The sequence below is a fragment of the Mongoliitalea sp. genome (assembly GCF_054166905.1).
This window is the reverse complement of sequence record NZ_JBSZCK010000016.1, coordinates 1-115,343: the sequence shown is the minus strand read 5'-3', so window position 1 is coordinate 115,343 and position 115,343 is coordinate 1. Positions and strand designations below refer to the sequence as shown.

The following is a 115,343-nucleotide window of genomic DNA, read 5'->3' as shown; positions in this document are numbered from 1 at the left end:
ATAACTTCATTAACTAATGAGAAACGATAATAAAAAGTCAGTCATCGTAGGCATTTTCGTATTGATTGGCATCATCATCTTTGTTGCTGGTGTTTTGACCTTGGGTGGTCAGCAGAAGAAATTTGTAAAAAGCATTTCCCTCAATGCCGTTTTTGATGATATCGCCGGTTTACAGACAGGAAATAACGTGTGGTTTTCCGGTGTAAAAATCGGTACTGTTCGACGAATCAACTTTTATGGAGATTCCCAAGTGGAAATTATCATGAATGTAGAGTCCAAGGTGAGAGATTATATCCGCAAGGACTCAAAGGCTACCATAGGTTCAGACGGTCTGATAGGGAATAAAATCATTGTTATCTACGGAGGAACTACGCTGGCACCTGCTGTAGAAGATGGTGATCGCTTGATGTCCGAAATGCCCTTGGATACCGACAGAATGATGGAAACTCTTCAGGAAAACAATAAAAACTTGGTAACCATTACCGAAAATCTGAAAGTATTGACAACAAAAATTGCGCAGGGACAAGGAATCGTCGGTACAGTGATGACAGATAGCCTGCTCGGTGAAAACTTTAAGAGCATTATCACCAATCTCGATAGGGCTGCGACCAACTCTAATCGCATGATCAATGAGATGAATAAATTTACCTCCAACCTGAATAAGGAAGGTAATCTGTTCCATGACCTGACTACCGATAAGACCATCTATGCAGATATTCAGAGTTCTTTAAAAGAACTTCAGGCAACTGCAAGTAATGCGCAAAAGCTAACTGATAATCTGAACGATATTACAGCCAAACTCAACGATAAGAATAATACAGCAGGCATGATTCTCAATGATGAAGTATTTGCCAGCACCCTCAAAAATACACTGGTCAATATCGACAGTTCCTCCGCAAATCTTAACAGAGGCTTAGAAGCCTTGGAGTACACCTGGCCATTCCGAAAAGGCTTCAAACGAAAAGCCAAAGCAGAAGGGAATTAGACAGTGGAGAGTGAATAGTGCAAAGTGAGTAGTTAGCAGTGAACAGTTGACAGTGCAGAGTGAACAATGTATTGACAGACCCGGCAGATTTTTGACACCTGCCGGGTTTTTTCTTGGGAATGAAAAAGTATGAAGGATCAAGGATGAATTGGTGTTAACCATGCCAATCAATCATAATTTTAGTTCAGGAGTTAACTTTTCCAAAGTTTGAAACTTTGGAAAAGTTTTCCTATCCTACGAGCTAATGCACCATTCATTTGAACAATGTCTAGTTATTTTTAAAAACTAATCACTGTAATAGTACCAAGTACCATGTACCAAGCAAGGTTTCCGCTAGAAAAAAAGAAGAATCGTATTTCAATCAAAATCGAGCTGTGGACAGTTAGCTGTGGACCACTAATAACTTCTCATGGTTCACTATTAACTGCTCACTATTCACTAAGCACTGTTGACTTCCCACTATTCATTACTCTTCCAATGCCTGGGCTTAAAAGCCACGGCAATTGATTTGGTGGATTCTTTAGAAATTCAAATAAATCTTGTCTCCAAGATTCAATTGAAGTCGTGGGTTAAAACCCACAGACGATAGTTGCACATCATTTTTCATTCTTTGCTTCGACTACGCTCAGCACAAGCATTCTTAATTTTTCATTCCTTGCTTCGACTACGCTCAGCACACAAGCATTCCTAATTTCTCATTCCTAATTTTTCATTCTTCCTTCCACTGTTCACTGTTCACTTCCCACTGTTCACTCCTTTCATAAAAATTTTAAATAACTTTAAAGTCTTTCTGATTTTTTTGGATATTTTCGGAAGTTATTAATTCCTCTATTATGTCAAGCAGAAGAGTATTTATTAAGAAAAGTCTGGTAGCAAGTTCGGCTTTGCTTCCTGTGAGTGTGTTTCAAGCATGCACATCATCGGAACAGCTTTCTAACTCCGAAAAATTCAAGCCGCTTATCTTGGCAACTTGGGATCATGGCATGCCGGCCAATGATCGAGCTTGGGAAGTATTGGAGCAAACATCATCTGTAGTCGATGCAGTAGAGGAAGGAGTGAAAGTAACAGAGCTTGATATGGATAACCTATCCGTAGGGCTTCAAGGACTGCCTGACAGGGAAGGAATCCCCACTCTGGATGCATCCATCATGAAGGGGGATGGATCTTGCGGATCGGTAGCTTTTCTCAGGCAAATCAAACATCCGATTGCTGTGGCCCGAAAAGTAATGGATGAAACACCACATGTGATGCTTGCAGGGGAGGGAGCCCGTCAGTTTGCAATTGCTCAGGGTTTTCCTTTAGAATCAGAGGCTTTGAGTCCCAAGGCTGCGAAAGCTTTTGAAGATTGGAAAGTAAATGCACAATATAAGCCCATCATTAATATCGAAAATCACGATACCATTGGCATGATTGCCTTGGGAGCTGATGGGAAAATGGCTGGTTCCTGTACTACATCAGGGCTTGCCTATAAGATGCACGGAAGGGTAGGAGACAGCCCGATTATAGGGGCAGGTTTGTTTGTTGACGATGAAGTAGGAGCAGCGACTGCCACAGGCCTTGGAGAGTCTATTATACGGATTTGTGGCTCCTTTCTGATTGTGGAATTGATGCGACAGGGGAGAACACCCCAAGAAGCATGTGAGGAGGCTGTCAGACGTCTGATCGCTAAAAACAGAAAAGATCTAGATAATTTACAGGTAGGATTTTTAGCCATCAATAAAGAAGGTGAATACGGGGCCTATGCACTCCGTCAAGGCTTTACCTATGCCTTGCATCATAGCCAAGAAAAGGTACTCAAAAACTCAACGTTTGCTATCTAATGGCCATATTGGAGATTCCTGTTTACACCGTGGAGGCTGCGATGACGGCAGCTGGCGTTGGAGCTCATAGACTTGAACTTTGTTCAGATTTTGCAGAAGGGGGAACAACCCCGTCTGCGGGTATGCTTCAGTTTCTCAAGAGTAAAGTGAACATACCTATTTTTGTGATGATCCGGCCTAGAGGTGGAGACTTTATCTACTCCAATGAAGAAATAGAGGTAATGGAAAGGGATATTCATTTATTGGATAAATTAGGAGCAGATGGCTTTGTTTTTGGCGTCTTGGATGAAGAAGCTCAGGTTGATTTTCAAAAGAACGCAAGACTTGTTACAGCGGCTAATGGAAAGCCCTGTACCTTTCATCGGGCGTTTGACCTAACCCCTAATCTAACTGATTCCTTGAACGAGATTCAAAAACTTGGTTTCCATCGAATCTTATCCTCGGGAGGCAAACCTTCGGTGAGTGAAGGATGGGAGGTTTTAAAAGAGCTCATCCAATTAGCTTCACCTCAACTGACCCTCATGCCAGGAGGAGGATCCAAGCCAGAGCATGCTGCCGAACTCAAGTGGTTGGGCTTGTTAAGAGAAATTCATGCTTCCTGCAAAATGATCAGAGCATCGCAGTCTCTTTTTAAAAAAGAGGGGATGAGTTTTTCAATTCCAGAAGAACGATATCACCAAGTGTTGAGCGTAGATCCTGCGCTTGTACAGCAGTTTATTCAAGCCATGCAGTAAATTCCTGAATTTTCTTGTCCAAAGAAAATATGGATAAATGTACAGGTAAGACAAAGAATGCTTTGTTAAAAACTCGATTTATATGCTAATTTTTAGTTTTTAATATTGGCAGCTTGATTATTTTTATTTTTGATATTTTTTCCGTAATTTATTTGGTTCAATTTAACCCCTACAACTATGGTAAAAAGTTTTCAAGGTGTGCGCATAGTAGAAAGTAAAAAATCTACCGCCCCCATTTTAGTCAAAGACCACATGAGTACCAATCTCGTCACCTTCAAGCCAAGTGATTCAATTGATCACGTATTGGATATGTTGACCAAACGCAAAATATCTGGAGCACCGGTGGTAGATAATTTAGGTCATTTGGTTGGGATCATTTCGGAAGTGGACTGTTTGAAAGAGATTATCAAAGGAAAATATTCCAATACTCCTAAGTTTCCAGGCTTGGTAGAAGAGCATATGACAAAAGACGTCATCACGATGTCACCGGATATGACCTTATTTGATGCTGCTCAAAAGTTTTTGGAGTTAAAAATTAGAAGGTTTCCCGTCCTTCAGGATGGGTTCTTGGTAGGGCAAATTTCCCTATCTGATGTAATCCGTGCATTCCCTAAGTTGCAGGCAACTACTTGGTAGTGTAAGGATGAATGAAGAGAGATGAAGGATGAAAGATAAAGAAACAAGAAACAAGAGCCAAGAATCAAGACAAAAGAAAGAAATGGAGAGATTATGAGGTATAGATAATGAAATATGCTACCGCGATATAAGTTGATATACCTATCGGCGATATATTTGGTGGCTTGTAAATACGAGCATTATTCTTAAAAAAACTGTCATGTATTTTCAGGATGAAACAGTATTAAGTCTAGGATCTCTTGAAACCTCATTATTCATTCTTAATCCTTAATTCCTAATCTCTCTCAAGGCAGCCCAGATTTCCTGATCGCGATTATAGATATCTCTTCGGAAAAAATACTCTCCTCGCGAGTTGGCCCAGTAGGTCAGGTATAAAATAACCACAGGAATCTTACGATTGAGTGTTACGGTTCGTTCAGTCGTTTGATTCATTGCGAGCCGGATGCGGTCATCCGTCCAAGATTCATCATGAGCAAGGAGTATTTTGGCTAACTCAAAGGGCTTTTGAATGCGGATACAGCCATGAGAGAGCGCACGGTCTTCTCTGGCAAATAAGCTTCTACTGGGAGTATCGTGGATATATACCGAGTATTTATTGGGAAACATAAATTTTACCAATCCCAAGGAATTTTGCTGACCGGGCTCTTGTCTGATCGTGTACGGAAAATTCCTTGGGTTTACTTTTGACCAATCTATAGTAGTGGGATCCACAACAGAACCTGAACTCGTCAGTACCTTCATATTTTTTTCCTGAAGGTAATTATTGTTGCGCTTGACAGCCGGAATGATTTCATTTCTGGTAATGGATGTTGGTACCGTCCATGTGGGGCTAAACACCAGATAAGACATTTCTGCATTGAATTGTGGTGTGGAGTGGTAAGACTTTCCTACAATTACCTTTGAACTCAGTAAGGTATCCCGATTAACAAGGTAATCCAATTGGAAATTGGCGGTATTCACTATAATAAGTTCCTGTTCTTTTACTTCGTGCGGAAGCCAACGTAAGCGCTCAAGATTGATGGCGGCAGTTTGCACCAATGCTTCCGGGCTTTGATTCAGTGCATGCAATGTGCCTTGTCCAATCACTCCGTCTGCTTCCATTCCAAACCGTTGTTGCATACGCATTACGGCTGGGATAAGCAATGAATCATATAAGCGTTCATTTTCTACAGGATTAGATACTTTTAAAAAGCCCCAAAACTGCAATCGCTGCCTGATTTCAGGAATTGCTGCATGACTGTCTCCTACTTTTATGGATTTATCAGCCTTCAAAGCTTTCCAGGAGTTAACATTGGACTGCCTAGCCTTCTGCTCAAAATCGAAAGTTTCCCTCAATCCTTCACGCATGCGTTTGTATATGCTTAATTGGGGATAGAGCTCTTCCAGACTTTTTCGGATACTTCCTTTGGTCAAAGCATCACTTAAACGCTGGTCAATTTTTAATTCGGGAGCGTTTCGCTGAATATTCCAGGTTGTTTTCAAACTTTCTGGATCTACTTTTCCCAAATACAAATGAGAAGACAGGAGAATAAATGCATCTGTCAATAAAATATCAGCTGATGCCAAGACTAAAGGGTCGGGTGCAATCCCTGATTTTTGTTGATTTTCAAGCTGCTCAAATAAGGTGTTGATAGCATCTAAGTGATAATCAAAAGGATTGAGTCCATCAAATTTGGCCTGCTGTATTTCATAGCGCATTTCGTAAGCGATTTCATACAGTTTTTGACCATTGGACCAGGCGAATTCAAAGTTTCGGTCTTGATAGAAGTTTTGGATGACAACTGAACTATATAGCAATCTTCCGGAAACCCTTCTTTTGGTCTCCGTTTGCGTGGATTCAATCAATTGCCGAATCAATAAATCTTGGGATGGAGGTACATTCATCACTTGTTGACCGTGGGTCAACTGATGCGTGATCAAAAACAGGAATATAATCAATTTCCTCATAGTTGAATATTTTGATACCAAGATTTGCCGATTCCATCCGTAGGTTTGATTTCATAACCTACAGATGGAGGCTGACTATTTTATTTTTTTCGCTTCCATTGGACGGAGTATAAATCCAATCGTCGCTGTTCCAAATTCCGTACCGAACCTGCTTTTCGCTGCTTGGTCAAGAGGTCTAAGTCAATGTCCGCTACAATAGTGGTTTCAGCATTTTCTGAAGCTTGGGCAACTGTGGCATCGTGAGGGAAGGAAAAGTCAGATGGAGAGTAGATGGCAGATTGAGAAAACTGAATATCCATGTTTTCCACTCGTGGAAGGTTACCAACCGAACCTGTAATGGCTACATAACATTCATTTTCTATCGCTCGGGCTTTGGCGCAGATGTTTACCCGTAAAAAGGCATTTTTCGTATCTGTCCAGAAAGGGACGAAAAGAATATCCATTTCCTGCTCAGCCAAAATTCGACCCAGTTCAGGGAATTCTACATCGTAACAGATCAAAATTCCTATTTTCCCTGCATCTGTGTCAAATACTTTGATGCCATTTCCTCCCTGTAAACCCCAATAAGACTGCTCATCAGGTGTGATATGAAGTTTATACTGCTTGTCAGTAGTACCATCTCTTCTACAGAGATAGCTTACATTTCGGAGTTTTTTACCATCGTACTCAGGCATACTTCCGGCAATGATGTTGACGTTGTAAGACAATGCCAAGTCACTCATCCTGCTGACAATTTCATCGGTGTAATCAGCGAGATTTCGGATGGCTTCAGAAGCATCCATATCATTGAATTCTGCCAAGAGAGGAGCGTTGAAGAACTCGGGAAGCAAGCAAAAATCAGATTTATATCCTGAAACGGTATCTACGAAGAACTCCACCTGTTGCATCAAATCATCCACGGAGTTGAAGCGACGCATTTTCCATTGTACAAGACCAAGTCGCACAATGGATTTTTTGTTACCGATCAGCTTTTCATCTTTCTCATAGTAAATGTTGATCCATTCGAGCAAGGTTGCATAAGCTCTGGAGTCGGTATCTTCCGGTAAGTATTTGGTGATGACTTTACGTACGTGAAACTCATTCGCCAACTGAAAGGAGAGTACCGGGTCAAAAATCTCTTTACTTTTTACCAAATCAATGTATTTCCGAGGGGTCATCTGATCCGCATACTTGGAGTAGCCTGGAATTCTACCACCTGCAATGATAGAGCGAAGGTTGAGGTTTTCGCATAACTCTTTTCGGGCATCATACAATCGTCGTCCGATTCTCATCCCTCGGTATTCTTGATGCACGAAAACATCTGTACCATATAAGGTATCACCATCATCGTCATGAGTATCAAATTTCCCGTAACCGGTAATCTGATCGTAGGTATGGTTATCCCCAAATTTAGCATAGTCTACCACCAAACTTAGGGCTGCTGCTACTACTTTGCCGTTATCTTCTATACAAATCTGACCTTCCGGAAATGCTTTGATTTGATTCTTAAGTTCTTGCTTGGTCCAAGCGCCTCCTTGGTCCCGGTAAATACTGACCATGATTTCACGAATATCCTCATAGTCCGAAAGTTTAATATTCCGAAGCTTCAGTCGGTGTTCTAATTCATCTCTCATAACTACAAAGATACGGAATTTGAAGGAAAGAGTGAGTAGTGGATTGAGTGAACAGTTGACAGTGGGCAGTTGTGAGAAATGAAGAATGCTTGTGCTGAGCGTAGTCGAAGCAAGGAATGAATAATTAGGAATGATAGTAGGCTGACGGGTAGTCGTGAAGTTAACAGTGAGCGGTGGACAGTGAGCACTGACAAAGTGAACAGTGAACAGTGAACAGTGAATATGCCCCCTCATGAAATAGGTTGACAGGTCATTGACCGAAGATCGAAGAGTTTAGAATGTAGTTTTAGAAGCTTGTCTTGCATTTATTAGCAGGAAACTGGTTTAACCTCTTGCTTAGCAAGCACTCTCATAAAGGATTATTTATTTAAATCGCTTGCGATATAAATTACAAGTTTCTATATTTGTATCGCTCACGATATAAAATTACTTACTATGCAAAAACTGTATGAAACTTCTGCTACGGCTGTAGGGGGAAGAAATGGAAGTGTAAAGTCTTCTGACGGAGTATTGGAATTGGATGTTAGATTACCCAAAGTATTTGGAGGCCAAGGAGGGAGTTATACTAATCCTGAACAATTATTTGCTGCCGGCTATGCTGCATGTTTTGATAATGCATTGAATTACATTGCAAAATCGCAGCGTCTTGCCATTTCTTCCAAAGTGACGGCACATGTGGCCTTGATTCAGGGAACACCCACAGCATGGGACTTGGCAGTGACCTTAGATGTTGAAATCAATGGGCTAGAGGAATCAGAAGCGCAAAAGTTATTGGAGCAGGCACATGAGAGTTGCCCGTACTCAAGAGCTATTAAAGGAAATGTGGAAGTTACTATCAACCTAAAATAAGTCATGTCTACCAAATTTTATGAGTTTACTGCCAAAACCCTCCAAGGAAAAGATGTATCCATGGAGGAGTTCAAAGGCAAAACGATTTTAGTGGTCAACACAGCAAGTCAGTGCGGACTAACGCCGCAGTACGAAGGCTTGGAAAAGCTGTATGAAAAGTACAAAGACAAGGGTTTGGTCATATTGGGCTTTCCTTGCAATCAATTTGGCAATCAGGAGCCAGGAGATGAGTCCAGTATCGCATCTGGCTGTGTCCTCAATTACGGTGTTACCTTTCCCATGTTTGCCAAAATCGAGGTAAACGGCCCGAATACACACCCTATTTTCAAATACTTGAAGGAGCGCTTGGGAGGATTTCTTGGATCTCGGATCAAATGGAATTTCACCAAATTTTTGTTGGATGAGCAGGGTAGACCCTTGAAGCGATATGCCCCGATTACCAAGCCCGATCAGATTGAAAAGGATCTAGTGAAATTATTCTCAAAAAAAGCATCTTAAACACAGCTATTTACTAATCAAGATCCATCATGAATGAAGCGATTTTAAAATTAGAAAATCAGATTTGTTTTCCATTTTACGCTCTTTCCCGTGTGATTATCCGTGGATATCAGCCCCATTTGGATAAATTGGGGCTGACTTATACGCAATATTTGGTGATGTTGGTGTTGTGGGAACAGGATGATTTGACAGTGAATGAAATAGCAGAAAAACTCGTATTAAATACCAACACGGTGACCCCTTTGCTTAAGCGCATGGAGACTATGGGGTTATTAACCCGAGTAAAAGGAGAGGAGGATGAGCGGAAAGTCTATGTAAGATTATCCGAACGGGGGATTTCACTTAAGGAAGAGGCTTCCTGTATACCTCAGCAGTTATTGGAGTCATTTGAACAAGGTGAAGAAGCATTGGAAGATCTGATTCAGATGAGGGATACCATCCAACGATTATTGCAGCTGTAGATTGCTATCTTCAGTAACGGGAATTCGCCCATTCATTAACCACATCCACAAAGGAGGCACCAAGGCCATCAACATGCTTCCCGGGTAGCCCGTAGGAAGCTGCGGGCTTTCATCCATGTGCCGAAGCACCTGATATTTTCTGGACGCTAAGTAGTGATGGTCTGAATGTCTCGTCAATTCAAATAAAACAATTCTGCCCATCTCATGGTCTGAATTCCACGAGTGCTTAGGCAAAACCCGCTCATATCTTCCACTTTCCAGTTTTTTACGTCTCAGTCCGTAATGCTCAATATAATTGATGGTTTCCAATAATAGGACAGCTATCAACGCTATCCCAAGCGCATAGGGCAAGATTTGCCAGCCAAAAAACCAAGTAATCAATCCTAAGTAAGATAGTTGATATAATTGAAATCGAATCATTTCATTTTCCCAACTCCAAAAACTCACATCTTTTCTCGTCAAACGCTCCTTTTCCAGTTTCCATGCACTGATGTATTGCCCAATGATGGAACGAATGAAAAACAAATATACCCATTCGCCTTTACGGGCTGTTGCCGGATCCAGTGGAGTGGATACATGCTTATGATGTCCTCGGTTATGCTCGATGAAAAAGTGCATATACAGAACTGGAAGTAAGCCCATTTTGGCTAAGAATTGCTCTTTTTTATCCGCTCGATGACCTAGTTCATGGGAGACATTGATTCCAAGTGCACCCAAAACCACTCCCAAACTAAATGTCAAACCGACTTTTTCGTTGAGGACAAGTTCCTGTTGACTGATAGTATAAAAAAACAAGGCAATGAGCACATAGCAAATGGGAGGGCATAAGTAGAGTAAGAGGTCAAAAAAGCGATTGGATAGCCTTGTTACTTCTTCTTCAGCACTAGGGTTTTCGGTGGATGCCGGAAGGATTGCATCTAGCACAGGAAAGATACCAAAGGCAAGTATGACCGATGCCCAAGACCATACTCCTCCCCAAGCTAATGCGAGTAAAAAGGAGAGTGGCAAAAGGTAGGCACTGAGATATTTTAAGTCTTTGATCATTTGGGTTTAAGCGAATGTAAAATTAAGTACTTAAATAAACGTTTAAGATAGGCAATGTTTTTTCTTTTCTACTTCTGTTCCGGTAATTTAACGAAAAAACGACATATATGTATTTCAACCAAAGAGCTTACATATTTTTTTTAAAAGCAATTTTGCTTCTGTTTTCCCTATTGCATCTAAGCGGTTTTACCTGTATAATTATCAAGGACATCTAGTAGAAGCATACTTGGTAGGATGAAAATCTGGATCAGTGGAAGAAGTTTATAGTTTATGATTTTGATTGAATAAAACACTATAAATCAACTTTCAATAGCACAAACAAAAAAAGGCCAAGCAAATGTGCTGGCCTTTTCTATTTATGTAGGATTCATAAGCCTACATTCATTTAGTTTATTTCTTTTCGGGACCTTTCGTGCCTTTGACCACATCACCTTCTTTCAATTGTTTGGACACTACGAAATAAGGACCTACAATCAATTCCTCACCTTCTGCAATGCCCTCTAAAATCTCTATATTGTCAAAGTCAGAGATGCCTGTTTTGATCTCACGGAACGTTGCTTTACCCTCTTCCACCACAAAAATCAATTCTTTTGCTTTGGTACTACCATCAGCATTGGTCATCAACTGATCCTCGCGTGTGGTTACTGCACCAAGTGGTATGGAAAGTACGTTTTCTCTTTTCTGTGTAATGATATCCACGCTTGCAGTCATTCCTGGACGGAATGGGAATTTGTTACGCTCAGATATTAAGTCTGCATAGGATTCGTTGATGATTCGAATCTTTACTTCAAATTCAGTTACAGCATCAATGCTAGCCTTTGTATTTGCCGAGTTGGCAATGGAAGTAACCACTCCTTTGAATTTTTTACCAGTGGAAGCGTAGGAATCTACATCGATGATGGTAGTGTCTCCCATGCTAATGCGGATAATGTCATTTTCATTGACATTTACCCGAACTTCCATTCTAGAAAGGTCTGCAAGTCGTAGCATTTCCGTACCAGCCATCTGCTGTGTACCTACCACACGCTCTCCTTTTTCTACCAAAAGTTTTGACACAATTCCGTTTACAGGAGAATATACATTCGTTAATCGAAGGTTTTCTGCTGCTTCGTCAACGGTGGCTTGCGCACTTTTGATGATAAATTCAGCTGCAATCACCGATTGTTGTGCAGCATCTAGATCGTTGGCAGCGGTAAAATAAGTCGCTTGCACTTGCTCCCAATCAGCATCTGATATAACCTTATCTTTGTACAAACGCTCATTTCTTTTGAATTCCAGTTCGGCTCGTACAAACTGAGCTTCCGCACGTTTCAAGTTGGCCTTGGACTGTGCTAGGTTGGCTTTGTTTTGATTCAGATTGGCACGTGCTCTGTCTAAGGCAGAAATGAAGTTGTCAGGTCGTATTTTTACCAAAAGATCACCTACTTTCACAGAATCTCCATCCATGACATTCAGCTCGGTGATTTCCCCTGCTACATCCGGGCTGAGTTTTACCTCTGTTTCAGGTTCAATAACCCCTGAGGCACTCACTTTTTCTATGATAGTCGCTTTTTTAGCGGTACCGATTTCAACACTTACTTCTTTTGGTCCACCAATCCAGCCAGCTTGACGGCCGATGATTGCGAACACAATTACAAAAGCCAATACCCCCAAGAGGATGTATATCAATTTATTGGATTTTTGTTTCTTAGCCATTGGTATAGTTCTGTTATAGTTTTAATGGATTTCCTAAATAAAAGTCAAGCACCTTCACACGGAAGATATAGGTGTATTTGGATGTAATTAAATCAGCTTGAGCGTTGAAGAAATTGTTTTGTGCCAATTGATAGTCTGCAAAATTGATTGCACCTGCATCAAAGCGCTGCTGGGCAATTCTAAAGGCTTCTTCCAATGACTCAACTCTGGTAACAGAAGCTCTGTATGATAATCGGGATGCAAACGCATTGGTATAGGCACTTTCAATATCCTGACGAAGTTGGTTTTTGGTTTCCACTTCCTGAATTTCAGCCAATCGCTTTTGAAGACGTGCGCGCTGTACATTGGCACGGTTTCTCATATTGGAAAGGATGGGGATATTCAACTGCATGTTGGCAGAATTGGAGAAGTTGTTTTGGATCTGTGTACCAAAAGATGGGACTTCACCGAAAACCGATTGATCAATAAAGTTGGAGAATGCACTCATGCCAAATCCAAGCGTCGGCGCATATCCTCCACGAGCAATTCTTACACCAATCTCAGCACTTTCAATCCCTAATTCGGCAGCTTTGATTTCAGGCATCAAACCCAATGCGATGGCAAAAATTTCATCTACATCGTTTTGAGCCATTTCAAAAGCATCTGCCTCTAATTCTGGAGCAAACACATCCATACGGTCATCGAATGGAACCTGCATTGCCTGCGCAAGGTTCAATTTGGCAATTCGAAGGTTATTACTCGCATTGATTACCTCCAACTCATTTGTTGCATTTTGGGCTTGAATATCCAATCGATTGGCAAGCGGTAAGGAGCCTGCATCAACCAATTTATTGGTGACAGTTAATTGCTCTTTGGTGGTATTGAGTTGGTTTTGAGCGATTTTTAACTGCTCTTTTGCAAAAACAACATTGATGAATAGATTGATAACATTCAAGGTAATGTTGTTTTCAGTAGCAGCGACATTGTAAGCAGCAGCTTCAATATCCACTTTGGACTGTCGGACACTGTTGTTGATCTGCTGACCGGCAAAGAGCGTCACATTGGAGTTAGCGAAAAGGTTGATGTTACCAATCCGATTGTTTTCAAAAAGGTTGGTTACCGGGTTGATGGACCTACCCCAGCGATATCCAGAACTAGCCCCTGTACTGAATGTTGGTATCCGTTGGCCTTGATTAGCAAGGTAATTGGCCTCTTGCTGCGCCAAAGCTACCTGGCTTCTTTGCAAATTCAAGTTGTTTTCTAAGGCTATTTCGATACAAGTTTCAAGGTCCATTACGGTACCCTGACTTGTTTGGGCAAATCCAGTGACTCCTGCTGCAAAGCACAGGATTACTAAAAGGTAAAGTTTTTTCATATCAAAGGTCTATATCTGGAATGTAAATCAAGTCTTTAATCCAAGGTATGGTTTTAAGGTAATCGATGGTAGTAGACCTAATTCCTGAATCCATTTCAATTACATGGCAGGCAAGGTCATTTTTTCCCTTTCGGGACACGGACATGGTGGCAATATTTGTTTGTTCTTGCGCGATAATGTTGGAGATAAATGCTATGGCACCGGCAACATCCTGTGCCTTGATGATCAATGTATGCGATTGGGCTGTGAAATTTGCATTGAATCCGTCCACTTCTGCGATATTGATTAATCCGCCTCCCAAACTTTCTCCGATCACTTCAATGGTTTTATCACCTTTAGTAAGCACCAATTTGATGGTATTGGGATGATAAACAGATGCATTTCCAATAGACTTAAAAGTGTATTGAATTCCTCGTTCTTTGATGAGGTCAAAGGCTTCCCGAATATGAGGGTCATCCGTTTTGAAATCCATCAATCCACCTAAAATGGCTTTATCACTTCCATGCCCTTCATAGGTACGTGCAAAGGAGTTGTAAAAGGTAATCACAGCAGAATCAGGACTGCCTCCCAATACCCGGATGGCAGCACGAGCAATTCTAACTACACCTGCGGTATGCGAAGAAGAAGGTCCAATCATCACTGGACCAATCATGTCAAAAACACTACTTTTTGAACCCATATATGTACATTTGTCAAAAGATGTGCTAATCTAGCAAGTATTTAGTAACTAACACAGGAAAGCAATCACTTAAGTACTTAAATTATCTTTAAAAAACATTAAATAGTATGAGCGGTATTTGCATTTGGTTATCTTCTTTTGTTAAATGTCCATAATTGAACAATTTTATGCACGGTTTTAATACACTTTTTCTTCAAAAAGGAATACACGGAAAATGGTCGATTGAGGAGGGCCTTGTTCACAATCGAGCCTTCTTATTTGGCGATGGCTTGTTTGAAACGATGGTATTTTCTCAGGGTGAATTGAAGGATTTTTCTTTACACCAGATTCGCTTATTTCAGGGTATGGAGCTATTAGGTTTATCCAAAAATACGATAAGTACCCAAGAAGATTTGGAGCAACTGATCAACCATCAACTAACCAGTCAAGAGGTAGCTCGAATCCGTTGGAATGTTTTTAGATCTGGATTGGGGAAATATAGTCCTGAAAGTAGTGAAATGACGGAAACTTTGCAGATACAAACATTTATACCAGCACCTACAGTGAAGAAATCTGCTATGGTTTCTCAAAAGCACCGTCTTTTCCCGCATATCTGGGCAAATTGTAAAACAAGTAATGCCTTGGTGTATGTCTTGGCCAATAAAGAGCGCATAGAAGTTCAGCAGGACGAAATTATTCTATTGGATCATTTAGGAAATATCTCTGAGGCTGGTGCGGCCAATATATTTTGGAAAAAGGGGAATGTATATTATACCCCTTCCCTTCAGACTAACTGTATTGCAGGAATTGGGAGAGCCAAGATCATTGCTACTTTACAAGCGCAAAGTCAAGAAGTACGACAAGGAGAATTTCCTGTAGCCTCTTTGCTTGCTGCGGATAAGGTTTTTGTTTCTAATGTTACTGGTATAAGCTACCTGGCCGAGGTGGAAGGCAGTCATTTTGACACCCAACCTGAGAATCACTTAGAAACACTTTTCCAATTGTCATAAATAGCCTAAACTGCTACTGCTGCTTTGATGTGAGGATGTGGATCGTAATTGATCAACTCAAAATCCTCGATCTTAAATTCGAAAATATCTTTGACTGCAGGATTTATTTTCATCTGTGGCAATGGTCTGCATTCACGGCTCAGTTGCAATTGCGCTTGCTCCAAGTGATTGCTATACAAATGGGCATCACCAAACGTGTGTACAAATTCTCCTGGCTCTAAATCACAAACCTGCGCAATCATCATCGTGAATAGGGCATAGGAGGCAATGTTGAATGGAACACCTAAAAATACATCTGCACTGCGCTGATAGAGTTGACAGGATAACTTGCCTTCTGCGACATAAAATTGAAAAAGGGTATGGCATGGAGGTAAGGCCATTTGATCCACGTTAGCTACATTCCATGCGCTGACTATATGTCTTCTGCTGTCCGGCTTGGTTTTGATTTGATGGATAAGATTTTTAATCTGATCAATTTCTCCACCTTTGCCATCCGGCCAATGTCTCCATTGATATCCGTATACAGGGCCTAGGTCTCCGTTTTCATCTGCCCACTCATCCCAAATACTCACCTTATTTTCTTTAAGGTAAGCGATATTGGTATCGCCTTTCAAAAACCAAAGCAATTCGTGGATGATCGATCGAAGGTGCAGTTTCTTGGTAGTCACTAAAGGAAAACCTTCCTGTAAATCGAATCGCATCTGATAACCAAAAACACTGATCGTGCCTGTGCCTGTTCTATCCTCCTTCTTGACTCCCTTATCCAAAATATGCTGCATCAGGTCATGGTATTGTTTCATAGCGATAATTGATTTTTGAGTAGTAGATGAAAAGCTAAAATTGAAAAAGTTGTGTAACTTTTCCAACATTTTCCACGGGAATAAGTATCCTTTATAGATGAATTTTACAAAGAAGCAGTCTTTCATTGGTTTAGCAATAGCACTAATAATCACGCTGACCTTAGGGCTTTTGCAACCCCAAGTACGCTTTGACTACGATTTTGAAAGCTTTTTTCCTCAAGAGAGTGAAGACTTACAGTTTTACATCAATCACAGAGCAACTTTTGAAAATGACAATGATTATTTGCTCATAGCGATCTCCCATGCAGAAGGAATATTCAATCAAGAGTTTCTCAAACGTGTAGAAGATGTTCAACAACAATTGTTGGATTTGGACAAAGTTGAAGGAATTCAATCCTTATTGACACTCAGTCAGCCTGTTATCAGTCCATTTGGTACACGTAGAAATCGAGTATTGGATCCTGGCAATCTTGATAGGTTTGATACACAGGTAGCAGCGGTCAGAGATTCGGAAACTTGGAGAGATTTTTATTCTGAGGATGAAACATATATTTTATTACTCCTTCAAAATGAACAACGGATTGTAAAAGAGGTCGGAGATGAACTTTACGAGGAAATACGAGCCATTTTGGAGGGTACTTTCCCCGATTCGTTCCAAACTGCTGGTAAAATCAAAGCACAAGGGGCTTTTGTGCAGTTGCTTCAAGGGGAGTTTGCATTCTTTTTAGGTATTGGGTTTTTGTTGATAGTTACGATTTTGTTTGTGCTTTTCCGCTCCATTTGGGGAGTGCTTATACCCTTGGTAGTGATTGCTTTTGGAGTTCTGTGGACCTTGGCTTTTATGTTGCTGATGGGCAAGCCTTTGGATGTCATGACGGTCATGCAGCCAATCATACTCGCTGTCATTGGTGTGGCAGGCTTAGTTCACTTTATCAACTACTATCTAACGTATGTGAGGGAAGGAAAATCTCATGCGGATGCTATTCAAGCAGCGTTTTCAGGATTGGTCTTAGCAGTATTTTTGACAAGTGTGACTACTTCACTTGGATTTTTATCCCTTTATTTCACCCAAATACCCACATTAAAGTACTTTGGTTTGTACACGGGTCTGGGAGTGGGTTGGATGTTTTTGTCCATGATTTTAATCACACCTGCCTTATTATACCTATTGCCTCCTTTGCCAGCGGTGGATAGACCGCACATAGTTAGCTTTTGGAGGAAATCTATGCGTGCTGCATTTAGTTGGGTAATTGCTCACAAGAAAAGTATTCCCTGGGTATTTGGAGGACTTACCTTGCTTGCTGTTTTGGGCTTGAGCCAATTGAAGGTCAATGGCTACATTTTAGACAACTTACCGGAAGGTAATGAGTTGATGGAATCTTTTTTGTTTTTTGATCAGGAGTTTGGAGGGAGTAAACCCTTGGAGTTGGCTTTGGAGAGCGGAACAGGGGCGAATTCTCTGATAAACCTAGAAGTATTGGAAGCTATGGAGAGTTTGGAGGAGTTTATTGCCAAAACGTACGGGGCGGGGGTAATCATTTCTCCTTTGACTCTAGTCAAGACCACGAATCAAGCCATTAACAATGGGAATTCCCGTGCCTTTGCTATTCCATCCCGTGGGCAGATCAATCGAGTCAGACAATTGATACCATCTATTAGTGAAAACTCTCCTGTTCCACTCATTACAGAAGATCTTACGAAAGGAAGAATGAGTGCCCGGACAGCAGATATGGGAAGTTATGAAGCCAAGCGAATGAATTCCGAATTAGAGGCATTTGTCCAAGAAAACATATCCCCTGAAATCCTACAAGTCCGAATCACTGGAACTTCTCACTTAATTGACATCAGTCATGAAGCGGTCAGTAAGCAACTGGCAAAAGGCCTTTTATTTGCATTTATATTGGTAGCATTTATAGCTGGTTTTTTATTTCGCTCATGGAGGATAGGATTGATCGTATTGATTCCTAATTTAGTTCCCTTGCTATGGCTGACGGGTATGATGTGGATTTTTGGGATTGACTTTAAATTGACCACAGCTATCGTATTTACAGTTGCTTTTGGTATTGCCGTAGATGATAGTATTCATTTCATGACCAAATTTTACTTAGAACTGAAAAAGCGTCGAAGTATGTTGTATGCCCTCAAAAGAACATTTTTGGAGACAGGCAAGGCAATTATTTTGACGACAGTTATATTATCGGCGGGCTTTGGTGTTTTGACTTTGAGTCAATTTGGCGTGACGTTTTATTCAGGATTATTGATTGCCTCATCCTTGATTTTTGCTTTGATAGCAGACTTGATTTTACTTCCCGTATTACTCTTAGGTATTCGAAAATCATGGGTGAATTTGGAAGGGAAGGCTTACTCCTGAATACGAGGATTGATGGGCTTATTAAAACTAGCTGAGATAGGGTAATGGTCGGAATAATCCACTTCTCGGTGAGTTTTGAAATTTAAGATATCAAAAATTGGGTCAAAGAAAATATTATCAATCCGTAAAAAGAAAAGTACTCTATTGTAAGTAAATCCAAAACCTCGACCTGCTTTTTCAAAAGCATTATCCAGATTTTTGCGAAGGAAAAAGTAGGTGTAGGAGTAGGGGACATCATTAAAATCGCCTACGATAATGGTGGGATAGGGGCTATTATCCATATGTTCTCTTAAGATCTCCAATTGAGAGGCACGGATTACTTGACCATTTTTCAATTTCTTAAGTGTAGAACGATAATTTTCCTTGATTCCTTCGATATTATTGAGGTTATCCTTGTCGATATTCATGGATTCTAAGTGGGCATTGTACACACGGATGGTATCACGGTCTATTTTGATATCTGCAAACATGACCCCATTATTCCTTCGCGTATCAAATACTTTTCCATCATTAATGATGGGATATTTACTCAAGATGGCCATCCCATAAGAGCGTCGATTTCTGTTCCCTTCGTTGATTTGATAGCTGTACTCATACCCAGCTTCGGTTGCCAATTGCTTAAGATGATTTTTGGAAGGGGTAGTGAAGTCTTGGTAAAATTCCTGGAAACACTTGATGTCTGAGGGATTCTCTTGAATCCATTTGACAAGGTTTTCACTGTTTAGAGCAGGATTGGTGGAAGGGTGCTGGTAATTGAACATGTGCACATTGTAACTCAACACACTAATGCTTTCCTCGCTTTCTTGCGGGATATTGAATTGTATCGTTGTGCCCACATATTTCCAGCCGGCGATCAAAGCGATCAAAGGAAGTATGGCTAATTTTCTCTTGGCAAAAACCAAACTAATGAAAATGAATGCGTTGATACCTAAAAGTAGTGGATTGGTAAGGGTCAGTAAACCTACATAAGGGAAAAATTCTGGAGAAATATACACACTGTAAAATAGTGCCAAGGAGACTAAGAAAAATACAACAACAATAAAGCGAATCATAGTGAGCGTGGAAAATCACTCGAAAATATGCCTTTGAAGTTGTCTTTGCAAATTGGTAGGTAGAAATAAGATGGAATAGTTATCAGTAAATTTAGGGATGAGTGAATAGTTCGGGAAGTGGTTGTTACTTAGTTTAGTCAATCAATTGTTGTCTTTTAACTATAAATATCCTTTGGAGGGAGAGCTAACTTTTCCAAAGTTTGGAACTTTAGAAAAGTTGTACTCATAGCCCACAATATGCATACTTCATTCCTAATTTACTTACGAGTCACTTGCCCACTAGTACTCTACCATTCTCTTGTTTTTCAGCCAGATCAGCGTTTTTAGTCTGCCTATCAAGTTTATTCAGTTCGCGCTTGATGATTGCGTATCCAGCCAACCCGGAAATTAAGGAAGCTAAAAGGATTCCCATTTTGGCTTGTTCCTGATAAATAGCTGTTTCAAACGCCAAGGAATTGATAAATAAGGACATGGTAAAACCAATTGCTGCAAGGAAGGAAACTCCCAGTAATAAGCGGGTATTTAATCCAGCAGGCATGGTGAATAACTTCATTTGGATGCCTAACATAGACAAGCCGAAAATACCGATAATCTTACCAAGCAGTAGTCCCAAACCTACACCTAATGCCACTGGACTCGTGATCATTTCCATCCAATCACTATCAATCACTACACCTGCATTGGCTAAAGCAAACACTGGCATTACAAAGTAAATAACCAGTCCATGCATGCTGCGCTCCAAGCGCTGTAAAGGGGATATGGAGGCCTTGGATATTCGCTTGATTTCCCCGATAATGTTTTCTTCATCAGCAGAAAGCAAATACTCATCTTTCTCAGCTTTGTTGGCTGTTTTAAACTTTTTGGTAAGGTTACTAATAGAATTTAGGTAATCAGATTTGTCAATTCTTCTATCAGCTGGAATGGCAAATGCTGCTAGTACCGCTGCAATGGTCGCATGTACCCCTGATAGTAACGTTGCCAACCATACTCCTCCGATTCCTAATACAGCAAAAATAAATACTCTACGAACACCCAAGAGGTTGAGGGCAAACATCAAGCTTAAAATTCCAAGTCCAATGGTTAGATTGAATGTGGAAATTTCTGAAGTATAAAACAAAGCCACTACCAATACCGCACCGATATCGTCTATAATGGCCAATGCAGTTAGGAATACCTTCAACTGTATCGGAACTCTAGGACCCAAAAGGTATAATACCCCCAAAGCAAACGCGATGTCTGTCGCCATCGGGATTCCCCAACCGTTCAAACTTTCAGTCCCGTTTCCTGCATTGAAAGCGATGTAGATGGATGCAGGTATTAACATTCCGCCTATGGCGCCGACAATTGGCATCAGGACATTTTTAGGATTGGACAATTCACCTGCTATGATCTCTCGCTTCAACTCCAAACCCACAACGAAGAAAAAGATGGACATCAAGCCATCATTGATCCATAGTAAAAGTGATTTGTAAACACTGAATTCACCTATGCTGAAGCCTATTTTTTGACTAAGGATCCATTGCATGGAACTATGTGCAGGCGTATTTGCTAAAATTAGCGCCAATAATGCTGCAAAGAACAACAAGAAAGAGCTGAATGTACTCTTTTGAATGAATTGAATCAACGGACTCAAGGCACTGAACTTTAACTTTCCTGAATTCATAGTGTTGAAGTTTTTTAGAACAATGTTTTGAATACATCAGATATATTAATCAAAACCATTAATTATTTTAATGATTGATTAGATTTGAAATAATATACTGATGCAAAAATTTCTCTACGCAAAAAAATATTCAAAGGTTTAGCTTGGATCGACCCCAAACCAAATTTTGCTATCAACTATTAAAACTTTCAATGTCTAGTGTGTATAGAAAAAAATGAAATTAATAGACGGTTAGATTTCTTGTCTTAAATTGTCCACGTACTCTTTCTACCAGTTCTTGAGAAGGGGATTCGGTTTCTGCTAATGCATAATTGATGCCTAATTGACTCCATTTGTTTTTTCCCAACTGATGGAACCTAAGGATTTCAACACGTTCTATGGATTGAATACCGGTACATATATCAGCTACTTTTTCCACGTTTTCCCAACTGTCCGTCAGTCCTGGAACTAAAACGAAACGAACCCAAACGGGTCGGTTTAGTCTGGAAAGCCTATCAGCCAGCTCTAAGGTCGGTTCGATAGATTGCTTGGTGACGCGTCTGTAGATTTCTGGATCCCCTGACTTGATATCCAGAAGGTGTAAATCTATATCCATCAAATCCTCGTCAGAGAAATTTGCTCCCAAAAAGCCTGAGGTATCCAAACAAGTATGTAATCCCAGTTTTTTTGCAGCTTTAAAAATTTTTTTGACAAATGCATGCTGTAATCCAGGTTCTCCACCAGAAATCGTCAGTCCTCCCTTGGAGATTTTCAATGCCTCTGTGTAGGAATTGATTTTTCTCATCATTTTTTCAAAGGCATATGGCTTGCCATTACGGATATCCCAAGTATCGGGGTTGTGGCAATACTGACAACGCAGTTTACAGCCTGTCAAAAACAGAACGAATCTAATGCCAGGCCCATCCATAGTGCTTCCGATTTCATAGGAATGTACATAGCCTACAGAGCCATCATCTATGTGAGATTGTATAGTGGAGGTAGTAAGCAGTTCGGTATTTGAAGAAACTTCTGGTAATTCGGAATTTTCCTCATTACCAGAAGTTTTAAATTCATACCTACTACGTGCTAATTTATTTGAACCCATATTACTTTTTAGATAGATCCATGGAATGTTCTGTTCAAAACATCCACCTGCTGTTCCTTTGTCAATTTTACGAAGTTAACGGCATAACCGGATACACGAATGGTCAATTGTGGATATTTTTCAGGATGATCTATAGCATCTTGCAGCGTTTCTTTAGTCAGCACATTCAAATTAGCATGAAAGCCATTGGAAGCCATAAATGCATCGAGTGCACCAACCACCTTTTCTGTTTTTTCCTCCTCAGGTCCCAAAGAGTTTGGAATCATGGAGATTGTCAAAGAAATACCATCTTCACAATCGTCATAGGGTAGTTTCGCCACAGAAAGCATAGCAGGCAGTGCACCGTATTTATCGGCTCCATTGGAGGGATTTGCCCCTGGAGCAAATGGTTCCCCAGCCCTTCTTCCATCAGGTGAGTTGCCTGTTTGCTTACCATAGACCACATTGGATGTTATGGTTAGAATGGACTGTGTGTGGGTGGCATTTCTGTATGTGGGATAATTTCTTATTTTCTCCATCATTTTAGAACAAAGCATCACTGCGATATCATCTGCCCGTTCGTCATTATTGCCATATCTAGGGAATTCTCCTTCTACTTCGAAATCTACGATTAAGCCAGCTTCATTTCGGATAGTCTTAACCCTTGCATATTTGATAGCGGATAAACTGTCTGCGGTATGTGATAATCCTGCCAAACCAAAAGCCATGGTTCGGAGAATGTCTCGATCGTGGAAGGCCATCAAAATGGATTCGTAGCAATACTTATCATGCATGTAGTGGATGATATTCAATGCGTCTACATAGGTACGCGCTAACCAGTCCATCAATATGTCGAACCGCTTCATAACTTCTGCATAGTCCAAGTATTCTCCTTCTAATTCCTGAATCATTGGTCCAATTTGTGCACCACTGATTTCATCTTTCCCTCCATTAAGTGAATACAGCAAAGTTTTGAGTAGATTGACTCTGGCACCAAAAAACTGCATTTGTTTTCCGAGAGCCATAGCCGATACACAGCATGCGATGCCTGCATCATCTCCATATTTGGGGCGCATCAGGTCATCATTCATGTATTGAATGGAAGAGGTGTCTATGGATACCTTAGCGACAAAGTCTTTGAAACCTTGAGGTAGTCTGGTAGACCAAAGAACTGTCAGGTTTGGTTCAGGAGCAGGACCTAAAGTGTACAAGGTATTCAGCATCCGGAAGCTAGTCTTGGTTACAATAGTTCTTCCATCCTGTCCCATACCACCAATAGATTCCGTAACCCAAGTTGGGTCCCCTGAGAATAATTGATTATAGGAAGGCGTCCGTAAAAAGCGCACAATTCTGAATTTGATGACCAAATCGTCAATAAGCTCTTGAGCCTGAGACTCCGTTATGGTTCCTTCTTCTAAATCACGTTCTATATAAATGTCCAAAAAGGTGGAAATCCGACCTACTGACATTGCTGCTCCGTTTTGTTCTTTGACGGCGGCTAAAAATGCAAAGTAAAGCCATTGGACAGCTTCTCTTGCATTAGTAGCAGGCTGAGAAACATCAAATCCATAGCTTTCTGCCATCGTTTTCAATTCTTTCAACGAGCGGATCTGACTGGAAAGCTCCTCTCTCAGACGGAGAATATCCTCTGTCGACCACCTGGTGTCAATTTCTTGCTTTTCCTGCATCTTTTGCTGAATCAAAAAATCCAGACCATAGAGCGGTAATCTTCTATAATCGCCGATAATTCTACCCCGTCCATAGGCATCAGGAAGACCAGTGATTATTCCTGATTTTCTGCATTTACGAACTTGCTCTGTGTAGGCATCAAATACACCATCATTGTGTGTTTTGGCATATTTAGTGAATATCTCTGCAATTTTTTGATCAGGTTCATATCCATAAGCTTTTAGGCTATCTTCTACAGTGCGCCAACCACCTTTGGGCATGATGGCACGTTTGAGAGGTTCATCTGTTTGAAGGCCTACGATTATTTCTAACTCTTTATCAATAAAACCTGGTGCATGTGCAGATACTGTAGAGGGGATCTGTGAAACGCCCAAAACCCCTTTTTCTACTTCTTCTTGGAGTAATGGCTTCAAGGCCTCCCATAGTTTTTTTGTTCGATCTGTTGCTCCTGTCAAAAACGAATCATCGCCTGAATAGGGCTGATAGTTTTTCTGGATAAAGTCTCTGACATTGATGGTTTTTTCCCACGTACCTGTACGGAAATTTCTCCATGCGATTTCAAACTTTTCTTCCTGGGTTAGCATATATTTTTAATTTAATACTTTTCGATTTGCTCTGCAAAATTAGTGTACGTTGAGGTAGGAGACTAGTTACCAATCATGATTAAAATCATATTTATGTATGAATTTTTCTATGATTTGTTAATCTTTTCTGATAGTAATTTTGTCTTTGTTAACTTTTGCTGATGATCTATAAAATTCGGTTCAAAAGTCACCATGTTTATTTAATCTAATCTTTTGATCTTTTCGTAAGAAACTTGATGTTGCCTTTGTAAGAGTAGTATCCTATGAAAAATTATTTTACTATCGTCGCTTCCTTCGTAATTATGTTGTGCTTAGGAAGTTTATATGCTTGGAGTGTTATTGCCAATGAACTTGTAAAAGACTACGGGTTTAGCATTGGCCAAGCTCAACTCATCTTTGGAGTTTTAATTGCAGTCTTCCCCTTAACAATGGTATTTGTTGGTCAATTGGATCAAAAACTGCCCCACAAATATTTCGGAGTGATATCAGGGATCCTTTTCCTTTTCGGGTATATGTTAGCAGGACTGTCTCAAGGGAATTTTTTTCTGATTTTAATAGGCATTGGCTTACTAGGAGGCATGGCAACTGGGTTTGGCTATTGGGTGGCATTAAATGCATCTGTTCGCTGGTTTCCTGAGAAAAAAGGATTGGTAACAGGTATTGCTACTGCTGGCTTTGGCTTGGGAGCAATGGTGATGTCTTTGGTGATAGAATATTTACTAAATCAAGACTTTTTGATTTTTGACATTTTAAAGCTTTTTGCGCTGAGTTATGGAAGTATAGTGATAGGGATGTCCTTCTTGATTTATCAAAATCCGATTAAGGTAGATGCCAAAAGTGATCAATTAAAGGTGTCTATGGTTATAAGAACTAGCTTATTCCAAAAACTATTCTTTGGTTTATCTCTGGGAACATTTGCGGGTTTGTTGATTATTGGCAGTTTAAAATTAATCGGTAGCGAACTTGGCGTGTCCTTGCAGGTATTGATCTTGAGTGTTTCCTTATTTGCTGTAGCTAATTTTTCAGGAAGATTAATCTGGGGATTTGTAAGTGACTATATAGGAGCTAGTTTGAGTATATTTTTAGCACTTTTGGTCCAAGGGGTGTCCATTTTCTTATTGAGTTTCATAGATCACAACGATTTCTCTTTTTTGGTAGTGGTCGTCCTGATTGGTTTTGGTTTCGGAGGTAATTTTGTGCTTTTCGCCAAGGAAACAGCACATGTATATGGAATACAAAATTTAGGGTTGATTTATCCTTTTGTTTTTCTGGGAAAAACAGTTGCAGGCATCACAGGACCCTTGGCGGGTGGATTTCTTTATGAGTTGTCTTCATCATTTTACTATCCTATTCTATTGGCAAGTGTGATCAGTATTATGGGGAGTCTCTTGTTTTTGCATCATTTTTTGACATCCCGCAAACTTTCAGGTTAACTGTTTTGAATTTAGAAATTGAATGCTAGACAATAGAAGAAGTTAAAAATTAGGCAGGAAGCTTTACCGATATGAAAAAAATCATAGCTATTTGATCTGATTTTCTAAACTTCATGAGGCATTTGTGGGTTATATCTGGAGTAAATAATAGCATCATGGAAAAAGCACCTGCTAAAAAATCTGCGAAAGCAGACCCAAAAACTACAATCATCAAAGGTTATGTGTCTTATGTGTTAGAGCACGGGCATGAACCTGCTTCTGTATTTAAGTTTGCCAAAGAACTAAAAATGTCCGAGGAAGAATTTTATAATTACTTCACTTCTTTCGAGGCTATAAAATCCTCTGTTTGGGGATATATTTTCGATCAAACTATCCAAAACATAGAATCTCAAGAAGTTTATCGTAGCTACAGCGCACGAGAAAAATTGCTTAGTTTCTTCTTTACTTGGATTGAGGAATTAAAGAAAAACAGATCGTATTTATTGGCGATCTATCATGGGAAAAAGGACTTGAAGAATATGCTTCCTTCGGAAATCAAGTCCTTCAAATCCAAGTTTAAAGATTTTGCCAATGAGATTATCTTAGAGGGCAAAGAAACAGAAGAGATCGCCAATCGTCCTTTAATTACGGAGCGGTACGACGAAGCCTTATGGCTACAGGTATGGTTTGTGTTTCAGTTCTGGTTGAAAGATACATCGCCTGCATTTGAAAAAACCGATGCAGCTATAGAAAAATCAGTGAACCTAGCCTTCGACCTGATGGGTAAAAGTGCAGTGGATACTTTCATTGACTTTGCCAAGTTTTTATATCAAAACAAATAATCTACAGGTTTATGGAGAGGAAGTTGAAAGAGCAGCAGAGTATACCTGTATCGAAGGTGCAGCGCGCAGCAAAATTTATTACCACTGGAGCCAAAGTAGGAGGAAACTACGTGAAGCATTATGCTAAAAAGGTAGTGAATCCATCGCTTTCCAGAGAGGAATTACATAATAACAATGCTGAGGATATTTACAACTCATTGAGTGAGCTTAAGGGCTCTGCGCTGAAAGTCGCTCAAATGATGTCTATGGATAAGAATTTACTCCCACGGGCTTATCAGGACAAGTTTACCATGGCTCAATACAGTGCGCCTCCCTTGTCTTACCCCTTGGTTGTAAAAACATTTCAGAAATATTTCGGCAAAACCCCTGAGCAGCTGTACGATACATTTACCAAGTCTGCAGTCAATGCAGCTTCCATAGGTCAAGTACATCAGGCTACCAAGGATGGTAAAAAGTTTGCTGTAAAAATACAATATCCAGGAGTAGCAGACTCTGTAAGTTCAGATTTGAAATTGGTAAGGCCATTTGCGCTTCGATTACTGAATATGAATGAGCGTGAACTTGATCATTACATGGAAGAAGTAGAAAGTAAGCTGATTGAAGAGACGGATTATGTACTGGAGGTTCAGCGTTCCTTAGAAATTTCTGCGGCCTGTAGTCATATAGAAGGGTTAACTTTTCCCGGATACTATGAGGAAATGAGTTCTGATCGTATCATCACCATGGATTGGATTGAGGGAATGCATATCAAAGAATGGTTGGAGACCAATCCTTCTCAAGAAGCGAAGAATAGAGTAGGTCAGTCGTTATGGGACTTCTACCATCATCAGGTGCATAACATTCAGCAAGTACATGCAGATCCGCATCCGGGTAATTTTATTATTACCACTGATAATCGATTAGGGATCATTGACTTCGGTTGTGTGAAGATTTTACCAGAAGATTTCTATCGAGGTTATTTTGCTTTGATCAAAAGAGAACTCTTAATCAATGAGGAGGAATTAAATCAGATTTTCTACAATCTTGAATTTATTTCAGACAAGGATACTGAGGAAGAAAAAGTATATTTCAAAGGAGTTTTCAAGGAAATGATTTCCTTGCTTGGTAAGCCATTTCATGTGGACACCTTTGATTTTGCTGATGATTCATATTTCGAGCAGATTTTCCAATTGGGAGATAGAATATCCAACGATAAAATGTTCAAAAAATCCCGTCAAGCCAGAGGATCTCGACATGGATTGTATATCAATCGTACTTATTTTGGTTTATACAATCTGTTGAATCAGCTTCAGGCTAACATTACAACTACAAAGCCGGATTGGTTGAAATGAGCTGAAAGGATGATGAGGAGTTTGTAAAATCGGCTGATATATATGGCTGTTCGATTCTTATGATATGTTTGTTCAAAAAATTGGTTCAGGCCTTGTATGAGGCCTGAACCAATTTTTTTTCTGATTTTAAAAATTTCATGTTGGGTCGAGTAGTAGTTGAATTTCTAAAGTTTTTATGCTTAATCAACTAAATAAAACCCTTTTTCATCTTTGCCTTCAATTGACCAATTACTAATAACACAATTTACTTTCATAGTGAAGCTATGGGGCTGATTGTGTACATTTGCCAAAAAAGAAATAAACCCAAGAATGGAAGATACAATTAAGAAAATTCAGCTCAATGACCTCCATGTAGCATTGGGGGGCAAGATGGTTCCTTTTGCCGGATACAATATGCCTGTGCGTTATTCATCGGATATGGAGGAACATAAAACCGTGCGTGAAGGGGTAGGTGTTTTTGATGTTTCCCACATGGGAGAATTTATGGTTACCGGACCTCATGCGCTGGAATTGATCCAAAAAGTCACCTCCAATGATGCATCCAAACTTGTCAACGGTCAAGCACAATATTCTTGCTTCCCTAATGATAAAGGGGGGATTGTAGATGATTTGATTGTGTACAAATTTGAAGATGAAAAATACATGTTGGTGGTGAATGCTTCCAATATTGACAAAGATTGGGCATGGATCAATCAGCACAACACCATGGGAGCCAATTTGGAGAATATCTCCGACCAACTTTCCCTTTTCGCTGTACAAGGTCCAAAAGCTATTGAGGCTGTTCAATCGTTAACTCCGGTAAATTTATCTGATGTGAAGTTTTATCATTTCACAGTGGGTGAGTTTGCAGGTGTGCAAGATGTAATCATTTCAGGAACGGGATATACAGGTGCCGGTGGCTTTGAAATTTATGTTAAAAACGAGGATGCTGAGCACGTTTGGAAGGCGATTTTTGAAGCGGGAGCGGCATTTGATATCAAACCTATCGGTTTGGGCGCAAGGGATACCTTGAGAATGGAAATGGGCTACTGCCTATATGGTAATGACATCAACGATGAAACTTCTCCATTAGAAGCAGGTCTAGGTTGGATTACTAAGTTTACCAAAGATTTTATCAACTCAGATAACCTCAAAAAGCAAAAAGAAGCCGGTGTTGAGAAGAAATTGGTCGGCTTTATCTTAAATGAGCGTGGGATTCCTAGAGCACATTATCCAATTGTGAATGAGGCAGGAGAGGTAATTGGAGAAGTGACTTCCGGAACTCAATCTCCATCGATGGGAGTTGGAATAGGCCTGGGTTACGTACAGGTAGCTTATGCAAGTCCCGGAACCAGCATTGCTATCGCTATCCGAAATAAACATATTCCTGCTACCGTGGAAAAACTTCCACTGTACAAAAAATAATTAGTCAGTGAATGGAACGGAAAAGCCCTCGTTTTCCGTTCCTATTTTTTCAAATCCCATTCGATTGGGTTTATTCATCCACTTAATCCCTCCAATATATACATGGCAACTATTGAAACTTGCTTGAGTCCCGAGCTTTTGTCTCTCCATGAATTAGCGGCAAAGAATGTAGTAATTGTAGACATCTTTCGTGCAACTTCAACCATGGTAGCCGCCCTCGCCAATGGTGTCACGGGTATTCTTCCAGTGATGGACTTAGAAAGTTGCAGGATTAAAGCTTTGGAAGGCTATGTGATAGCCGGGGAGCGAAATGGGCAGACAGCGGCAGGATTTGAGTTGGGTAATTCTCCTTTGGCTTACACTCAGGGTCAATATGCTGGGAAAAAAATTGCCATGACCACCACCAATGGAACGGTTGCCATTGAAAAGACAGCCAACTTTGCTAATCAAATCATCCTTGGTGCGTTCATAAACTTGGAGGCCACCGCTAGTTATTTGTTAGAGCAAAAGGAAGATGTATTAATCGTTTGCGCTGGATGGAAAGGAAAGTTCAATTTAGAAGACTCCCTCTATGCCGGTGCGCTAGCACAGGCTTTGATTCCTTATATGTACACTGGCTGCGATGCAACAATCGCCATGCGAAGTCTCTATGAATCCAATCAACACCGACTCAAATTGTTCCTCAGTCAAGCAGCTCACTCCAAACGCCTCCAAAACCACGGAATCGAGGAGGATATAGACTTTTGTCTGACCCTTAATCAGTACCCTGTTGTGGGAATTCTAAGAGGGGATGAGTTGGTGCTTGGGAGTGAACAGTGAACAGTGGTTTGGAATGAGGAATGAAGAATGAGAAATTAGGAATGCTTGTGCTGAGCGTAGTCGAAGCAAAGAATGAAAAATGATGTGCAACTATCGTCTGTGGGTTTTAACCCACGACCTCATTTGAATTTTTGAAACAAAATTTTTTCGAACTTCTAAAGAATACACCCATCAATTGCCGTGGCTTTTAAGCCCCGGCATTGGAGGAGTGATGAGGAGTGAGCAGTGAACAGTGCATAGTGAGCAGTGGGAGGGAATTTTGAATGCCTGTGCTGAGAGTAGTCGAAGCAAAGAGTGAGAAATGGTATGCGACTGTCGTCTGAGGGTTTTAACCCACGACTTCACTTGAATTTTTGAGACAAAATTTGTTTGAATTTTTAAGGAATCCACCAAATCAATTGCCGTGGCTTTTAAGCCCCGGCATTGGAGGAGAAATGAGCATTGATTAGTGGTCCACAGCTAACTGTCCACAGCTCGATTTTGATTGAAATACGATTCTTATTTTTACTACCTGAAACCTTACTTAGTACATAGTACTTGGTATCCCGATACTCGGGACAGGCTATGGTACAATTACAGTAATTAGTTTTTAAAAGTAACTAAACATGGTCCCAATGAATGGTGCCTTAGCTGGTAGGAGGGGAAAACTTTTCCAAAGTTTCAAACTTTGGAAAAGTTAAATCCTGAACTAAAATTATGATTGATTGGCGCGCTTAACACCTATTCCCCCTTCCTCCCTTATCCTTTCTAAGCTTTTATTTAATTAGTACCAGTTCCGTCTGAGGTTCAATAAGGTAACGTGCGCCATCTTTGGTGACAACGGCCATTTCTTCTACAGACATGGTTTTGGTGTAGCCATCAGGCAAATCCCATGCATGGAAACCATCAAACGCGAAAATCATCCCTTCTTTTAAAGGTTTCACAGAAGCTGGTCTCGTGCTTGGGTCAGGCAATAAACCTCCTCCAAGGTTGGGGCCAATATCGTGCGCTACATAGCCAACGGGGTGACCCGTGCTCCACATGACAGGAAGTGAGCCTCTTGCTGCCATCCAATCCCGTTGTGCTTTATCTACTTGATAACCCAATACTCCAGGCTTCATCGCATCAAATGCAGCTTTACCTCCTCCAATGGATGATTCAAAGTAAAATTGAACTGAATCGGGTGCCTGAGTTTCTCCTTCACGCAACACATAGGCAAAACGTTGGATATCCGAAACCCAAGTATCCCATACACGAATACCAAAATCGGTTTGGATGACATCTCCCGGCATGATGACTTTATCTGTGGCGTGAGAGTGCCCACGGTCGTAACCGGAATTCACACTTGGATTTTGATCTGGAGACCAGCCATCTTTTACTCCATAAATTTCCATTTTCTTTTTCAGGAAACGGGCTACGTCAGCATCTGTGGTTGTTCCTGGGATTACTTGTTCATAAGCTTCTAACTGCCATTGTGCAGTCAATTCAGCAGCTTTGGTCATGATCTCAATTTCAGCAGGAAGTTTTACTGCCAACCATTCATAAATCAGTTCTTCAGAGGAGACTAACTTGGAAGCCAGAGGTCCCAGTGCTCTTTCCAATGTTTGTCTTTGGGTATAGCTTAGGCCATCTGCCAATAATTCGTTGAAAGAACTGTTGACGGCAATGCGATTAAAGTTTTTGCCTTGCATGTAAGTAGCTCCCATGCTAATAGCAGAGCTTCCTCTATCTACGGGGATAACTTCATCATGAATGGCCAATTCGGCTAAAGCAGTAGCTTCTCCAACCGGAGAGAAGGCTTTTGAGACTACTCTTTCACCATCCAGGTAAAATAAAAACAAGGCAGTTCCGCCCGCATTTTCTCCGCCAATGTGTTTGGCGATGGGGTCATTATTATTTTCTCTACAGATGATAACCCAAGCATCCACTTCTGCGGCTTTCATGGCCTGAGGAAGTAATTCAGTAATCCGTTGCTTTCGGATTTCAGGCCATGGACTTGGTCCTGCAAAGGGGTTATCAATAATTGCCTCCTCTTGTATGGTTTCCGTTTGGCAGGCTATAAAACCCAAGGAAAGCATCAGGATACAGGCAAAATAGACAGTTTTTCTTGTGAATGAATTCATGATAAGTGATTAAAAGTTAAATGAATCAACGTTGAAAAATACGAACTTAACGCTCACGACAAAAGGATTTTTATTTATCTTCGGGGATAAAATTCATGAAACTATGAAAAAAATCAATCTATTCTTAACAGCAATCTTTGCTTCTTCCATGCTTTTATTCTCCTGTGGTGCTGAAAAAGCAGCAGAAACAGAAGAATCAGGTGATGATTCACAAACAGAGGTCAAAGCTACCGAGCAAAGAGCCAGCCCACTCCGAACCATAGAAGGCACAATTGGAAATGCACAAGCACTTGTTCAGTACGGTGCACCTTCTGTCAAAGGTCGTGTAATTTGGGGAGATTTAGTGCCATATAATGAAGTTTGGAGAACAGGTGCCAACGAATCCACCTATATCGATATCGATCAGGATATCACGGTGGAGGGAGAAACCTTAGCAGCTGGGAGATATTCAATTTTTACCATTCCTAAAGCCTCTGGAAAATGGACTGTTATATTCAATTCCGAGTGGGATTTGGAACATGGACATTTTCAGTACAAAGATGTAAATGATGTCTTGCGCGTGGAGTCCACTCCGGAATGGATGGAAGAAAGCCAAGAGCAGTTAAGCATTGCTATCGAAGCCCCTGGATTAGTGGTCAAGTGGGAGCGTTTAAGATTACCAATAGTAATGCAGTAAAAATAAACAGACAATCAAGGTATCTAAGACCTGTTAGGCTGAAGCTTGACAGGTTTTTTTTTAATAGTTGAAGCTAACTCCTGCTGTTGAAAGAATTCTTGTGCAAGTGCTTCTTGAAAAGGTCCAAATTTTTTTAAGGTTTTTTGCAATTGTATTGCTGTTTAGAACTATATTTGTTTGCATTCGCCCTAACCCTAAATCCTGTTTAATCTATCTATGCGCTATTTAGGCTTTCTATTAACAATCATCATCACAGCTTCCCTAGGAGTTGTATTGTCCATTTCAATCAAGAGTATTCCCCCTTTGGGTATTTTGTTAGACCCTCATCATGGTTTTTGGCAACATGCCTACAGTGAGGATGATTTGGCCAAGAAAGAAATCAACTTAAATAATCTGACAGGTGCAGTTGAAGTTGTCTACGATGAACATTTAGTCCCGCATATTTTTGCAGAAAATGATGAGGACTTGTATAGAGTTCAGGGATATGTAACTGCCCAGCACCGCTTATGGCAAATGGAATTCCAAACCATGGCAGCTTCTGGCCGCATTTCTGAAATTGTAGGGGATATTGCCTTGGATTTAGATCGAATGGCCCGCCGAAAAGGTTTGCCATACGCTGCCGAAGTGGCGATGCAGTATTTAGAAAAAAATGAGCCGGAGACCATCCGCTTAGTGGAGGCCTACGCAGATGGAGTCAATCAGTACATCGAGCAACTTTCCCTTGCCCGTTTGCCCCTTGAATATAAGATATTGAATTACCGTCCAGAGCCGTGGTCTGCTTATAAGTCCATGTTGTTATTGAAATACATGGCTGATATGCTGGTTGGTGATCGTGATTTGGAGTTTACCAACCTGCGAAATATGTTGGGCATGACCGTATTGGGAAAATTTTATCCGGATTTTCCCCGTGACAATGATCCGATTATCGAGGCAACTAAAGTTTGGGATTTTACCCCAATTCCTGTTGAAAAACCCGCCACAATTCAGTTTCTCAATGAGTCGGTTAATTTTGAAAATTTAGTACAGCCGGAAGAAGGTACAGGAAGCAACAATTGGGCTGTGCATGGCTCTAAAACTGCTTCTGGAGCTCCTATTTTGGCCAATGATCCACACTTAAGTATGAATCTGCCTTCCATTTGGTACTCCTTGCAGTTATCTACTCCAACTCATACCGTAAAGGGAGCCAGTTTACCTGGGGCTTTGGGGATTATTTCTGGTTTCAACGAACATATTGCGTGGGGTGTGACCAATGCTACTCGTGATACTAGAGACTGGTACAAGATCACGTTTAAAGATGAAAATCGCGCAGAGTACTTGTACAACGACCGCTATATGCAAAGTACCTTCCGAATAGAGACTTTCAAGATCAAAGGCAAGGAAGATTATATAGATACCATTGTATATACGCATCATGGGCCCATTGTATTTGACAGAAGCTTTCGAGGTGAGCGTGATGATGTGAATTATGCCTTGCGATGGACTGCCCATATGGAGTCCAATGAGCAGCGCACATTTCTTGAATTGAATCGGGCCAAGAACCATGCAGACTATATCTCAGCTCTGAATCATTATACCTCTCCGGCGCAAAACTTCGTATTTGCATCTAAATCCGGAGATATCGCCATGAAAGTTCAGGGGAGATTCCCTTTGAAATGGAAAGATCAGGGAAAATTTTTAATGGATGGAAATGATCCAGCCTACGAGTGGCAAGGATTTATTCCCAACGAACATAATCCAGCTACCTTGAATCCGAAGAGAGGATTTGTTTCTTCTGCCAATCAGCACCCAGTTGACCCTTCTTATCCCTATTTTGTTTTTGATGGGAGTTATGAGCATTATCGGAATAGGCGTTTGAATACTCGGTTGGAAGAGATGAATTCCATTACCATTGAAGATATGCAAAAGCTTCAATTTGATAACTTCCACCTGCATGCTGCGGAGGCATTGCCTGTCATGTTGAATTTACTGGGTTTTGATGAATTAGGAAATGCTGATTCTGCTGAATCTAAATATTTTGCACAATTGGCGGAGTGGAATTATTTTACTCATCCCAATCAACCCGAACCAACCTTGTTTCAGGTATGGTGGGATAAATTGTATGAGTTGATTTGGGATAAGTGGAAAGTAGAAGGGAAGCCCATTCTTTTGCCTAATAAGTATCAAACTACCTTATTATTGGCTGAAGAACCGGGAAGTGAGTTTTTTGATAAACCTAATACTTCCCAAAAAGAACAAGCTCAGGATTTGGTGAAAGAATCTTTCGAAGCCATGGTAGAATTTATGAAAACTTGGGAAGAAGAAAACGAGGATTATACTTGGGCTACTTACAAGAATACAACGATACAGCACTTGGTGCCTAATTTCAAAACTTTCAGCCGAACAAATGTTTATACCGGTGGCGGTGCGGGGATTTTAAATGCAACAGGTTCCCGACATGGTGCCAGTTGGCGTATGGTCGTGGAAATGGGCGATGAAATCAAGGCCTTTGGAATCTATCCCGGCGGTCAATCAGGTAATCCGGGAAGTAGGTTCTACGATCATTTCCTTAAGACTTGGGCGAATGGGGCGTATGTGAACTTCGATCTTCGTAGCCGCAACCAACAGGCAGGTGTATTATTCACTACTAAATTTACTAATTAAGATGATAAAGTTTTTCACTCAATTGATCGTTGCGTTCTTGATTGTTTATTTTTTAGGAGGGTTCTTTTCCTTTTGGATAGCGATGATATCGGTAGGTATTGCTGCCATGCTACTTGTTGACAATCATGTAGTTTCTTTCTTTGCCACGGCTTTGGGCTTTGGTTTGGCTTGGTTAATAAAAGCCTTTGTGATTACAGTATCCACTGCTACCCATCTTCCACAGCAGATGGCAGAATTGATGGGGATTGGGAATGAAAACCTATTGTTTGTGGCCACTTTTCTGATAGGGTTTTTGCTAGGAGGATTTTCAGGCCTTACCGGCACTACTTTGAAGAGTGTGTTTCGAAACAAGCGGGAAGGATATTATGGGGTTTAAGAAGGGAGTCTTTCGATAAGGTTAGACATGTGCACCAACTGAGTTCAAGAAACAAGAAACAAGAGACAAGAAACAAGAGATAAGAAACAAGAGATAAGATAGATTGCTAGTAGAAAAGATAATTATTGTTCTTTTGAAATAAGGTGGAAATAAAGTTGAAATAAGGTAGAAATAATTTCCAACCCACAATTTAAAGTTGGAAGGAGAATCCCCTTTAACCTTTCCCCCAACACCTTTCCCTTCATCTGCCACTAATGCACTAATAAACACGAATAATTTATTTTAGGCCATTTTGTGTTAATTGCGAGCCCTGCGAGGCTTAATTCCAGTAGGTATTTGTGTAATTCGCGTAATTCGTGGTAAATATAGAAGCGAGAAGCGAGATGCGAGAATTGAGAAATTAGTGACAAAGACAGATCGCTGGTAGAAAAGATACTTGTCGTTCTATTGAAATAAGATAGAAATAAAGTTGAAATAAGGTAGAAATAATTTTAGTCACTCCTTTGAAGTTGAAGGGAAGACTTCCCTTTAACCTTTCCCCCAACACCTTTTACCTCCATCTGCCACTAATGCACAAATAAACACGAATAATTTATTTTGGGCCACTTTGTGTTAATTGCGAGCCCTGCGAGGCTTAGTTCCAGTAGGTATTTGTGTAATTCGCTAAATTCGTGGTTAATATAGAAGCGAGACTTGCCTGCTGCAAGCAGGAATCGAGAATTGAGAAATTAGTGACAAAGACAGATCACTGGTAGAAAAGATAATTGTCGTTCTTTTGAAATATGGTAGAAATAAAGTTGAAATAATGTAGGAATAATTTTAGTCACTCCTTTGAAGTTGAAGGGAAGACTTCCCTTTAACCTTTCCCCCAACACCTTTTACCTCCATCTGCCACTAATGCACCAATAAACACTAATAACTTACTATGGCCCTTTCGTGTTAATTGCGAGCTCCGCGAGGCTTAATTCCGGTAGGTATTTGTGTAATTCGCTAAATTCGTGGTAAATATAGAAGCGAGAAGCGAGATGCGAGAATTGAGAAATTAGTGACAAAGACAGATCGCTGGTAGAAAAGATACTTGTCGTTCTATTGAAATAAGGTAGAAATAAAGTTGAAATAATGTAGAAATAATTTTAGTCACTCCTTTGAAGTTGAAGGGAAGACTTCCCTTTAACCTTTCCCCCAACACCTTTTCCCTTCATCTGCCACTAATGCACTAATAAACACGAATAATTTATTTTAGGCCACTTTGTGTTAATTGCGAGCCCTGCGAGGCTTAATTCCAGTTGGCATTTGTGGAATTTGTGTAATTCGTGGTTGAATAAAGAATCCCCTTTAACCTTTCCCCTAGTACTTTTTCCCTTAAACTTCATCCCTAAAAAGAAAAAATATTTTATTTTTCCCCATCAATTTTAAAAACGACTTTCTTACAGAAATATGTATTTCAAACAATTGATCGATCTGTTTATGCTGAAAATCTGCAATTTTTTCTTTGTTCATTGAATAAACGGTAGTCACAATGGATGAAAAAAAGTTGAAAAAACTTTTTGTAAACACAAAAGGGTGAGTACTTTTGTTGCACGGTTTTTACAGCACGCATGTTAGATTCTTTAATTACATCCAAGACGCGATTAAAACTTTTGGTCAAGTTTTTTAGTAATCCCCGCAATGTTGCGCATTTAAGGGGGTTGGCGGAAGAATTTGGAGAATCTACCAATGCTATACGAAAAGAATTAAATCATCTATCGGAAGCAGGCTTACTGTTGAAGGTAAATGATAAAAATAAAATCGACTATCAAGCAAATTACAATCATCCTTATTTCGAGAGTTTAAAGGACTTGACAAGAAAGTATCTTGGCTTTGATAAGCTGGTAGATACCGTACTTGATCGTATGGGAGAAGTAGAAGAAATCACCTTGTTAGGTGATTACTCGAGAGGCTTGGATTCTGGTAATTTGGAGGTAGTGATCAAAGGTTCGAATGTTTCTGAAGAATACTTGGACCGTTTGACTGTTCGTTTAAAAGAACTGATAGGGAAAGAAGTGAATTTCCATGTCAATGAATCTATCTGCGAAGAACAGGATTCATTGGTGATTTATAAAAAATAAGGCTATTTCTTAAAAAATAGTCTGTGTCAATTTTAGCCCGCTAAGCACAAGGAAATGTGACTGAGAGGGCGAAGCTGTAACCACAAATTTAAAAACCGCGAATTGCGCGAATTTCACAAAAAAATTGCTTTCTATTTTTAAAGTGTGATCTAAATGATTTTTAAGAAGGAAACCTATGATATTGTTGGGGCGGCTATGATTGTTCATAAAGAGTTGGGAGGTGGATTTGTGGAGAGTGTGTATCAAGAAGCTTTTGGGAAAGAATAATTCTAGACCCAAAAAGTGATAGCTAACACTTCGTGTAATTGCGAGCCCCGCGAGCCAAATTTCAAAATAAAGTTAGTGTAATTCGCGTAATTCGTGGTTTGTTCTAAAATTTCTATTTGTGGTTATTGCGAGCTCCGCGAGTTAAAATTTATTTAAATATTTGTGAAATTAGAGTAATTCGTGGTTAAAATCCATGGTTTGATTTAGTAGTTACAATTTCATTTTCCTCATGAAAAAAATCCTTTTTGTTATAATTCTTTCTACAATTCATTTTGCAGTGTTAGCGCAATCCTTGTCCGATATTCAGAATGTGAAGGTCGATAATTTGTCAGATGCACAGCTAGAGCAATTGATCAAGCGGGCGGAGGCACAAGGGATGAATGAACAGCAAGTTTACAGTTTGGCTGCTGAGCGTGGAATGCCAGCAGCAGAGATTGCAAAGTTGAGGCAACGAGTTTCTTCTCTTAGGAGTGGTGGAGGTAGTTCGCAGCAAGGAGGGCAAGAAAGAGGTTCACAATTGCGTGAGGTTAGTGGAATGCGAAATCAAAATGAGATTTTTGACTCCTTGAGAAAATCTGATCCCTACTATGATTTGACACCCACTCAAAAAAAGATTTTTGGTTATACGTTATTTCATAATAAGAACTTAAATTTCAATCCAAGTTTGAATATTCCAACTCCGCAGGGTTACACCTTGGGAGCTGGCGATCAATTGTTGATTGATGTGTATGGAGCTTCCCAACAAGCTTATGATGTAGTAGTTAATCCTGATGGGCGAATTTTTATTCCAAATGTAGGACCGATTCAAGTCGGCGGATCAACAGTTTCAGCAGCTACAGCTCGAATTAAAACTTCTCTAGCGAAAATATATGCAGGATTACAAGGTGGAAGTCCCAGCACTTTTTTAGACGTAAGGCTTGGGAATATTCGGACCGTTTCAATTGCGATGGTTGGTGAGTTAAATAGGCCTGGAACCTATACCTTACCTTCATTTGCTTCACCATTTAATGCTTTATTTGCAGCAGGTGGACCAAATGAAAATGGATCATTTAGGCATATTCAAATTTATAGAGACAATAAACTTTTACAAGAAATTGATGTCTACGAATTCTTGGTGAAAGGTGAATTTACCTCATCAGTTAATTTACGGGATAACGATGTAATTATTGTTCCTCCAGTTAGATCTAGAGTCGAAATTGAAGGTCCAGTTAGAAGGGAAGGTTTGTTTGAAGTAAAGTCTGGAGAGACATTTGATGATGTAATAGTGTTTGCAGGGGGCTTTACTAGCAACGCGTATAGAGAGCGTGTGACGGTTTCTAGAAAAACCGGTAGTGAAATGCGTGTAGAAGATATTGATTCCTCAAAATTTGGGACTTTTTATCCACAAGACGGAGATGTGTTCAGATTAGGAGAAATTCTAGACAGGTTTGAAAACAGGGTTCAAATTACAGGAGCTTTATTAAGACCTGGAACTTTTGCTTTGCAAGAAGGGATGGGAATCAATGAACTGATCAGAAAGGCAGAAGGTTTGAGAGAAGATGCTTTTTTGAATAGAGCTACTTTGTATCGCACCCGTCCAGATTTTTCTTTGGAGATTGTTGCTTTGGATATTGGGGCAATCGTCAGGGGAGAAGAAGCGGATGTGCAGCTACGAAGAGAAGATGTTTTGAATATTCCGAGCATTTATGATCTACGGGAGGAGTACTATGTGAAGATTTCAGGTGAAGTCAACAGGCCGGGGGCTTTTGCTTTTGGTGAAAATATGAGTGTTTCCGATCTTGTCCTAAAGGCAGGTGGTTTTAAAGAGTCGGCAACGGCTTCTCAGTTGGAGATCGCACGCAGGGTAAAAAATGACATTTCGGGAAAATTAGCAGAGATTATTCGGATTGATATTGATAAAGATTTAAAAATCAGTGGAGAAGGAAAAGATCTGATTTTAACTCCCTTTGATCATGTAATTGTCCGTAGAAGTCCTGGCTTTCAGCGGGAAAAATTGGTAAGGGTAGAAGGAGAGGTTTACTATCCCGGTGAGTATGCGCTGTCAAATGCCAATGAACGTATTTCTGATGTTCTTCAGAGAGCTGGGGGATTGAATCAATTTGCTTATGCGAAAGGTGCGACCTTGATCCGAAGAAATGAGTTTTATGATGCTCCAAGTGAAAATGAAATGAAAGTTCAGAGCTTATCTCAGGTTAAAAACAATGCCTTAAGAAACCAACAAGATAATACTGAGTCGGAAAAAATTTTATTATCAAGGATAGATCGGAAAATCAGCGAAAGAGGAGGAGATCAAGCGGATAAGCGTGGTGGTTTAATGGCAGATGATTTTCGTCAAGAAACCTTGGAAGGGCTCGCGGAAATGGATGAAAATATTGGAAGGATCGAAGTGAAAACCAAAGAAATGGTGGGGATTAATTTGATTGCCATTTTAAATAATCCTGGTGGACCCAATGATTTGATTTTACAGGAAGGGGATGTAATATCTATTCCTAAGGAATTACAAACAGTTCGTATGAGGGGAGAAGTATTATTTCCCACAACTGCACGTTACCGAGAAGATGCTGGTTTCAAACAATATATTTCCAGAGCAGGAGGGTTTACAGAAAAATCTAGAAGAGGGCGATCATATGTGGTGTATGCCAATGGGGATGTACAGCGGACGAGAAAGTTTTTTTTCATTAACAACTACCCAGCTATTGAACCGGGTGCGGAGATTATAGTTCCTAGAAAGCCTGAACGTGAATCTATGTCAGCACAGGCTTGGCTAGGTATTGGAACTTCCCTTGCCACATTAGCGCTTTTACTCAATAATTTAACCCAGTAAAAACCTTTTCCCTTTTCCCTTTCCCCTTTTCCCTGAGTTAAATGACAGAAAATCAACCATCAATTAATCAATCAAGCGTGCAAGAAGACGAAATTGATTTATTGGCATTAGCGAAAACCATTTGGATCAAGCGCAAATTGATCATTACTATCACAAGTGTTTTTATAGTACTTGGATTGCTTATTGCCATTCTTTCTCCAAAAGAGTTTACAGCGAATTCAGTCTTTGTTCCCCAAGTGTCTGAACCTAATAGAGCTGGCGGATCTTTGGGGGGATTAGCTTCCTTAGCTGGTATTAATTTAGGAGGTATGGGAGGAGGTTCGGAAATTCCTCCAAGTTTATACCCAAAAATTGTTTCATCTGTCAATTTTAGGATGGCCATCCTAAACGCACCACTTACAGTAGAGGGGTTAAATCAGCCGGTCACCTATAGAGAATTTTACGATTCTATTTATAATCCAGGATTATTAGGCAATGTAAAGAAATATACACTCAGTTTACCTGGAGTTATTCTGAGTAGTTTGAGAGGAGATTCAGAGCCTGTTCTCAAAGATGAAAATGATCAACTAATTCGTGTTTCCCAAGAAGAGTTTGAACATTTCAAGCGACTGGAAAGTCAGATTTCCGTAAGTCCCAATGAAAAAGAGGGCTTTGTTTCCTTGTCTTTCGTGATGCCTGAACCTGTGATGGCGGCTCAACTAGCTCGTTTTGCACAAGATTTATTGCAGCAACAGGTGATTGCATACAAAATCTCGAATGCGCAAGAGCAATTAAAATTTACCCAAGAGCGCTTTGATGAGAAGAAAAAAGAATTTGAAGATATTCAGGCAAAATTAGCCAACTTCAGAGATCGGAATCAAAATATTGCATCTGCTGCAGTGTTGAATCAACAACAGCGTTTGGAGGCAGAATATAATTTTGCTTTTAATATTTATACTGAATTGGCCAAACAACTAGAACAAGCCAGGATTCAGGTGGCAAAAGATACCCCTGTTTTTTCTGTAATACAGCCAGTAACGGTGCCCGTGGAGAAGTCGGCACCAAAGAGGCCTTTGATACTTGTAATTTTTACAATTTTAGGTTTTATCATTTCGATTGGGTATGTATTTGGGTTGGAATTTTTTAAGGGAGTAAAAGAACAATGGAGTTCATATTAATAGTTTAACTTATTAATTTAAAATACACTTTAATTAAAAGTATGCTTAAACCTTTTCAAGAATCAAAAATAGCCATCATAGGCCTAGGTTATGTTGGCCTCCCTTTGGCAGTAGCTTTTGCTGAAAAATATAAGACAATAGGATACGATATTGACCCCAAAAGGGTAGATGAATTGCAGAAGGGGTATGACCGAACTTTGGAAGTCGAAGATAAAGATCTTCAAAAAGTTTTGGTTAAAACTCCTATAGAATTAGATGAAAAAGAAAAAGGCCTTCAAATCACGGATGCAATATTACCGATTTCTTCATGTAATATTTATGTTGTAACGGTACCTACACCTACTGACAAACATAATAGACCTATCCTAACACCTATGTTGAAAGCTTCTGAGGCTATTGGAAGAATCTTGAAAAAGGGGGATGTGGTTATTTATGAATCCACCGTATATCCAGGTGTAACAGAAGAAGAATGTGTTCCTGTTATAGAGCAGGTTTCTGGATTGAAATTCAATGTGGACTTTTTTGCTGGATATTCACCTGAAAGAATCAACCCAGGCGATAAAGAACATACAATAACCAAAATTCTTAAAGTTACTTCTGGTTCTACACCTGAGGTGGCAGATTATGTGGATGATTTGTATAAATCAGTGATCACAGCAGGTACACATAAGGCTTCTTCGATAAAAGTAGCTGAGGCTGCCAAAGTAATTGAAAACTCACAAAGAGATATTAATATTGCTTTTGTTAACGAACTTTCTAAGATTTTCAATTTATTGTCTATAGATACCCAAGAAGTCCTAGCAGCTGCAAGGACCAAATGGAATTTCCTTCCTTTCAAACCAGGATTGGTAGGTGGTCATTGCATCGGAGTTGATCCTTTTTATCTCGCCCAGAAGGCCCAAGAAGTAGGTTATCACCCTGAGATTATTTTGGCGGGTAGAAGATTGAATGATTCTATGGGTAAGCATGTCGCTACGGAGACCATTAAACTTATGATGCGTAAAGACCTTAAAGTAATTGACGCTAAAGTATTGATTTTAGGTTTTACCTTCAAAGAAGACTGCCCAGATGTTAGAAATACACGTGTGATTGATATATATCATGAACTCAAATCTTTCGATATGGATGTAGATATCTATGATCCATGGGCAGATCCTGCTGAAGTGATGCATGAATATGGAATTAACATAATCAATGGCGATACTAAAGAGAAAATTAGTCAGTATTCTGCAGTTATCCTTGCCGTTGCCCATCAGGAATTTAAAAACTGGCATTTGAAAAAATCTAATGATCAGGTAATATTTGATGTAAAATCTATTTTGCCAAAAGAATCTGTAGACGCTAGGTTATAATTAATATGGAAAATATTCAAATGGTCGATTTAAAGACCCAGTATCTTAACATCAAGCAAGAGATTGATTCTGCGATTCAAGATGTTCTAGACCAAACTACATTTATTAATGGTCCTCAAGTAAAAAAATTTGCTTCAGAATTAAGAGCGTATACACGAGCAGGGTATGTAATTCCTTGTGCAAATGGGACGGACGCCCTCCAAATTGCTATGATGGCTTTAAATTTTAAACCAGGTGATGAAGTGATTGTTCCTGCTTTTACTTATGTCGCTACTGTTGAAGTAATTGCATTACTGGGGCTAATACCGATTTTTATAGATGTAACCGAAGATACGTTCGAGTTAGATGTCAATCAATTAGAATCCAAAATCTCCGATAAGACTGTTGGAATTGTGACCGTTCATCTTTATGGGCAATGTTCCAATATGGAAGAAATTTTAAGGGTAGCAAATCTCTATGACTTGAAAGTAATTGAAGATACTGCACAGGCTATAGGTGCTATATATACTTTTTCAGATGGAAGAAAAATGCAGGCAGGTACGATGGGGGATATAGGTACAACATCCTTTTTCCCATCAAAAAACTTAGGTTGCTATGGGGATGGAGGGGCTATTTTTACAAATGACCAAGATTTAGCTAATAAAGTTCAAATGATTGCCAATCATGGTCAAAAAAGGAAGTACTATCATGATTCGATTGGAGTGAATTCAAGGTTAGATACTTTGCAGGCAGGTATTTTAAGTGTAAAACTTAAATATCTGGATAAATATTCAGAAGCAAGAAATAGAATAGCAGATAAGTATGATTCAGCCTTTGCGGATCATCCCAAAATAAACATTCCCGCTAGGGTAGAAAATTCCACACATGTCTTTCATCAATACACCGTTAAACTTCATGAAAGCGTAGATAGGGATGATTTTATATCTTATTTGGGGAATAAAGGGATTCCTTCTATGGTTTATTATCCAATGCCTTTACATTTACAAAAAGCATATCTAGAGTATGGTGGAAAGGAGGGACAGTTTCCAGTATCAGAAAGGCTATGCAAACAGGTAATTTCATTTCCTATTCATACGGAAATGAAATCAGAGATGCAGGATTATATTATTCAGCAAATTTTAAGTTATTTTAAATGAAAGGTTTTTTTGCACACGAAACAGCGGTCATTGATGAAGGTTGTGAAATAGGAGAGGGAACCAAAATTTGGCATTTCTCTCATATCATGCCCAATTGTAAAATTGGGAAGAATTGTAACTTAGGACAAAATGTAGTGGTATCTCCAGAGGTTGTTTTAGGGAATAACGTCAAAGTCCAAAATAATGTATCTATTTACACAGGGGTTACTTGTGATGATGATGTTTTTTTAGGTCCTTCCATGGTCTTCACTAACGTTATCAATCCAAGATCAGCAGTAAACAGAAGAGCAGAATATTTGAAGACGCATGTAGGAAAAGGAGCTTCAATCGGCGCTAATGCTACAATTGTATGTGGGCATGATATTGGAAAATTCGCTTTTATTGGAGCTGGTGCAGTAGTAACGAAAAATATTCCTGATTATGCATTGGTTGTAGGAAATCCTTCCAAACAAATAGGATGGATGAGCGAATATGGTCACAAACTAAGTTTCAATGAAGATGGAATTGCTATTTGTCAGGAAAGTGGTGAAAAATATTTGTTAAAAAATAATCAGGTAACAAAAATACAATAAGATGAAAAATTTTGCATTGATTGGAGCAGGTGGATATATAGCACCAAGACATATGAAGGCTATTAAAGATACAGGTAACACCCTTTTAGCTGCTTATGATAAGTTTGATTCGGTTGGCGTAATGGACAGTCATTTTCCTGACGCTGATTTTTTTGTTGAATTTGAGAGGTTTGACAGGCATATAGAAAAATTAAAAAGGCTTCAACATAAAATTGATTATGTTAGTATTTGCTCTCCAAACTATTTACATGATGCCCATATCAGATTTGGTTTGAGAGTTGGTGCTGATGTGATTTGTGAAAAGCCCTTGGTTTTGAATCCATGGAATATTGATGCATTGAAGGAAGTGGAAAATGAACATGGGAAAAAGGTTTTTAATATACTTCAGTTAAGGCTTCATCCTTCTATTATCGCCTTGAAAAAGAAAATTGAAGAAGGGCCTAAAGGTAAAGTTTATGATATTGACTTGGCATATATTACGAGCAGGGGACATTGGTATTATACATCCTGGAAAGGTGATGTATCTAAGTCCGGCGGAATAGCAACAAATATTGGAGTGCATTTTTATGATATGCTGACCTGGATTTTTGGTGACGTAAAAAAGAATATTGTCCATATCAATACTCATGACAGGGCTGCAGGATATTTCGAGTTGGAAAAAGCCAGAGTAAGGTGGTTTTTAAGTATAAATGCAGATACATTGCCTGATTATGTTAAAGCCAAGGGTGGAAGAACTTATCGCTCTTTGACTATGGAGGGACAAGAAATCGAATTTAGTGATGGTTTCACAGAACTTCATACGCACAGTTACCAACATATTTTAGATGGTCATGGATTTGGATTAGACGAAGCTAGAAACTCAATTGAAATCGTTCATGATATAAGACATATGGAAACGGTTGGATTAAAAGGGGATTTCCATCCATTGGCTGCAGGTGAACTAGCGAAACATCCATTTAGTATTTGATAGGTTGTATATAGCTTTATCAAAAGGTTTATATCCTATATTTTTTGCTGATGTTTCGTAAAATGATTCCTAAAAATCAGTTTGTGAAAAATGTAATCACACTGATGACAGGAACGAGTATTGCTCAAGCTATTCCTATTGCACTGAGTCCAATACTCACAAGGATTTATTCTCCTCAAGAATTTGGGCTTTATGCTTTATATGTAGGACTTGCTACAATTCTAGGAGTTGTGGCAACTGGTAGATATGAATTAGCTATTATGTTACCTGAAGATGATGAGGATGCACTTCAAATCGTTGGGTTATCTTCTTTGATTTCTTTGATAGTTAGCGTTGTAGTATTATTGATCGTGCTATTTTTTGGAGAATTAATAGCATTAATGCTTGGAAATGGAGAGCTTTATAGTTGGCTATTTTTTCTTCCTATCACTATTTTTTTAACAGGTTTTTACCAATCCTTGAATTATTGGTTCAACAGAAAAAAGGATTTCAAGCAACTCGCTAAAAATAGGGTGCTTCAAAACACTTCAACTGGATTTACTCAAGTTCCTCTTGGATATATTAATATCAATGGCTTTGGATTATTGTTTGGAACAATTTTTGGCCAATTTGTGACTACTTTTTTATTAGCGAAAAACTTTTTGAAAATTGTTCCAGATTTTTTTAGTTATTTAAGCAAACATAATTTTCAAAAGATAGCTGGTAGATATATAAACTTTCCAAAATATGATGTTTCAACAGCATTATTGAACAGTGCCTCCATGTATGCTCCAAATATTCTATTCACCACATTCTTTGGGGCTACATTTTCTGGATTTTTTTACTTGACTCAAAGGGTACTACAGGCACCTATCACATTGATATCATCTTCTGTTTTGGATGTGTTTAAGGAAGAAGCTTCTAAATCATTTAGAGAATTGGGGAATGCAAAGTTTATTTTTATGAGAACATTTAAATGGCTTTTCTTTATTTCTATTTTTCCAACAGCTGTTATTTATATTTTTATTGAAGATTTATTTTTATTTTTTTTCGGAAGTGATTGGGAGACCGCTGGTCTTTATGCAAAAATTTTAACTCCAGCATTAGCAATTAGGTTCATTGCTAATCCCTTGAGCTTTATGATTTATATAGCAGAGAAACAAATTATTAATTTAATTACCATGGTTATTTTGTCTATATCTATTTTTGGTGTTTTTTTGATGGGTTTTACCCATTTTGAAGTTGTTAAAGCTATTTCTTTTATTTACATCATATATTACACTGTACATCTTCTTATCTCTGCAAGACTTGCAAAAGTTTACTAATTCGATATTATGAAAATACTAACCATTGTTGGCGCACGGCCTCAATTTATTAAAGCTGCGGCAGTTAGCTTTGCTTTTAAAAAGTTTGAAGAAATAAATGAATTAATTCTTCATACTGGCCAGCACTACGATAAGGATATGTCCGATATCTTCTTTGATGAAATGGGAATCCCAAAACCTCAATACAACTTAAATCTTGGAGGCTTATCACATGGGGCAATGACTGGAAGAATGCTTGAAGGTATTGAGGATGTTTGTTTAAAAGAGAATCCAGACGTTGTTTTGGTATATGGTGACACTAATTCCACAATAGCAGGAGCCCTTGCTGCAAAGAAACTTCATATCAAGATTGCACATGTAGAAGCTGGCTTGAGAAGCTTTAATATGAGGATGCCTGAGGAAGTCAATCGTATTCTTACTGATAAGATTAGCGATTATTTGTTTTGTCCTACTGATACGGCCGTTCATAATCTTAAAAAAGAGGGAATGGAAAATGGAAAAGGAATTAAGATTTTAAACGTAGGTGATGTAATGTTTGATGCGGTAAGTATTTTTTCTTCAAAAGCTAAAGCTCCAGATATCCAGTTAAACAATGAATTTATTTTATGTACGCTTCATAGAGCTGAGAATACTGACGATCCTTCAAGATTGAGGAATATTTTTGAGGCTTTAAATGAAATTTCTTCTGAAAAGCAAATTGTTTTACCCCTTCACCCCAGAACAAAATTGATAGCCAAGAATCTGAATATTGATGTTTCTGATAATATATCTGTAACAGATCCAGTAAGTTATTTTGAGATGCTTTATTTGTTGAAAAATTCATCTCTAGTAATGACTGATTCTGGAGGGCTTCAAAAAGAAGCATATTTTATGAAAAAGCCATGTATAACTCTTAGAGACGAGACCGAATGGGTTGAACTTGTTAAAGCTAATGTCAATTTTCTTTCAGGAGCAAGAAAAGCTTTGATTTTAAGTCAATATTCAAAAGTTAAAAAACTCAATTACACATTTGACACAAAGTATTATGGGAATGGAGATTCGGGTGAAATTATATCTAAATGTCTAATCAACCAGTTATGAGAATTGCGTATTTAATTTTTCATGATATCACAAAAAATGATGGTGTCACAAAAAAAATAAAAGGTCAAGTAGACGAATGGATAAATTGCGATGTAGAAGTAAAGATTTTTTGTTTTTTGCCAAAGTTTGGTACATCAATTTTGGAATCTAATCAATATGAATATGGGAATTTTTTTAAAATGAGGTTTATTATTAATTATCAATTCCAAAAAGATGTTGATGATTATAATCCGGACTTAATTTATTTTCGATATGATTCTTGGAATATCAATTTGATTAAAGCAATTAAATATAGAAAGTCAATAACAGAAATTAATAGCCTTGACCTAGAGGAATATAATTTATTGTTAAAAAAAGAAAAAACAATTAAATCATTGTTAAGATACCTTGGTTATCTAGGAGGTAGAAATATCTTGTTAAAAAAAGTATCAGGATTTGTTACTGTAACAAATGAAATCGCCAGACATGAAACTTTTTCAAAGTTTAAAAAGAAAATGGAAGTTGTCCCAAATGGCATTAACCTTGATTCATTTCGAAAAATAAAGATTACAAAAATACCTAGAGATAGGGTTTCTCTTTTTTTTATTGGTACTCCAAATCAACCATGGCACGGAGTAGATTTTATAGAAAGCTGGTCTAAATGTTTACCGCAGTATGACTTTCATATTGTTGGGATTGAAGGCAAGACAAGATCCAATATTTTTTATCATGGATATCTTGAAAAAGAAAAATACATAGAAATTTTAAGTAATTGTCAAATATGTATTGGATCTTTAGCTTTGTTTAGGAATAAAATGGATGAAGCTTGTCCACTTAAGGTTAGGGAATATCTTGCATATGGTTTTCCAGTAATTCTAGGTTATGATGATACATCTTTCTTGAATAAGGAAGTTGAATTTATTTTACAACTAAAGAAAAGTCAACTTATGGATATTCGAAAAGTTAAAGATTTTATTGAATCACGACAGAATACTGTAGTAACTCATCAACAGCTAAGAAATATTTCTACTAAAACTATTGAAAAAAAAAGGATTTCTTTTTTTAAGTCATTTATATAAAGTATGTTAAGTTTCTTTTTTTTATTTGCTTCATTTATAGTAATGCGATTGAGCGCATATTTTTTTTTGAAATCATCAGGAAGTTTAAGTATTTATAAAATAAATTATGTGTCTTTTATATTTTGGGTAGATTTAATTCTCTATTCATATATTGGTTCAATCATCATTTTAGTATTTAATGAAATTCAGTTTAATACAGTTATAGATTCCGTTACTGGAGGCTTTGGTACAAGATTAATAGTTTGGTTATCCATTTCCTATACAATGATTGCATTTCCACTAGGAATGATGATATCAAATTTTATTTTTAAGTTTAATTCAAAGGAAATTGAAGCTTATAATAGTAAGGAGATAAAAACCTACATTTCAACAAAAGATAGTTTTATAAGATTACCTCTTTATTTTCTCACTCTAATTTCATTTTTTGTTGTTGTTCATGTGTTTTTTAGCATAGGATTTATTCCAATTTTGAAAACTTTTCAATTGAAAAATGAAATTGAAGTTCTTCAACTTAGAGCAAGTATTGATTCAAATTTTCCAGGTAATGTATATTTAAAAAATATAGTTGGTTTAAACCTTCTTCCAATTTTAAGCTATATAGCGTTTGGTTATTACCTTAAAACTAAGGGCTTTCGCGATTTGATTTGGTATATATTTTTATTAATCATAACCTGTTTGATGTTGACTTATAATGTTGCAAAATCCCCTTTAGTTCTTTATGGCATTGGTTATGTATTCTTTATAGTTTACATTAAAGGTAGCATTCCTGTTCGAAGTATGATTAAATTAGGATCAATATTATTATTAGCTTTAACTACGTTCTTTTTGGTTGCAGGGAAAAAGAATTCTATTAGTGATTTATTCTTTTCATATAATGATGGAATTACGGGTAGAGTTTTAATTTCACAAGTATCTTCTTTGTATAAGCATTTTGAACTATTTCCAGATGTTTACCCTCATATTGGATTAGGAAGTATTTCAAATCAACTTTCTCTTGGTGAGCAATCTAAAAGATCTGCAAGACTGGTACTTGAAACCGTAAATCCAAGTTGGGTTGAAAATGATATGGGAGGGGTCTTCAACACTTTATTTATAGGTGAGTCATTCGCTAATTTTGGAGTTTTTGGCATAATCTTTATGCCTCTCTATATAGGTTTTGTAATTAAATCTTTCCATACATTGCTTATTAGACTGCCAAAAACCCCTCATTTCTTATCTCTTTTGGTTTTTTTTTCCTATAAAAGTAATTTAACAGGAGGAGTAAATGAATATTTATATAACCCGTTAGTTATTTCTGTCTTATTAGTTTTTTTAATATTATCTTTGTTTTCAAAATTTTTAAAAAAGATAACCCCTGATAGTTTGAAGTTTAAACCTATATGATTGAAATATTGTTACCCACCTACAATGGTGAAAAGTATATTGACCAACAAATTGTTTCCTTAAATGCTCAGTCATATCAAAATTGGAGAATTTTAACAAGGGATGATGGATCTAAAGATAAAACTAAGGAGATAATTCTTAAGTGGAAAGCTATTTTAGGTCATAAGCTTATTATTTATAATGAGTTTAATGACGTTAGTTTAGGTGTAAATAAAAATTTCTCATTTTTAATGGATAAGTCGACAGCTTCCTACGTCATGCTTTGTGATCAAGATGATTATTGGTTACCAAATAAAATTGAAAAATCATTAATAGAAATTAAAAAAATGGAGGGACAAAAGGAAGTAAATGTTCCACTAATGGCTTGCTGTGATTCTTTGATAGTCGATGAAAACTTAAATTTGATGCACAAATCATTTTGGCACCTGAGAAAAGATGATCCAAGTATTTTAAGCTCTTTTGAAAAGTTAGTTGCGCAAAGTGTTGTAACAGGTAACACAATAATTTTAAATAGAAGTGCTTTAGAAGTTTGTACTCCTATAAATACAAATTTTTTTCTTTTCGATCAATGGATATCAATTAAAGTTGCGTATTACGGGCAAATTAAATTTATCCCAGAAGCTTTAATAAAATACAGGCAACACTCTCAAAATGTATTAGGGTCCTACAAAGTAACCTTTGGTTATTTAATTTCAAAAATTAAATACTTTCCATTTTATGTAACTTCTTGGTTTAAATTAAAAAAAGATTTGAATTTAAATTTTTCTTTATCAAAAGTTATATGGTTTAAGATAAATTATAATATTAAAAGATTGATTAGGTGAAAAAAAAAATAGCCATTGTTGGTACTGTTGGTGTACCATCGAAATATGGAGGATTTGAAACGTTGGTTGAAAATCTATTGGATTATTTGGAGTGGGATTTTGAGGTTACCGTTTTTTGTCAGTCTTCAGCTTATTCAGAAAAGCTTCAAAAATATAAAAACGCAAATTTACAATACATCAATTTTTCTGCAAATGGTCCATCAAGCATCCTTTATGATGTAGTTTCTGTATTAAAATCTTTCAGGAGCAATGATCTTCTATTGATTTTGGGAGTTTCAGGTACAATAATTCTACCTTTTATAAAACCTTTATATAATGGGAGAATCATTGTGAACATTGATGGACTGGAATGGAAAAGAGATAAATGGAATTGGTTAGCTAAAAAGTTTTTGAAATTCTCAGAAAAATTAGCAGTGAATTTTTCGGATGTTGTAGTAGCCGATAATTTACATATTCAAAACTATGTCAAAGTAGCGTATGGAAAGGAATCAACCTTGATTGCATATGGAGGAGATCATGTAAAAAAGTCAGCAGTATTTTCTATAGGGGAAAAGTATAACCTAAAAAAAGAGCAATATTTTTTTACAGTTTGTAGGATTGAACCCGAAAACAATCTCGATCTCATTGTACAAGCCTATGAGCAGGCAAACCTGCATTTTCCTTATGTGATTATTGGGAACTTTCAATCGAGTAATTATGGCAAAGAGTTTAGGGAAAAGTATGCACATATAAAAGGTTTAATGCTTATTGACCCTATTTATAATCAAGAAATTCTTGACCAATTTAGATCGAATTGTTTTTATTACTTACATGGACATAGTGCGGGAGGTACAAACCCATCATTGGTTGAGGCTATGTATTTATCATTACCCATCATTGCTTTTGGAGTTAATTACAATAGGGCTACTACTGCTAATACCGCTCTTTATTTTGATTCAAAAAGTGAGCTTTTGGAGATCTTTGCAAATATTAAAAATATAGATAGAGAACGTTTGAAAAAGGAAACGTTTGAACAAGCACACGCTAACTATTCATGGGGAATAATTTGTGCATCATATGTTCAAGTTTTTTCAGACTCATCATTAATTCAATAATAATTTTAGTCCTTATTATTCAATGAAATTTACAAGAGAGAAAATACCAGATGTTATTGTGTGCCATCCTACTGTTTTTGGAGATGAGAGAGGCTATTTTTCAGAAACTTTCAGACAAGATTTGTTTCAAGATTTTTTAGGTTTTAGGGTTAGTTTTTGCCAAGACAATGAATCAAAATCATCCTATGGTGTTTTGAGAGGGCTACATTATCAGCTCCCTCCATTTGCACAAAGCAAATTGGTAAGGGTTATTGAAGGGAAAGTTTTGGATGTAGCTGTTGATATTAGAAGAGGTTCTCCAACTTTTGGTAAGCATGTTGTTGTAGAGCTTTCAGAAGAAAATAAAAAGCAATTATTTATACCCAGAGGTTTTGCTCATGGGTTTTTGGTTTTAAGTGAGTTTGCTATATTTTCCTACAAAGTTGATAATTATTATAGCCCAGAGCATGATAGAGGGCTTGCCTTTGATGATCAAAATTTAGGTATAGACTGGAGAATTCCGGTGGAATCGTTAAAGCTGTCCATAAAAGATAGTAAGCAACCGAGTCTATCTGATATTGAGTGTTTTGACTTCAAAGCTGATTTGTATGTATAACATTATGGTTACAGGGGCCAAAGGACAATTGGGCTCTGAGTTAAGGGAAATTTCAGAAAAATATCCTCATAAGTTTCATTTTCTAGATATAGAGGAACTAGATATTACAAAGAAAGAAGATGTTGAATCATTTGTTTCATCGAATCAAATCAATGTAATTATTAATTGTGCTGCCTATACCGCCGTTGATAAAGCAGAAGTAGAGCCCGAATTGGCAGATCAAATCAATAATATTGCAGTAGGTTATTTGGCGGAAATAGCAAACAAGTACCAAGTTAAACTTATCCATATTTCCACAGATTATGTTTTTGATGGGGAGAATTATATACCTTACCAGCCATTAGATGTTTGTTTGCCCAAAAGTGAATATGGAAAATCAAAAAGGTTAGGGGAAGAAAAACTTCTAGAATTAAGTTTAAAAGATGCCGTGATTATTCGAACAGCTTGGGTTTATAGCACTTTTGGTAGCAACTTTGTTAAAACGATTTTAAGGCTTGCTAAAGAAAGGGAATCTTTAAATGTTGTAGACGATCAGATAGGCTCGCCTACCAACGCGCGGGATTTGGCACTTTTTATTTTAGAAAATCTTGATAAAATTAAGTGGAGTGGGACAAAAATTTTTCATTTTACTAACGAAGGTGTCTGTTCTTGGTATGATTTGGCAAAAATGATTTGTTCAATAAAAGAATTGGACTGTAAAATAAATTCTATTCCTTCCACTCAATATCCTACACCTGCAAAAAGGCCATTATATTCGGTACTTTCAAAAGAAGATACTAGGTCCTATTTCCAAGTGGAAGTCCCACATTGGATTGATACATTGAAGTATTGTTTAAGAAATTTAGAATAAGAAAATTGATAAATGAACAATCGTTACACATGGATATCAAGACAGGTTCTTTGAGACACCCTTAAGCAATTGAAATTCAAATTATTTAAATATGAAATATATTTTAGTTACTGGCTGTGCAGGATTTATAGGTTCTAATTTTGTTCCCTACTTATTAGAAAAATATGAAGATTATCATTTGGTCAATTTGGATTTATTGACTTACGCTGGAAATTTAGGAAATCTTCAAGAAGTTGAAAATCATGAACGCTATACTTTTGTTCATGGAGACATAAATGACAGAGATCTTGTTCAGCAGCTATTTGAAAAATTTGATTTTTGTGGGGTTATACATTTTGCTGCTGAATCTCATGTAGATAATTCCATAAAAAATCCAGGCGTATTTATCCAAACCAATATCAATGGAACTTTTGTTTTGTTAGATATTTCTTTTAAACACTGGATGGAAAAACCTTTCTTGTATAAAAAAGGCTATGAAGGATGTAGGTTTCATCATATTTCTACTGATGAAGTTTATGGAACTCTTGGAGAAACAGGTCTTTTTTCTGAAGAAACACCATATGCACCAAATTCCCCATACAGTGCGAGTAAAGCATCTTCAGATATGATTGTTCGTAGTTATCATCATACTTACGGGTTGAATACGGTGATTACCAACTGTTCTAATAATTATGGCCCGAAACAACACGATGAAAAATTGATTCCTACAATAATAAGAAAAGCCTTATCTGGGGACTATATTCCCATTTATGGTGATGGGAATAACATCAGAGATTGGTTGTATGTACTGGATCATTGTAAGGGAATTGATCTTGTTTTCCACAAAGGGATGACTGGTGAGGTCTACAACATAGGTGGTAGGAATGAAAGGGATAATAATTATATTGCTAACAAGATATGTGAAATTTTAGATGAACTTAATCCAAAAGAAAAAGGAAGTTACAAAGATCAAATTACTTATGTTGAGGATAGGGCAGGACATGACAAAAGGTATGCTATAGATGCATCAAAAATAGAGCTGAAATTGGGATGGGAGGCCAAGGAAAATTTTGAGTCAGGAATTCAAAAGACTATTGCATGGTATCTTGAAAAAAAACTTATTAAATGAAATTAATATTCTTTATTTTTTTAGTTTTAATTATTGGGATTTCTACATCTTATTCTCAAAATCTTCCTTCAGGTTATCCTGTTTTAGAAGAAAAACTGCGAAGAGATCAGCTTTTGCAATTAGGAGGAAATAATACTGGCTTTCTACTTAGACCAATAAATTATAATTTCGATAGTTTATCTTATTCTCTCCAAAGAAATTCGAGATTTACTTTTCTCCCTGTTTTAACTACTACATTCTTCAATAGTAAAAGACCTTATGGTCCTGCTCCTTATGGAATGATTCCTAATGTTGGATTAGCAAATTACCTAACTGGGGGAGTTGCTTTCAAAAATAAATTTTTATCAATTCAGTTACAGCCTGAACTAATTTTAGCTCAAAATAATCCATTTAATGGTTCTCCCAATAACTGGAATGATAACCTTTTGTCTTTACGTTTTTGGGATTGGAATTTTGGAGATTTTCCAGAAAGATTTGGAAGTGATACATATTCTAAATTTTGGTGGGGACAATCAAAATTGGCATTTCGATTTGGTGCTTTTGAATTTGGTGCCTCTACTCAGAATATTTGGTGGGGTCCTGGTCAATGGAACTCGTTACTTTTTTCAAATAACGCAAGGGGTTTTCCTCATCTAACGCTAAATACTCATAAACCAGCAAAGACTTTTCTTGGTAACTTTGAAACGCAGCTGTTAATTGGTCGATTAGAGAGTAGTAACTTACTTCCCTCTCAAAATAACGATTGGAATCAACGTTTTTTTAGACCTCTTTCATCGGATTGGAGGTACTTAAATGCTTTGCTTGTTTCTTACTCACCTAAATGGTTACCTAATTTGAATATTGGCTTTGGAAGGACCTTTCAGGTTTACAATGAGAGTAGGGGGAATAATTTTGATGACTGGCTACCTGTATTTGAAGCTTTCCAAAAAGAGCGATTTTTTATTGATGGTAATTCTGTCGAGTTTGATGCAAATGACCGGGATCAGCAAGTATCTATTTTTACTAGGTATGTAGTTCCTAAAGCTAATGCAGAAGTATATTTTGAATTTGGCAGGCGTGATCATGCTTTAAATTGGAGGGAATTTATTTTGAACCCAGAACATGCACGGGCATATTTGTTTGGGTTTAAAAAGCTAGTGTCGTTGAGCGATGAAAAACATTTACAGTTGAGAGGAGAAATTACACATCAACAAGAATCTGTAAATAGATATGTAAGATATCCTGGATTAAGGGGCTATCATTCTTGGCACATGCACGATACCCAACGTGGATTTACTAACTTCGGTCAACCATTGGGGGTTAGTTTAGGCCCTGGTTCTAATGTCCAAACTATCGAAGTGGCTTTGGTTGAAAACTTTAATAAATTCGGTGTTCTCTTTGAAAGATTAGAGAATAATCAGGGTTTCTTCAACCGAGCCTTCGGTCAACAAAACGAACACCGCCCTTGGATTGATCTTAGTGTTGGACTCTTATTTGATAAACAATGGGATAATCTCCTGTTAAGCTCTCGACTTCAATTTATAAATGGCAGGAACTACCAATGGCAACTCCACCCAGATAGCACACCTGAATTCCCAAGAGGTCAAAATCTGTTCTCTGTACACAGTCAGGTAAGTTTGATCTATCTTTTTCAAAAAAGTAAATAATTTCCTTTATTTTAACGTTTTATTATTTTCACTCACAAATCATTACACGTAGTTAAAGTTTTATGAAAGTTTCTAAAATCTGTTGTATTGGGGCTGGTTATGTTGGAGGCCCAACCATGGCGGTAATCGCCCAAAAGTGTCCGGATATCAAAGTAACCGTTGTTGATATCAACCAAGCAAGAATCGATGCTTGGAATGGAGAAGATTTGGATTTATTACCAGTATATGAACCGGGTTTGGATAAAGTGGTAGCTGAAGCTCGTGGCAGAAATTTATTTTTCTCTACAGATGTCAATAAAGCCATTGAAGAAGCCGATATGGTTTTTATATCTGTGAATACACCAACCAAAACCTATGGAGAAGGAAAAGGACAAGCTGCTGATTTAAAATGGGTGGAGTTATGCGCCCGTCAGATTGCGGCTGCGTCTACTTCTGATAAAATTGTCGTAGAAAAATCTACCTTACCGGTACGTACGGCGCAAGCAGTGAAAGATATCTTGGATAACACAGGCAATGGCTTAAAATTCCAAATTCTCTCCAACCCAGAGTTTTTAGCGGAAGGCACAGCTGTGGAAGACTTGCTTCACGCTGACAGGGTATTGATTGGAGGTGATTCTACTCCAGAAGGTCAGGAAGCGATTCAAGCCTTGGTAGATGTATATGCTAATTGGATTCCTAAAGACCGGATTTTGACTACCAACGTATGGTCATCAGAACTCTCGAAGCTAACGGCCAATGCTTTCTTAGCTCAGCGAGTGTCTTCCATCAATGCCATCTCTGAATTGTGCGAAGTGACTGGTGCAGATGTTAATGAGGTGTCCAGAGCAATCGGAGCTGATTCTAGAATTGGACCTAAGTTTTTGAAAGCATCTGTTGGTTTTGGAGGTTCTTGCTTCCAAAAGGATATCTTGAATATGGTCTATATCTCCCGTAGCTACGGTCTACATGCGGTAGCGGATTACTGGGAGCAGGTAATTATCATGAATGATCACCAAAAAGCCAGATTTGCCAAAAATATTATCAAGGCTTTGTACAATACAGTTTCTGGTAAGAAAATCGCTTTTTACGGTTGGGCGTTTAAAAAAGACACCAATGATACCCGTGAGTCTGCAGCGATCTATGTGGCAGATCATTTGGTGAATGAGCAGGCACATATCTGCGTCTACGATCCAAAAGTAAGTTTTGAAAAAATCTATGCCGATTTGGATTACCTGAATACACGTTCATCGGAAGAAAACAGGAAATATGTTACCGTGGTAACAGATCCCTACGAGGCAGTAGAAGGTGCCCACGCAGCGGCAGTCCTAACAGAATGGGATGAGTTCAAAGCCTATGATTGGGAAAAGATTTACAATCTGATGCTACAGCCTGCTCAAGTATTCGATGGAAGAAACATCCTCCCACACGCAGATTTGAAGAAAATCGGTTTCCGTGTCCAAGCCATTGGAAAAGCTGTTTAATACCACTAAAAATAGAAAGGACCACGAATTACTCGAATTCCACCAATTAAATGATCAGAAGTTGTTTCAAGCTTTGAGATTTAGCGAAATTCCGAGCTTTGCGAGGCTTAATTCAAGTAAGTATTTGTGAAATTTGTGCAATTCGTGGTTAAATTCATAAAAAAATGAAAGGCATCATACTCGCAGGTGGTTCTGGTACACGCCTGTACCCAATTACCAAAGGAACATCCAAACAATTATTGGCTATCTATGATAAGCCGATGATTTATTATCCGCTATCAGTTTTGATGCTAGCGGGTATACGGGAAATTCTAATTATAAGTACTCCACATGATCTCCCTAATTTCAAACAGTTGTTTGGAGATGGTTCGGAGATAGGCTTATCTCTTTCTTATGCCGAGCAACCGAGTCCAGATGGTTTGGCTCAGGCCTTTATCATTGGGAAGGAATTTATAGGAAACGATAACGTGTGCTTGGTGTTAGGGGATAACATTTTCTATGGTCACGGTTTCACCAAGCTGCTGAAAAATGCAGTTGTTGCAGCTGAAGAACAAGGACTTGCCACGGTATTTGGCTATTATGTAAATGACCCACAGCGATACGGTGTAGTTGCTTTTGACGCATCAGGAAAAGCAACAAGCATTGAAGAGAAACCCACCCATCCCCAAAGCAATTATGCGGTGGTTGGTTTGTATTTCTATCCAAATTCCGTAGTGGAAGTTGCTCAGAATATCCAACCAAGCGAACGAGGTGAGTTAGAAATCACCACTGTCAATCAGCATTACTTGGAGCAGCAGCAATTGCAGGTGGAACTGATGGGTAGGGGGTATGCCTGGTTAGATACCGGAACCCACGAATCCATGATTGAAGCTTCGAATTTCATCTATACCATTGAAAAACGTCAAGGTTTAAAGGTGGCTTGTTTGGAGGAAATCGCCTTTGAACTAGGGTATATCAGCAAAGAACAACTCTTGAGTCTTGCAGAAAAGCTTAAGAAGAATGAGTATGGGCAGTATTTGATTAAGAGGGCTTTGAAATAGGGTACCACGAATTACGAACCGCGAATTACGAACCACGAATTGCGCGAATTACACAAATCATTTTTGTTTACTTAGTGTATTAGTGGTAGAAGGAGAGAAAAGGTACTAGGGGAAAGGTTAAAGAGGGAATAGTCCTAACAACATTAGGAAATTATTTCTACCTTTTTTCGACTTTATTTCAAAATCACGATAATTATCTTTTATACCCGTGATTTGTCTTATTTCTAAACTCTAATTTCTCGATTCCTGCTTGCAGCAGGCAAGTCTCGCCTCCTGCTTGCAGCAGGCAAGTCTCGCTTCTATATCAACCACGAATTACGCGAATTACACAAATACCTTAAGGAATTAAGCCTCGCATGGCTCGCAATTGACACAAAAGTTCCATATACAAATCATTCGTGTTTATTGGTGCATTAGTGGCAGATGAAGGTAAAAGGTTAATAGAGAAAGGTGAAAGGTTGGTTACTTCTGGAACTTTCTATTGACTGTCAGATAATTATTTCTACGTATTTCAAGTTTATTTCTACCTTATTTCAAAAGAACTCTAAATTGTAGTTCATACAAAAAATCAAGTCTTGATTCTTGTCTCTTGTCTCTTGTTTCTTTTCACTTGTTTCTTGTTTCTCGCTTCTATAAACATCAACACTTTAATCTATGTCTAACAACAACATTTTAACACCGCTAGAAGACTCAAAAATAGCCATCATAGGCTTAGGATATGTGGGACTGCCATTGGCAGTAGCTTTTGCTGAAAAATTTAAAACTATTGGATTTGATATCAACGATACACGTGTAGCTCAGTTACAAAATGGCAGGGATACTACCTTGGAGGTAGAAGATGATGATTTACAGAAAGTATTGATTAAAAATCTCGCCGAACTTGACCAAAAAGGAAAAGGATTGTTGGTTACCAACGAATCATCTCCCATTGCAGCATGCAATATCTTTGTGGTGACAGTGCCTACACCAACCGACAAGCACAATAGACCGGTGCTAACACCCATGATAAAAGCATCGGAGACTGTTGCCAAAGTCATGAAAAGGGGCGATGTCATTATTTATGAATCTACCGTATATCCTGGAGTAACGGAAGAAGAGATGGTTCCTGTTTTAGAACGTATTTCGGGCTTGCGCTACAATGAAGATTTCTTCTGTGGGTACTCTCCAGAGCGAATCAATCCAGGGGATAAAGAACATACAGTTACAAAAATTTTAAAAGTAACATCTGGTTCAACTGAGGAGGTTGCAGAGTATGTGGATAGCTTGTATCGAGCGGTAATTACAGCCGGTACCCACAAGGCATCCTCCATCAAAGTAGCAGAGGCTGCCAAAGTAATTGAAAACTCTCAGCGGGATATCAACATCGCTTTTGTAAACGAACTATCTAAAATTTTCAATTTACTAGGAATCGATACCTCTGAGGTGTTAGCGGCTGCTGGGACCAAGTGGAACTTTCTTCCTTTTAAGCCAGGATTGGTAGGAGGCCATTGTATAGGAGTAGATCCATTCTATTTGGCACAGAAAGCGCAAGAAGTGGGTTATCATCCAGAAATTATCCTAGCCGGGAGAAGACTGAATGACAGCATGGGTAAACATGTGGCCACGGAAGTGATCAAACATATGATGCGCAAGAATCTAAGGGTAATTGAGTCCAAAGTATTGATCCTTGGCTTTACCTTTAAGGAAAACTGTCCGGATGTGCGGAATACCAGGGTAATTGATATTTACCAAGAATTGATGTCCTTCGATATGAATGTAGATGTGTATGACCCTTGGGCAGATGCTGCTGAGGTGAAACATGAATACGGAATTGATATCATCAGTGGTGGCACTCCCCCCAATCTATCAGATTATGCAGCCGTTATTTTAACGGTAGCCCATAATGAGTTTAAAAACCTTCCATTGGAGAAATCGGATGAATTGGTGGTATTTGATGTCAAAAGCTTACTTCCAAAAGAAAAAGTGGATGGAAGGCTGTAAACTAATTAGCTTTAGTCATTCAACTTTCAGCTCTTTGAAAGCCTAAAAAGAAAATAGTTTTTAAGTCCTCTTTAAAACCTGTCAAGAATTCAATCTTGACAGGTTTTTTTATTTTCAGGAATTCTTAAGTTTGCTAGAATCCCTTTGCTACATGTCTATGAAAGTTCCATTTGTTAATCTAGAAGCCATTCATATGCCACTTTCGATGGCAATTAAGGCAGCCTTTGATCGGGTTCTCCTGGCTTCTTGGTATATTTCAGGAAAGGAGTTAGCCGCATTTGAACACGCTTATGCGGCATATCAGGGTTCTGACTATGCGATTGGGACTAGCAATGGACTCGATGCCTTGACATTGGCCTTGAAAGTCTTGGGTGTGGGACAAGGAGATGAAGTGATTGTACCGTCACATACCTACATTGCTACTGTATTAGCGATTACGAGGGTAGGAGCAACGCCCGTTTTTGTTGATTCAGACCCATTAACATATCTGCTTCCTTCGGATGCTATAGAAGCGTTTATTTCTGATCGGACCAAAGTGATACTTCCTGTTCATTTGTATGGACAGGTTTGTGACATGGAAAGCATTTTGGAGGTAGCCAAGAGGTATGGGGTAATGGTGGTGGAAGATTTTGCTCAGGCCCATGGAGCTAGTTTTAATGGACAAAAGGCAGGAACTTTCGGAGTGATCAATGCCAGCAGTTTCTACCCTACAAAAAATCTGGGGGCATTGGGTGATGCAGGTATTTGTACAACAGATTGTTCCCATTTAGCAAAAAAGATCCGAGCATTACAAAATTATGGAAGTACTGAAAAGTTTCACCATGAGGTTCAAGGCTACAATATGCGCTTGGATGAATTGCAAGCGGCATTTTTAAGTATCAAGCTTCAGTTCCTTGATCAATGGAATGCGGAACGTCGAAACCTCGCAGAATTGTATAAAAATGAGTTGGAAGGAGTAGGGGACTTGGTTCTGCCTTCTACTCACCCCTTGGCAATGCATGTGTATCATTTGTTTGTGATCCAGACTGCTTTTAGAGATGAACTGCAAGCTTTCTTAGCAACTATGCAGATAGAAACTATGGTACATTATCCTACTCCGGTTCATTTACAACCGGCATACAAGGATTTAGGATATGCAACAGGGAGTTTGCCAGTTGCTGAAAAGCTTTCGCAAATTATCCTGAGTTTACCCATTTGGCCGGGGATGAAGCAAGAACAAGTGATGTATGTGTGTGAGGGGATTAAGTTGTTTTTTGAACAAAAGAACTAAGAATAAACATAAGCCACGAATTACACCAATTCAACAAAAATTAGGGGAATGGTTAAAGGTAAAAGGAGGTAAGCTTCTTTTGAAACCCTAGCTTGCATGATGATTTTTATGGAGAAGAAAAATCCTTTCTAGGCGAAGTGAAAATGATTGTTTTTATAGCTGTAACTGTTCATCGATTCCAACTTTATTTTTATTGCCCAAGACTCCGAAAGGAGTCCACTTCCGAAGGTCATTAGCCCCGATTCTTAACTCGGGGAAAAGATGGCAACGTGTCTCTCAATCATTCAAAAAGAGAAAATATTTTTCATTTTTTTGATATTTAAAAAATTCCTTTTGATTTCTTGAGAAAACTTAGTTTATAATACTTTATTAAAACCGAATTTCATTACGAAAAAAATGCTTTTCGTAATAGTTCTTTATCACTATTCCAAGATGAAAATTGTCAAAATCACTAAAAACTAATAGTGAATTTTGAGAATCCATAATAATTATTTTCTTTACTAAGAATTTGGAATGCGTAAAGATGGGTAGTATATTTGCAAAATAATGTAAATTTTTATGAAGGCTTTTCAAATATTAACAACTGCTTTTGTAATTGGTTTTTTCTTTCTGCCAGTTCTCATCAAAATTTTGAAAAAAACCAATGTTGTGGATGCACCCGGAGGGCGGAAAATCCATAAAGGTTTTATCCCATCTATGGGAGGTATTGGATTTGTAGTAGCAACGCTTATTTCAGTTGCAATTTGGTTCAATTTTGAAGACGTTGTTCAGACACGCTACTTTCTTGCTGCATTTGGATTAATGTTTTTTGTTGGACTTCGGGATGACATGGTAGAGCTTACTGCTTGGCAAAAGTTGGGTGGACAAATGGTTGCAGCCTACATGGTCGTTGTTGTTTCAGATATCCGTCTTACGGGGTTATATGGCTTTCTAGGGATTTGGGATTTACCGGTCCTATTGAGCTATGCGTTTTCAATATTTATCATCCTTGCCTTGACGAATTCGTTTAATTTAATTGATGGATTAGATGGATTGGCTGGGTCATTAGCCGTTATTTCGTTTACGTTCTTAGGTTATTGGTTTATGACCGCTGACTTAATGCCTTACGCCTTATTCAGTTTTGCATGTGTAGGAGGGGTCTTATCTTTCTTGGTCTTTAATTGGCATCCTGCAAAAATTTTCATGGGTGATACTGGTTCACTTAGTTTGGGCTTTGCTTTATCTACTTTAACTATCCTCTTTATCGATTCCAATGCAACCATGACTCATTCCGATGGGCTTTTGTTTATGGCTCCATTAGCGACAGGTATGGCGATATTAATTATCCCAATTTATGATACCTTAAGAGTTTTTGTTCGAAGAATCAGAAGAGGGAAATCTCCAATGGAGGCTGATAAAAGCCACATACATCATTTTTTAATGCGTATGGGAATGCGGCATGATCAGGTAGCACTAACATTAGCAGGGGTTAAAGTAGTATTCTTGGCTGTAGCCATTTTAGGGGCTGGATTAACAGATCATATCATGGTACCTGTGGTCGTTTTGATGGCACTTGCGTTAGGATTGGGTTTAGATAAGGTAACCTTGAAGCAGGTTAAAAAATCAGTTCGTAAAGCACCTCCAGTATTGGATGCCCGTCGTGCCAGAGCTGCTAGAAAGAAGCAGTTAAAGCCTGAAATTCCTCAGCAGGTGATTGAAAAAGCTGGGTTAATGAAGAATTGAATTTCGTTTACAAAAAATAAAAAGCCTCGCTTACATTTGTAAGCGAGGCTTTTTTGTATTTCGAAAGTAGATTAATCATTAAACTGAGTCATGGTCATTGCAATGCCGGCTGTGCAAAAACTCAAACACATTTCTATAGCCTTGTCCATGGATATTGGGAGTTCATCGATTTCCTGTGTAGTCCATCTCCCGAGCACATAATCAACTTGCCTTCCCTTGGGGAAATCATCCCCTATGCCAAAACGAAGTCTTGGGTAATCCTGACCACCGCAGAGCGCTTCTATGTTTTTGAGCCCATTATGACCCGCAGCAGAACCTTTGGCTCGCATGCGTAATTTTCCAAATGGAATGGCCACATCATCTACAATTACTAAAATGTTTTCTTTCGGAATATTCAATTCCTTCATCCAATAATTGACAGCCTTACCACTTAAGTTCATATAAGTGGTGGGTTTGATCATATAAATACTTCTACCCTTGTATTTGAAGTCTGCAGTAAAGGCCAAACGGTTACTTTTCCAAGAAACTCCTTGTTTATCAGCCATTCGATCTACTGTCAAAAAACCCACATTATGCCGGGTCAATTCATACTCTGGACCAATATTTCCAAGACCTACGATGAGATATTTCATGTGTTAGATAGTTAAATGCAAGCCCTTCGACATGGTTCGACAAGCTCACCAACCAAGCTCAGGGACCAAGAGATGAGAAGCGAGAGATTAGATGCGAGAAGTGAGAGATTAGAGATAAGAACCAAGAAATAAGAATCAAAATGATAAGACAATGCTTGCTTAAACTGCACTCAGCACAGGCATTGTTTGCTTCGACTACGCTCAGCACAAGCACTGTTCACTTTGCACTGCTCACTGCAAACTGCTCACTATTCATTCCTCACTCCTAATTCTACATTCCCAATTGTTTGCTTCGAATACGCTCAGCACAAGCACTGTTCACTATTAACTGTTCACTTTGCACTGCTCACTGTTCATTGCTCACTGCAAACTGCTCGTGGATAACCTTCCCTGCAATCTGGCCCCTCACTAAAAAGCTATCTCAATAGCTTTTCTTTACGTTCGGTCCTCTAATTCTACATTCCTAATTAAAAAAACCCTACCCTTGTTGCCAAAGATAGGGTTTGTATTAGTTGAGTAGATAGTAGCTTATTCTGCTTTCTTACCTCTCAATGCTCTTGGGATACCGATGGTAACGATGGAGACATTTGGAGATGTTAAGATTTCAAATCCTTCAGCAGTTAATTCACTTACTTTGAAAGATTTTCCTAGGTCTAATTTGGAGATATCAACTTTGATTTTATCAGGTAGGTTTGAAGCCAACCCTTTAACTGCCAATTTTCTTGTTTTAATCTCTAATTTACCCCCTTTTTGGATACCTGGAGATGTTCCTACGATATCAACCGGGATTTCAAATTTGATTGCTCTATCTTCACTGAAAGCCAAGAAATCAGCATGCAATAATGTCTCACTAACTGGGTGAAACTGTGCATCCTTCAATACAGCTTTCATTTTGGTGCCTTCGATATTCAAGTCAACCATGTGCACATCTGGCGTGTAAACCAAGTCTCTGAAAAGAATCGCAGGCGTGTAGAAATGGATCTGACCTTCGATTGCTGGTCCGTAAACTACACAAGGCACGTTGCCTTCTTCGCGGATCTCTTTCAAAGATGCGCTATCGAGATTTGCTCTTTTAAACCCTATAATCTCTAATGATTTCATAATGTGTTTGTTAAAATGTGAATCTGTCCTGAATTATTCATGCATTAATCAAAACAGACCGCAAAAGTAAGTATTTTGTTTGGGAAGAAAAAGTGTTTGTAACAACTATCTGTTATTTACCAAAAATAATTAAGCAAAAGGAACCACGAATTACACAAATTACACGAAGAAATTGTTTTGAGTCTAAAAAAATACGCATACTTGGCAGAATTAAGGTTCGCATGGCTCACAATTAACGCAAAGGATCTCTGTTTAAATTATTTGTGTTTACTTCTTGTATTAGTGGCAAAAAATGGGGAAAGGATAAAGGGGGGATATTCCTACCAACATTAAAATGTGGACTGGAAATTATTCCTACATTATTTCAACTTTATTTCTACCTTATTTCAATAGAATGACAATTACCTTTTTTACAAGCGGTCTGTCTTGTTTCTTTCTCGTCTCTCGATTCCTGCTTGCAGCAGGCAAGTCTCGCCTCTCGTTTCTAAATTAACCACGAATTACACAAATCACACAAATACCTACCAGAATTAAACCTCGCATGGCTCGCAATTGACGCGAAACGTCTTTACATGAATTGTTATAAAGGGAAAAAACAAAAAGAGGGTGCTACTACAAGTCACCCTCTCTTATTTGCTGTAAATTTATGAATTAAGCTGTGATCGCTACAGTTTTTTCCTCCGCAGCCCAGTCATTCATACCTCCCGCATAATTCAAAACATTATCAAATCCTTCCGCTTGCAGGATGGAATACGCAATCGCTGCTCTGCCACCTGCTTGGCAATGAATGATGACTGTTTTGTCCTTAGAGATTTTATCGAGGTTATTATACAGCTTACCTAACACTAAGTTGTCAGCTCCTTCGATGTGTCCTTTTTTGAATTCAGCAGCACCTCTTACATCCACCACCTGGATATCCTCAGTAGCTAACTTTTCTTTCACAGTTTCTTTGGTAATTGGTGTGTAAGAACTCAAATTTCCAGCCTCAAACTCCATTAATTGTGCAGGCGTGATGAAGCCAACCAAGTTATCCAAACCTATGCGCATCAATTTACGCATGATGTCTTCCACTTGGGCTTCTTCTGCAATGACAATGAAGTTTTCCTCGTAATTCATATACCAACCCATGTAGGTTGAGAAGGAGTTATTATTGGTGATGCTCAAAGTACCTATCAAGTTTGAGGCAGCATAATCCACCCAAGGTCTGGTATCGATGATTTTCAATCCATCTGCTTTGACTTGTGCAAACTCTTCTTTGCTCAGATTTTTAATTTTTGGAACCTCAGTAAGTAATTTTCTGTCCACCTTATTTAGTTTCTTCATCATTGCGAAGTACTTTGGTGGCTCTGGCTGATCAGCCAAAAGTTCCTGCGTAAATGCCTGCTTATCATTCAATAATTGCAAAGCCCAGTTTCTGATTTTCTCGTAACCAACTGTCGTCATCGGAACAGCACCTAAGGCTTTACCACAAGCTGAACCAGCACCGTGTCCTGGCCAAACTTGGATATAATCGCTCAATTTGGCGAATTCATGCAGTGAATCATACATCTGCGCAGCACCAATATCCTGCGTGCCTTTGATGCCCGCAGCTTGCTCCAACAAGTCTGGTCTACCCACATCACCTACGAATACAAAGTCACCTGTGAATAGCATGACAGGCTCAGAAGAAGCTGGTTTGTCAGTCAATAAGAAGCTTACAGATTCAGGAGTATGTCCTGGGGTATGAATTACCTCAAAAGTTAGGTTATTCATTTTAATTACATCCCCACCTTTGATTTTGTTGTGAGGAAATTCATATTTCCAATTTTCATCTCCCTCATCAGAAAGATACATCTCAGCACCTGTTAAGGCAGCTAATTCTCTAGAACCTGATAAGAAATCTGCATGGATGTGTGTTTCTAAAATATGGGTGATTTTAAGATTGTTGGCTTTTGCAATTTCCAGGTAGGTATCCACATCTCTTTTAGGGTCGATTACCGCAGCAATGCCGGCAGCTTGACATCCAACTACATAACTGGCCTGCGCCAAACTTTTGTCATAAACGAGTTCGAAGAACATAGGTAATTATTTTATGATGTTATTGATTTTATTTCCATCGTTGTTCAAAAACAACATGACAAAAATCAGGCTTTTAGCGTTCATTTTTTGTGAGAAAAGTTACTTTTGAAAAAAGGCTGCTCGCAGAAGACGCAGAATACGCGGAAAATTTAATTAGAAAGGTTCGCTTATGGGTACTGGTTCTCGCAGAATATACAAAAAGCACAGAAATGCATAGAAATGATTATTCTTAAGAAAGGGAATTTGTATAAAGAATGCTTAGAAAAAATCTTTGCTAATTTGAGTAATCTATGAATAGCCAAAAATCATATTAAATGACGAACGCTAAATTTCGAATATCTATCGAATCTAATCTCTCGCTTCTACAATTGTCACGTCCTGATTTTTCTTGACACTTTTTTCATTCTTCATTCTTCATTCTTCATTCTTCATTCTTCATCCTTCCTCCTTTTATTCCACTTCATTCCTCAAACCCCGGTTTAATATTTTCCCAAAAGCGGTCCAAGGCCATGATTCTTGGTTTGAGAAAGGAGATAATGTCTGGCCAATGGTCTTTGTTGAGGACGTTTAACCCAGCTTGGTAGCATTGGATATAGGAATAAGTATGCCCAAAGTCATCGCTTGCATGCAGTTCCCAATCCCAGACCTCTAGAGTTTCTGCTTCCAAGAGTTTTCGAAACTGTTCGAATTGCTGAAAAAACAGTGTTTGTAGTTCTTCATCTTTGTGGGTGATTTCTATACCTATGGAAACAAACTCGCGTTCTGCCTTCATACGAAAATAAATGTCTTTGACTCCCGTCTTATAATTCTGCCAATTCATCCGGCTGTGGCCAAAGGCGGAGGGAACAGGCTTCATATAAAGCCCAAATGTTGTCCAGAATTCCTTACGTATGTTCGCTAATTCAGCTTTAGAATACATACTTGTTTAATAACTTTTTGGAATATCTGTAGGAGTTACGATGATAAAATCTGCACTCTGCATGGTGCGCTCATCTATGATGGATAAATCCGCTTGTTCTATGGTATTAATGGTAAGGATTGGAAGGTTGGGAAATTGCTGGCGAACATACCAAACAATGCCTTCATAGAAATTGCTGTGATAAGACCCGTTTACATGCAAAATTTGATGTCCCTTTTCTAAAAACTCTTGCATGGAATAAGCCATTGTGGCATCCTTGATAGCCTGGGCATCGATCATATAATCCAAGTTCATAGAGCTGCCATGCATCATCTCCTTCATGGCAGCATAAGCAGGCAATGTACGGTCAACCGTGACAGGAAGAGGAGCAATGAATCGTTTCGCCTCTTCACTGAGTTTTTGCAGCCCTTCTAAACCTTCTCTGCTAACAAAGGAAGCATATTTTCTGGGGATGTTAGATGCGATAAAAGGAATGTCATTAGATTTTGCAAAGAGCATTAAAGGTTTATAATCCGTTGCATAATTATTCCAAAGCTTTGATTCCGTTTCAAAGGTTTTGTCAGTCATCCATCCCGCAAGCCACTCGTCTATAGTCAGTTGATCATCCCGTTCAAAAAACTCTCCTGCAAGCATCAATTTCTCATTTTCAGGCTGTAAGGCCTTCAGTAATTGCAATTGAAGCCAGTGAGCCATGGTGTTATTATGAAGTTCTCCAAAAAAGATCAACTGAGTGGCTTTTGAATACTCAATAATCGTCTCAAAGTTGACTTGTTCACCTTTGTTATTAAAAACAGTAAAAGGAGTCGTCTGCGCCTGCGTATTTAAAGTTAAAGCTATGTAGGTCAAGAAAAGTATTGAAAATTTATGCATAGTCTTCTGGATATTGCACTGTTACGGAGGAATAGTTAACCAACCCTCCAACAGCGGGTTGTTGTTTTTTTATGGTAATGGCAATGCTCCTTATTTGTGGATATATTTTTAAAGCATCCTCAATAATCACATGCGCCAGATGTTCTAAGAGCTTGACTGGGGTTTGCATACGTTTGGCAGTGATTTCATAGAGTTTTCCGTAATCTACCGTGCCCTCCAAATCATCCTCCATCATTGCCTTTTTAAACTCATAACTTAAGGTAATATCCACCAAAAAGAGATTACCGAGTTTGTTTTCTTCTGTATATACTCCATGGTAAGCATAAAATGAAGCACCTTCTAAGCGTACGATTCCCATCAGTCAAATTGATCAAAGAATGATCCTCCTTTTTTCTTTTTATCGTCTGTAGGATCTACAGGAACTTCCGCAATTGGCTCTTTTTTCTCTTCTGCTTCAAAATTCTCTTCGACCTCCTCTGTAATGGAGTTTTCGATTTCTTCCGTAACTGAATCTTCAGCGGCAGTTATTTCTTCCGTATTTTCATCAATCGTCTCTAACGCTTCTGTTTTTTCTTCTGAGTGCTCAACACTCACTTCCAAGGTTACTTCTTCAGAAATTTCTTCTTGAACAAAAACAATATCTTCTGCTTTGGCCAATTCTTCATCAGGTAAAATAATGGCAGTTTTTGGCTTCGCAAAGTTTTGGACCATATCCTCGTAAACAGATAGATTCACTTTTTTGAAAGTCTCGTTGGAAACCGTGATGTTGTCTTGAATATCGTCCGTGAGTTTGTGAAGGTTTCTTAAGGTAAGTTCTCGCTGCGCAATCAAATGCTCGTAGTTGCGTATCAATCCTGTCACGTCAGCCTTGACTCCTTCCAAAATATGTTTAGCTTTCTGCTCGGCTTCCTCTAGGATTGCATTTGCTTTGCGTTGAGCATCGATGAGCATACCTTCTGAGTTTTCTTTGGCAGCGCCCATGATTTCATCGGCAGCAGTTGTGGCTTCCTCAATTATGCTGGCACCTGTATCTTCTGCGGTTTTCAAGGTTCGGAAAAGAGATTCTTCCACCTGCTTGAGTTTATTTGCTTCTGCTTGGGCTTTGGCAAGATCTCCTTCCAGCTTGGATTTTTCTTCTAGAAGGCTTTCGTAATCTTTTGCTACGATTGCTAAAAAGTTGCTTACTTCGTCTTTGTCATACCCTCTGAAGATTTTTTCGAAGGTTTTATCTTTGATTTCGGCTGAGGTTATTTTCATAGTGTTTTTAAAGTTCTACTTGCCAGATTGAAATGGTACGGTCATCACTGATAGAGACAATAGATTGGTTGTAAGTACTCCAAAGTACTTTGTTGATAGATGTGCCATGTCCTGCATAGCGGGCTTTGTCAATTACTTTCAGTAATCGATGTGTTTCGGCATCCCATACTTTGATGGATTTATCCATACTACAGGTTACATAATACTTTCCATCTTCCCGGAAGGAAATGTAATTGATGGCGAACATATGGGCAACGATGGATTCTTGAAGATAATATTTTTCTGTATCCCAAATATTCATGTAGGCATCCCTACCACCGGATACCAACATGGGTTTATTCGGTGCATACGCCAATCCAAACACGGAATTATTATGCGCATCCAAGCTGTGCAAGGGGCTATGGTCAGCCAAGTTGATGATTTTGATGGTATGATCACTCAGTCCAGCAGCTAATTGTCTCCTGCTTGGATCGATAGCTAGCACGCGAACACTTTTTTTACTGATTTTAATATGCTTTTTGACAGCTCGCTGCTCTATGTCAATAATATGGATGATTCCATCTCCAGTTCCTACATAGAGCTCATTTCCAATAGCTTTGATGTCAAAGATTGATTGATCTGTCATTTTGAGAGACCATAATTCTTTACTGTTTTCAAGGTCTATTACGTGGATTCCTTCAAAATTATGGCCTATAAACAACAGGTTACGCTCTTTATCAATCTCCAAAGCATAGACAGAATGTCCGACTTTTGCCATCAATTTTCCATCTTTTGGATTATCTAGATCCCATTCCACCACCATGCCGTCACCAGAACCCGTATAAAAGAAACGAGGATCAGGTCCCTCCGTCAGTGCGTAAATACAATCATTGTGCCCGGTAAGGCTATGGAGTTTATTAACTTGAATTTTTAACATAAATTGCAACGATATGTAAACAACCCCGCAAGGGCCTATGCAAACAAAAATAGAAAAAATAAGTCCTTTATCAGCCTATGCTGTAAAGAATATTGAAGATATATCTGATAACGGAATGGATTTTTTGAGTTTCCGGGAAAAACTTTCCATGGCTAACATATCCCGAGACTCCAAAAGAATCGAATGGAAAAGTGCCCGAATGGCTGTAAAAGAGGCATTGGATGGGATTGCCATGCCTTATCCGGGATTTTTTAAAGATGAATTTGGAAAATCTCACCCAATGGATGGCTATGGCTATGTATCCCTGACGCATACCAAAAATCTTGCTGCTGCTATTTTTCACCGAGATATGCCTGTAGGGATTGACTTGGATTATATCCGACCTAAAATTGTTCGTTTAGCACCCAAATTCCTTTGTGAACAAGAGATGGATTTTTTGGGAAAAGATGAACTTTTACACACGATTGCTTGGTCAGCCAAAGAGTCTATTTTCAAATGTCAGGGAAAGAGAGGGGTGAGTTTGAAAGATAATATTGTCTTAGAACCCTTTGAAGTAAACTCTGAAGTCATCAAGGGAAGGATAGTGGATAGCGAATTTTCAGACCATCATTATACTGTCAAAGTGATCCAAGAAGGGGAGTTTGTACTGACTTACACAGTTTGGTAGTATATTTGTTAATATGCAAAGAAAGACCCAAACAATGAAGCGATACCTTGTAATTATGAGCTTGCTCCTGCTAGTGCTTACCACGGCTAATGCCCAGCGCGTGGATGATTTTACACTGATCAATGCAGTGGACGGTCAAGAATATTCCCTTGAACAGTTTAATAAGCAAGCTGCGTTAGTTTTGGTCTTTACAGGGTTGAATTGCCCTTTTAGCCGCTTGTATGAAGATCGTCTAATCTCTTTACACCATACTTTTTCAAGTCAAAATATTTCATTTGCCTTGATCAATCCATTGGTGGGATTTGATGAGGAAGAGACAGAAGAAAAAATCAAACAGCGAGTGGAGGCCAAAGGAATGAAGTTCCCATTTCTTATGGACGTCAGTCAAGAAGTCAGTCGCTCTTTTGAAATCACCAAGTTGCCTGAAGTAGTGGTGATTACCTTCAGTCCAACAGGGACATCTATTGCCTACAGGGGAGCTATTGATAATAATCCTCAAGTAGCTGCTAATGCCAATTTGAAGTATTTGGAAAATGCACTAACAGCCATCACCAACCGTAGAAATCCAAGTCCTGCATCCAGTAGACCCGTTGGTTGTAATGTTCGATACGTGGGTTTCTAGGTGCTTAATCTTGCAAAATTTCGGTAAGCTCCTTTATTTCCTGCATTTTTTCACTCTCGCCAAACTTTTCAAAAGTCAAATACAGGTTTCTCAAAAATCGTTTGATGATTGCCATATTGCTGCATGGCTCGTAGAATGTCTCTTCAGGAGCTATATTCAAGTGTTCCAAGTAATTGGTAATATCTTTTTTTGTAAAAACCACCCCTTTATTAAATGCATTTATGTAAAAGCGCACCTCCTCTGTTTTGTAGGTGAGAATAAACAAGTTGGGCAGGTTTACTCCATAGATGGGAACTCCTAGCTTTTGAGCAACTAATAGGTAAATGCAGCAAAGAGAAATAGGATTACCTTTCTTTGTTTCCAAAACTGCCGAAAGCATGCTGTTGGCAGGGGAGTGGAAATTTTTGGTGTTTGCTGAGAATTTAAAATGATTGAATAAGATGGAATTCATGATTTTTACCTGTTCGTAGGGCTGTAAATCATTTTTGAAAGCGGTCCAAACCTCGAAGTAAATCTGATTCATTTCCGTTTGAAGCTTTTTAAACTCCAAATCTGGGTATTGATAGGTATTGATCAGCCACAGGCCGGTGAGTAGATCCTGATCGGCGCTGTTTTTCCAATCAAGTAATCGAGCTTTTAATTGAGAAAATTGTAAGGTATGCACTAATTCCTCAATTTCTCTTTGCAAATCTGGATTGAAGCAATCTTCCCATTTCTTTTCCAAAAATGGGATCACCTCCTGCCCAATGGACACGAGGCGATTTTTTACATGGGATTTTACTTCCCAATCTGTATCATCCAATAAAGAAACAAGGGCATGTAGTTCGCTATCGGTAAGTTTGTCCATGAATTCTTGATTAGTCAGATAAGATACGCAAAAACGCTTATATACTTTTAACTAAAAGACCTAAAATTAAGTTTGAATCACGCCTACATTGAAGCGTTCGGTGATAGGAGCATGATTAGCTGCTTCTATTCCCATACTGATGACTTTTCGGGTCTCTAGAGGATCAATCACCCCATCTACCCATAATCTGGATGCTGCATAATAAGGACTCAGTTCCTCATTATATTTAGCTGTGATTTCTTGGAGTAATTGCTGTTCAGCTTCTGGAGTGATTTCCTGGCCTGATTTTTTTAAGGATGCTACCTTGATTTGAAGCAATGTTTTGGCGGCAGATGCTCCGCTCATGACGGCCATTTGAGCTGTTGGCCAACTGTAAATCAATCGTGGGTCATAGGCTTTTCCACACATAGCATAGTTACCGGCACCATAGGAGTTTCCAATGATGATAGTAAACTTAGGGACCACAGAATTAGCCATGGCATTGACCATTTTAGCTCCATCTTTGATGATGCCTCCGTGTTCAGCTTTACTACCGACCATAAAACCCGAAACATCCTGCACAAAAACCAAAGGAATGCGACGCTGATTGCAGTTCATGATAAAGCGGGCTGCTTTGTCAGCAGAATCTGAATAAATCACCCCACCCATCTGCATCTCGCCTTTTTTGTTTTTTACAATCTTTCGCTGATTGGCGATGATGCCTACTGCCCAACCATCAATTCTAGCAGTAGCACAGATTAAGGTCTTTCCATAATCCTTTTTATATTCCTCTAGTTCCGAGTTATCAACGATTCGCTTTAATACATCGAGCATATCGTATGGTTTAACTCTATCAGCAGGGAAAACACCATAGAGTTCTTGTTCGTCTAAGGCTGGTTTTTGAGGTTCAATCCGATCAAATCCAGCTTTTTCAAAGTGACCGATTTTGTTGAAAATATTTTTGATTGCATCTAGGCATTCTTGGTCGTTGTCATATTTATTATCCGTCACCCCAGATATCTCACAGTGGGTGGTTGCACCACCTAAAGTTTCATTATCCACTACTTCACCGATTGCTGCCCGTACCAAGTAAGAGCCTGCCAAGAAAATAGATCCTGTTTTATCCACTATCATGGCTTCATCTGACATGATCGGTAAATAAGCCCCACCTGCCACACAGCTTCCCATAATGGCAGCCACTTGAATGATGCCCATTGCAGACATTTTAGCATTGTTTCGGAACTGCCGTCCAAAATGCTCTTTATCAGGGAAAATTTCATTTTGCATGGGTAAAAATACTCCTGCACTATCTACCAAGTAGATGATAGGCAGTCTGTTTTCCATAGCGATTTCCTGGGCACGGAGATTTTTTTTGGCAGTCATTGGAAACCAGGCCCCTGCCTTCACTGTGGCATCGTTGGCAACCACCATACACAATCTGCCTTGGACATAGCCAATAACAGACACCACTCCCGCAGAAGGACAACCACCTTCTTCTTCATACATGCCATCTGCTGCAAATGCACCGACTTCTAGGTGCTCGGTTCCCTCATCCAACAAATAAGTGATTCTTTCTCGTGCTGTAAGTTTTCCTTTTTCGTGCTCTTTGGCTATCCGGGATTTGCCACCGCCGAGTTTGACTACTTCTGTCTTATGCTGTAGCTTAAAAAGTAACTGCTTAATTTGATCTTCATTTTGGTTAAATGCGATATCCATAAAGTCATTTGGGTTTAGTTTCTGACCGCTAATAAACTGATAAACCTACAAATCGACAAATGGATTTTGAATATCGGTAGGGGTAATAAAAAAGAGGCTCATTTGAGCCCCTTTTCATTATTACAATAGAATCGTTTTACTTCTACCTGCAGCATCTCTCAATGATATCGCTAAACCTGATGGATCTACATTTCTTAAATGGTAAATTCTACTGAATCCCTCTGGATGATCTACAAATTCGCTGTGCACATTTCTTCCAAATGCATCTGTGATTCTGATAGATACTCCTGGCTCTTCTAAGCCAATTACTTTTAATCTTACTGAGTTATCGTCCAGTATTCTTCCAAAGGCAACTAATGGATTTGGTGCAGGAAGTGGAGCCCTATTAACTATGGTATGGATTAATTTTTCCTCTGGATTATCTGCTCTTCTTATTTTTACCTGATATTCACCTTCTGGCAACTGGGACAGATTGAAAGGTAATTTCAAATCTTTATCTGCTTTCACACGCTTTTGATACAAGTATCGTCCGTTTTCATCAAGAATACTGATTCTTACCTTACCAGCTCCTTCTCTCAAGGCTACTTTCACACGCTGATCCTTGGCAGTTACATTGGTTAATGCACGCAACTCATCTTCTGACGCATGCACCATTCCGGTGCTCAAGATTGCGCAAATGGCTGTGGCGAGTAATGCATTCATAATTTTGGTTATTTAAGTTGGTTTGTTGGTATCTAGTACGGACACAGTCATTTTAGGTTTGAAATTGAATAATTTTTATACTTGATTAAACTATGAAAGTTTTTTATGTACAAAATGATTTTAATTTATGGATTGAGTTAAGCTATTGTAAGAGGCTTCTGAATCCTCTTTATCGAAGTGTTGTTTTTTCTTAAATCGAAATAAAATTTTGATTTTATCCCATTGCCCGTTTCTTGTGATATTGATTGTTTTGTTTGTGTTAGTAAGGAAAATTTTCTTTTAAAATTCTCTTTTTTTCGTTTAGTAGTTTTTTTGTTAGCTCGAGGACCGCCTCTCGGCAAGCTCGAGGACCAGGTGATGCAAAGTCAAAAAAGATGGAAGGGGGAGAGCGGCGCAGCCGCTCTCCCCCTTCCATCCCAAATCCGAAGAACCTTCCGGTCACCGAGCCTGCCGAAGTGTCGGGTTTTCACTACTTACTATTTTTAGGAAAGAGATCAAATTAAGGTAAAGAGGAGTCTTGACCTCTGAGTGAGGGTTTATGTTTAAATAAATGGCCTCTCGGCAAGCTCGAGGACCCAGTTATGCAAAATAAAAAATAGGGGTAGGTAAAGGGAAGAGCGGCAACGCCGCTCTTCCCTTTACCTACCCCTCCTCTTATCCCGAGGAGCTTACCGGTCACCGAGCTTGCCGAAGTGCTGAATTCTCGAGATGCTACCTTTAAAAACCCTTCCTATCCTATCTGTTAAAATTATTAATCCCCCTGTTTATCGAGCTGTATTTTTCTAACGTCCAATAAAAAAGATTCAGTCGGTGTGTTTCGTAAGGAGAGAAGTATCTACGGCAAATATTCTTTTGTATTTTTAAAGGACAGGTATTCTATTGTTGGATTTGTATCGTCTGGCAACTTTTCTTGTGATAATTTTAAAAAAATATTCGAAAATAAATTTGTTTTTAAAAATCAGTCGCCTACATTTGAAACATGTTAATCGCAGCACTTACATATTTTACTTTCTTTTACTTTTATTTTCGTCTAGAAGGTCGAATCGGAGCTGCTTATTGCTTGGTAAAAAACTAAAAAAATATAACCACAGAAAAAGCCCGATTCGAAAGAGTCGGGCTTTTTGCATTAAACACCAATTCATCATGAGTGACCACTTACAAATCAAAGACTGGGGATTAGGCTTAAGCGGCCATACCATCATCGCAGGGCCATGTAGTGCCGAGACACCCGAACAAATTGAAAAAGTTTGTTTGGAAATGAAAAACCAAAATATGGTACCCGATATTTTCCGGGCAGGTATCTGGAAGCCTCGTACAAGACCAGGCATGTTCGAAGGAATAGGAGAAGAAGGATTGACCTGGATGGAAATTGTGCGTAGTATCCTTAATATTCCCATCACCACTGAGGTAGGAAATGCTGCCCATGTTGAAATGGCCTTGAAACATAAGGTGGATGTCTTGTGGGTAGGAGCAAGAACTACCGTCAATCCATTTGCAGTACAGGAAATTGCAGATGCAGTAAGAGGAGTAGATATTCCTGTAATGGTTAAAAATCCTATGAATCCTGATTTGCAGTTATGGTTAGGAGCCTTGGAGCGTTTTCATAAAGTGGGAATCAATAAGTTGGCGGGTATTCACAGAGGTTTTTCTGATTCTTATGATAAACGCTTCCGTAATAAACCAAACTGGTCTATGCCTATCCACTTGAAGCGTGAATGGCCTGGAATGCAAGTAATCAACGACCCATCCCATATTGTGGGTAATAGAGAAGGGATTTTGGAGACAGCGCAGCGGGCAATCAATTTTGGTTTGGATGGTTTGATGATCGAAACGCATCACGATCCGGATAATGCGTGGTCTGATGCCAAGCAGCAAGTGACTCCAGCCAGATTGAAGGAAATTCTATCGCAAATAGACTTTATTGATAATACGGTTGAAATCAATCCAGATGATCATTTGAATGATTTAAGAAATGCGGTTGACCATTTGGATGATCAGTTGCTGGATATTTTACAGGAGCGTTTCTCTATGATCGATCAAATAGGTGCCTACAAGCGGGAAAGACACTTAACGGTATTCCAGTCGGACCGATGGAAATTTGTAATGGAATCCAGGACCAAGAAAGGGGTAGCCAAAAATCTCAGTGAAAAATTCATGAAGGAACTCCTGTACTGTATTCACGAGGAATCAGTCAAAAGACAAGAAAAGCAAATCAGAGAGGCTGAACCTGTGAAAAAAGCGTAAATTCGTCCATCAAAAACAGAAATCTTGTGAATCATCAGGATCGGTCAATCGAGCAAGTTTATCCGCTGAGCTGATCCTGAGGGTTCTTATTTGTTCCAACTAATTTATAAACCTTGAAATCCGTTCATTTTTCTCAAAATCCTGCGGCTGATTTACAGTACTTGATTCAATCGATGGGCTATTCTAGCCTTGGAGTAATTACTGATAGCCATACTGTGCTTCATTGCTATCCTTTGGTCAAAGAATCCTTGCCAGCACATGCGCTCATCAGTTTCCAAGCAGGTGAAACCCATAAAAATCTAGCTACCTGTATCAAGATCTGGGAGTGGATGACAGATGAAGGTTTTGATAGAAAATCGCTTATCATAAATCTTGGAGGAGGAGTTGTTGGGGATATGGGAGGATTTTGTGCTGCTACTTATAAGAGAGGGATCCGCTTTATCAATGTGCCAACTACTTTGCTTTCCCAAGTGGATGCTAGTGTAGGAGGGAAGCTAGGAATAGATTTCCAAGGCTACAAAAACCATATAGGCGTATTTTCTGAGCCTGAAACAGTGGTGGTGTCGGATATTTTTTTGAAAACCCTTCCCCAAGAAGAGCTTAGATCGGGATATGCTGAAGTCTTGAAACATGGCTTGATTGCCAATAGCAATTATTTTCAATCCTTGAAAATAGATGAATGGGAAGCCCAAGAATGGAGAACAATCATTGAGAAATCGGTCTCAATAAAACGTGATGTGGTTGAAAAGGATCCCAAAGAGACAGGTCTTCGCAAAATACTTAACTACGGGCATACCATTGGACATGCCTTAGAGTCTTTTTATTTAGATGGACCTAATCACTTATTACATGGTGAAGCTATTGCAGCAGGGATGATTGCAGAAGCTTTTTTGTCTCATAAAAAAGCGGGGTTGTCCTTGGAAGAACTGCAAATCATCGTTGATCGATTGAAAACAGTATTCGGATTGATTGCCATTGAAGGACAAGAAATCGACGAAATCGTCGCTTTATGTAAACAAGATAAGAAAAATATTGGTAGCAGTGTTCGTTTTTCTCTTTTGAGAAAGATAGGTGTATGCGATTATGATATTGCTGTCAGCACCGAAGAGATCGAAGATGCCATCGCCAGTTACAGAAGTTTAGTGTAAACCTACTATGAATTCAAAGCAAAGCACGCATTCATCCGTTTTGTTACCACAGTTAGAGGAGTTTTCCTTTACGGAAATACCTTTACCATCCTCCAAAAGTGAAAGCAATCGGGCGTTGATTATAGATGCCCTAACTGAGGGTGAAAATCAGTTATGGAATTTGGCTGAAGCACGTGATACCCAGACAATGATACGTTTATTAAAAGAAAATCCTCCTGTGTGGGATGTATTGGATGCGGGTACAACGATGCGTTTTTTAACAGCTTTTGCAGCTGCTACTAATCAATACAAAGTTCTCACTGGAACTGCCCGAATGTGTCAACGGCCTATTGGAATATTGGTGGATGCTTTACGGACGATAGGTGCTGAAATTCATTACATGAATGAAGAAGGATTTCCTCCATTGGCTGTTCATGGGATGCAAACCCAACTTTCCCGAAAGGTTTCTATCCGTGGAGACGTGAGTAGTCAATACATATCTGCCCTATTGATGATAGCGCCTACACTACCTCAAGGTTTGGAATTGACCTTGGAGGGAAAAGTAGGCTCTAGAACGTACATAGAAATGACGCTTCAGTTGATGGAGCAATTTGGTATACAGTATAATTGGGAAGAAAATGTTATTTCAGTAGCTCCACAGCCGTATATGCCTACAGCTTTTGCGGTGGAATCGGATTGGTCAGGGGCAAGTTACTGGTTTAGTTTGTTAGCCTGTGCGGATAGTGGTGCTCTCTTTTTGAAAGGCTTAAAAGCTAAAAGTCTTCAGGGGGATTCTGCCATTGTTGAAATTATGGATTGCCTCGGTGTGAAATGTGAATTTACAGCTACAGGTGTGATGCTGACTAAACAGCCGGTTAAAGGTTTCCCGTCTTACGACTTTACCCATTGTCCCGATCTTGCGCAAACAGTTGCTGTAACATGCGCCATCATTGGTCAAAAATCAGTTTTTACCGGATTGGAAAGCCTGCGAATCAAAGAGACTGATCGGATTTTTGCTTTGCAACAGGAACTTGCCAAGTTCAATGCCTCCCTAGTGGAGGAGTCTGAGGGTGCTTTCACAGTCATCCCTTCCATTGAAATGCCCATAGAAGTGCAAATTGCCACCTATGATGATCACCGGATGGGGATGGCATTTATGCCATTGATGACTAAAACTCGTGTGACTATTGAAGACCCTGAGGTGGTCAATAAGTCTTACCCGAGTTTCTGGAAGCATGTGTCTTTAATCAATTCCATTTTCTAAATTGAATGAAAGCGCTATTGACCATTTTCCTCTTAGTTCTTTCCAACTCCTTTATGACCTTGGCTTGGTACGGGCATCTGAAATTTAAAGAATTGAAGTGGTTTGAAAATTTAGGGATAGTTTCCATCATTCTGATCAGTTGGGGGATTGCATTTTTCGAATACATCTTCCAAGTACCAGCCAATCGAATTGGATTTAGTGAAAATGGAGGGCCTTTTACGTTGGTTCAATTAAAAGTCTTGCAAGAAGTCATCACTCTTGTGGTGTTTATGATTTTCACTTTCTTGTTCTTCAAAAACGAAAGTATTAGAGTTAATCATTTGATTGGGTTTGGCTTTTTGATTTTAGCAGTATATTTTATCTTCAAAAAGTAATGAAAATAGCGATTCAAGGAATTCAAGGGTCATTTCATCACCAGGTAGCCTTACAGGTTTTTGGTGAAGAAGTGTCGATTATGGAATTTCAGACATTTGAACAAGTAGCAAAGGCATTGGCCAATGATCAGGTGGCGTTCAGTGTGATGGCTATTGAAAATTCTATCGCAGGAGCTATTTTACCCAATTATGAGCTCTTGGATCGCTACGATCTTTTCATCAAACAGGAGTATTATTTACCAATATCCCATCAGTTGATGGTTTACCCAGGTCAACGAATAGAGGACTTAGCCACCGTTCGCTCTCATCCCATGGCCTTGTTACAATGCAAGCAGTTTTTTCAACAGTATCCGGAAATTCAACTCATCGATGATATCGATACCGCTACAGTTGCTAAACGGATAGCATCAGAAAAACTACGAGGAGTAGGGGCGATTGCGAGTAAAATTGCCGCGGATATTTATGGGTTGGAGATACTAGCGGCTGACATTCAAACAGTCAAAAATAATTTTACCAGATTCATTATTTTGGAAAAGGCTACGCCTCAGTGGAGTCCCGATGTAACTAAAGCTTCTCTCAAAATTACCATATCCAATCAAAAAGGTAGCTTGGCAAGGCTATTGACTCAATTTGCAGCAGCAGGATTGGATTTGTCCAAAATACAATCTGTTCCCGTCATTGATCAGCCGTGGAATTATTCATTTTTCATTGATACAGTATTTGAGGAAGCAGGAGCTTTGAAGCAGGTATTGGAGCGAGTCCAATCGGAGATGGAGGCTTGCTTGTTGGTGGGTTTATATAAAAATCAGCGTGTATGAAAGGGTTTGCGGAGCGATTAGAACAAACGGAAGAATATTACTTTTCAAAAAAGCTGAAAGAAGTGCAAGGTTTGATTGCTGATGGAAAACCTATCATCCACATGGGTATCGGTAGCCCCGATGGTATGCCTGATAGCAAGATCATTCATGCACTCAGTCAAAGTGTCGAAAATCCTGCCAATCATGGCTATCAAGCCTATCAAGGCATTCCATCCTTGCGTAAAGCAATAGCTGATTTTTACCAAAAACAATATAAAGTTTTGGTTGATCATCAGAGCGAAGTGCTACCTTTAATGGGCTCCAAAGAGGGGATTATGCATGCCAGTTTAGCTTTTTTGAATCCGGGAGATCAGGTGTTAGTTCCCAATCCAGGATACCCCACCTATGCATCAGTAGCGCGCTTATTGCAAGCGGAACCTATCTTTTATCCGCTTATTGAATCCAATCAGTATTGGCCTGATTTTGAAGCCATGGAAGCTTTGGATTTAAGTAAGGTAAAACTCATGTTTGCCAATTATCCGCATATGCCTACAGGTGCCAAAGCAGACTTACAGTTATTTGAAAAAATGGTGGCCTTCTGCCAAAAGCATCAACTAGTTTTGATTCATGACAATCCCTATAGCCATGTGTTGGAAGAGCAACCCAAAAGTATATTTCAGCTGCAAGGAGCAAAAGACGTTGCTCTTGAACTTAATTCTTTAAGCAAGTCCAGCAACATGGCGGGATGGAGAGTGGGTATGTTGGTGGGAAGGCCCGATTGGGTTCAGGCAATCGCCACGGTCAAATCCAATATGGATTCAGGTATGTTAAAAGGAATCCAAGAAGGTGCTGTGGAGGCGCTTGGGTTGGGAAATGACTGGTATCAAGCATTAAATGCACAGTACGGAGCTCGGAAAAAGCTAATTTTTCAGTTACTCGATAAATTAGGCTGGGGATATAGTAGAGATACCGCAGGGCTTTTTGTTTGGGCTCACTTGCCACATGGGGTTTCGTCAACCGAAGCCTGTGATCAGCTCCTGTACGAAAAAAGTATTTTCACTACTCCAGGAACAGTCTTTGGCTCGGAAGGGGAAGGCTATGTGCGCTTTTCCCTATGTGTTACCGAAGAAAAAATTCAAGAAGCAATCAATCGATTATAGATAACCATTACAAGCATGAAAAAAGTACACATCATAGGTTTGGGATTATTGGGCGGTTCTTTCGCCTTAGGCTTACGAAAGTCTAAACCCGAAATTTCCATCACCGGATTTGATATCGATGCTCAAAATCAAAAAGATGCTCTCACGTTAGGCATCATTGATAGAGTTCAGGAAAAATCAGATGCAGATACTGATCTAGTCATTTTAGCCACTCCAGCAAATACGCTTGCTCAACTATTAATTCAAACCTTGGATGAAGTTGGTCCAGAAACGCTCGTGGTTGATTTTGGCTCTACCAAAGAAGCTTTGTGCAATGCTGTGGCCAATCATCCTAAACGAGCGCAGTTTTTAGCAGGACACCCAATAGCAGGTACAGAATACAGTGGGCCTAAAGCTGCTTTTGATAGCTTGTTGGACAGAAAAGTCTTCATCATTTGTGAAATGGAAAAGACTGATCTTCATTTGAAAGCCAAAGCGTATGATGCCTTGGAGGCCTTGAATATGAAAATCCGCTTCATGGATCCGGAGGAGCATGATAGGCAATTGGCTTTTGTCTCACATCTTTCCCATATATCTTCCTTTATGTTGGGCAAAACGGTGTTGGACAAAATGGAAGATGATCGCAATATCTTTGATATGGCAGGTTCAGGTTTTGCTTCTACTGTCCGATTGGCCAAAAGTTCCCCTGCTATGTGGGCTCCCATCGTTTTAGAAAATAAAGGAAATGTGCTGGAAGCCTTAGGAAAATACATCGACTGTTTACAAGGATTCAAACAAAAAATTGAATCAGAGGATTTCGATGGGTTGTATCGGGAGATGCAGGAAATCAATCAGATACGAGATGTGTTGGACTTGGGAGGAAAGAGTTGATTTCTTAAGACATGTTAAAAATTCTTGGTAATTTGCTGCGTGGATCACTTTTTGAATTTGATCTACCAGTTAAACCAACAAGACTATGAGAAAGCTTCTTTTGACCATCGCCGGGATGTTCCTATTATTGGGTGCAATGGCACAGCAAATTCCTTTAATTGAGGTTGAGGGAAAAAGTGAAATAAGTATTCAGCCGGATGAAGCACTGATGCATTTGAATTTTTCCCAAAAAGGAAAAACATCTGCGGCTGCTACTAATGAGCTGAATAAGCGTATGCGTGAGTTGGAACAGGCCTTAAAGAAAACAGGGGTGTCAACGTATGAATTGTTTGTAGAGAATTATTCGGTCAATTTGGATCGTATTTACAAAGATGGCACCTATCAAGATATTGGGTTTATCGCTTCGCAAACAGCTCGTGTTCGGGTATCAGATACCCAAAAAGATCTAGCCAAGGTAATTGAAGCCTTGCACACAACCGTTGAGTCAGGGTTTAATTTACAATTTCAGGTCTCTGAAAAGACAATGAAAGCATCTCAAGAGAAGTTGCTTCAACTAGCCTTAGAGGATGCCAAATCCAAAGCGGAGGTTATAGCTAAGACGATGGGGATTGAGGAAATAAAAGTCTTTAAAATTCAATATACTTCACAAGATCGAGGATTTACACCCGTGATGAGATCTATGAAAACCATGGCAATGGATGTGTCGATGGAATACGAAGAACCCGTGCTGCAGACAGAGGCTAAGAAAATCAGTGATTCTGTTTTGGTGTCCTTTGCTTTTATGAAGTAATATGCAAGTGGTATGAATGCGAAAGTAAGTTTTGCATTCACGCCTTTTACATGCAATCTTCGCCTTTTGTAATTTTTTGAGTAGCATTTGCTAATGGGATCGTTATTTTCAATTCAAATTACCCAGCAGATGAACACACGTACAATTTATTTCCTCTTCTTTTTGCTCCTTTCTTGGAATACTCGAGCCCAACAGGCATCAACTCTTGATATTCACCAACTAACTGAAAACCATTTTCTTTCAGGAATAGGGATTTTGAATGAGCTTTTATCTATCCCCAATGATTCTCATTATCCCGAGCAATTATGGCCTAATTTGGAATGGTGTGAGCAAAATTTTCAAGCCCGTCAATGGGATGTGGAACGATTAGAAACAGATGGTTTTCCCTTATTATTAGCTTCCAAAATCAATCCAACAGCAACTAAGACCGTGTTGTTCTATTTTCATGTGGATGGACAAGCAGTATTTCCCGAGCAATGGGATCAACCTTCTCCTTTTACGCCAACACTTAAGAAAAAGGATTCCAAGGGGAAGTGGGAAACTATTTCCATGAGTGCCTTGGAGACTGATTATGATCCCGAATGGAGGATTTTTGCACGTTCTGCTTCCGATGATAAGGGACCTTTGGCGATGTTTTTGACGGCGTGGGATGCAATAATAGAAGCTGGTTTTCTCCCTGATTATTCGATTAAGGTAGTGTTGGATTTTGAAGAAGAAATTGGATCTCCACACTTAGCCTCGGCAGTAGTCAAAAATGCGGTAAAATTACAGGCAGACATGATGCTGATCATGGACGGCCCCCGCCATGTAAGCAATGAACCCACGCTCAGTTTTGGAGCTCGGGGGATATCGGAAATTACCTTGACCATGTATGGTCCCCGTGCAGATCAGCACAGTGGTCATTATGGCAATTATGCCCCGAATCCTGCTTTTCGATTGGCCCAATTGCTCAGTAGTATGAAAGATGAACAGGGTAGGGTGATTATTCCTGGTTTTTATGATGGAATTGTTTTGACGGATGCGGAAAAAGATATTTTACGCCAAGTACCTGATATAGATGAGGAGATTATGCGAAAAATCGGGATTGCTGAATTCGATAAAGTAGGAGAGACTTATCAGGAATCCATCCAATACCCAAGTTTGAATATCCGTGGGTTCTCTTCTGGTTCTGTGGGTATGGAAGCAAGAACTATCGTACCTGCGGAGGCAATTGCAGAGATTGATGTGCGATTGGTTCCTGAATCAGATCCGGAGCGCTTATTTTCCTTGATTCGTGGACATATTGAAAATCAAGGATACCATATATTAGATCGTGAGCCTACCGAAGAAGAACGAATTACCCACCCGAAGTTGATTAAATGGGAAGGGAGTATTTCTTACAAGGCTTTTCGCACTCCTTTTGATTCTGAGCCAGGGATTTGGTTAAATCAAGCGATGGTGAAGGCCTTTGGAAAAGAGCCTATTCGCAAACGTATCAGCGGAGGATCGCTTCCGATTGCTCCGTTCATTGATGCATTAGCTAATATTCCTGCGGTAACGGTGGTGACAGTCAACGCAGATAATAATCAGCATGGACCCAATGAGAATATTCGTTTGGGTAATTATAAGGAAGGTATATTAACAGCATTGGCGATTTTATCGAGTTCTTTATCCAACTAACGGATGTTGCAAGACAGATTAATGACTAAAAAAATCATTTGAGGGAAGAGTACATGTGTCTCAACCTGTATGGTTTTGAGGGATAAAGCTATTTACGCCAAATTTTCAGCGGTTAATTGAGAGGTGAATGATATTTTGTTAGAAATCATTTTTATTGGAGTAAAAAATTATTTTTTTGTAGTTAAGAGCAATAGAGTATTGGTCTATTTCATTTTTAACACAAAAAATAAACCGTCTGTAAAGAATCAGACTCCAAATTAAATTTGTATTTTTAATTTCAGTTTGAAATTATTTGTTGATTCCCAAACAAAATTCTATGAAAAAAATTTACAAATCCAGCATGGTCATACTGCTGCTGTTGTTTACAACAGGTTGGAGTATGGCGCAGTATTCCGTTTCGGGTACTGTACGAGACGATCGGTCAGGGGAGCCTTTGATAGGGGCCACCATTTTAGTCCGAAATACCACCCAAGGAGCAGTAACTGACTTGGATGGTAGGTTTACAATTGGCATTAGCGGAAATGCGAATGCTGTTTTGGTCGTATCCTCTCTAGGGTATGTGAGCCAATCTATTCCTGTAACTTCATCTACCGGTTCTATCACCGTTTCTTTAAAACAAGATGCGACAAACTTGGAAGAAGTAATTGTTACAGGTTTGGCTTCTTCTGTCAAGCGAAGTAACTTGGCTAATGCAGTTTCTTCTGTATCTTCCAAGGAATTGACTGGTACCACAACCATTCAAACGACTGATGGAGCTTTGTATGGTAAAATTGCCGGCGCAACCATTCGTTCCAATTCAGGCGCACCGGGTGGAGGGGTTTCTATTCAGTTGAGAGGTATTTCTACATTGACTGGAGCTTCACAGCCATTGATTATCGTCGATGGTGTATACATTAACAACTCTTTCCAACGTACAGGTCGGGCGTCTGTATCAGGAGCTGGCGGTTCCAACCAAGATGATGGAGCCAATCGTCTGGCAGATTTGAACCCTAACGATATCGAGTCTATCGAAGTGTTGAAGGGTCCTTCTGCTGCTGCCATCTATGGTACACGTGCCAATGCAGGGGTTATCATCATTACCACCAAGCGTGGGTCTGAAGGTAAGACCAAAGTGTCCTTCTCCCAAGATATTGGCTCGGCAAGTCCATTGAGACTATTGGGTGTAGATGATTGGTCTGAGGATAAGATAAACTTCTTTTTTCCGGAAGCTAGAAGACCAATAGAATTGGAGCGTTTCAGAAATGCAGTGGCTACAAATACATTTGTAGATTATGAGGATTATTTTTATAACAATCCCGCAAGGTTACTGAATTCCCGTTTGACAATAACCGGAGGAAAAGAAAATACCAAATTCTTCGTGTCTGCAAATATTGCAGATGAAGAGGGAACGGTAAGAAATACTGGATTTCAACGGTATTCCATCCGTGCTAATATAGACCATAAAATTTCAGATGTTTTCAGGCTTAGTGTTTCATCTAATTATATCCGAAGTAATTCTGATAGAGGGTTCACAGGTAATCAAAATAACACAGGAGCATCTATAGGCTACAATATTGCCTATGTGCCTAATTATTGGGACCTAAGAAGGAATGCAGATGGAACTTACCCTCTGAATCCCTACTTTGCCGAAAACCCTGTAGCCGTTACAGATCATGGAATCAATAATTCAATGGTCAACAGGTTTTTACAAGCGTTTAAATTGGATGCAAATGTATTCAAAACAGCTAACAGTTTCATGACGTTTGAGTTAAGTGGCGGTTTAGATTTCCTACAAAATACTACCTTGGTGTATTTACCAGAATTTTTACAGTTTCAAAGAGCCCAAGCTGTCCCTGGCGATGTCTTATGGGGTAAGCAGGAAAGCTTTAATACCAATTTTCAGGCTAGTTTAGTTTATAACTGGAATTTGGGTAGAGTGAATATGAATTCTCAAACAGGTTTGGTGCGCTTGAATCTTGAAAATAACAATTTGTTCAACAGAGGAAGGGGATTAGCTCCAGGTCAAAAAAATATTCAGCAGGCAACTGTTCAACAAGTGGAAAATCAGTTTTTCTCAACCATCCAAGAAGCGGGTATTTTCTTACAGCAGGAAGCAAACTTTGAAGATAAAATCATCGGTACAGTTGGTATTCGTTGGGATAAATCTACGTTGAACGGAGATCCTAATAAGTTCTTCGCATTCCCAAGAGCATCCGTTGCAGTTAACTTAACTAACTTTGATTTTTGGACCAATAAGTCAACAGTTTCTGCCTTGAAGCCAAGAATTGCTTATGGTGAGACAGCAGGCCCTGTAGCTTTTGGAACTACCTTTACTCCTCTAGGAGGATCAAATATTGGTGGATTGCTTGGATCTGTGGTATCTGCCCAAATTGGGAATAGACAGATTATCCCGGAGACAGCAACCGAATTAGAGATGGGTATAGATGCAGGGTTTTTTAATAATCGTATTGGTTTAGAAGCCACCTACTACATCAAGCGTTCACAAAACAATATTCAGAATCTTTCCTTATCTCCTTCTACCGGTGTGACAACTACTCCGAGCAATGAAGCAGAGTTAGAAAATAAAGGACTTGAATTGGCTTTGTTTGGTTCCATTATACAAAAGCCTAATTTTAGCTGGAATACACGTGTGATGTACTGGCACAACCGATTAAAAATGACAAGATTGGGTATTCCTACCTACATTTCTGGTGGATTTGGAGCAGCTTTGGGTACATTCTTATACGCAGAAGGATTTTCTCCAACAACTATTGTAGGAACTCCAGCAGATCCAAATAATCCAGGAGGATTTACCATTTGGGGAGATGCTCAGCCACGTTACAACATGTCGATGGTTAACAACTTTACCTTTGCTAGAAACTTTGAGTTCTCGTTCTTGATGGAATACAGACACAGAGGAGATAATGTGAATCTCAGTACATTCCTTACAGATGCAGGTGGTACAACCAAAGGTTGGTTTGATGATGATAATGGAGACGGAATTCCAAACGGCAGACAGCGGCCACCGGCACCATTCAATAATGCAGGTCGTTGGGTACAGGATGCTACATTCTTAAAAATCAGAGAAATTGGTTTGTATTATAATGTACCAAAAGCATCTCTTAATCAATTCTTTGGAAAGAGTGTAGAAAACATCAGATTGGGTACATCTGTGAATAATGCATTCCTATTTACCAATTACTTTGGTTACGACCCTGAAACATCCACCTTCGGTGCTCAGGCGGTTGGAAATAATGTGGACATCACTCCATATCCAACTCCAAGAAGAATATTCTTCCATGTGACTGTAGACTTCTAAAACCTAACGCTAAGAACAATGAAAAAATTAAATAAATATTTAGGATTAGCAGCGGTAGTAGCAAGTACATTATTTGCTTGTAATCCCTTGCAATTGGATGAAATTATTGATCCAAACAATCCTTCCGTAGAATCTGTCAGTAACAATGCTTCCAATGAGCAGATCCAATTCTTATTGACTGGCTTGGAAGCAAGACATAGAGGCTATGTGACAAACGTATCACAAGCTTGGAATACATTCGGTAGAGAGATTTGGTATCTGAATGGATCGGATCCACGTTTCCAAACAGATTGGTTGGGTCAAGCTGGAAGAGTCCCTGACCGTGCGTACTTTGGTTTTGGAGCTACCGGTGGAGGTTCATGGGCAGCGCCATTTCAGGCAATCAAGCAAGCCGATGTATTGATTAATGCCGCTAATAATGCTGCAACGCTCAATGAAACATCCAAGAGAGCAGTAGCAGGATTTGCGAAAACGATTAAAGGGTATCAGTTTATGATTCCAGCCAATTTTGTATATCAAAATGGAATCCGAATTGATATCTCTGATCCTCTGAATCCAGGACCATTTGTGAGTTATGATGAGGCGTTGAATCATATCAGAGGAATTTTAGATGAAGCTGATCAAGATTTGGTTGCTGCGGGTGGGGGGAATTTCCCATTGGTATTGACATCTGGATTTAACGGTTTCAATACAAACGCAGGTATCAGACAAATCAATAGAGCTATCACTGCCCGATTAAATGCCTACAGAAAAGACTGGAATGGGGTATTAACTGCACTGGAAGCTTCCTTTATGAATTTGAATGGGAACTTAAATGCTGGTCCAGCACATCCATATGGAGCTCCGCCAGATATATTCAATCCGTTGTTTTACGTACCTAACGTTATTGTAAACACGATGATAGTTGTTCACCCTTCGGTGATTAGAGATGCTACACCAGGTGATTTGAGAGTTACTAATAAATTCTTTGAACGTACTAATCCACCAATTACGGTTTCTACCGACTTTGGTACTTTGGAAGGTCGTTTTCAGGATAGAAGATGGCCTTTAAACACCTCTTCCATACCATTTATTCGGAATGAAGAGTTGATTCTGTTAAAAGCTGAGGCGCATGCCAATTTAGGTCAGACAGCACAAGCTGTAGAGGCTATTAATATCATCCGCAATGCGGCTGGTATAGGAGCTTATACTGGCGCTACGACTCAAGCAGCTTTAATCGATGAGATTTTGTATCAAAGAAGATATTCTTTGTGGGCTGAGCCGTGGGGACACCGTTGGATCGATGCCAGGAGATATGATAAGCTGGGTGAAATTGATACCTCCTTCGATGGTGGTACCGTATTTACCCAATTCCCTCATCCTCAGGCGGAGTTGAACTGGGATGCTTACGTCAATCGTTAAGATGGCTTAAGTTGAGTCAATTAAAAAAGGAGCGAAAAATCGCTCCTTTTTTATTTCTTTTTTTAATGATTTGGACGAAAACCTGGCAGGTTTTAGCTAGATTAGTTGTATTTTATTTGCATCTACTTTCTCGCAAACCTGCCAGGTTTTTTACTTGTACCCAATTATATTTCAACTTTATTTCCACCTTATTTCAACTTTATTTCACCCTCTTAAATGCTTATTAAAAAACTCCACTGTCCTTCCCCAAGCTAATTCCGCCGCTTCTTTATCATAGCGGGGTGTAGAGTGGTTGTGGAAACCATGGTTTACTTCTGGATAGAAATGAACCTCATACGCTTTGTTATGTTTTTTTAATTCAACTTCGTAAGCATCCCAGCCTTCGTTGACACGGGTATCTAGCTCAGCATAATGCAATTGTATCGGGGCTTGGATTTGAGGAACTTCTTCCAAAATGGCCTGACCTCCATAAAAAGGTACAGCAGCTTTTAAGTCAGGAACTCTGCAAGCCATCATATTGGAGATCCAGCCTCCAAAGCAGAAGCCAACTACACCTACATTTCCCGTGCAATTTTCTTGGCTTTTTAAGAATTCATACCCAGCAATGAAATCTTCTAACATTTCGAAACGATCCCGTTTGGCTTGCATGGTTCGGCCTTCATCATCTGTTCCTGGATATCCTCCAAAAGGAGAGAGCATATCGGGCGCAAATGCGATAAATCCATCTAAGGCAGCTTGCTTGGCAGTATCTTCAATGTAAGGATTTAAACCTCTGTTTTCATGGACTACTAGTACCCCCGGAGCTTTTCCTTGTAAATTGGTAGGAATGCATAATAAGCCTTTTATTTTTCCACCACCCTTAGGAGAGTCATATTCTACGTAATAGGAATTAACTCGCTCATCATTTTCTCCAAATCTCAAGGTGCCGGCATAGTTGGGCATAAGATAGGAGAGGATGGCTGATACAGTCAATCCGCCGACTGCATACTTGCCAAGTTTATCTACAAATTGTCTTCGATTGATCTGACCGTGAACGTAGTAGTCGTACATGTCAAAGATTTCCTGTGATAGATTTTCTTTGTTTATTTCTTTCATAGTGTTAATCCGTTAGTATTTAAAAAGCTGTAATTGAACGAATCTAAAGATTCGCCGCTGCTTCTACTAAGGAAATTAACTCAGCGGAGGATGGAATGGTTTATCGGTCAAAGAGTTTAGACCCGGCAGGTATAGACCCGGCAGGTTTTCAAAACCTGCCGGGTCTTTGTTTTAGCTAACATTTACAGGTTAGCTAACTTTTCCTAAGAAAAACTTTGGAAAAGTTTTTCTTAGGAAAAGTCTTGTTGTATAAAGGCGCTTCTTTTAACTTAATAGGTCAATGTGCTAGAAAACTAGAACTTATGGAGCTAGGTCAATCTTATCATGTTTATAATCATGCGATTGGATCCGAGAATATTTTTCGGGAGCAGGAAAATTATCGCTACTTTTTGCACCAGTATAAAAAGTATCTTGGAGGATATGTGGATACGTATGCTTATTGTTTGATGCCGAATCATTTTCATTTCCTGATTCGAGTACGGGAAGACCTGGCAGGTTTTGAAAACCTGCCAGGTCTTTCTCCTGCCAAACTCGGTCATGCTTCTAAAAATCCTGTAATTAAAGCTTTCAGTGATTTTTTTAACTCGTATTCAAAGGCTTTCAATAGGAGATTTGAAAGAAGAGGGAGTCTTTTTTTAGAGCCTTTCAAACGCATCCCCATCTTAACAGAATCTCAATGGCAAGAAACGTTTTTATACATCCACTTAAATCCTGTCAAACACAATTTTGTTAAAAAACATGAAGACTGGAAATGGTCTAGTTGGGAAGCTTATGGGAACTTAGGCATGCTTTCTTCGCTGGATAGGAACTACTATTTGAATTTTTTTGATAATTGGAGTCATGTATCGGAAATGATGGAAGCGAAAAAAGAATGGCTGATGAGTGCGGATATGGAGGGGTAGTCTGTTAAATTGTGATTAGTGGAAGACCTGGCAGGTTTTCAAAACCTGCCAGGTCTCGTTCCAGCTAATTTTTCCAAAGTTCTAAAACTTTGGAAAAGTTTTTTTACTCCTATTTTATCCTAATTCGTAATCGAAATATTACCGGAAGAGATCGAGCCTCTTACTTCGGCGTCTGAGCCATTGTTGATGATCATATTCTTTCCGCCTCTTGATCCACCGATGGTGATATTTCCAGAGCTGGCGCGCATATTGAAGTTAAAATCTTGAAGATTGGAATAGGTTTGAATAGTAAAGTTTCCTGATGTTCCCGAGATACGGGTATCTGGGCTCAATCCTACTTTGGATGCTCTCAAATTCCCGGAAGTCAAATACATATCTCCCAAATTCGAAACGTTTTCAACTTGTGCATTTCCTGAAGTTAAGCGAAGATTGACACGTCCATTTACCTCTTTGATTGTAATTCCCCCACTGGAAGAAGCATATTCAACATCACCTACTACATCTGTGATTTTTGCATTTCCAGAACTTACTTTTCCAGAAATATTCCCATTGACTTTTTCTAAACTGATGCTGCCGGAACTAGCTGTCGCCAAGAGATTTCCTTGAATATTTTTGGCTTTGATGGAGCCTGAACTTACGTTGAGTCTTGTTTCGTCAGAATTGATGTTTTCTGCTTTAATCGAGCCAGATCCTCCACTCATTTCAACAATCATATCATTCGGGCCAGTTATGCGGATATACCCTTTTGTACGGTTATTGTTCCAATTGCTTGATTCCATTTTATGGGAGATTTTAAGCACGTTTCCCACACTTACAAACACGATGTCCTGATTGTAGTTATTGGACTCAAGGAAGGCATCAACCTTAACTGCCGTGGACTGACCTCCTATATATTCAATTTCCAGCGCTCCCCCCGAGACCTCTACTTTTTGGATGTTGTTGAATGTTTTTTGGACATCTACTAATGTTTTCACTTGCCCAAAACCTGTGGTTATTATGCTTAGAAAAACTAAGCTGAGCATACCTATTTTAATAAATTTGATCATGATTGTATTGGTTTAGAGAATGATACCGAAACTGATGGTTTGTACTTGTGGACCCTTGTTCTGTTGGAAATATTCATTGAGGTCATAATTGACAAATAAATCAACTTTTCCTACCCCAACTTCACCTCGAACTCCGTATCGGAAGTCATTGGCAAACATATTTACTCGTTGGAATTCCTTGTTTCTACGGTTGTCTTCATCCCTATAGACGAATTTGCCACGTCCACCCAAGCGCATCCCCGCATAAGGGCCTATGCCGATTCTAAAGTTCTCACTTTTACTATGAAAGTAACTCATCAAGGTCAGGTTTGCATACGAAGCTGAAATCTTTGACTTGGTACCTCCTCCTGACTGAAATTCTTCAAATACGATTCCATTAGGACTCCTCAATGCTTGTAGATTCCGATCTTCGAATTTGAAATTATACCAGTTGACTCCTAACATGGGTTTGATGGAGAAATGATTACCGAATTTTCTTCGAACACCATAGTTGATTCCAAAAGCCCAGCTACCCCATGGTTTTACTTGTGGGAGCGTGTTACTATCTACCCACTGATTGATGCCAAGGTCAAAATTGAGGGAAGAATCAATTTTTTTTCGTTTTTTATCTTGGTAGTAAACAACGTCTTTATCGATTGTTTGAAAAGAAAAAGAACCATCCTCGTATTTGGTGTAGTCCCATTGGCTACCGAATACTTTATATTCTTTTTGCTTTAGAATCTTTTTGGAGCTCAAAGAATCAGTTTCTTGGGCAGAGACTATCCCCGCCCAAGAAATGAAACACAATAGGAGTAGTAAATAGTTGGTTTTAATAAAGTTCATAGTGTAGGTTGATTAAAAGACTATACCGAATGTAATGGGGTGCAATTCTGGTCCTGCTCCATTTTGGAATAGGGTATTGAGGTCATAAGTTGAGAAGAATTTCAAGCGACCTACACCAACTTCTCCCCGAACACCATATCTGAAGTTGTTAAGATAGATTCCTGTTGGAAGGTGCTCTTTTCTACGTCCTCCGCCATCTAAAGGTCTGTACACATATTTGCTTCTGCCTCCTAAGCGGTAGCCAGCATAGGGACCTACAGCTACATTGATTCCTCTTTTTCCATTGTCATTCATTTTACCAAAATCCAAGCGGAACAAACTTTGAGCAGTCAGATACGAGGCAGAAATCTTACTTTTGAAACCGGCTACATCCGTGCGCTGAATAAAATCAATTTCTCCATCACCTCTTACTGCTTGGAAGTCTCGATTTTCAAACTTGAAATTGTACCACTGTACACCTAAGCCTAAATCCCAATAAAAGCCTTTCGTGATTCGTTGAGAGGCCATCCAATTGAGGCCCACGTTCCAGCTACCCCATCCACGGACTGCGTATGGTGAAGAGGAGCTCGGAAAACTTCCTTCTGAATTCAAATAACTGTTGATTCCCAAATCTAAGTTGAAATAGGTGCGAAATGGGGGGTCTGATTTTTTACGGGTACCAGTCTCAACTTTTACTTTGGTTTCCGGGCCTCGTTCGTCTACACTGATGCGGATTCCTCCTACATTGACTTCTGTTTCCATTCCATTTTCCGAAACTCGGACCACTTCTTTGGTGCCTTTCTTGTTTTGAATTTCAACTACTACCAATTCTCCGGTTTTTTCATCGACAGCCAGGTCTAGTTCAGAGATGATTTGGTTGACATTCATCTTTTTGAGGCGCTCAAAATCTTCTTTATTATCCACGATCACCATGATTTTTCCGGACTTTCCAAATTCCACGATGATAGTGTCTTGGGGTGCTGTAAATTCCTCAGAGAAGTGCATAAGATTCTCCGACGTATTCCCAAAGGCCATTTTTACCAAGGCCATCAAGCAAATCGCTAAGATATATTTTTTCATGTGTTGATGATTTTCAGTTTGTGTTGGTTTATTTTCTTTTTGGGCTGTTGAGGGCAAACAGGTTGGATTTGGCATCCTGCAGGTCTGCAAATCCACGGCTGATAAATCCTCCGATTTTATCTACTTTGGTTTCTAATTCATCGATTAAGTTGTCCTTAGGAGCTTCTGCTTTTATTCCAGAGGAACGGATGGTTACTGTATAGGAAGGTTCCTCTTCGATTGCATAGGTCATTGTTGGATCTACAAATGCAATCGTCTGATCCAATGTTAATTCAGGGAGTTTTAATTCAGGAAGGCTGATAAATAGTTCTTCTTCCACTTCCCGCTGTGCGATGGTTTCAGCGATAGTCTCAATTGTAGGAACTGTCTCTTTTACTATTTGCTGTTTGGATGCTGTAGGTGTTTTATCAGATCTAATTTGTGAAGTTGGCTCTGAAGATGTTGGAGAAATATTAGCAGGAGCTTCAGTGGAATCGACGCTTGATTCATCCTTGTTGATCACTTCTTCCAATTGTTGAGAGACCAGATTTTCTTCTACCAAGTTACCATCCAAAGACCCTTGTCTCAGCAAAAGGTAACCTATGCCCATAAGCAGCATCAAAGAAGCGGCTACATACCATCCGACAAATACTTTTCTCCTGGGCTTTCCTAGTCCATCTTCAATTCGTTCCCAAGCGAGTTGGGAAGGGCGCTCGGTATGATTTTCAAGTTTTTGCTTGAAATATGTGTCCAATTGATGTTGTTCATTAGCCATTGATGCTCCTTTCTTTCAGTTGTTGTCCGGCAATTTTTTCTTTCAATACTCCTCTCGCCCTGTTTAATTGGGACTTTGAGGTGGATTCTGTAATTCCCAAAAGGGCTGCAATTTCCTGATGAGAATATCCTTCGATCGCATATAAGTTGAAAACGGTTCGATAGCCTACCGGAAGTTCGGCAATCAGTCCCATTAAGTCAGCTGCTTCCAAGTGGGAGAGTTCGTAACCATTGTTTTCCAAGGGCCATGATTCATCTACCAATACTTCCATATTCAGGTGCTTATTGGAACGAAGTTTTAAGAGAGCCTGAGTGACCATGATTTTCTTCATCCAACCCTCAAAACTTCCTTTATTTTCAAACTGATGTAGTCTTTCGAAAATCTTCATAAATCCTTCTACCAATACATCTTCTGCGATAAACTTGTCTTTAGTGTAGCGCAGACATATTGCAAAGAACTTGGAAGAGTAGCGCTCATACAGGACTCGCTGCGCCTTCTTGTCGCCATTTTGGCAACCTTTAAGGAGTTCGTCTTCTGTATGGTAGCTTTTTCGAAAAAACATAGTGGTTTGCGTTCAAATAGGTAGATACAGATGTGGGAAAGAAGGTTGCATGGGAATGTTAAAAATTCTCAAATTATTTTTCAATTTAAGTTAAAATACTTTAAATCAGTCGGATAGATTTGTTTTTTGTTTTCATCTACGCCGAACAAATTTGTATGCAAGCGGACGTAAGGCAGGATCACACTCACAAATATGTGAGCTTTTTCCAAAGAATTCGTGAATATAAATTTTAAACAGTATATTTAGTCGGTTTAGAACTTGAGATGTTATGAAGTGTAATTTTGCTCCGGTCTTTTTGATTGTTTTTGTATTGGTATTTTTTACATCAGGATGTAAGGAATTTGAAAATAATAACTTTAGCTCATTTATCGGGGTGATTGTAGATGAGGAGGGGAGGCCTGTAGCGGGGTTAGATTTGTTGTTTGTGGCAGAACCTCAGTGGTGGAACCTGGATGCTGAGGTTACCTTTGACAGAATTATTTATCAACAACAAACCAATAACTTGGGAGAATTTAGATTTGTAGTTCCAAGGAATAATCTCAATGAAAGGTATGGGATAGGCGTAGAGGAACCAAATCTATTGGTGTTTGAGCGTTTTGATGGGGAAGTAGCTGCAACCATTGTTCCTCTAAATACTGATCAAAGAGACGGAGACGGAGTGATTCAGGTAGGTTTGATTCAATTACGAAGGCCATGAATCGTATTTCGGGAATATTATTTGGCTTATGCTTGGCTGTTTCTTCACTATCTGCACAAGATTTGAAGGAGCATAAGAAGGGCTCTCCTTTGTTGTTTGGATTTGGCGTGGAAGGTACCTACAGAAATTTTTTGAGCGGAAGCTATTTGGCAGATGCCTATCAAATCAATCCTGGCTATCAATTTAACATGACGTTTCGTTTTGAAGGCTATCCGGGAGTCGGCCTATACGCAGGTGCTCAAGGAGCTCGAATTTTGGATAATCAGTTTCTTGGAGGCTTTTTTGAGCGCACTCGCTTTAGAGACTCTGGTATATTCATTTTCTATGATATTCCAATTGTTGAAAAATTTCAAATTCGAACAGATATAGGATATGGATCTCTGGTGGTGGTACACGGTGAAAGTCCTCGACGCTTTCTGTTGAATTATCAACACTTTTATGGGAATATTGGATTCAAATACCAGTTGTTTAAAGAGCCTGAAGTTCATAGAGTTTATCTTACGGGAGCGATTGGTTCAGGATTCTTTCGGGGAAATCAGCTTGTGATCAACCCATTTGACAGACCTTACTTAGAGCGCTCAACGGATTTTAGAGGTAGCATTGGAATATTAGTGGAGTTTTACTGAGTGCATTACTTATTAATTTAGGGAATACCTTATCGAATCAATCCATTTATTTTCTTTTCAACCCGTTTGGTGGGTTTATATATGCCATTCACTATTTAGGAGAGCAACAAAGATTTCTTCAATTTGACCTTGTAGTACTTATATCAGTTGGGCTGTTCTGGCTTTTGACTGATCTTAAAAATTGGCATAGAGGATTGGAAGCTACACCTGAGGCAGCTTCCAACCATTGTGATAATCAGCCTTGATTAATGCATTCGCTTCGGAATTGGTGAATAAGGATTTTTCTTTGTCCCAGTAGATTTTCTGACCAGTCTTAAAGGCAATGTTGCCCATGTGTGCATTGATGGCAGCGACACTTCCAGTTTGCACTCCACAGTTGAGAAGATCTGCATTATTTTCTTTGATCGCCTGCACAAAGTTTTCCATATGTTGATCCAAAGCACTGCCTTGTGGCCTAACTTTTTCCATGGCTTCGATTCTTGGTTTTCCACTGTCTTTTTCAGCAATCACTTCCCAACCGCCTCTGTTGACCACGAGTGTGGCATTGTTGCCAATAAAGGCAATACCTTCTCCATAGCCATAGTTTCCTCCGTCAATGCCTGTGGCGTGTTCCCATAAAAGATTGAAACCATCGTATTCATAGACTGCCTGCAAGGTATCGGGAGTTTCGGATGCATCGTCAGGATAGGCTAGTTTGCCACCAGAAGCCATGACTGATTTTGGTGCAGAAGCGCCCATTGCAAACAATGCAATATCGAGTTCATGAACGCCCCAATCTGTCATTAGTCCACCTGCATAGTCCCAAAACCAGCGGAAATTAAAATGAAAGCGATTCTCATTGAAAGCACGTTTTGGTGCGGGTCCAAGCCACATATTATAATCTACTCCTGAGGGGATAGGGCTGTCATTTTTTACAGGAACAGGCTTCATCCAGCCTTGGTAAGCCCAGCATTTGACGAGTCGGATATTGCCGAGTTGCCCAGATTTGACAAAATCAATGGCTTGACTGTATTGGGAACCACTCCGTTGCCATTGGCCTACTTGTACCAGTTTGCCATATTTCTCTGTCGCTTTGACCATCAATTGACATTCTTCTATGGAATTGGCTAGTGGCTTTTCTACATAGGCATGTTTGCCTGCATCCAATGCATCGATCAGATTCAAGCAATGCCAATGGTCGGGTGTTCCGATAACTACGACGTCTATGTCTTTACTTTCCAACATTTTTCGGTAATCGCCATAAAGCGTTGGCTTTTTTCCTCTTGCTTTGACTACATCTTCTGAGCGTTGTGCCAGCACTTGTTGATCAATATCAGCTAGTGCAATGCAATTGACCGCTGGATTCTTTAACAGCGCACTCATATTGGACCAACCCATTCCTTTGCATCCAATGACTCCTACATTGAGTTGATCGCTGGCGGGCACACGACCATAGGTTTTGAAAAATTCGTCTGCGGTTACTAAGCTAGGCATACTCAGACCTGCGGTTGCCAATAAGGTGTTTTGTAAAAATCTTCTTCTGGAATTCATGGGTTTAATGGTTAGGTTACTGGAGTAGTTCAATACACAAGCTCTTTTCTTTCAGGGGAAAGTGAAGTGTTAAATATACACTTTTGCTTACAAGAAGAAAAAAACTCATCGGATTTTTGAGTTCAGATGAGTTTTTCTTAACATGAATTTGTTTTTATTTACAAGAATTTATCCACCGTTTCTCGGATTTTTCCAGAAGGTCTGTCCGCGGATGGATCAATTACTTTCCCATCCTTATCTAATAGCAGAAATCTTGGTATGGCATTGACCATAAAGTGTTGAGCGATATCGGATTTCCATGCATTGTCAGCAAACCATTGTAAACCTTCCATGTTCTTGGCTTTGACCATTTTTTCCCATGGTTCTTTCATGTTGTCTATGGAAACGGTTAAAAAAGCAATTGGCTTGTCTTTGTATTCCTCTTTCATTTTATCCCAATGCGGGTGTTCCGCGATGCAAGGTCCGCACCAAGTAGCCCAAATATCAATATACACAAGGTTTCCTTTGAGATCACTTAATTTGACTGATTCACCTTTGATAGTGACAAAATTGAAGTCAGGAACTTCCTTACCAGGCATAATCGGTTCCCATTTTTGTTTGATTTCATTGAGTTTGGCTTGAAGCTTGGGACTTTTATTTTCTGCTTCTACAAAAATGCTGTCTCCGGGGCTTAAAAAAAGAGAAAAACCTTCTTTTCCTGCACTGACATAGTAATATTCAGACTCTTCAGCGTCAAATCGTATGTTGAAACTCCCATCCTCTGAGAGCGAAGTAGTGGCAATTTCCTGTTCCAATTAGATTGTGATGTCTTTGGTGTCAGAGTTTAGCAATTTGCCAGAAATGATGACCGTTGGATTGAATTGTTCGGGCTGACTGCAACTTAATATCACAAGTGTCGCCAAAAGAATTAGTAAAGATGATTGTCTCATGGTGAAGGTTTCATGTTTTAGGACCGTAAAATTTAGGTATTTTTTAAAACTTTAGTAAATCCTCATCCATCATCTCTGGAAATGTCACTATCAAGTTAGGGGTTCTTTTCATTTCTCGTTTGATGGCGAATAAAGCCTACTTATTTCTAGCTTGGACCCTGCTATAAAATGAGTTTTTTGGTGTTGAAATCAATAAGTTAACAGGTTAGTTCTTTGATTTATTACCTTGAAATTTTGCTTTTTACCAAAAAAAATTCTTTACAATCCAAGATTTCTTCTATTTAAGTCTCTTGCGGCATGATGTACCGTAATAATATCTACTCTACTTTTATCAATTATTTTGTATATGATTAGGTAGCTTCCCTCGGTTAACAATCTTATGTTTTCATCATTTAAAAAGTCTAATTTTTGTCCTGAATAGGGGTTTGTTTTTAAAATAGTAGGTTTACTTCTCAGTCGATGAACCTGAAGCCTTGCATAGTTGATAGAATCTTTTTTTATATAATCGGCTATTTCTTTTAAATCAGCGACCGCTTGGTCAGTCCAGTTTATTCGAACCATCTATCTATTTTTTTATCCAAGTCTGTCTCTGTTATAATCTTATTTTCTTCAGAATCCTTTAAGCCTTTTTCGACTTTTTGAATAAAAATCAATTGTTGCACGAGCTCATCTAATGAAAACTCTTCAGGAAGTTTTTCCAATTGTTTCTTTACTTGCGATTTTGTTAACATGGGTATAGTTTTTAGGTAATTTAGGCATTTTTTAAAACTCTAACAAATCCTCATCTACTATCTCAGGAAGCGTGACTTTCAATCCGGGAGTTCTTTCCATTTCTCGTTTGATGGCAAACAAAGCTTCCTCATTTCTCGCCCAAGCCCTGCGGGAAATGCCGTTGTTGACATCATAAAAGAGCATGGATTGTAATCTGCGATTGGCTTCTTCGCTGCCATCGAGTAACATGCCAAAACCACCATTGATCACTTCTCCCCAGCCTACGCCGCCTCCGTTGTGGATGGAAACCCAAGTGGCACCTCGAAAACTATCCCCAATTACATTGTGAATGGCCATATCTGCGGTAAATTTACTGCCATCATAAATATTGCTGGTTTCACGGAAAGGGGAATCTGTACCGCTGACATCGTGATGGTCCCTTCCCAAAACGACAGGTGCAAAGAGTTCTCCGGAAGCAACAGACTTATTGAAGGCTTCTGCAATTTTGATACGTCCTTCGGCATCTGCGTAGAGAATACGGGCTTGTGAACCCACTACCAATTTGTTTTTCCCTGCTTCTTCAATCCATTGGATATTGTCCTGCATCTGTTGTTGGATTTCGGTAGGGGCTGAAGCTTTAATCTCTCTCATGACTTCCAGTGCAATCTGATCGGTTTTTTCCAGGTCTTCCGCTTTGCCAGAAGTACATACCCATCTGAACGGGCCAAAACCATAATCAAAACACATAGGGCCCAAAATGTCCTGCACATAGGAAGGATAGCGGAAATCAATGCCATTTTCAGCCATCACATCTGCTCCTGCACGGGATGCTTCCAAGAGAAAGGCATTGCCATAGTCGAAAAAGTAAGTCCCTTTGGCGACATGCTTGTTGACCGCGGCGGCATGACGGCGGAGGGAATCCTGTACCTTGCTTTTGAATAGTTCCGGGTCAGAGGCCATGAGCTCATTGGCTTCCTCAAAACTCAAACCCACGGGATAATACCCGCCCGCCCATGGATTGTGCAGGGAGGTCTGATCAGAGCCGAGTTCTACAGTGATATTTTCCTCGTCAAACTTCTCCCACACATCCACTATATTGCCCAAGTAAGCAATCGAAACTACCTCTTGATTCTCTTGGGCTTTTCTTACTCTTGATACCAATGTATCTAAGTTCTCGACCAACTCGTCCACCCAGCCTTGTTCATGTCTTTTTTGAGCTGCTTTGGGGTTCACTTCTGCACAGACTGTGATACAGCCTGCTATATTTCCTGCCTTCGGTTGAGCACCTGACATGCCTCCGAGCCCAGCTGTTAAGAAAACCTTTCCTTTGGGATTGATAGCCGCGCCCAGTTTTTTTCTGAACGCATTCATGACTGTGATGGTGGTGCCGTGAACAATTCCCTGAGGGCCAATGTACATATACGAACCCGCAGTCATCTGCCCATATTGAGTTACGCCAAGTGCATTGTATTTTTCCCAATCATCTGGTTTGGAATAATTAGGAATCATCATGCCATTGGTGACGACTACTCGGGGAGCATCTTTGGAAGAAGGAAACAATCCCATAGGATGACCGGAATACATGTGGAGGGTTTGCTCGTCCGTCATTTCGGATAAGTACTGCATGGTGAGTAGGTATTGAGCCCAGTTTTGGAAGACAGCACCGTTTCCACCATAAGTAATTAGTTCCTGAGGATGTTGTGCCACAGCCGGATCCAGGTTATTTTGGATCATCAGCATAATGGCTGCTGCCTGTTGGCTTTTGGCGGGGTACTCCGAAATAGGCCTAGCATACATCTCATAGTCAGGCATAAATCGGTACATGTATATCCTTCCGTACTCCTGTAACTCTTCAAAAAACTCCTTCGCCAATTCCGCATGCCAAGCCTTTGGGAAATATCTCAGGGCATTTCGTACCGCCAACTTTTTTTCCTCCGCAGTCAAGATATCCTTCCGCTTGGGTGCATGGGAATAGTGAAGGTCAGGACTTTTTTTAGGAGGAAGGGTGGAGGGGATGCCTTGGGTTATGGATGCTTGGAAATTCATGGATAGTTACTGGGTTATTTTGATAGGTGGTTTTTGGGTATTTACTAACTGATATTAGCTGCGCGATATTGGATATTTACTTTGTGATATTAGTTGATACTTTGAGATATTAGCTATGCGATATTGGATATTTACTTTGTGATATTGAAGGATATTTTTTGATATTGGCTTTGCGATATTTTTGGATACCAAAAGGAAATATTTTCTGTTTTTCTAGATTGATAATATTTTTTTATTTGAATTAAGACTTCATTTGGGGAATTCAATATCCATCAATATCCAATATCTACTAATATCTAATTTACACTATCTATAAATTTATAATAATCAACAAATTAAATTTCAACTCCACCCTTAAACACCCTCATCGGTTTCAACCTCCCCTGCATATACGTAATCTCTCGATAATCCGCTGTGGGGAAAAGGATAATGTCGGCTAACATTCCAGGATTCAATTGTCCCCGGTCGTGGAGGTTGAGGGCGGCGGCGGCTCTTGTGGTGATGCCGGCGAGGACTTCTGCATTGCTGAGTTTCTCGAAGGTGCCTAAAACAGACGCCTGCATCAACAAATCACCCATAGGGGCCGAACCGGGATTCCAGTCGGAGGCGATGGCCAAGGAGGCACCAGCATCGAGAAGTTTTCGTGCAGGAGTGTAGGCTACTCCTAAACCCATAGATGCTCCCGGGAGGGCTACTGCAATGGTGTTTGAATTTGCCAATAACTCGATCTCTTTGTCAGTGCTCGCTTCCAGATGGTCGGCTGAGATGGCGCCGAAGTCTACTGCCACCTGCGAACCGCCTGCATGAAACTGATCAGCATGTACGGTGATATCAAAACCCATTTTTTTGGCCTTTTGGAAATAGGATTGGATGTCTTCGGAAGTGAATGCGGTATCTTCAATAAAGGCATCGATGCGATTGGACAACCCTTCTTCTTGGAGCATAGGGAAGAGTTGTTCTGTAATGGTTTTCAGATAATCCCGATGAGTTCCCTCAAAATCTCTCGGTTTGATATGGGCAGCCAGACAGGTTGCAATTAAATCAGCCGAAGTACTTTCCTTTGCTTGTTGGATTGCACGAAGCATTTTGAGTTCCTCTGCGATGGAAAGCCCGTAGCCACTTTTTACTTCGATCGTGGTGATGCCGTCTTTCAAATGTCTATTTGCTCGCTGTATCGTTAGCTGAACCAATTTCTCCAGCTTGGCTTTCCTTGTTTGGGTGACCGTATCCCAGATGCCACCGCCGGATTTGGCGATTTCTAAGTAGGATTTGCCTGCATTTCGCATGGCATAGTCTTGAGCTCGTGAACCTGCAAAACAAATATGCGTATGGCAATCGATCATTCCTGGCAAGGCCACGAAGTCACCTTTCAGGCTGAGCATTTCTGCGCCAATAGACTGTGCTTCGGGATAGAGGTCCCAGTAGTTGCTAATTTGATGGATTCGGTCGTTTTTGATAAGAATTCCAGCTTCGGAGATGATGTCCAATTGATCATCTTTCAGGGCTCCCTTTAGAGGAAGACCTGCCATGGTGACAGCTTGGCGGATAGGGCCTATGAGGGTATGTTTGATGGTTTGCATGTCTGTTATTTATGTTGCCACAAACCTGCCTGACGGCAGACAGGGGCACGAAAGCACTAAGTTTTTTTGCCACGAACCTGCCTGACGGCAGGCAGGGGCACGAAGATACAAAGCTTTGGTTTTTGGTTCGCAAAGCCGGAAAGTCGCAGTCTTTAGGCTCCTATTGTTCGCTTCTTGATTTCACGCAACGAGCGCTAAGGTAGTGCGCCAAGAACGCGGAGAGCTTGTCCACGAATTACACTAATTTTCACAAATTGTCAATGTAAAAAACAGTTTTACCTTTTGTTCCTAATTTCAAGCATTTCATCTTTCAAATCTTATTTATAATGTAATTATTCCTTTGTGTCTTAGGGCCCCTGTCTTCTGCCAGGCAGGTTGGTGGCTCTAGTACAAAAGTACCCAAATCACCTCATAATCTTCTATACCAATTTATTCAATAATTGATAACCTAGAGTAATTTTTAAAAATCAGTGATAGCAAGTAAATGGTTATTTTGATTTGGAATTTTACGATATCCGATAATTGGGAAGGTTGTCGATATATTTGAAAAAAAATATCGTTTAGCCGAATTGCATTTCAACTTTTTCCCTAAACTCATAAAAAAAGTTTGTTATTTTGTAAAAAATATGTTTATGTACTAATTATATGGTTTATTGGGAGGTTTTAACTAATTTTTAAAAGATTATTTTGAAATTCAATTAATAAAAAAATCGGGAAACTTTTTTCAATTATCCAATACCTTGAATTTCCGTCTAGATAATGTTTTTCTTTGAAAAATAATACTTAAGGTTTAATTTGGTCACGAGTGCCATAAAAATATCAAGTTTCTTTTATGTTGGAATACTTCAAAATTGAATGTTTATCTTTATCGAGAAAAATAAAAGAAAATGGCTATCCATTATTTTTAAGTATTATATTCTATTTGTTTATTTTTATTTTAGCCTCCTACGCAGTTTTTGAAAAATTTTATTTCCCTCAATATATCTTCTTAGGAGGGATTTTTTTTGTATTGGGAATGAGGTTTAATAAAGAAAAAAGATTTTTTTTAACATACATAAATGGAGAAAAGACTAGCCGATTGATTAGTGTCATTGAAAATATTATTGTTATTGCTCCTTTTGCTTTAGTTTTATTCTTCTATGGTTATATAGTTGAGATTATACTAGCATTTCTTATTGCAATTTTCATCGGTCTAAAAAAGTCTGAAACGTTTTTCAAAAATGCAATTCCAACACCATTTTTCAATTTTCCTTTTGAATTTCAAATTGGTTTTAGGAAGTATTTTATTTTTATACTATTGGCTTACCTTATAATTCTATTCAGAGCTGATGAAATTAAATATGAAGCAGAATTATCATCCTTTCTTGGATTATTTGCAATCATCTCTACTTTTTATTCTTCAAATATTGAAGACCCTACGTATTTAATAATTAACAAAAGAAATGCTCATGAGTTTTTACTTCAAAAATTACTGACATCTTTTTTACTTACTAATCTTCTTGTTTTCCCGATGCTTTCAATACTGATTTTCAAAGCAACCTTTAGTTTGAATGAATTAGGGTTATTTTATGCTCAAGGGAATTTATTTATTTTGTTCGTTATTTTGGCAAAATACAGTGTTTTTCCCAATAGAATTAGCCTTGCAGAAGGAACAGTGGTAGCGGTGTCAATTATTTTATTACCAATTTTTCTGATTACATTTCCTCGATTTTATTTTAAAGCATATAGAAACCTAAATCAATTTCTATCTAATGATTGTACTCGAAAGTCTATTTAAAAAATATAACGATAAAGTAATATTGAATAGCGTTTCTTGGAACTTTGGTTTGGGGAAAATTCATGGAATTATTGGCGCAAATGGAGTCGGAAAATCCACACTTTTTAAATGCATGGTCGGTCTAGAGGATTTTGAAGGGAATATTTTTTATCACGAGAATATTGCTAGAAAAAAAATTGCCTATTTACCAACAGAACCGTTTTTCTTTGAACGAATTACTGGGAATGAATACTTAAAATTTATTGCTCAATCCAGAAAAATACCTGCCCAAAATTTGGAGGAATTTAATGTTTTCGATTTGCCTTTGGATCAATATGCATCTTCATATTCGACAGGCATGAAGAAAAAGTTAGCATTAATGGGTTTGTTGATGGATGACTTTGATGTTTATATTTTAGATGAACCCTTTAATGGGGTAGATATTGAAAGCAATATATTAATTGAAGGAATTATTGAAACTCTTAGTGAAAACAACAAGACTATCTTTTTATCATCCCACATTATTTCCATATTAACTGAAATTTGTCAAGAAATTCATGTACTCAATGATGGGAAATTTGAAAAGACTGTCATTAAATCTGATTTCAATGAATTTCAAATTCAAATGAAAGATCAGATAAAAAATGAAGGAATGAAAAGGTTGGGGTTGTTCGTTAAGTGATAAAAATCAGTTTTTTTAAATAAATTTTCATGATTGAATAGCTTTCAGAGCGTTTTTAGTCTGAAGTTATTAACACCAATCTAGTCCAAGTCACCGCTTCACTCAAGACTTGAACTAATACCTGTCAAACTCCGCCGACCATTGTGTCTCCAATTCCAACCCTTCCTTCCCAGCAACTTCTCTCGCTAGGTTAAGCAATTCTCCACTTCGGATGATTTCAATAGCTGTTTCCATATCCTCGTACATGATTTGATCTTCGGTGACGTGGTTGATTTTTGTTCGTACATGTTCGTAAAGGGCGGTCATTATTTTTCCAGACTTCAAAGGCGCATGGAAATCCACAGCTTGGGCGGCACAGAAGAGTTCTACCCCAAGGATTTTCTCCACATTTTCGATCACTTGTAGTGCCTTTCTTGCTCCAATACTCCCCATACTCACATGGTCTTCTTGGCCCAATGATGTTGGGATGCTGTCAGCGGACGAGGGAAAGCATAGTCCTTTATTTTCACTAGCTAAAGCAGCTGTAGTGTATTGAGGGATCATAAATCCTGAGTTCAGGCCAGTTTCTTTGAGTAGCAATTTGGGTACTCCAGGGGTGTCACCTTCCAAGGAAAGGTAAATCCTACGGTCGGAGATATTGCCGATTTCGGATGCAGCCAAACAAGCATAATCCAAAGGCATGGCGATGGGTTGCCCGTGGAAATTTCCTCCGCTAATCGTATGGGTTTCATCAAAAACGACTGGGTTGTCGGTTACGGAATTGATCTCCGTTTCCAGCATATGCTTTAAATGCAGCCAAGCATTGCGGGAAGCACCGTGCACCTGAGGCATGCAGCGTAAGGAATAAGGATCCTGTACCCGTGCGCAAGTGGCGTGAGAATGCACGATTTCGGACTCGTGAAGCAGGTTCAAAATCGTCTGAGCCACATGTTGGTTGCCTGCGTAGGGTCGGAGTTGATGGAGTTCGGCAGAAAAAGGCTTGATCGAACCCAATAACCCTTCCAGCATCATGGCTCCCGTGATATCTGCATGGGCGAGTATGTTGTAAAACCTTTCTAGTACCTTCACACCAAACGCGGCGATAAATTGTGTGCCGTTGATCAGGCCAAGACCTTCTTTTGGTCCGAGGTGTATGGGCGTGAGGTTATGCTCTTGGAGAACTTCTGCTGTTGGGAGTATATTGCCATCTACATGCACTTTGCCCAATCCGATCAGTGGTAGAAATAAATGGGAGAGGGGAGCGAGGTCGCCTGATGCACCTACCGAACCTTGTTTGGGTACGACTGGGATGATATTGTTTTCAATATGCCAGAGAATCCTGTCCAAGGTCTGTTCTTGGATACCGGAGAAGCCTTTAGCTAGTGCATGCAGCTTGAGGATAAGCATCAACTTTGCAATCTCCACAGGAATGGGTTCGCCCACACCCACAGCATGGCTTTTGAGGAGGTTTTCCTGGAGTTTACGGGTCTGATCAGGTGAAATCAACGTGGTGCATAATGGTCCAAAGCCTGTATTGATGCCGTAGACAGGTTTGCCGTTGGCGACGATTTTTTCGACAGCTAAGGCACTTGCCTGTACTTTCTCTCTTGTCTCAGGGGTAAGGATGCCATCAATTTTCCCATCGGCGATGCCGAGGGCGATGGAGGCGGTGAGGTGTTGTTGGCCGTATTGGAAGATTGTTGTCATCAGATTCGAATCTATTGGATTAAAATTTCTTTGCGTTCGTTGCGAGAACTTTCTTTTTGTTTCACGCAACGGACGCAACGTTGATTCGCAGCGAACGCAACGGTAGAATATATTCTTCTTTCCATAATCAAAGGTAGCTGTCATCTATGATAATTATAAATACCAATATTATCAATGATTGATTACTTTGGGTTATTAAAATAAACGTTTATTTTGCCACTTCTAATTGATTGCTGGTCTTCTTAAGATTAAATTGCAATATCATTTTTTGGAAATGATACTGGATGTTTTCTAACCCAATTCTGTACTCATTATGGACAAATCAAAAGATTTAATCATTCAAGAGAGAATTGCTCAAGCTATCTATGTAGTCAGAAATCAAAAAGTAATGATGGATAGTGACTTGGCTGAAATGTACGGAGTTGAGACTAAAGTGCTCAATCAAGCCGTGAAGAGGAATTTGGATCGCTTTCCGGAAGATTTCATGTTTCAACTTTCTGATGAGGAGTGGGAGAATTTAAGGGGAATGATAGAGGAAAGAAATGAAGATGATTCTTTAAGGTCACAAATTGTGACCTTAAAGAATGAGCGTGGCAGACATAGAAAGTATCTTCCTTATGTATTTACCGAACAGGGAGTGGCCATGCTTTCTTCGGTATTAAATAGTAAAACAGCAATTCAGGTAAATATTTCCATTATGCGTGTTTTTGTCAAGATGCGTGCATGGGCCTCAAATTATGAAGGATTGGTAAAAAGAATTGAGGAGCTAAGTCAAAATCAAAGTGAGCATAATGAACATATTAGAAACATTTACCAGATTATTGAAGAGTTGGTAAGGCCATCCTTTACAGAACGGCAAGCAATTGGATTTAAGAAAACCTAGGTTAGGTGTAGAACAAATATCAAATAATATCCTAATATCAATTAATATCTTTCAAATCTAAAATCTTTGATTGCTCTATGAATACAATCGAATGAACATAGAATTAAGACACCTTGAATACTTCCGTGCCGTCGCCGAAGAACTCAACTTTGGCCGGGCAGCGGAGCGCTTATTTATCTCTCAGCCAGGACTCAGCCGTCAGATCAAACAGATGGAGGAGAAATTGGGAGTTCAACTCTTTGAGCGGACTAAGCGGAAAGTTGCGCTGACTGCGGCAGGCCTATTCCTTAAAGCCGAGGTAGACTATATCTTCAATCATCTCGAACTCACCAAAACCCAACTTAAGGAGATTGCCACGGGCAATATTGGAGAGTTGAGGGTTGGTTTTTTGGGGTCGGCGGCGCATACTGTATTGCCAGAACTACTGGTAAAGATCAGCCAAAGTTACTCCAGAATCCAAACCTCCTTGGAAGAACTCAGCAATGCCATGCAAATCGAAATGTTGGAAAAGGATAAGTTGGACTTAGGCTTTGTACGATTGGCAAGGGTTCCGGATTCCCTTCAAATGAAATTGGTTCATCAGGATACTTTTTCGGTAGTACTGCCTAAGGACCATCCGATGTCTAGTGATGATTTTAAACATGTTGGGCAATTGAAAGATGAGAACTTCATACTCTTTTCACAAGACTATTCTTCCATCTATTATGATAAGATCATGTCTATTTGTGAGGATAGGGGTTTTTCTCCCAAGATCACCCATAAGTCTGTCCATGCCCTGACCATTTTCAAATTGGTGGAGGCAGGCTTGGGATTGGCTATCGTGCCGACTTCTTTGAAGCAGGGCTATGATTTGAAGGTAAGGTTTATTGAATTGGATAAGATCAAGCAAAAAACGGAGTTATATGCGGTCTGGAAGAAGGGGAATAGGAATCCGGCGGTATCCAGGGTTTTGGATTTTATTTGAATGAAAAAATGATATTGATAGCTAATAGCTTTGCGATTATGGATATTGATTGAAATATGCTTCACGAAAAATGGTATAGATAAAATTGAATACAGAAATTGTACTCAGAAACCTAAAATGATTTGCTGGTTGAAATGAGATTGATCATTTAACCATTTGTATGGATCTTTCTACCCATAACTTTTTTTGTTCTGAAGTTATTGACTTGTGAAAAATGGCAAGGTAAAACCTTTTCTTATTTAGCCAACTGTAAAATTAGTGCTACTTATTTTTGTTATACGATAAATCATCGTATTTTTGTAAAAACTTGTAATTATGAAAGTTACAGCAATAATTTCTAAAGAATTGATTGAAGAAGCCATGGAGCTTTCTAAGGCTGATACGATCACAGAGACGTTGAAGGTAGCTTTGGTTTCTTACATCCGCTCTCAAAAAGTCAAGCAAATTGGAGCTTCTATTGTGAATGAGCCTTTAGAGTTTAAGTATTCTGCTCAAGAATTAAGGGATCTCAATCGCCGATGAAAGGAGTGGTATTTGATGCTGTGATTTTTCATGCAGTAGCCAAAAATGAGTTGAAGCTTTGGACCTTGGATAAGAAATTAAGAAGGGTGATGGGGTATGAGTTGCTTTTTTAGCTGTTTTTTGTGATAACGGAAGTATGTTAGGATAAGATGGATAAGCCCGGATTGAAAAAAGAATCCTTATTTGTGTTATAACATGTTATTACTTTTTGCGTAAATTTGGGAATGGAAACTAAAATCAGAAAAATAGGCAACAGTAGTGGGGTTATTTTGCCTAAAGCATTGATTGACAAATATGCGCTTGCCGAGGTGGTAATTGAAGATCATGGAGATGGTATCATGATTAGACCAGCTACTAAGTCCATATTTCAATTAAAAATGGAGGAAGCCCGAAAAAACAAAAAGGAAATCTATTCAACCATGGAAAAAGAAGCCTCAGATCCTAATACTAGAGCGTATTATAAGCAAGAAGTTGAGGAACTGGGAGATATCGATACTGAAATCATAGACACATGAAAAATGGAGAAGTGTGGCTGGTGAATTTTGAACCACAAGTAGGCCAAGAAATCAAAAAGACTAGGCCTGCAATCATTGTAAATGCTGATTCCCTGGGGATGTTACCTTTGAAAATTGTTGTTCCATTGACGGATGGGCTTAAGGAGCAAAAGAGTTGGATGGTTCGCCTAAATCCTAATCATTTCAATGGATTATCAAAAGCCTCTTTTGCTGATTGTTTTCAAGTAAAGAGTTTGTCTGAAAAAAGGTTTGTAAAGAAAATTGGACTACTCACTGAACTTGAATTAGCCGAAGTCAAGGTTTGTCTGGCGAAAGTTATGGGGTTGATTTAGCTTATTGAAATTTTTTTTGTCCAGTTAAAGTAGGCTAAGAAAAAAACATCAAATTTTCCTCAGTCCACAGATTTTTCAGATTGGCGCAGATTTTTTCATCATTCCACATTCCTAATTCTTCATTCTAAATTCATCCCTCATCCCTCATCCCTCATCCTTCCTCCTTTCTCGTATCTCGCTTCTAAAATCTCGCATCTAAACCAAATGCCGTCCAAATGTCGGGTGAAATCCTCCTGTTTTTCGGGCTATATTTGTAGAAATCAATCCAACTTGCGATGGTCAAACAACATATAATTCAAATGAAACAACCGCAATTAGGTCAAAAAATCCAAGAGTGGAGAAAGGCCAAAGGATTGACCCAAGAAGAATTGGTGGAGCGATGCAATATCAATGTGCGTACTATCCAACGAATAGAAGCAGGAGAGGTGACTCCGAGGTCCTACACTGTCAAAGCAATATTGGAAGCATTGGGTATTGAAAATGAGGATCATCTTTCTTTGAAGAATACACATGAAAGCATTCAGTTTTCTCCTCAACTACAGAAAACGTTTTTGATAGCTGCTATTTCAGGCTCCATTTATTTCCTGATTTCATTTTTGGAATTTTACTGGGATGGGGCGTTGGCATTTCAGTCAAGTTTGGAAATTCCTTCCTATTATATCCCTTTAAAAGTTGCCGTCTTAATTACCTTTTCTTTCTTCTTTTGGGGTTGGTTGAAGTTTGGGGAAACACTCAATTCTGGGTGGATTCGATGGGGAGCACTTTTGTTGATTTTAGTCAATATTGCAATCATAGCGATGGATATCAGCTTGGTTGAGAATACACAAACTGATTATAAATTTACTGGATTCGTAAAACTATTTTCTTTTGGTTTTTCGCTAATACCCATCTCTATAGGATTGATTTTGAATAAAGAGCAAATGGGGGTTCTTTTTCTTATTGCGGGGATCGCCGGACTGCTCGCATCATTAGCCTTGATGACCATCATCTTTGCAGTAGTAGGATTAATCATAATTACCGTATTTGATGTATTACTTATTTACATCTTATTTTCAACGGCATTTCAAAAAGAGGATAGACCCATCTAAGGTACTCACTGTTCATTGTAATTATTTGAGATTTTAGAAGGTAGATTTAAGATTTGATTATGTTAAGTGCGTTCACGGCTCACTACTCTTTGTTCACTATTCCTTTCCCTCTTCCAATGCCGGGGATTAAAATCCTCGGCAATTGATAGGCGTATTCTTTAGAAATTCGAATGATTTCAAATTAAAACCCTAATTCAAGTCGTGGGTTAAAACCCACAGACGAGTGTTGTGATACATTCTTCATTCCTTGCTTCGACAAGCTCAGCACAAGCATTTCTAATTTTCATTGTTCACTGCTCATTGTTCACTGCTCCATTCCTCTTCCAATGCCGGGGATTAAAATCCACGGCAATTGATTGGT

Annotated in this window: 102 protein-coding genes (1 of these 102 running past the window's edge); 65 read left to right on the top strand and 37 right to left on the bottom strand. The window is 39.1% G+C overall.

Annotation, left to right across the window (positions count from 1 at the left end; translation table 11 throughout):
- The 5 genes from ACXIUD_RS06195 to ACXIUD_RS06175 all read left to right on the top strand — a co-directional run.
- A protein-coding gene (locus tag ACXIUD_RS06195; protein WP_458051755.1) for an ABC transporter ATP-binding protein crosses the window boundary here: on the top strand, window positions 1–17 show its 3' portion. Its footprint begins 745 nt before the window's first position; only the last 17 of its 762 coding nucleotides appear in the window; its start codon lies off the left edge, out of view; its stop codon occupies window positions 15–17.
- The gene (locus ACXIUD_RS06190) at window positions 17–985 is read left to right on the top strand and encodes an MlaD family protein (RefSeq protein ID WP_458051754.1); all 969 of its coding nucleotides are present in this window, start codon (window positions 17–19) and stop codon (window positions 983–985) included. The genes ACXIUD_RS06195 and ACXIUD_RS06190 overlap by 1 nt, the downstream gene beginning before the upstream one ends.
- Before the next feature lie 833 nt (window positions 986–1,818).
- A complete protein-coding gene (locus ACXIUD_RS06185) occupies window positions 1,819–2,805 on the top strand; it encodes a N(4)-(beta-N-acetylglucosaminyl)-L-asparaginase (RefSeq protein WP_458051753.1) in 987 nt (328 codons plus the stop codon).
- Complete coding sequence (locus ACXIUD_RS06180) at window positions 2,805–3,539, top strand: copper homeostasis protein CutC (protein ID WP_458051752.1); 735 nt, start codon at window positions 2,805–2,807, stop codon at window positions 3,537–3,539. Before ACXIUD_RS06185 ends, ACXIUD_RS06180 begins: the two co-directional genes overlap by 1 nt.
- A gap of 177 nt (window positions 3,540–3,716) precedes the next feature.
- Window positions 3,717–4,175, top strand: coding sequence for a CBS domain-containing protein (locus tag ACXIUD_RS06175; RefSeq protein WP_458051751.1), 459 nt, complete (start codon window positions 3,717–3,719; stop codon window positions 4,173–4,175).
- Window positions 4,176–4,442: 267 nt separating this feature from the next.
- On the opposite strand, the gene ACXIUD_RS06170 is transcribed toward ACXIUD_RS06175, so the two are convergent.
- Window positions 4,443–6,122, bottom strand: coding sequence for a L,D-transpeptidase family protein (locus ACXIUD_RS06170; protein WP_458051750.1), 1,680 nt, complete (start codon window positions 6,120–6,122; stop codon window positions 4,443–4,445).
- Window positions 6,123–6,202: 80 nt separating this feature from the next.
- Window positions 6,203–7,735, bottom strand: a complete 1,533-nt coding sequence (locus ACXIUD_RS06165) for a GNAT family N-acetyltransferase (protein ID WP_458051749.1) — start codon at window positions 7,733–7,735, stop codon at window positions 6,203–6,205.
- A gap of 435 nt (window positions 7,736–8,170) precedes the next feature.
- Here ACXIUD_RS06165 and ACXIUD_RS06160 point away from each other — a divergent pair, with 435 nt between their 5' ends.
- Genes ACXIUD_RS06160 through ACXIUD_RS06150 form a run of 3 tightly spaced genes read left to right on the top strand, consistent with a single transcriptional unit; the run spans window position 8,171 to window position 9,543 of the window.
- Window positions 8,171–8,584, top strand: a complete 414-nt coding sequence (locus tag ACXIUD_RS06160; protein ID WP_458051748.1) for an organic hydroperoxide resistance protein — start codon at window positions 8,171–8,173, stop codon at window positions 8,582–8,584.
- Window positions 8,585–8,587: 3 nt separating this feature from the next.
- Window positions 8,588–9,082, top strand: coding sequence for a glutathione peroxidase (locus ACXIUD_RS06155; protein WP_458051747.1), 495 nt, complete (start codon window positions 8,588–8,590; stop codon window positions 9,080–9,082).
- Between the two features lie 29 nt (window positions 9,083–9,111).
- Window positions 9,112–9,543 (top strand): MarR family winged helix-turn-helix transcriptional regulator, encoded by a 432-nt coding sequence (locus ACXIUD_RS06150; protein ID WP_458051746.1) that lies wholly within the window; start codon window positions 9,112–9,114, stop codon window positions 9,541–9,543.
- On the opposite strand, the gene ACXIUD_RS06145 is transcribed toward ACXIUD_RS06150, so the two are convergent.
- From ACXIUD_RS06145 to sdaAB, 4 genes are all read right to left on the bottom strand, one after another.
- A complete protein-coding gene (locus ACXIUD_RS06145) occupies window positions 9,529–10,587 on the bottom strand; it encodes an alkane 1-monooxygenase (protein WP_458051745.1) in 1,059 nt (352 codons plus the stop codon). The genes ACXIUD_RS06150 and ACXIUD_RS06145 overlap by 15 nt on opposite strands.
- Window positions 10,588–10,977: 390 nt before the next feature.
- Entirely contained in the window at window positions 10,978–12,282 is a 1,305-nt protein-coding gene (locus ACXIUD_RS06140) for an efflux RND transporter periplasmic adaptor subunit (RefSeq protein WP_458051744.1), read from the bottom strand.
- Window positions 12,283–12,295: 13 nt separating this feature from the next.
- Window positions 12,296–13,636: a TolC family protein gene (locus ACXIUD_RS06135; RefSeq protein ID WP_458051743.1), complete on the bottom strand. Its 1,341-nt coding sequence runs from the start codon at window positions 13,634–13,636 to the stop codon at window positions 12,296–12,298.
- Between the two features lies 1 nt (window position 13,637).
- Window positions 13,638–14,315, bottom strand: a complete 678-nt coding sequence (sdaAB, locus tag ACXIUD_RS06130; RefSeq protein WP_458051742.1) for an L-serine ammonia-lyase, iron-sulfur-dependent subunit beta — start codon at window positions 14,313–14,315, stop codon at window positions 13,638–13,640.
- 167 nt (window positions 14,316–14,482) lie between these two features.
- On the opposite strand from sdaAB, the gene ACXIUD_RS06125 reads away from it, so the two are divergent.
- Window positions 14,483–15,304: an aminotransferase class IV gene (locus ACXIUD_RS06125; protein WP_458051741.1), complete on the top strand. Its 822-nt coding sequence runs from the start codon at window positions 14,483–14,485 to the stop codon at window positions 15,302–15,304.
- Between the two features lie 5 nt (window positions 15,305–15,309).
- Here the strand turns inward: ACXIUD_RS06125 and ACXIUD_RS06120 are convergent, their stop codons facing one another.
- The gene (locus ACXIUD_RS06120) at window positions 15,310–16,104 is read right to left on the bottom strand and encodes a thymidylate synthase (RefSeq protein ID WP_458051740.1); all 795 of its coding nucleotides are present in this window, start codon (window positions 16,102–16,104) and stop codon (window positions 15,310–15,312) included.
- Between the two features lie 97 nt (window positions 16,105–16,201).
- Here ACXIUD_RS06120 and ACXIUD_RS06115 point away from each other — a divergent pair, with 97 nt between their 5' ends.
- Window positions 16,202–18,475, top strand: a complete 2,274-nt coding sequence (locus ACXIUD_RS06115) for an efflux RND transporter permease subunit (RefSeq protein ID WP_458051739.1) — start codon at window positions 16,202–16,204, stop codon at window positions 18,473–18,475.
- Here ACXIUD_RS06115 and ACXIUD_RS06110 read toward each other — a convergent pair.
- The 4 genes from ACXIUD_RS06110 to pflB all read right to left on the bottom strand — a co-directional run bounded on the left by ACXIUD_RS06110 (window position 18,466) and on the right by pflB (window position 24,526).
- Window positions 18,466–19,527, bottom strand: a complete 1,062-nt coding sequence (locus ACXIUD_RS06110) for an endonuclease/exonuclease/phosphatase family protein (RefSeq protein WP_458051738.1) — start codon at window positions 19,525–19,527, stop codon at window positions 18,466–18,468. The genes ACXIUD_RS06115 and ACXIUD_RS06110 overlap by 10 nt on opposite strands.
- Before the next feature lie 268 nt (window positions 19,528–19,795).
- On the bottom strand, window positions 19,796–21,190 hold the full coding sequence (gene nhaA / locus ACXIUD_RS06105) for a Na+/H+ antiporter NhaA (protein WP_458051737.1): 1,395 nt from the start codon (window positions 21,188–21,190) through the stop codon (window positions 19,796–19,798).
- A gap of 220 nt (window positions 21,191–21,410) precedes the next feature.
- On the bottom strand, window positions 21,411–22,274 hold the full coding sequence (gene pflA / locus ACXIUD_RS06100; RefSeq protein ID WP_458051736.1) for a pyruvate formate-lyase-activating protein: 864 nt from the start codon (window positions 22,272–22,274) through the stop codon (window positions 21,411–21,413).
- Between the two features lie 8 nt (window positions 22,275–22,282).
- Complete coding sequence (gene pflB, locus ACXIUD_RS06095) at window positions 22,283–24,526, bottom strand: formate C-acetyltransferase (protein ID WP_458051735.1); 2,244 nt, start codon at window positions 24,524–24,526, stop codon at window positions 22,283–22,285.
- Window positions 24,527–24,789: 263 nt separating this feature from the next.
- Between pflB and ACXIUD_RS06090 the strand changes: the two genes are divergently transcribed.
- From ACXIUD_RS06090 to ACXIUD_RS06070, 5 genes are all read left to right on the top strand, one after another.
- Complete coding sequence (locus ACXIUD_RS06090) at window positions 24,790–25,959, top strand: MFS transporter (protein ID WP_458051734.1); 1,170 nt, start codon at window positions 24,790–24,792, stop codon at window positions 25,957–25,959.
- 155 nt (window positions 25,960–26,114) lie between these two features.
- On the top strand, window positions 26,115–26,780 hold the full coding sequence (locus ACXIUD_RS06085; protein WP_458051733.1) for a TetR/AcrR family transcriptional regulator: 666 nt from the start codon (window positions 26,115–26,117) through the stop codon (window positions 26,778–26,780).
- An 11-nt stretch (window positions 26,781–26,791) separates the two neighbouring features.
- On the top strand, window positions 26,792–28,111 hold the full coding sequence (locus ACXIUD_RS06080; protein WP_458051732.1) for an ABC1 kinase family protein: 1,320 nt from the start codon (window positions 26,792–26,794) through the stop codon (window positions 28,109–28,111).
- 309 nt (window positions 28,112–28,420) lie between these two features.
- Window positions 28,421–29,515, top strand: coding sequence for a glycine cleavage system aminomethyltransferase GcvT (gene gcvT / locus ACXIUD_RS06075; protein ID WP_458051731.1), 1,095 nt, complete (start codon window positions 28,421–28,423; stop codon window positions 29,513–29,515).
- 102 nt (window positions 29,516–29,617) lie between these two features.
- Window positions 29,618–30,334: a 2-phosphosulfolactate phosphatase gene (locus ACXIUD_RS06070; protein ID WP_458051730.1), complete on the top strand. Its 717-nt coding sequence runs from the start codon at window positions 29,618–29,620 to the stop codon at window positions 30,332–30,334.
- A gap of 755 nt (window positions 30,335–31,089) precedes the next feature.
- Here ACXIUD_RS06070 and ACXIUD_RS06065 read toward each other — a convergent pair.
- Window positions 31,090–32,436 carry a M24 family metallopeptidase gene (locus ACXIUD_RS06065; protein WP_458051729.1) on the bottom strand — a complete coding sequence of 449 codons (1,347 nt, stop codon included), beginning with the start codon at window positions 32,434–32,436 and terminating at the stop codon, window positions 31,090–31,092.
- A gap of 103 nt (window positions 32,437–32,539) precedes the next feature.
- On the opposite strand from ACXIUD_RS06065, the gene ACXIUD_RS06060 reads away from it, so the two are divergent.
- The 26 genes from ACXIUD_RS06060 (at window position 32,540) to ACXIUD_RS05935 (ending at window position 64,925) form a co-directional block, all read left to right on the top strand.
- On the top strand, window positions 32,540–33,112 hold the full coding sequence (locus ACXIUD_RS06060; RefSeq protein WP_458051728.1) for a DUF2911 domain-containing protein: 573 nt from the start codon (window positions 32,540–32,542) through the stop codon (window positions 33,110–33,112).
- Window positions 33,113–33,328: 216 nt separating this feature from the next.
- The gene (locus ACXIUD_RS06055; protein ID WP_458051727.1) at window positions 33,329–35,752 is read left to right on the top strand and encodes a penicillin acylase family protein; all 2,424 of its coding nucleotides are present in this window, start codon (window positions 33,329–33,331) and stop codon (window positions 35,750–35,752) included.
- 1 nt (window position 35,753) lies between these two features.
- The gene (locus tag ACXIUD_RS06050) at window positions 35,754–36,128 is read left to right on the top strand and encodes a hypothetical protein (RefSeq protein ID WP_458051726.1); all 375 of its coding nucleotides are present in this window, start codon (window positions 35,754–35,756) and stop codon (window positions 36,126–36,128) included.
- A gap of 1,640 nt (window positions 36,129–37,768) precedes the next feature.
- Window positions 37,769–38,236 carry an ArsR family transcriptional regulator gene (locus ACXIUD_RS06045; RefSeq protein WP_458051725.1) on the top strand — a complete coding sequence of 156 codons (468 nt, stop codon included), beginning with the start codon at window positions 37,769–37,771 and terminating at the stop codon, window positions 38,234–38,236.
- A 153-nt stretch (window positions 38,237–38,389) separates the two neighbouring features.
- Window positions 38,390–38,503, top strand: coding sequence for a GxxExxY protein (locus ACXIUD_RS06040; RefSeq protein ID WP_458051724.1), 114 nt, complete (start codon window positions 38,390–38,392; stop codon window positions 38,501–38,503).
- Between the two features lie 229 nt (window positions 38,504–38,732).
- A complete protein-coding gene (locus tag ACXIUD_RS06035) occupies window positions 38,733–41,327 on the top strand; it encodes an SLBB domain-containing protein (RefSeq protein ID WP_458051723.1) in 2,595 nt (864 codons plus the stop codon).
- A 77-nt stretch (window positions 41,328–41,404) separates the two neighbouring features.
- On the top strand, window positions 41,405–42,484 hold the full coding sequence (locus ACXIUD_RS06030) for a GNVR domain-containing protein (RefSeq protein ID WP_458051722.1): 1,080 nt from the start codon (window positions 41,405–41,407) through the stop codon (window positions 42,482–42,484).
- A 41-nt stretch (window positions 42,485–42,525) separates the two neighbouring features.
- A complete protein-coding gene (locus ACXIUD_RS06025) occupies window positions 42,526–43,836 on the top strand; it encodes a nucleotide sugar dehydrogenase (protein ID WP_458051721.1) in 1,311 nt (436 codons plus the stop codon).
- Between the two features lie 5 nt (window positions 43,837–43,841).
- The gene (locus ACXIUD_RS06020) at window positions 43,842–44,972 is read left to right on the top strand and encodes a DegT/DnrJ/EryC1/StrS family aminotransferase (RefSeq protein ID WP_458051720.1); all 1,131 of its coding nucleotides are present in this window, start codon (window positions 43,842–43,844) and stop codon (window positions 44,970–44,972) included.
- On the top strand, window positions 44,969–45,544 hold the full coding sequence (locus ACXIUD_RS06015; protein WP_458051719.1) for a DapH/DapD/GlmU-related protein: 576 nt from the start codon (window positions 44,969–44,971) through the stop codon (window positions 45,542–45,544). The genes ACXIUD_RS06020 and ACXIUD_RS06015 overlap by 4 nt, the downstream gene beginning before the upstream one ends.
- 1 nt (window position 45,545) lies before the next feature.
- The gene (locus ACXIUD_RS06010; protein WP_458051718.1) at window positions 45,546–46,511 is read left to right on the top strand and encodes a Gfo/Idh/MocA family protein; all 966 of its coding nucleotides are present in this window, start codon (window positions 45,546–45,548) and stop codon (window positions 46,509–46,511) included.
- Window positions 46,512–46,594: 83 nt separating this feature from the next.
- Entirely contained in the window at window positions 46,595–47,815 is a 1,221-nt protein-coding gene (locus ACXIUD_RS06005) for a lipopolysaccharide biosynthesis protein (protein ID WP_458051717.1), read from the top strand.
- 9 nt (window positions 47,816–47,824) lie between these two features.
- Window positions 47,825–48,895: a non-hydrolyzing UDP-N-acetylglucosamine 2-epimerase gene (gene wecB / locus ACXIUD_RS06000; protein WP_458051716.1), complete on the top strand. Its 1,071-nt coding sequence runs from the start codon at window positions 47,825–47,827 to the stop codon at window positions 48,893–48,895.
- On the top strand, window positions 48,874–49,953 hold the full coding sequence (locus ACXIUD_RS05995; protein ID WP_458051715.1) for a hypothetical protein: 1,080 nt from the start codon (window positions 48,874–48,876) through the stop codon (window positions 49,951–49,953). Before wecB ends, ACXIUD_RS05995 begins: the two co-directional genes overlap by 22 nt.
- A 3-nt stretch (window positions 49,954–49,956) precedes the next feature.
- Entirely contained in the window at window positions 49,957–51,336 is a 1,380-nt protein-coding gene (locus ACXIUD_RS05990; RefSeq protein ID WP_458051714.1) for a hypothetical protein, read from the top strand.
- Window positions 51,333–52,160: a glycosyltransferase family 2 protein gene (locus ACXIUD_RS05985; RefSeq protein WP_458051713.1), complete on the top strand. Its 828-nt coding sequence runs from the start codon at window positions 51,333–51,335 to the stop codon at window positions 52,158–52,160. Before ACXIUD_RS05990 ends, ACXIUD_RS05985 begins: the two co-directional genes overlap by 4 nt.
- Window positions 52,157–53,254 (top strand): DUF1972 domain-containing protein, encoded by a 1,098-nt coding sequence (locus ACXIUD_RS05980; RefSeq protein WP_458051712.1) that lies wholly within the window; start codon window positions 52,157–52,159, stop codon window positions 53,252–53,254. Before ACXIUD_RS05985 ends, ACXIUD_RS05980 begins: the two co-directional genes overlap by 4 nt.
- Before the next feature lie 22 nt (window positions 53,255–53,276).
- On the top strand, window positions 53,277–53,849 hold the full coding sequence (gene rfbC, locus ACXIUD_RS05975; RefSeq protein ID WP_458051711.1) for a dTDP-4-dehydrorhamnose 3,5-epimerase: 573 nt from the start codon (window positions 53,277–53,279) through the stop codon (window positions 53,847–53,849).
- Complete coding sequence (gene rfbD / locus ACXIUD_RS05970) at window positions 53,842–54,699, top strand: dTDP-4-dehydrorhamnose reductase (protein ID WP_458051710.1); 858 nt, start codon at window positions 53,842–53,844, stop codon at window positions 54,697–54,699. The genes rfbC and rfbD overlap by 8 nt, the downstream gene beginning before the upstream one ends.
- Window positions 54,700–54,790: 91 nt before the next feature.
- The gene (gene rfbB, locus ACXIUD_RS05965; protein ID WP_458051709.1) at window positions 54,791–55,807 is read left to right on the top strand and encodes a dTDP-glucose 4,6-dehydratase; all 1,017 of its coding nucleotides are present in this window, start codon (window positions 54,791–54,793) and stop codon (window positions 55,805–55,807) included.
- On the top strand, window positions 55,804–57,453 hold the full coding sequence (locus ACXIUD_RS05960; protein WP_458051708.1) for a capsule assembly Wzi family protein: 1,650 nt from the start codon (window positions 55,804–55,806) through the stop codon (window positions 57,451–57,453). Before rfbB ends, ACXIUD_RS05960 begins: the two co-directional genes overlap by 4 nt.
- A 62-nt stretch (window positions 57,454–57,515) precedes the next feature.
- Window positions 57,516–58,913, top strand: coding sequence for a UDP-glucose 6-dehydrogenase (locus ACXIUD_RS05955; RefSeq protein ID WP_458051707.1), 1,398 nt, complete (start codon window positions 57,516–57,518; stop codon window positions 58,911–58,913).
- A 164-nt stretch (window positions 58,914–59,077) separates the two neighbouring features.
- The gene (rfbA, locus tag ACXIUD_RS05950) at window positions 59,078–59,953 is read left to right on the top strand and encodes a glucose-1-phosphate thymidylyltransferase RfbA (RefSeq protein ID WP_458051706.1); all 876 of its coding nucleotides are present in this window, start codon (window positions 59,078–59,080) and stop codon (window positions 59,951–59,953) included.
- 669 nt (window positions 59,954–60,622) lie between these two features.
- The gene (locus tag ACXIUD_RS05945; RefSeq protein ID WP_458051777.1) at window positions 60,623–61,933 is read left to right on the top strand and encodes a nucleotide sugar dehydrogenase; all 1,311 of its coding nucleotides are present in this window, start codon (window positions 60,623–60,625) and stop codon (window positions 61,931–61,933) included.
- Window positions 61,934–62,084: 151 nt separating this feature from the next.
- Complete coding sequence (locus tag ACXIUD_RS05940; RefSeq protein WP_458051705.1) at window positions 62,085–63,203, top strand: DegT/DnrJ/EryC1/StrS family aminotransferase; 1,119 nt, start codon at window positions 62,085–62,087, stop codon at window positions 63,201–63,203.
- A 630-nt stretch (window positions 63,204–63,833) separates the two neighbouring features.
- Complete coding sequence (locus ACXIUD_RS05935) at window positions 63,834–64,925, top strand: MraY family glycosyltransferase (RefSeq protein ID WP_458051704.1); 1,092 nt, start codon at window positions 63,834–63,836, stop codon at window positions 64,923–64,925.
- A 71-nt stretch (window positions 64,926–64,996) separates the two neighbouring features.
- Here the strand turns inward: ACXIUD_RS05935 and pth are convergent, their stop codons facing one another.
- The 8 genes from pth to ACXIUD_RS05895 form a co-directional block, all read right to left on the bottom strand.
- Entirely contained in the window at window positions 64,997–65,557 is a 561-nt protein-coding gene (gene pth / locus ACXIUD_RS05930; RefSeq protein ID WP_458051703.1) for an aminoacyl-tRNA hydrolase, read from the bottom strand.
- 528 nt (window positions 65,558–66,085) lie between these two features.
- Window positions 66,086–66,658: a 50S ribosomal protein L25/general stress protein Ctc gene (locus ACXIUD_RS05925; protein WP_458051702.1), complete on the bottom strand. Its 573-nt coding sequence runs from the start codon at window positions 66,656–66,658 to the stop codon at window positions 66,086–66,088.
- 651 nt (window positions 66,659–67,309) lie between these two features.
- Window positions 67,310–68,716: an MBL fold metallo-hydrolase gene (locus ACXIUD_RS05920; RefSeq protein ID WP_458051701.1), complete on the bottom strand. Its 1,407-nt coding sequence runs from the start codon at window positions 68,714–68,716 to the stop codon at window positions 67,310–67,312.
- Between the two features lie 460 nt (window positions 68,717–69,176).
- Window positions 69,177–69,635 carry a DUF4268 domain-containing protein gene (locus ACXIUD_RS05915; protein ID WP_458051700.1) on the bottom strand — a complete coding sequence of 153 codons (459 nt, stop codon included), beginning with the start codon at window positions 69,633–69,635 and terminating at the stop codon, window positions 69,177–69,179.
- A gap of 6 nt (window positions 69,636–69,641) precedes the next feature.
- The gene (locus ACXIUD_RS05910) at window positions 69,642–70,505 is read right to left on the bottom strand and encodes a ChaN family lipoprotein (protein ID WP_458051699.1); all 864 of its coding nucleotides are present in this window, start codon (window positions 70,503–70,505) and stop codon (window positions 69,642–69,644) included.
- Window positions 70,498–70,863 carry a dihydroneopterin aldolase gene (gene folB / locus ACXIUD_RS05905; RefSeq protein ID WP_458051698.1) on the bottom strand — a complete coding sequence of 122 codons (366 nt, stop codon included), beginning with the start codon at window positions 70,861–70,863 and terminating at the stop codon, window positions 70,498–70,500. Before folB ends, ACXIUD_RS05910 begins: the two co-directional genes overlap by 8 nt.
- Entirely contained in the window at window positions 70,863–71,762 is a 900-nt protein-coding gene (locus tag ACXIUD_RS05900; RefSeq protein WP_458051697.1) for a DivIVA domain-containing protein, read from the bottom strand. Before ACXIUD_RS05900 ends, folB begins: the two co-directional genes overlap by 1 nt.
- A 7-nt stretch (window positions 71,763–71,769) precedes the next feature.
- Complete coding sequence (locus ACXIUD_RS05895; protein WP_458051696.1) at window positions 71,770–72,678, bottom strand: WD40 repeat domain-containing protein; 909 nt, start codon at window positions 72,676–72,678, stop codon at window positions 71,770–71,772.
- A 37-nt stretch (window positions 72,679–72,715) separates the two neighbouring features.
- On the opposite strand from ACXIUD_RS05895, the gene ACXIUD_RS05890 reads away from it, so the two are divergent.
- Entirely contained in the window at window positions 72,716–73,345 is a 630-nt protein-coding gene (locus tag ACXIUD_RS05890) for a 4'-phosphopantetheinyl transferase family protein (RefSeq protein WP_458051695.1), read from the top strand.
- Window positions 73,346–73,379: 34 nt separating this feature from the next.
- A complete protein-coding gene (locus ACXIUD_RS05885) occupies window positions 73,380–73,967 on the top strand; it encodes a redoxin domain-containing protein (protein WP_458051694.1) in 588 nt (195 codons plus the stop codon).
- Window positions 73,968–73,971: 4 nt separating this feature from the next.
- On the opposite strand, the gene ACXIUD_RS05880 is transcribed toward ACXIUD_RS05885, so the two are convergent.
- The 3 genes from ACXIUD_RS05880 to ACXIUD_RS05870 all read right to left on the bottom strand — a co-directional run bounded on the left by ACXIUD_RS05880 (window position 73,972) and on the right by ACXIUD_RS05870 (window position 77,211).
- Entirely contained in the window at window positions 73,972–74,814 is an 843-nt protein-coding gene (locus ACXIUD_RS05880; RefSeq protein ID WP_458051693.1) for a transglutaminase-like domain-containing protein, read from the bottom strand.
- A gap of 66 nt (window positions 74,815–74,880) precedes the next feature.
- Window positions 74,881–76,509, bottom strand: coding sequence for an acyl-CoA carboxylase subunit beta (locus ACXIUD_RS05875; RefSeq protein ID WP_458051692.1), 1,629 nt, complete (start codon window positions 76,507–76,509; stop codon window positions 74,881–74,883).
- A 120-nt stretch (window positions 76,510–76,629) separates the two neighbouring features.
- Window positions 76,630–77,211: a hypothetical protein gene (locus ACXIUD_RS05870; protein ID WP_458051691.1), complete on the bottom strand. Its 582-nt coding sequence runs from the start codon at window positions 77,209–77,211 to the stop codon at window positions 76,630–76,632.
- A 1,143-nt stretch (window positions 77,212–78,354) separates the two neighbouring features.
- Here ACXIUD_RS05870 and ACXIUD_RS05865 point away from each other — a divergent pair.
- From ACXIUD_RS05865 to ACXIUD_RS05815, 11 genes are all read left to right on the top strand, one after another.
- Window positions 78,355–79,455: a chorismate mutase gene (locus ACXIUD_RS05865; RefSeq protein WP_458051690.1), complete on the top strand. Its 1,101-nt coding sequence runs from the start codon at window positions 78,355–78,357 to the stop codon at window positions 79,453–79,455.
- A 113-nt stretch (window positions 79,456–79,568) separates the two neighbouring features.
- Window positions 79,569–80,603 (top strand): 3-dehydroquinate synthase, encoded by a 1,035-nt coding sequence (gene aroB / locus ACXIUD_RS05860; RefSeq protein ID WP_458051689.1) that lies wholly within the window; start codon window positions 79,569–79,571, stop codon window positions 80,601–80,603.
- 7 nt (window positions 80,604–80,610) lie between these two features.
- Complete coding sequence (locus tag ACXIUD_RS05855; protein ID WP_458051688.1) at window positions 80,611–81,846, top strand: 3-phosphoshikimate 1-carboxyvinyltransferase; 1,236 nt, start codon at window positions 80,611–80,613, stop codon at window positions 81,844–81,846.
- A 5-nt stretch (window positions 81,847–81,851) separates the two neighbouring features.
- A complete protein-coding gene (locus ACXIUD_RS05850) occupies window positions 81,852–82,220 on the top strand; it encodes a DMT family protein (RefSeq protein ID WP_458051687.1) in 369 nt (122 codons plus the stop codon).
- Window positions 82,220–83,038, top strand: coding sequence for a prephenate dehydratase (locus ACXIUD_RS05845; RefSeq protein ID WP_458051686.1), 819 nt, complete (start codon window positions 82,220–82,222; stop codon window positions 83,036–83,038). The genes ACXIUD_RS05850 and ACXIUD_RS05845 overlap by 1 nt, the downstream gene beginning before the upstream one ends.
- Window positions 83,035–84,177, top strand: a complete 1,143-nt coding sequence (locus tag ACXIUD_RS05840; protein WP_458051685.1) for a pyridoxal phosphate-dependent aminotransferase — start codon at window positions 83,035–83,037, stop codon at window positions 84,175–84,177. The genes ACXIUD_RS05845 and ACXIUD_RS05840 overlap by 4 nt, the downstream gene beginning before the upstream one ends.
- A 15-nt stretch (window positions 84,178–84,192) precedes the next feature.
- Window positions 84,193–85,047 (top strand): prephenate dehydrogenase, encoded by an 855-nt coding sequence (locus ACXIUD_RS05835; protein WP_458051684.1) that lies wholly within the window; start codon window positions 84,193–84,195, stop codon window positions 85,045–85,047.
- An 85-nt stretch (window positions 85,048–85,132) separates the two neighbouring features.
- Window positions 85,133–85,837: an SIMPL domain-containing protein gene (locus ACXIUD_RS05830; RefSeq protein WP_458051683.1), complete on the top strand. Its 705-nt coding sequence runs from the start codon at window positions 85,133–85,135 to the stop codon at window positions 85,835–85,837.
- 129 nt (window positions 85,838–85,966) lie between these two features.
- Window positions 85,967–87,496 (top strand): M20/M25/M40 family metallo-hydrolase, encoded by a 1,530-nt coding sequence (locus ACXIUD_RS05825; RefSeq protein ID WP_458051682.1) that lies wholly within the window; start codon window positions 85,967–85,969, stop codon window positions 87,494–87,496.
- A gap of 316 nt (window positions 87,497–87,812) precedes the next feature.
- Window positions 87,813–90,794: a SusC/RagA family TonB-linked outer membrane protein gene (locus ACXIUD_RS05820; protein WP_458051681.1), complete on the top strand. Its 2,982-nt coding sequence runs from the start codon at window positions 87,813–87,815 to the stop codon at window positions 90,792–90,794.
- Window positions 90,795–90,812: 18 nt separating this feature from the next.
- Window positions 90,813–92,195 (top strand): RagB/SusD family nutrient uptake outer membrane protein, encoded by a 1,383-nt coding sequence (locus tag ACXIUD_RS05815; RefSeq protein ID WP_458051680.1) that lies wholly within the window; start codon window positions 90,813–90,815, stop codon window positions 92,193–92,195.
- Window positions 92,196–92,399: 204 nt separating this feature from the next.
- Here ACXIUD_RS05815 and ACXIUD_RS05810 read toward each other — a convergent pair whose 3' ends face one another.
- Window positions 92,400–93,290 (bottom strand): dienelactone hydrolase family protein, encoded by an 891-nt coding sequence (locus tag ACXIUD_RS05810; protein WP_458051679.1) that lies wholly within the window; start codon window positions 93,288–93,290, stop codon window positions 92,400–92,402.
- Between the two features lie 302 nt (window positions 93,291–93,592).
- Here ACXIUD_RS05810 and ACXIUD_RS05805 point away from each other — a divergent pair, with 302 nt between their 5' ends.
- Window positions 93,593–94,192 carry a transposase gene (locus ACXIUD_RS05805; RefSeq protein ID WP_458051678.1) on the top strand — a complete coding sequence of 200 codons (600 nt, stop codon included), beginning with the start codon at window positions 93,593–93,595 and terminating at the stop codon, window positions 94,190–94,192.
- A 119-nt stretch (window positions 94,193–94,311) separates the two neighbouring features.
- On the opposite strand, the gene ACXIUD_RS05800 is transcribed toward ACXIUD_RS05805, so the two are convergent.
- From ACXIUD_RS05800 to ACXIUD_RS05780, 5 genes are read right to left on the bottom strand one after another with little or no spacing between them, the layout of a single operon-like run.
- On the bottom strand, window positions 94,312–95,238 hold the full coding sequence (locus tag ACXIUD_RS05800) for a DUF4097 family beta strand repeat-containing protein (protein WP_458051677.1): 927 nt from the start codon (window positions 95,236–95,238) through the stop codon (window positions 94,312–94,314).
- 12 nt (window positions 95,239–95,250) lie between these two features.
- Window positions 95,251–96,060 carry an outer membrane beta-barrel protein gene (locus tag ACXIUD_RS05795; protein WP_458051676.1) on the bottom strand — a complete coding sequence of 270 codons (810 nt, stop codon included), beginning with the start codon at window positions 96,058–96,060 and terminating at the stop codon, window positions 95,251–95,253.
- 12 nt (window positions 96,061–96,072) lie between these two features.
- Window positions 96,073–97,119 (bottom strand): hypothetical protein, encoded by a 1,047-nt coding sequence (locus ACXIUD_RS05790; protein WP_458051675.1) that lies wholly within the window; start codon window positions 97,117–97,119, stop codon window positions 96,073–96,075.
- A 28-nt stretch (window positions 97,120–97,147) separates the two neighbouring features.
- Entirely contained in the window at window positions 97,148–97,873 is a 726-nt protein-coding gene (locus ACXIUD_RS05785) for a hypothetical protein (RefSeq protein ID WP_458051674.1), read from the bottom strand.
- Window positions 97,866–98,435, bottom strand: a complete 570-nt coding sequence (locus tag ACXIUD_RS05780; RefSeq protein ID WP_458051673.1) for an RNA polymerase sigma factor — start codon at window positions 98,433–98,435, stop codon at window positions 97,866–97,868. The genes ACXIUD_RS05785 and ACXIUD_RS05780 overlap by 8 nt, the downstream gene beginning before the upstream one ends.
- Window positions 98,436–98,703: 268 nt before the next feature.
- Here ACXIUD_RS05780 and ACXIUD_RS05775 point away from each other — a divergent pair, with 268 nt between their 5' ends.
- Window positions 98,704–99,132: a hypothetical protein gene (locus ACXIUD_RS05775; protein WP_458051672.1), complete on the top strand. Its 429-nt coding sequence runs from the start codon at window positions 98,704–98,706 to the stop codon at window positions 99,130–99,132.
- Window positions 99,129–99,758 (top strand): hypothetical protein, encoded by a 630-nt coding sequence (locus ACXIUD_RS05770; protein ID WP_458051671.1) that lies wholly within the window; start codon window positions 99,129–99,131, stop codon window positions 99,756–99,758. Before ACXIUD_RS05775 ends, ACXIUD_RS05770 begins: the two co-directional genes overlap by 4 nt.
- Window positions 99,759–99,959: 201 nt before the next feature.
- Here the strand turns inward: ACXIUD_RS05770 and ACXIUD_RS05765 are convergent, their stop codons facing one another.
- From ACXIUD_RS05765 to hutI, 7 genes are all read right to left on the bottom strand, one after another.
- A complete protein-coding gene (locus ACXIUD_RS05765) occupies window positions 99,960–101,288 on the bottom strand; it encodes a Gfo/Idh/MocA family protein (RefSeq protein WP_458051670.1) in 1,329 nt (442 codons plus the stop codon).
- A gap of 158 nt (window positions 101,289–101,446) precedes the next feature.
- Complete coding sequence (locus ACXIUD_RS05760; RefSeq protein ID WP_458051669.1) at window positions 101,447–102,082, bottom strand: TlpA family protein disulfide reductase; 636 nt, start codon at window positions 102,080–102,082, stop codon at window positions 101,447–101,449.
- Window positions 102,083–102,217 carry a hypothetical protein gene (locus ACXIUD_RS05755; RefSeq protein WP_458051668.1) on the bottom strand — a complete coding sequence of 45 codons (135 nt, stop codon included), beginning with the start codon at window positions 102,215–102,217 and terminating at the stop codon, window positions 102,083–102,085.
- A gap of 258 nt (window positions 102,218–102,475) precedes the next feature.
- A complete protein-coding gene (locus ACXIUD_RS05750; protein WP_458051667.1) occupies window positions 102,476–102,778 on the bottom strand; it encodes a type II toxin-antitoxin system RelE/ParE family toxin in 303 nt (100 codons plus the stop codon).
- Window positions 102,766–102,948: a hypothetical protein gene (locus ACXIUD_RS05745; protein WP_458051666.1), complete on the bottom strand. Its 183-nt coding sequence runs from the start codon at window positions 102,946–102,948 to the stop codon at window positions 102,766–102,768. Before ACXIUD_RS05745 ends, ACXIUD_RS05750 begins: the two co-directional genes overlap by 13 nt.
- A 31-nt stretch (window positions 102,949–102,979) precedes the next feature.
- The gene (locus ACXIUD_RS05740) at window positions 102,980–104,974 is read right to left on the bottom strand and encodes a urocanate hydratase (protein ID WP_458051665.1); all 1,995 of its coding nucleotides are present in this window, start codon (window positions 104,972–104,974) and stop codon (window positions 102,980–102,982) included.
- A gap of 335 nt (window positions 104,975–105,309) precedes the next feature.
- Window positions 105,310–106,554: an imidazolonepropionase gene (gene hutI / locus ACXIUD_RS05735; RefSeq protein WP_458051664.1), complete on the bottom strand. Its 1,245-nt coding sequence runs from the start codon at window positions 106,552–106,554 to the stop codon at window positions 105,310–105,312.
- An 832-nt stretch (window positions 106,555–107,386) separates the two neighbouring features.
- On the opposite strand from hutI, the gene ACXIUD_RS05730 reads away from it, so the two are divergent.
- Window positions 107,387–108,331 (top strand): hypothetical protein, encoded by a 945-nt coding sequence (locus tag ACXIUD_RS05730; RefSeq protein WP_458051663.1) that lies wholly within the window; start codon window positions 107,387–107,389, stop codon window positions 108,329–108,331.
- Window positions 108,306–108,992, top strand: coding sequence for an ATP-binding cassette domain-containing protein (locus ACXIUD_RS05725; protein ID WP_458051662.1), 687 nt, complete (start codon window positions 108,306–108,308; stop codon window positions 108,990–108,992). Before ACXIUD_RS05730 ends, ACXIUD_RS05725 begins: the two co-directional genes overlap by 26 nt.
- Before the next feature lie 114 nt (window positions 108,993–109,106).
- On the opposite strand, the gene hutH is transcribed toward ACXIUD_RS05725, so the two are convergent.
- Window positions 109,107–110,678: a histidine ammonia-lyase gene (gene hutH / locus ACXIUD_RS05720; protein ID WP_458051661.1), complete on the bottom strand. Its 1,572-nt coding sequence runs from the start codon at window positions 110,676–110,678 to the stop codon at window positions 109,107–109,109.
- Between the two features lie 313 nt (window positions 110,679–110,991).
- Between hutH and ACXIUD_RS05715 the strand changes: the two genes are divergently transcribed.
- From ACXIUD_RS05715 to ACXIUD_RS05690, 6 genes are all read left to right on the top strand, one after another.
- Entirely contained in the window at window positions 110,992–111,561 is a 570-nt protein-coding gene (locus ACXIUD_RS05715; protein WP_458051660.1) for an ORF6N domain-containing protein, read from the top strand.
- A 91-nt stretch (window positions 111,562–111,652) separates the two neighbouring features.
- Complete coding sequence (locus tag ACXIUD_RS05710) at window positions 111,653–112,525, top strand: LysR family transcriptional regulator (RefSeq protein ID WP_458051659.1); 873 nt, start codon at window positions 111,653–111,655, stop codon at window positions 112,523–112,525.
- A gap of 315 nt (window positions 112,526–112,840) precedes the next feature.
- A complete protein-coding gene (locus tag ACXIUD_RS05705) occupies window positions 112,841–113,047 on the top strand; it encodes a type II toxin-antitoxin system VapB family antitoxin (protein WP_458051658.1) in 207 nt (68 codons plus the stop codon).
- Between the two features lie 224 nt (window positions 113,048–113,271).
- Entirely contained in the window at window positions 113,272–113,562 is a 291-nt protein-coding gene (locus tag ACXIUD_RS05700) for an AbrB/MazE/SpoVT family DNA-binding domain-containing protein (protein WP_458051657.1), read from the top strand.
- Window positions 113,559–113,894: a type II toxin-antitoxin system PemK/MazF family toxin gene (locus ACXIUD_RS05695; protein ID WP_458051656.1), complete on the top strand. Its 336-nt coding sequence runs from the start codon at window positions 113,559–113,561 to the stop codon at window positions 113,892–113,894. Before ACXIUD_RS05700 ends, ACXIUD_RS05695 begins: the two co-directional genes overlap by 4 nt.
- Before the next feature lie 299 nt (window positions 113,895–114,193).
- Window positions 114,194–114,982 carry a helix-turn-helix domain-containing protein gene (locus tag ACXIUD_RS05690; RefSeq protein WP_458051655.1) on the top strand — a complete coding sequence of 263 codons (789 nt, stop codon included), beginning with the start codon at window positions 114,194–114,196 and terminating at the stop codon, window positions 114,980–114,982.
- Window positions 114,983–115,343 lie beyond the last annotated feature (361 nt).

Coding starts and splice junctions, on each gene's coding strand:
- ACXIUD_RS05900 (WP_458051697.1), bottom strand. CDS start 71,762: ATGAAAATAACCTCAGCCGAAATCAAAGATAAAACCTTCGAAAAAATC.
- ACXIUD_RS05840 (WP_458051685.1), top strand. CDS start 83,035: ATGAAAGGGTTTGCGGAGCGATTAGAACAAACGGAAGAATATTACTTT.
- ACXIUD_RS05690 (WP_458051655.1), top strand. CDS start 114,194: ATGAAACAACCGCAATTAGGTCAAAAAATCCAAGAGTGGAGAAAGGCC.
- ACXIUD_RS05985 (WP_458051713.1), top strand. CDS start 51,333: ATGATTGAAATATTGTTACCCACCTACAATGGTGAAAAGTATATTGAC.
- ACXIUD_RS05845 (WP_458051686.1), top strand. CDS start 82,220: ATGAAAATAGCGATTCAAGGAATTCAAGGGTCATTTCATCACCAGGTA.
- ACXIUD_RS05875 (WP_458051692.1), bottom strand. CDS start 76,509: ATGGATATCGCATTTAACCAAAATGAAGATCAAATTAAGCAGTTACTT.
- ACXIUD_RS05995 (WP_458051715.1), top strand. CDS start 48,874: ATGTCTAATCAACCAGTTATGAGAATTGCGTATTTAATTTTTCATGAT.
- ACXIUD_RS06025 (WP_458051721.1), top strand. CDS start 42,526: ATGCTTAAACCTTTTCAAGAATCAAAAATAGCCATCATAGGCCTAGGT.
- ACXIUD_RS06150 (WP_458051746.1), top strand. CDS start 9,112: ATGAATGAAGCGATTTTAAAATTAGAAAATCAGATTTGTTTTCCATTT.
- ACXIUD_RS06145 (WP_458051745.1), bottom strand. CDS start 10,587: ATGATCAAAGACTTAAAATATCTCAGTGCCTACCTTTTGCCACTCTCC.
- ACXIUD_RS05785 (WP_458051674.1), bottom strand. CDS start 97,873: ATGGCTAATGAACAACATCAATTGGACACATATTTCAAGCAAAAACTT.
- wecB (WP_458051716.1), top strand. CDS start 47,825: ATGAAAATACTAACCATTGTTGGCGCACGGCCTCAATTTATTAAAGCT.
- ACXIUD_RS05990 (WP_458051714.1), top strand. CDS start 49,957: ATGTTAAGTTTCTTTTTTTTATTTGCTTCATTTATAGTAATGCGATTG.
- ACXIUD_RS06065 (WP_458051729.1), bottom strand. CDS start 32,436: ATGAATTCATTCACAAGAAAAACTGTCTATTTTGCCTGTATCCTGATG.
- rfbD (WP_458051710.1), top strand. CDS start 53,842: ATGTATAACATTATGGTTACAGGGGCCAAAGGACAATTGGGCTCTGAG.
- ACXIUD_RS05865 (WP_458051690.1), top strand. CDS start 78,355: ATGAGTGACCACTTACAAATCAAAGACTGGGGATTAGGCTTAAGCGGC.
- folB (WP_458051698.1), bottom strand. CDS start 70,863: ATGGGAATCGTACGCTTAGAAGGTGCTTCATTTTATGCTTACCATGGA.
- ACXIUD_RS06110 (WP_458051738.1), bottom strand. CDS start 19,527: ATGATTCGCTTTATTGTTGTTGTATTTTTCTTAGTCTCCTTGGCACTA.
- ACXIUD_RS05960 (WP_458051708.1), top strand. CDS start 55,804: ATGAAATTAATATTCTTTATTTTTTTAGTTTTAATTATTGGGATTTCT.
- ACXIUD_RS06020 (WP_458051720.1), top strand. CDS start 43,842: ATGGAAAATATTCAAATGGTCGATTTAAAGACCCAGTATCTTAACATC.
- ACXIUD_RS06190 (WP_458051754.1), top strand. CDS start 17: ATGAGAAACGATAATAAAAAGTCAGTCATCGTAGGCATTTTCGTATTG.
- ACXIUD_RS06040 (WP_458051724.1), top strand. CDS start 38,390: ATGATTTTTAAGAAGGAAACCTATGATATTGTTGGGGCGGCTATGATT.
- ACXIUD_RS06135 (WP_458051743.1), bottom strand. CDS start 13,636: ATGAAAAAACTTTACCTTTTAGTAATCCTGTGCTTTGCAGCAGGAGTC.
- ACXIUD_RS05700 (WP_458051657.1), top strand. CDS start 113,272: ATGGAAACTAAAATCAGAAAAATAGGCAACAGTAGTGGGGTTATTTTG.
- ACXIUD_RS05880 (WP_458051693.1), bottom strand. CDS start 74,814: ATGGACAAACTTACCGATAGCGAACTACATGCCCTTGTTTCTTTATTG.
- pflA (WP_458051736.1), bottom strand. CDS start 22,274: ATGGGTTCAAATAAATTAGCACGTAGTAGGTATGAATTTAAAACTTCT.
- ACXIUD_RS06010 (WP_458051718.1), top strand. CDS start 45,546: ATGAAAAATTTTGCATTGATTGGAGCAGGTGGATATATAGCACCAAGA.
- ACXIUD_RS06085 (WP_458051733.1), top strand. CDS start 26,115: ATGGAAAAAGCACCTGCTAAAAAATCTGCGAAAGCAGACCCAAAAACT.
- ACXIUD_RS06080 (WP_458051732.1), top strand. CDS start 26,792: ATGGAGAGGAAGTTGAAAGAGCAGCAGAGTATACCTGTATCGAAGGTG.
- ACXIUD_RS05855 (WP_458051688.1), top strand. CDS start 80,611: ATGAATTCAAAGCAAAGCACGCATTCATCCGTTTTGTTACCACAGTTA.
- ACXIUD_RS06015 (WP_458051719.1), top strand. CDS start 44,969: ATGAAAGGTTTTTTTGCACACGAAACAGCGGTCATTGATGAAGGTTGT.
- ACXIUD_RS06180 (WP_458051752.1), top strand. CDS start 2,805: ATGGCCATATTGGAGATTCCTGTTTACACCGTGGAGGCTGCGATGACG.
- ACXIUD_RS06140 (WP_458051744.1), bottom strand. CDS start 12,282: ATGGCTAAGAAACAAAAATCCAATAAATTGATATACATCCTCTTGGGG.
- hutI (WP_458051664.1), bottom strand. CDS start 106,554: ATGCAAACCATCAAACATACCCTCATAGGCCCTATCCGCCAAGCTGTC.
- ACXIUD_RS05740 (WP_458051665.1), bottom strand. CDS start 104,974: ATGAATTTCCAAGCATCCATAACCCAAGGCATCCCCTCCACCCTTCCT.
- ACXIUD_RS05795 (WP_458051676.1), bottom strand. CDS start 96,060: ATGAACTTTATTAAAACCAACTATTTACTACTCCTATTGTGTTTCATT.
- rfbA (WP_458051706.1), top strand. CDS start 59,078: ATGAAAGGCATCATACTCGCAGGTGGTTCTGGTACACGCCTGTACCCA.
- ACXIUD_RS05810 (WP_458051679.1), bottom strand. CDS start 93,290: ATGAAAGAAATAAACAAAGAAAATCTATCACAGGAAATCTTTGACATG.
- ACXIUD_RS05730 (WP_458051663.1), top strand. CDS start 107,387: ATGTTGGAATACTTCAAAATTGAATGTTTATCTTTATCGAGAAAAATA.
- ACXIUD_RS06175 (WP_458051751.1), top strand. CDS start 3,717: ATGGTAAAAAGTTTTCAAGGTGTGCGCATAGTAGAAAGTAAAAAATCT.
- ACXIUD_RS06090 (WP_458051734.1), top strand. CDS start 24,790: ATGAAAAATTATTTTACTATCGTCGCTTCCTTCGTAATTATGTTGTGC.
- ACXIUD_RS05695 (WP_458051656.1), top strand. CDS start 113,559: ATGAAAAATGGAGAAGTGTGGCTGGTGAATTTTGAACCACAAGTAGGC.
- ACXIUD_RS06055 (WP_458051727.1), top strand. CDS start 33,329: ATGCGCTATTTAGGCTTTCTATTAACAATCATCATCACAGCTTCCCTA.
- ACXIUD_RS05780 (WP_458051673.1), bottom strand. CDS start 98,435: ATGTTTTTTCGAAAAAGCTACCATACAGAAGACGAACTCCTTAAAGGT.
- ACXIUD_RS05830 (WP_458051683.1), top strand. CDS start 85,133: ATGAGAAAGCTTCTTTTGACCATCGCCGGGATGTTCCTATTATTGGGT.
- ACXIUD_RS05885 (WP_458051694.1), top strand. CDS start 73,380: ATGAAGCGATACCTTGTAATTATGAGCTTGCTCCTGCTAGTGCTTACC.
- ACXIUD_RS05850 (WP_458051687.1), top strand. CDS start 81,852: ATGAAAGCGCTATTGACCATTTTCCTCTTAGTTCTTTCCAACTCCTTT.
- ACXIUD_RS05710 (WP_458051659.1), top strand. CDS start 111,653: ATGAACATAGAATTAAGACACCTTGAATACTTCCGTGCCGTCGCCGAA.
- ACXIUD_RS06050 (WP_458051726.1), top strand. CDS start 35,754: ATGATAAAGTTTTTCACTCAATTGATCGTTGCGTTCTTGATTGTTTAT.
- ACXIUD_RS05705 (WP_458051658.1), top strand. CDS start 112,841: ATGAAAGTTACAGCAATAATTTCTAAAGAATTGATTGAAGAAGCCATG.
- ACXIUD_RS05745 (WP_458051666.1), bottom strand. CDS start 102,948: ATGTTAACAAAATCGCAAGTAAAGAAACAATTGGAAAAACTTCCTGAA.
- ACXIUD_RS06170 (WP_458051750.1), bottom strand. CDS start 6,122: ATGAGGAAATTGATTATATTCCTGTTTTTGATCACGCATCAGTTGACC.
- ACXIUD_RS06115 (WP_458051739.1), top strand. CDS start 16,202: ATGAATTTTACAAAGAAGCAGTCTTTCATTGGTTTAGCAATAGCACTA.
- rfbC (WP_458051711.1), top strand. CDS start 53,277: ATGAAATTTACAAGAGAGAAAATACCAGATGTTATTGTGTGCCATCCT.
- ACXIUD_RS05925 (WP_458051702.1), bottom strand. CDS start 66,658: ATGAAATCATTAGAGATTATAGGGTTTAAAAGAGCAAATCTCGATAGC.
- ACXIUD_RS05825 (WP_458051682.1), top strand. CDS start 85,967: ATGAACACACGTACAATTTATTTCCTCTTCTTTTTGCTCCTTTCTTGG.
- ACXIUD_RS05835 (WP_458051684.1), top strand. CDS start 84,193: ATGAAAAAAGTACACATCATAGGTTTGGGATTATTGGGCGGTTCTTTC.
- ACXIUD_RS05820 (WP_458051681.1), top strand. CDS start 87,813: ATGAAAAAAATTTACAAATCCAGCATGGTCATACTGCTGCTGTTGTTT.
- ACXIUD_RS06070 (WP_458051730.1), top strand. CDS start 29,618: ATGGCAACTATTGAAACTTGCTTGAGTCCCGAGCTTTTGTCTCTCCAT.
- ACXIUD_RS06155 (WP_458051747.1), top strand. CDS start 8,588: ATGTCTACCAAATTTTATGAGTTTACTGCCAAAACCCTCCAAGGAAAA.
- ACXIUD_RS05715 (WP_458051660.1), top strand. CDS start 110,992: ATGGACAAATCAAAAGATTTAATCATTCAAGAGAGAATTGCTCAAGCT.
- gcvT (WP_458051731.1), top strand. CDS start 28,421: ATGGAAGATACAATTAAGAAAATTCAGCTCAATGACCTCCATGTAGCA.
- ACXIUD_RS05800 (WP_458051677.1), bottom strand. CDS start 95,238: ATGATCAAATTTATTAAAATAGGTATGCTCAGCTTAGTTTTTCTAAGC.
- ACXIUD_RS05765 (WP_458051670.1), bottom strand. CDS start 101,288: ATGAATTCCAGAAGAAGATTTTTACAAAACACCTTATTGGCAACCGCA.
- ACXIUD_RS05915 (WP_458051700.1), bottom strand. CDS start 69,635: ATGTATTCTAAAGCTGAATTAGCGAACATACGTAAGGAATTCTGGACA.
- ACXIUD_RS06125 (WP_458051741.1), top strand. CDS start 14,483: ATGCACGGTTTTAATACACTTTTTCTTCAAAAAGGAATACACGGAAAA.
- ACXIUD_RS05955 (WP_458051707.1), top strand. CDS start 57,516: ATGAAAGTTTCTAAAATCTGTTGTATTGGGGCTGGTTATGTTGGAGGC.
- hutH (WP_458051661.1), bottom strand. CDS start 110,678: ATGACAACAATCTTCCAATACGGCCAACAACACCTCACCGCCTCCATC.
- ACXIUD_RS06160 (WP_458051748.1), top strand. CDS start 8,171: ATGCAAAAACTGTATGAAACTTCTGCTACGGCTGTAGGGGGAAGAAAT.
- ACXIUD_RS05920 (WP_458051701.1), bottom strand. CDS start 68,716: ATGTTCTTCGAACTCGTTTATGACAAAAGTTTGGCGCAGGCCAGTTAT.
- sdaAB (WP_458051742.1), bottom strand. CDS start 14,315: ATGGGTTCAAAAAGTAGTGTTTTTGACATGATTGGTCCAGTGATGATT.
- ACXIUD_RS05895 (WP_458051696.1), bottom strand. CDS start 72,678: ATGTTAAAAATTCAAGTTAATAAACTCCATAGCCTTACCGGGCACAAT.
- ACXIUD_RS06120 (WP_458051740.1), bottom strand. CDS start 16,104: ATGAAACAATACCATGACCTGATGCAGCATATTTTGGATAAGGGAGTC.
- ACXIUD_RS06185 (WP_458051753.1), top strand. CDS start 1,819: ATGTCAAGCAGAAGAGTATTTATTAAGAAAAGTCTGGTAGCAAGTTCG.
- ACXIUD_RS05725 (WP_458051662.1), top strand. CDS start 108,306: ATGATTGTACTCGAAAGTCTATTTAAAAAATATAACGATAAAGTAATA.
- ACXIUD_RS05870 (WP_458051691.1), bottom strand. CDS start 77,211: ATGAATGCATTACTCGCCACAGCCATTTGCGCAATCTTGAGCACCGGA.
- ACXIUD_RS05890 (WP_458051695.1), top strand. CDS start 72,716: ATGCAAACAAAAATAGAAAAAATAAGTCCTTTATCAGCCTATGCTGTA.
- rfbB (WP_458051709.1), top strand. CDS start 54,791: ATGAAATATATTTTAGTTACTGGCTGTGCAGGATTTATAGGTTCTAAT.
- ACXIUD_RS06165 (WP_458051749.1), bottom strand. CDS start 7,735: ATGAGAGATGAATTAGAACACCGACTGAAGCTTCGGAATATTAAACTT.
- ACXIUD_RS05815 (WP_458051680.1), top strand. CDS start 90,813: ATGAAAAAATTAAATAAATATTTAGGATTAGCAGCGGTAGTAGCAAGT.
- ACXIUD_RS06035 (WP_458051723.1), top strand. CDS start 38,733: ATGAAAAAAATCCTTTTTGTTATAATTCTTTCTACAATTCATTTTGCA.
- ACXIUD_RS05770 (WP_458051671.1), top strand. CDS start 99,129: ATGAATCGTATTTCGGGAATATTATTTGGCTTATGCTTGGCTGTTTCT.
- ACXIUD_RS06060 (WP_458051728.1), top strand. CDS start 32,540: ATGAAAAAAATCAATCTATTCTTAACAGCAATCTTTGCTTCTTCCATG.
- pth (WP_458051703.1), bottom strand. CDS start 65,557: ATGAAATATCTCATCGTAGGTCTTGGAAATATTGGTCCAGAGTATGAA.
- ACXIUD_RS05755 (WP_458051668.1), bottom strand. CDS start 102,217: ATGAGACAATCATCTTTACTAATTCTTTTGGCGACACTTGTGATATTA.
- ACXIUD_RS05790 (WP_458051675.1), bottom strand. CDS start 97,119: ATGAAAAAATATATCTTAGCGATTTGCTTGATGGCCTTGGTAAAAATG.
- ACXIUD_RS05805 (WP_458051678.1), top strand. CDS start 93,593: ATGGAGCTAGGTCAATCTTATCATGTTTATAATCATGCGATTGGATCC.
- ACXIUD_RS05910 (WP_458051699.1), bottom strand. CDS start 70,505: ATGCATAAATTTTCAATACTTTTCTTGACCTACATAGCTTTAACTTTA.
- ACXIUD_RS05775 (WP_458051672.1), top strand. CDS start 98,704: ATGAAGTGTAATTTTGCTCCGGTCTTTTTGATTGTTTTTGTATTGGTA.
- pflB (WP_458051735.1), bottom strand. CDS start 24,526: ATGCTAACCCAGGAAGAAAAGTTTGAAATCGCATGGAGAAATTTCCGT.
- nhaA (WP_458051737.1), bottom strand. CDS start 21,190: ATGAATTCAGGAAAGTTAAAGTTCAGTGCCTTGAGTCCGTTGATTCAA.
- ACXIUD_RS05750 (WP_458051667.1), bottom strand. CDS start 102,778: ATGGTTCGAATAAACTGGACTGACCAAGCGGTCGCTGATTTAAAAGAA.
- ACXIUD_RS05940 (WP_458051705.1), top strand. CDS start 62,085: ATGTCTATGAAAGTTCCATTTGTTAATCTAGAAGCCATTCATATGCCA.